The sequence below is a fragment of the Salinibacterium sp. AL4.1 genome, from assembly GCF_059767305.1.
In genome coordinates this window covers 1820310-1934524 of record NZ_JBSOQK010000001.1, presented here as the reverse complement: position 1 = coordinate 1934524, position 114215 = coordinate 1820310, and the positions used below count along the sequence as shown (strand labels likewise).

The following is a 114215-nucleotide window of genomic DNA, read 5'->3' as shown; positions in this document are numbered from 1 at the left end:
ACGCTCACAGCGTGAGGCACGGGCGTCACACGATCACAGTTCGGAAAATTATGCGCCGACTGCGGCGCGTTCGGGAATAACTTGCGGGTGCGTTTGCGCCATATGTTCAACAACGCGCACCACTTGGCTCGTGTAGCCAAACTCGTTGTCATACCAGACGTAGAGCACGAGATGCTTGCCTGAACTGATGGTTGCGAGCCCGTCAACGATACCCGCGCGGTGCGAACCGATGAAGTCGCTCGACACGACCTCGGGCGAATCAATGAAGTCGATCTGCTGCTGCAGGGTCGAATCCAGCGAGAGTCCGCGCAAGTAGCGGTTCACTTCTTCGCGGGTCGTCTCGGTCGCGAGGTTGAGGTTCAGAATCGCCATCGACACGTTGGGAGTCGGAACCCGGATGGCGCTGCCGGTGAGCAATCCCGCCAGTTCCGGAACAGCCTTCGCGACTGCCTTCGCGGCACCCGTTTCGGTGATGACCATGTTCATCGGGGCCGAGCGGCCGCGGCGGTCACCGGAGTGGAAGTTATCCGTGAGGTTTTGATCGTTCGTGTACGAGTGCACGGTTTCAACGTGCCCATGCTCGATGCCGTAACTGTCATTGATGGCTTTCAACACCGGCGAGATTGCGTTCGTCGTGCACGAGGCAGCAGACAGGATTGTGTCGCCATCGTCGATCGTGTCGTGGTTAAGGCCGTAGACGATGTTCTTGATCTCGCCCTTGCCGGGAGCGGTGAGCAGAACACGCTTCACGCCCTGAGCGGCAAGGTGCTGACTGAGGCCCTCCTGATCACGCCAGCGGCCAGTGTTGTCGACGACGATGGCATCCGAAATTCCGTACTCGGTGTAGTCGACCGTGGCGGGGTCGTTCGAGTAGATGACCTGGATGAGCGTGCCGTTCGCCAGGATCGTGTTGGCGTCGGTGTCGACCGAGATCGTGCCCTCGAACGGACCGTGGATGCTGTCGCGACGCAGCAAGCTGGCGCGCTTGACGAGGTCGTTGTCTGAGCCGCGGCGCACGACAATTGCCCGCAGGCGCAGCCCGTCTCCGTTACCGGCGTGCGCGATGAGGATGCGGGCCAGCAATCGACCGATGCGTCCGAAACCGTAGAGCACGACATCCACGCCCGCCGGTCTGTCTTCGGCACCGTTCTTGAGCACGGGCGCGAGTTCGGTCGTCAGGAACTCACCGAGATCGCCGCCCTCTTCGCGGTAACGGTTGACGAGCTTGGCAAGGTCGATGGATGCCGAATTGAGGGCGAGCCCCGACAACGCCACCATGATCGGCATTGTCTCTTCGATCGGAAGCTCAGCCTCGTTGAGCTGGCGAGCAAAACGGTGGGCTTTGAGCACCTCAACCGGAGACTGGTTGATGAGTCGACGCCCGTGAATCGAGGTCACGACGCCGTGGTTGCGATACAGCCCACCGATGAGGGGAATCATTGCCTCGGCCAGTTCTTGGCGGGCATTCCATCGGTCAAATTCGTCGCTGTGTTCGCGCTGCATCAGGTTCCTTCCGACTGCACTGTCTCGGGGCGAATGGGCGCGCTTGTGACGCACGGCCCCGACTCCATTGTTTCAGAGAGCGTGCACCAGAACGCGGGTGGGCCTCTGCAATTCGGGCAACTGTTGAGCCAGCGCCAAAGGGGGCCGTTTTTAACGCGGCGTTAGTTGAGCGCCGCAGCCGCACGCACGAGATTACGGAAGGCGTCCGGATCAATACTGTCGCCCTTGTGCAGGTCAATCGCCCGGCGCACTGCGGCGTCAAGGCTGCCGGTGAAGAGCTGAGTCGGATCTTCGAGTGAAGCACCCTTGGCGAAGGTGAGCTTCACCTTGTCTTTATAGGTCTCCCCCGTGCAGATCAGCCCGTTGAGGCTCCATGCTGCAACGCCAGCCGGATTCGAGGGCTTTCTCCATTTCACTTCTTCGACGACCTCGGGCAGCGCCTCGACGATGAGAGCACGGAGCTGGTCGAGCAGTTCACTGCGCCAGTCGCTGGGGTGAGTAGTCGCGTCGCTCATAGCGCTCACTGTACTCGCAGCCGGCCGCGATCCTTGAGGCATTACCGCTCGCGTAGTCGAATAGTACGATAATAGGATTTAGTAACCGAGGGGGCATTGTGAAGATTGCACGCATCGAAACATTCCTCGTTCCGCCACGCTGGTTGTTCGTGCGCATCGAGACCGACAACGGCATCGTCGGTTGGGGCGAACCCGTCGTCGAAGGCCAGGCCGAGATCGTACGAGCCGCTGTCGAACAGCACGCCGAGTACCTCGTGGGGCTCGACGCCACTCGCATCGAAGACCACTGGCAAGTGCTCACTCGCGGAGGTTTCTACCGCGGCGGCCCCGTCGCCTCCAGCGCGATCGCCGGCATCGACCAAGCACTGTGGGACATCGCCGGCAAAGCTCACGGCGTTCCCGTTCACGATCTTCTCGGCGGCGCCGTTCGCGACCGCATCCGCATGTATGGCTGGGTCGGCGGCGACGAGCCCTCCGAGCTGCGCGACAACATCGCCCAGCAGGTCGAGTCGGGCCTGACCGCCATCAAGATGAACGCGAGCGGGCGGATGTCGCCCCTCAGCACGGTGAGCGCCGTCACCGAGGTGGTCGACCGGGCTGCGCTCGCCCGCGAGGTTCTTGGCCCCGACCGGGATTTCGCCATCGACTTTCACGGACGAATGACCGCAGCGAACAGCCGCCGCATCCTCCCCCTGCTCGAACCGCACGCTCCCCTGTTCGTGGAAGAACCCGTGGTGCCCGAGAAGTCGCACGTGCTCGACGGCATCGTCGCTTCAACCTCGATTCCGATCGCCACCGGCGAGCGCCTCTTCTCGCGCAACGAGTTCCTTGCACCCCTGCAGGCCGGCATCGCCGTCGTGCAGCCCGACCTTTCCCACGCGGGCGGAATCTCCGAAGTGCGCCGCATCGCGGCCCTCGCTGACATGTTTGATGCTCAACTCGCGCCGCACTGCCCGCTCGGGCCGATCGCGCTGGCGTCGAGTTTGCAAGTCGGGTTCAATACTCCGAACTTCTTGATTCAAGAACAAAGCATCGGCATCCACTACAACGTCGGATCAGACGTGCTTGAGTACCTCATGGATACCAGCGTCTTCGACTTCACGAGTGGCTATATCGAGCGACTGACTGCTCCAGGTCTCGGCATCGATATCGATGAGGCTGCTGTGCGCGCCGCCGACAAGGTGGGGCACCAGTGGCGCTCGCCCGTGTGGCGTCACGACGACGGGTCGCTCGCCGAGTGGTAGCTCGCCGAGTGGTAGCTCGCCGAGTGGTAGCTGGCCGGCAGCGCCAGCGATAGCCGGGCACGCAGCAGCGATAGCCGGGCACGCAGCAGCGAACGCCCGCTAAGTGCCGAGTGTCGTTGTCATGCCGCCGTCGACGACGAGCGAGGCACCGGTGATGTACGAGGCGCCGTCGCCGGCCAAGAACTGGATGACCGAGGCAACTTCTTCAGGCTTGCCCAGCCGCTGCAGAGTGGCCTGGCGTCGAGCCAACTCTTGCGCTTCAGGGGTTTGGTGATCCCACTGACGAGTCTCGATCGATCCCGGAAGAACGACGTTCACGCGCACATGTGGCGCATAGTCGAGGGAAAGCTGACGGGTGAGCGAGATCAGCCCGCCCTTTGCGGCACCGTAAGCAGGTTGCTCAGCCCACGACAGCACACCGTGCACGCTCGACACATTCACCATGCTGCCGCGGGCAGCGGTGAGGGTGTCATGGAAGGTGCGCATCGCCCGGTACACGGATGACAGCGTCACCGAGAGCTGTTGGTTCCAATCACCTTCGCTCTGTTCGTGCGCGATGCCGGTGACTTGAAAGAACGCGTTGTTGACGATGACCGCGGGCGGGCGATTCGCGGAGCGCAGCTCGAGCGAGAGCTGCTGCCACTGCTCGGAGTCCGCGACGTCAAGGCGATGGGCGGTCGCTGCGCCGCCGGCCGCAACGATCTCGGCGGCAACCGCGGCAGCGGCATCCACGTCAATATCGGTGACAACCACATCATCACCGGAGGCAGCAAAGAGGCGCGCAGCCGCAGCGCCGATGCCGTTTCCGGCGCCCGTGATGAGCACGGTACGAGTCATGCGTGCAGCCTTCCGATCGCGAGGGCCATCATCAGAGCGCCGGCTTTCGATTCGCCACGAGCGCTGCCCCGGTCGGGTCTTTACTCACAATTGTTTCGGAGTCACGGTTCGACTGGTCCATGAGAATCTTCATCGCGGTTCCGGCAGCCTCGGCGTCGCGGGCCACAATCGCAGTGACGACGGCCCGATGCTCATCCAAGAACTGGGTAGTGGTTTCGTGAGCGAAGGCGAGCTCATCGCGGGCATGCAGCGCGGGCTCGAGAACCACTTCGAAGCGGGCCAAAAGTTCGTTGCCGGATGCCGCCAAGATCGCACGGTGAAAAGCCAAGTCAGCCTTCACGTGCGATTCGACCTCGGTGTTCTCGAAAGTCGCAGCAAGGTCGACCATCGCAGCTTCGATCTCGGCACATTGCTCATCACTGCGGCGCACGGCAGCGAGGCGGGCCGCCGCTGGTTCGAGCACTTGCCGCACCTCGCTGAGCTCCAGCACGAGAAGCGGATCGGGAACGCCCTCAGAACGCCACGTCATGACGTCGCTATCGAGCAATTGCCAGCGCTCACGCGGGGTCACATACGTGCCGAGGCGCGGCCGCGCATCCACGAGCCCCTTAGTTGTGAGCACCTTGATCGCTTCGCGGACGACGGTGCGACTGACCTGAAACTCGGCCAGCAGCGCATCCGGATCAATGATGTCTCCCGAGGCGAGTTCGCCCCGCATAATGCGGCGCCCGAGCACGTCAACAACGTGTCCGTGCAAGCCTCGGCGAGAGAAAGTAGTCATCCCCGCGATAATACTGTGCGCGCCCGGAGAGTGCGCTGCCGCACGGGCCGCCTCTGCTCGGCGACCGACAACGCGACTACGCCATAACGCCGATCGGCGCGACCTTCCATTCGGGGAAGATGATGCTCGCATCGCCAGCGCTGAGGTCAAGACGGTTCATGACGACTTCGCCGAGGAGGTCGCGGAAGTCGTTGCTGCCGGGAACGTCGCCGTGGTCGAGCACATCGGCACCGAGACCCTCCCACTTACCGTGAACGCCACCCTTGACGCCGCCACCGAGCACCATCGCAAGGCCACCATGACCGTGGTCAGCTCCTGAGCTGTCGTTCTGGCCAACACGGCGGCCGAACTCGCTCATGAGCACGACGGTTGTCGTCTCAGCCTTGGGGCCAAGGTCGGCGAAGAACGCAGCAAGGCCATCGCCCACAGCTTTGAGCATGTCGTGCATGTCGCCCTTGTCGGGGGTTCCGATGTCGGTGTGCATGTCCCAACCACCGAGATCCAATGTTCCGACGCGCAGGCCCACGTTGGCACGGATGAGGCTCGCGAGGGTGGCGAGGTCGTTGGAGAAGTTGTCGTCCGCGTAACCGCGAGCTTGAGCATCCCCGGCTGTGGCGGCAATTTCTTGCGCTTCACCCGACGCGCTCAAGGCGAGGTTAGCCTGCTGGGCGATCGGATGATCGAGACCGGTGTAAAGGTTCGCCAGAGCCGTGCGGGTCGGACCGAGCAACGAGTCGTCGACATCAATGGCCATGCGCTCAAGGTCGGGAACGACGAGCGCGTTTGAGTCGCCAACGAGGGAACGAGCAAGCTGGTCGCTCGCACCAACACCACGCCAGGTCGTTCCGGGGCCGCTCTGCTCGAGCGCTCGGTTGAGCCAGCCGGTCTGCGAAGCGTTACCGGCCGAGCCGCCACGCTCGAGGCAGTCTTGAGCTTGAAAGTGGCTGCGCGAGAGATCGGGGGTGCCGATGGCGGGAACTGCCGCGATCTTGCCCTTAGCCAACATGGGCTTGAGCGCCGCGAGCGCAGGGTGTAAACCGAAGCCGCGCTCGAACGGGATGAGCCCCGAGTTCTCCCGTACCGCGATGCCCGGCCGTGCCTTAAGCAGATCGGCGTCGGTCGCGGGCACCAGCACCGAGAGTCCGTCCATTCCGCCGCGGAGGAACACCACGATGAGCGCACCGGTATCTGGCGAGCCCGGAGCCGCGTACGACGCTTGCGTGGTGACGATCTGGGAACCAATGGCGGCGACACCCGCCATAAGCCCACCCTGCAGCATCCGGCGTCGGGTGAAGCCCTTCGACCACAGCTGACGACGAGCTTGCTCTTCGGCAACCACGATCTCGCTGTGGGCTCGAACTGCGGAGTCGAGGTCGGTGGGGCCCAGTTGGCGCCAGTCGGGGCAGTCGGGGTGAAGAAAACGGGTCTCGGTCATTGGGGGTTCTTTCTCGAGTCGGGTTCGAGCAGCAAGGTGGGGAGGAACTGAGCGGCGGCGACTAGCGCAGCTGAAAGTAGGGAGAGTCGAGAACGAGCGCGGCAAGCGCGGGAGCCTGCCAGGCGTTTCCCTGCTCCGCAACGGCGGAACCCTCAACGTCGAGATACGCGAGCAGTACGCCGCGGTGCTGATCGCTTAGCGGGCGCCCAATGAGGTGCTGAGCAATCGCGTCGATCCACTGCGAGTTGGTCTGACCCACCGTGGGCGCGAGCGCTTCATTCAGCTTGGTCGGAGGAGTAAGCCCCTTGAACCACCCGCCGGTCAGTCCGCGGTGGAGGTTCCAGCGCGCCACAGTCTGGCTGGCTGAGAGCCACGCCCCCGTGACATCCGGAAAACCGTTCGGCGGCGCCCAGGTGAGCGGCGCGTGACCCAGGTTCTGCAGTACCCAGTAAAGGCTCTTGATGCCATCGGCCAGTTTGTCGCTGGGGCGGGCGTCGACCGCGCGGGCCGAGCCCACAGCATCCTCAAGCGGACGACGCGACTTCTCGCCAATGGCCGCCCAGAACTCGGAACTCGCGAAGAGCGCCTTGAGCACCGGAATGATCGCGGTGTCATTGTCGAGGTAGACCTGGGCGAGGCGGTCGAGCAGAGCCTGCGGTGGGCTGTCGGAGACGAAGCGCACCGCGAGCTTGCGCACGACGGTTGCCGCAGTGGCCGGATGATGCGCGAGCACACTCACGTAGCGGTCGCCCATTTCGAGCCCACCGTCGGCGCTCGCGTTCTCGTCAGAGAAGAACGAGGTAGCGACCGGCCCAACGTAGTGACGCTCCGGGCGGTAGCGGAACTCTCTCGTGTCGTAGTCAATGGCACGGCCGGAGAGGATCATTGCGCTGTTACGCACGTCGTCTTCGGTGTAGCCAGACGTGACACCGAGGGTGTGCAGCTCGAGCAACTCGCGACCAAGGTTCTCGTTAACGTTTGTCTTGTTCGACTGTTCGTTGTTCAGGTACGTCAGCATGGCCGGGTGGCGCATCGCCGCGTGCAACATATCCGAGTAACGGCCGTACGCATTCGCCCGAATAACAGTGTTCGCGTAGTCGGGGCCGGTAGCCCACACGCTGTCGGATGGCGTAGTCACGTTGAGTAGGTTGGCGAACACATCCACAACAACCTCGAAGAGCTGCCGCTTGCTGAAGACCTGCGCCGCGAGAGTACCCTGACCCGTTTGCCGAGCAGCGTCCCACCCGAACTCTTTGACCGAGGAACGCACTCCGGCGATCGACTTTCGCGCCAACGGGAACGCCGCCCACGCAGCATCGCCATCAGGATCGGAGATGGATGCCGGAGCGAGCTGGGCGCCCAACCACGAATCGATGCCCGAAGCCGAGAGATCGGCGAAGTCGCTCGCACGTGGACCGAAGGTTGCTCGCGCCAGCAAGTGGGACTGCGTCTGATCGTTATTCGCGACGCCCGTGGAAATGATCTCAGGCTTTGTCGACCCCTTGGGCGGAGCGGGCTTCGTGACGGGCTTGGCAGCGGCGGGAGCATCCGCTCGCGGAGCCGTGCCCGAGCCGGCACCGGGGTTCGCGTAGCTCTGGTCGCGGTCAGCGGGAGGGTTCGCGGTGGCCGGCGAACGGGGATCGCTCGTGGCCGGCGGGTTCGCCGTTCCCGGCGTGCCGTTCGCGGGCGGCGCCGTAGTCGCCGTGCCACTCGGGGTGGGCTTCGGCGTTGTGGGCATAGGGGTGTTCGGCACGGACGACCCACCGGGCTTGATCGGCGCACCGAGACCGTCGGGGGATGCCGTCTCAATAGCGGGCCCAAAAGCAGCGCTGCTCGCCGCCGCGGCGCCGACTGCTGCGAGCGCGGCCACCCCGCTCGTAATGATCATGCGGCGGGCGAGAAGAGTCTCTCCCGCACCGCCAGTCTGTGCGTCGGGGGTTACGGGAGGGTTCACGCGAAGATCCTTCGTCGGGCTCACGTACGCCGGTCGCCGACTAGGGATCGACAGCCATACACGCACTACTGAATAACGATTCGTGCCCGATACTATGGCGGGATCGCACTCCCTGTCTACCCCCATCGGGGGGACACGGGGGTGGTTCAGGCTGTCGTACGCGATGCCGCCGGATGCGCTCCGTGGCTAGGGCGCGACAGCCCCGCGGGCGGGATAGTCGGTCTCGGTCACGTATTCGAGACCGTGGATGATGGCCTTCACCGGCATCCGCCCGAAGGGCATGCTCGAGACAGTACTCCAGAACACCGTGCCGTCGGAATCCAAAATGACCATGCCCGGCTCGCTGAAGAACTCGGGTTCACCCTTCTTGAAACCGCTCGAGATGAAGAGGCCCCACTCGCGGGCTTGCTCGTGACTCAGACCATAAGCGATCGGGAGCCGGGACAACTCCCAGTCGTCAATAGAGATCGTGGCGCGCTTGAGAGTGTCCATGCTGATGGCGACGATGCGCCCTACCCCGGCCTCACGGAGAGCATCCATCTCGTCATCGAGCTCGCGCAGTTGCTTGCGGCATACCGGGCAGTGCAGCCCGCGGTAGAAGACCATAAGCGTGAACCGACCGTCGGCGCCCGTGCCGAGCTCGAGGTCGTCGAGAGTACCTCCGCGAGCGAGCGGCAATGAAAGAACGGGAGGCTGGGTTCTCGGCAGGATAGTCATCGTGTAGTTCAACGCGACCAGGGGCCGCATTCATTCCGCGAGGGCTAATCAACCTCGTGAGCGTGCAGTTCTGAGGTGAGCGTCGTGCCGTTAAGCTCAAGGTACAGCTGGCCCTCGGTCACCGATAGCGTCATGGTGTTACGACGCTCGACGGCAGCGACAGCATCGTCGACAAACCCTGCATCAAAACTCCGGAAAACGATATCGCTGGAGTTGTGGATGCGCTTCCCCGCCCAGGCTGCGGAAACTTTCGCAGGGTCGCGGTGCGTGTAAACGGCCACCCGGCCCGCGAGCTTGCTGCCGAAGTGCAGGCGAGCCGCATCCGGAGCGCCCACTTCGATCCACGCCGTGATCGTGCCCGTCATATCGCGGACAAGAACGGCCGGTTCGTCGGTCGACGAAATACCTTCGCTGAACGCAATGCCCTCCTCGAACTCGAGGCAATAGGCAAGCAAACGCGTGACCATGTACGGCACCGTCTCGGAAGGGTGCAGCGCAACGCGCAGGGTGAAATCGTCGTAGACCCCGCGATCCACGTCGGCCAGTTGAACTGCGAAAGTGTGAATCGTTGCGCCTGCTGCCATAGCGACTGAGCCTAGCCGCTGGATGCCGCGGGCAGTGACCGCCCGTTACAGCCGTCAGCCACACCCCGATCGCGGCCTCTCGGCACCGAAATGCACCATGGCTTAAACAGAAAAACCCCTGACTGATCAGGGGTTTCCTTCTGCGGAGACGAGGGGATTTGAACCCCTGGTACCCGTTAGGGTACTCCACCTTAGCAGGGTGGTGCACTAGGCCGGACTATGCGACGTCTCCAGACGTACTCCGCAATCATAACTGGTCGTAGGCGATACGACGAACCGAGGTTACCATCCGCAGCGAGCGCCAGTTCCAGCGGTGCGGGTGTCGATCGTTTCCGGCCCCACCACGAGCAACGGAGCAGCCGCTTACAACCGCTCGCGCAAGTGTGATGCGTACCCTCCCGGGGTGCGCCCATACTCTCTGCCCGAAGTGAGAACGCAGCACTCGTCACTCGCTACAGACGCGACTCCCAAGGCCGTGAGCGCTTCGACTAGGCGCACGTCTTCATGCTCGGCAATCGGGTCGAAGCCACCCGCCTGGCGATACCGATCCGCACGAAAACCCAGATTCGCGCCGTGCACGTGACCGTTCGCTTCGCCGGGCGGATGGGTCGCGATCCAGCGCTCCCGTTTTATCTCGCTGAGATCGTTGAAGTCGGGCCGCACGGTGCCGATCATGAGTTCAGCACCGCTCTGGGCGATCTGCCATTGCGCGCTCAACCAGTTGGTCGGCACTTGCGAGTCCGCGTCGGTGTTAGCGATCCACACTTCTGAATCTGGGGCATTGCTGTTGGACAGCACATGACGGATGCCGTGCCGACGAGCAGCACCGACAGCCCCGTAGTCCACGGTGAGCACTTCGATCTCGCCCCACTGCGCAGCGATGAGCGCTGAGTCATCGGTGCAATCATCCAGCACGAGAATGATGCGCACCAGCGGCTTGTCGGGGTACGCGAGGTCGTGCAGGGTGGCGCGCGCCGATGTTAGCGAACCTAGGGCAGCTTCGAGGAGCTGGTCTTCGTCTTTGGCGGGAACCACGACACCGATCTCGGCAATACGGTGCCTCACAGCAGCCCCGTTTGCCGAGCGACTGAGCGCGCCGGGCGCGGGCTAAAGACCTCGAGCAGGAAGTCTTCTTCATCGTGCTGAACCAACCGCTCGAGAGAATCGAGTGCGTTCAGACGGTGATGCACCTGATCTCCGCTGAGAGGATATTCCTTCACCTCATGGCGCCAGTGACAGGCCACGAGCGCCCCATCGGGCGTCAAACTCGCGGCTGCGCGAGCGAGGAGTCGATCGAGAGCATCCGAATCGAAGTAATACCCCACCTCGGACATCACGATGAGATCGTACGTTCCGTCTGGCCATTCTTCAGCGGTCTCCACATTGCGAAACGAGACGTGCGGATGCTCCGCTAGTCGTTCACGCGCAATCTCTAAGGGCGCGAGTGCTATCTCGGTTGACAAGAGAGCATCACATCGTGGCGCGAGTTGCGCGCTCAATACCCCTATCGAGCATCCCAACTCCAGCGCGTTCGTGAAGCGCTCTCGCGGCAAGCTCGCCAGAGTGAGAGCACGCTTCCGCTGCTCGTACCACCGAGATTCAAAGCCCCACGGATCGGTTTTACCCGCGTAGAACTCGTCAAAGAATTCTCGCGTGAGCGTTCCCCCGTTACGCGGATCGCGCTCGGTGATCACATACGCCTCCATTGGCCGATCGAAATGTTCTACAAATTCAGGACGAAGTATCGCCTCGTCACCCTCAAATTCTGAGAGTGGAGAGATCTGGCTCTCGTGGGCCGCTATCGCGCGGCGCTTAACGTCTCGCTCATCGGCGCTGAGATTCATCGTGCGCAATTGAGACCAGGGTGTGCCAGAGTCGTCTGGCGTTGACCAGTGCCACATCCAAATCGGATACTCGACAAGGGGCAGACCATACTTGTGGGCAATATCGGCGCAAATCTCTCCGACCACTCTGTGATCACCGTGGCCATCTCCACGCCACGTCGCCGCAATAAGAGTTGTGCCCTGACCGGCAACGACCTCTTTTTCGATGCCCGCGCGCAGAGCGTCAGTCTCATTCTTGAGCGCGCCATCCCGAAGTCGCAATCGCACGATCAAGGCTTCGGGGGCAATCAATTCGATCGCCCGCTCAATTTCGGATTCTCGCCGCGAACGTAGTTCGATCTCGCTTTTCGTCGGCGATGCCGGATGCGAGCCCTCACCATCCGTCGCAAGAATGAGCTGGACCCGTCCTCCCGCAGCGGAAACTCGCCGCATGAGTCCAGCGACCCCTAACGTTTCGTCATCCGGATGCGCAGAGACGACAATGAGCCGATCGATACCGTCTACGCCGAACTCGCCGACGTCGTTCCAGCGGGAGCTAGCGATCCACTGCGCTTCGGAAGTACCCGGATCACGGTGGTCAAACGTCACCACTCGAAGGACCGATCAGCAAGCACCTTGCTGCCGAGACGCGCGTAATCCCGCTCGGCATGATGTTGGCGCACGTACAACTGAAGGTCCGCTACTCGACGGGCGTGTTCCTCATCGAGAGCAAGAGGCGCCGGACCCAAGGCGTGACCTACGCGGTCGATCACCTCATCAACATCGCGAGCGACTCGTGAGCGGGTTCGAGTACTCATAATGGTTGCGGCGCTACGGTTGAGCTCTTCGCTATCGACAGCGTCAGCTGCCCCCGCCAAAGCGATCCGTGACGAATAGAGCGCCAAGTCAAGAGCCCCGAGGTGCATCTGAGCGATCTGGTCAGGCTCGCGAACACTGCTCACCGCGAAAGCGTGTCGAGCGACTCCGACAGCTCCTCCCCACCAACAGGCCGCGACGCCCATGGCGCCCCACAAGAATCCTGGGCGTTCTAAATACCATCCGTCTTCACCCACTGGAATTGCGGGGGCGCCAGAGAAAGCGACGTTGCCGCTCTCGACAGCCGCGAGCCCGCGAGCATGCCACGCGCCTTCCTCCACGACAACCCCAGCTTGTCGCAAGGGAACAGCGAAAAGTCGCCGTGTAGACGCCCCCGTGGATGCCGTCACGAGTGCATGACTCAGTGAACCCGCCAAAGAGCACCACGCTTTGGTGCCATCCAGCACCCAGCGCCCGTCGACCTGCGCGGCTTTGAGGCTGAGGTTTGGCGCTTCAGCAGCGAAGACTCCCCACGTGCTTTTTTCGTTCACGCCGATGTCGCCCGTGTCGGTGACACCAGCCTGGTTAAGGATGGCGACCGCGTCGAGGTGCGGCTCCACCGCTCGCGCAACCGTGAGATCGACCGCCCCGATCGTAGCGAACGCGCTCCACAACGCGCTCGTAGAACCATCTCCAGGAAACGGCAGTTGACGCCCTAAGGACCGCGCAAAGTCGAGGGCGGCAGCGACTTTACTTTCGCACTTCTCAGCCTCTTCGCTCACCCAGTTCAGTAAATCCCTGTGGGTTTCATTGACCGTAGGCGAAATAGATAGCGTTTTCTTCACCCGCAGATCTCATCCTTGTGATCGGTGCCGTCAACGGCAGCGCCATAGTGAACTTCTAGCGAGATTCACTCATCACCGCAGTTGTATCAAATTGATCTGAGAACTGCGGAGGGACGTCTCTTAGTAGCTGTTAGTGATCGTGCAGGTCTCATCCGCAGCGCTCTGGCCACTGACATCAATAACCTCGGGCTCCACCTCAGGTGCGGCGGTTGCGTCGGGGTCAGCCGTCTCAGTCGCTTCAGGTTCAGCCGTCGACTCAACAGCATCCGGGTTGAGGTAAGCGCCAACACCATCGCCGGCCTCAGCAAGAACGAACGGCTCGTCTGCCGCGATCAGCGCCATCAGCTGATCACCGAGATACGTATTGGGCTGAACTTTGCCCGAATAGACGCCCGTGCCACCCGTAGTGCCCGGATACTGCACAAACTGAACGCCTTCAAGCGGAATGTCTTTCAATGCAAGCGCAATCGACACCAAAGTAGAAACATCGCTGAGCCCTGTCGACAACTGCATATTGTCTATTGCAGCCTGTGCCAGGTTGTACAGCTTCTTGTAATCGCCGAGCGTTTCTGAACTCTTAAGGGTCCGCACCATCGAAGAAAGATAGACCTGCTGCGAACTAATTCGAGTGAGGTCGCTACCGTCTCCGACGCCGTGCCGCGAACGGAGGAAGCCGAGGGCCTCTTCGCCCTGCAGCGTGTAGGTACCCGCAGCGGGGAGGTTGATGTCTGCAAGCGGGTCAACTAATGGACCATCAATACATACGGGAACGCCGCCGATGGCATTAGTCATCTCGATAACACCCTGGAAAGTGATGATGCCGGCGAACTGGATGTCGAGGCCCGTGAACTCTGAGAGCGTCAGGGCTACACAAGGAAGTCCGCCGTACGACAGCGCAGTGTTGAGCGGCTCGGTGGAATAGTACTTGCTGTAGTCCCCGTCGAGGCTAGGGCACTCGGGAATGCCCATCACCATGTCGCGCGGAAAACTAATGGCAGTAGCAGATTGACCATCAGCCGCCACATGCAGAATCATATTGACATCATTAAGCTGTCCAGATTCGACGCTTGCGTCGCCGCCGACGCCGTCTTGATCCACGCGAGTATCACTACCAGCAATGAGAATGTTAAAGCCGCCTTCGAAACTGCCGATCTGAGGCGGCGGGCCGTCGGTCTCGCCGATAAGAGCGACCGTGTCGCGCTGGCCATAGATGTTGTCGAAAGCGACAGCGCCAACGGCGGCACCACTGACCAACAGAACAGCGAGCGATGCGGCAACGACCTTAGCGATCGAGCCCCACGGTCCCGGCTTCTTCAACCGACCGTGTCGTGCCACACCCTGAACATCAGGCTTCTTCTTGGGGTCAGCGCGTTCGACAGAGCGCGAACGCAGCTCTGAGCGCGGACGAAGTTCACTCATCGCACTCCCCTTTCTTTCACCGGAATCAAGACATGACACGCAGAGCGGAGGGCGTGGGATTCGAACCCACGAGACATTTCTGCCCACCAGTTTTCAAGACTGGCTCCATCGGCCGCTCGGACAGCCCTCCTTGCGTGACGCAAGTTCAGAGTGTATCCGATGCCCGCAGGGCGTACCTGAAAGGCAGGCGAAAAGGCTCGAAATGGGGGTAGACCAGCTAAACGCTGAGCCTCAGAGCCGCCCAGAGCTCGAGACGGCCCTCGAAAGTCTCGAGATCGAGGTTCAGGATGCTGCCCGCCTGATCCACGCGCGACCGCACCGTATGACGGTGGATGCCAAGACTCGCGGCGGTCGCGCCCCACGAGCAATCGTGCGCGAACCAAGAGCGCAGCGTCTCCACGAGAGCCACCGAATGCTCGGCATCGAAATTGGTGAGTGGCGCGAGGACTCGGTGCGCCACTCGCTCAGCACCCGCCGCATGCAGCACCCCGAGCATCCCGGAATCGGCGATCTCGGCGAACTCGGTAACGCCGGGCCGCTCGCCTCGCGCCTGCAGAGCACTGGTTGCTTGGCCCACAGCGGTGGCCAGTTCGGTGTAATCCGAAGCGAGCGCGCTGCCCGCCACGAGTTGATGGTCGTCGACAAGTTGTTCGAGTTCGTGGAGCGCCGAAGGAGAGGTGCCTGAGTCGCTGGCGGTCTCGACCAGTACGACAATCACGTCACCACGCACGGCGAAGAACGCGCGCCCCTCGGCATCGAGGGCCAGCACATCGAGGGCATCGAGAACGAAGTGGCTTTGCGTGTGGCGGGCAAGCGCGAAGACGCTTACGGGTTCGGTGGGGAGATCGCCCCATACTTCCGTCGCGATCGAGCGGGCGGCTACGACTTTGCCCTCGAGCAGCAGTTCCAAGAGCGACGACCTCAAATGGCCCCGGGTGGCGTCGAGCGCTCGGTTCTGCTCCAGCGCCAGCGTCGCCATGGCGATGACGCTCGTGACGAGTTCGTTTTCAGCACGGTCAAGAGGTACACCGCGGCCCAGAGCGAGAGCGCCACGCAAAGCGCCGCTCTGGCCGAGCGTCTGAATCGTGACTTGGCCCGATTCGAGAGTGAGAGCCGTGGATGACCGGCTCCCCTTACGCAGCGCCCGCGACACCTCATCCCGCACCGGAGCGGCAAAACGATCGCCCGAGCGTCGAAGCCCCGGAACAGGAACGGGATGCCCGGTCACGTCGAACAGACCGACCCAACACGAGAGTTGGCGCTCGAGCTCAATGAGAGTTGACCGCAGCCCGGTGGGCTTGAGGGCTGCATAGGAGATTGCTTTGTGCGCGGCGATCGACCACTCCATGCGGCGACTGCGTTCAGCCGCAATCTGGTCGGCAACCTCACGGATAACGGCAATGAACGGAACCCGGTCGGGCACATCAATAAGCGGCAGGCCAGCCCGCGCGCACTCCACCGCTAGGCCCGTCGGCATTCCCTGATGGAGGAAGTGCGTGGCGAAGCCGAGGCCCACGATGCCGGCGTCGACAAGGCGGCGCACAAAAGAGTTGTAGTCGTAGCTCTCCGTGGCGGCGGCGAAACCGAACTGCGCGCCATCCGTCAGAAGCACGTTGCCGGCGCTCAAGAAGGGAGTGGGGTCGTCGAGGTCTGAGCTGTGAACCCACGAGATCGGGGCCGCCAGGCGGTCGGCGAGAGCGGTGCCCGCGGTGACGTCAACGGCGTCGGTGAGGTCCGCCGAGGCGGCAACCAGACTCAACCGCAGGGTGCGCTTGGTGAGGAGCCATTCAATCGTTGGAAGCATCCGGATATCCCCTCATTGCCCTGCCCTCACATTATGTCGAACAATTGGCAAAACGCTATACAAATTGGCACCCACGCTCGATTCAGCGCGGACGATAGTGGAGACATTCGTTCCGTCTTGAAAGGTGCCTTATGAACTCCGCGCCCGCATCGCCCCAGCCCAGCAACGCCGACACCGTCGCGCTCGACCGTGCTCACGTGTTCCATTCCTGGTCTGCGCAGGGCGCGCTGAAGCCCCTCGTACTCGAAGGCGGCCTCGGCAGCACCGTGTGGGACAACGAAGGTAACGAATACCTGGACTTCTCCAGCCAGCTCGTCAACATCAACATCGGCCACCAGCACCCCGCCGTTATCGCGGGCATCAAGGCCCAGGCCGACATCATGGCCACCGTTGCTCCCGCGCACGCCATCAACATTCGCGGTGAAGCAGCCCGCAAAATTACCGACCACGCGCCCGAGGGCATGAACAAGGTCTTCTTCACCAACGGTGGAGCGGATGCCAATGAAAACGCCATGCGCATGGCTCGCCTGCACACCGGCCGCGACAAGATCATCTCGCGCTACCGCTCGTACCACGGCAACACCGGATCGGCCGTCGTCGCTACCGGCGACTGGCGCCGCATCCCCAACGAATACGCTCGCGCTCACGTGCACGTATTCGGCCCCTACGAGTACCGCTCCGAATTCTGGTCGGACTCCCCCGAACAAGAAGCCGAGCGCGCCCTGCACCACCTTGAGCGCACCATCCAAGCAGAGGGCGCCGAGTCGATCGCCGCCATCCTGCTTGAGAGCATCCCCGGGACCGCTGGCGTGCTAACCCCGCCGCCCGGCTACATGGCTGGCGTGCGCGCCATCGCCGACAAGTACGGCATCCTGCTGATCCTCGATGAGGTCATGGTGGGCTTCGGCCGCACCGGACACTGGTTCGCATTCGAAGCCTTCGACGTAAAGCCCGACCTCATCACCTTCGCCAAGGGCGTCAACTCGGGCTACATTCCCGTGGGCGGCGTCATCATCTCAGACGAGATCGCGGCCACCTTCGACGAGCGCGTCTTCCCCGGCGGCCTCACGTACTCTGGCCACCCGATCGCTGCGGCCTCCATTGTTGCCTCCATCACGGCGATGGAAGACGAAAATATCGTGGAGAACGCCGCCATGATCGGGCGCGAGCACATCGCTCCCGGCCTCGCCGCCCTCGCTGACAAGCACGAGTGCATCGGTGACGTCCGCGGAAGCGGCGTCTTCTGGGCGCTCGAACTCGTCGCCAACCGTGAGACCCGTGAACCCCTCAGCGCTGCCGACATGGGCAAGGTCAAGGGCGCTCTCGTGAAGCGCGGACTACTCCCGTTCATCGCCGACAACCGCATTCACGTCGTGCCGCCGGCCGTCGTCACCGCCGAAGAAGTCGCTCGCGCGATGGCGATCTACGACGAAGCGCTCAGCGAGCTCTAGCCTGCGTCACCGCAGCTAACGACGAAGGGGTGCGACCGAGCCACAAGCTCGATCGCACCCCTTCGCTGTGAGGCTTAAGCCTGACTACTGCGAGGCCGAGAGCGACTCCAAGAAAGCGGTGAGCGCCAGCGCGGCACCGTCGTTGACGTCGCTTTCGGTGACCTGATTGGCCACCGCGAGCACGTCATCCGGAGCCTGACCCATGGCAACGCCACGGCCGTGCAACGCAGCCCACTCGAGCATGTCGATGTCGTTGCGGCCATCACCCATGGCGAACACGCGCGTGCGCGGGATGCCGAGGCGCGAACGCACGTTTTCAAGCGCCGTCGACTTATTGACGCCATCGGGCGCAATGTCGAGCCACGCCGTCCAACCGACGTTGTAGCTGACCTTGTGGAGCCCCATCTTCTCGACAACCGAGAGGAAGTCGTCAACCTGGTGCTGAGGAGAGATGACCACCACGCGAGTGGCCTGCACCTTGACGAGCTCGTCAAACGACACGTCTTCGCTGACCGCACCAAGGGCGCCATCCGGAAACTTGCCATCGACGAAGAACTTGCCAGTGGCATCTTCGACCGCATAGTTGGCCGTGCCCAAGTGCTGCTTGATGCTCGTGAGCACCTCTTTAGGGTTGAACATCTCGACGAACTCTCGGGCGTAACCACCGTCGGCCAACGGATCGCGCTTGAGCGTGATCGCGCCGTTCGAGCACACGACATACTCGGGCTTGAGCCCCAATTTGCGCAGAATCGGCAGAGTCATCGCAACCGAGCGGCCGGTCGCCAACATGATCTCGTGACCGGCATCGCGCACGTTGGCGACAGCGTCAATCACAACGTCGTTCATCTCGCCCGACTCGAGCAGCACAGTGCCGTCGATGTCGAGTGCGATCATCCAGCGGTCATCCTGTGCTGCGATTGTCACGCGAGTGGCTCCAAAATTTCGAGGCCGCCAAGGTAGGGGCGAAGTGCTTCTGGCACTACGACTGACCCGTCGGGCTGTTGGTGGGTTTCGAGGATGGCAACCAACCAGCGGGTGGTGGCCAAAGTTCCATTGAGGGTCGCGACGGGAGCCGTCTTGCCCGACTCGGTGCGGTACCGAATATCGAGGCGACGTGCCTGATACGTCGTGCAGTTCGAGGTGGAGGTGAGCTCGCGGTACGTGCCCTGGGTCGGAACCCACGCCTCGATGTCGTACTTGCGGGCCGCGCTAGAACCGAGATCGCCACCGGCAACATCGATCACACGGTAGCTGAGCCCGCAGGCCTGCAGCATCGACTCTTGGAACGACAGCAGTCGCTCGTGCTCTTCTTGGGCGTTCTCGGGCAGCGAGTAGCTAAACATCTCGAGCTTGTTGAATTGGTGCACGCGCAGGATGCCGCGGTTGTCCTTGCCCGCAGAGCCAGCTTCGCGGCGGTAGCAGGTTGACCAACCGGCGTAGCGCAACGGTCCCTTCGAGAGATCGAGGATCTCATCGGAGTGGTACCCGGCGAGCGCGACTTCACTCGTACCCGTGAGGTAGAGGTCGTCGGCAGGCAAATGGTAAATCTCGTCAGCGTGCTCACCCAAGAACCCGGTGCCAGCCATCATTTCGGGGCGCACGAGGGTGGGAGTGATGAGCGGGATGAAGTCGCCAGCGATAGCGCGATCAAGCGCCATGTTCATGAGACCCAGTTCGAGTCGCGCGCCGACACCCTTGAGGAAGTAGAAGCGGCTGCCCGCGACCTTCACTCCGCGGGGGATGTCGATAGCACCAAGAATCTCGCCAAGGTCGGCGTGGTCACGGGGCTCAAAGTCGAACGATGCGGGCGTGCCCACTTCACGAACGAGCTCCCAGTCATCCTCGCCACCGACAGGCACGCCTTCGACGGCGATGTTTCCAAGCGACCCGACGATGCGCGTGAACTCCACTTCAGCCTCGGTCGATGCCTGCTGGGCCAGCTTCACCTGAGCCGAAAGCTCTTGGGCTTGCGCCACCAGCGCCTTCTTCTCGTCGGCAGGCGCCTGCGCAACCTTTTTACCGAAACTGTTTTGCTCGGCACGCAGCGCCTCGAACTCGCCAATGCGAGCACGGCGGTTCTGATCGGCGGCGATAGCGTCGTCAACTAGCTGCACGGATGCCCCGCGAGCGAGTTGCGATTGCCGCACGGCTTCAGGGTTTTCTCGGAGAATTTGGGGGTCAATCACCACTACAGCCTACCGATTCATGGCGTAGCGTTTATGTGTGCCCTCCCCTCGGAATTCGAAACCTAAAGTGGCGGTTGTTTACAACCCCATCAAGGTCGATCTTGCCAAGCTCAAGAAGCTCGTCAACGCAGCCGCGAAAGCCGCTGACTGGGCTACCCCTCTCTGGTTTTCTACGACCGAGGTGGATGCCGGCCAAGAAGTCACGGGCAGTGCTATTCGTCGCGGTGCAACGATGGTCATCGCGGCCGGCGGTGATGGCACGGTTCGCGCCGTGGCCGAGGCCCTCCGCGGCAGCGGTGTCTCGATGGGACTCGTTCCGGTGGGCACGGGAAACCTTCTTGCCCGCAACCTCGACCTGCCCGCGGGCAATATGCACGACAGCGTCGATATTGCCTTTAATGGCTACGACCGCCCGATTGACCTCGGGATGGTTAGCATCGTTCGCGACAACGACGACCACGAAGAACACGCCTTTCTCGTGATGGCCGGCCTCGGGCTCGACGCCAAGATGATCAAGAACACGAGCACCAAGCTGAAGAAGGCTGTGGGTTGGCTCGCCTACGTCGACGGTATCGCCCGCTCGATCCCCGAACTGCGCCCGGTGAAACTGCGTTACAGCGTGGATGGCGCCCCCAACCGCTCGCTCAGCGCGCACACCGTGATCATCGGCAACTGCGGCTCACTGCCGGGTGGCCTGCTGCTCATGCCTGACGCTCAACCGGATGACGGCATCCTCGACATGGCAGCGCTCGTGCCCCGCGGACGTTTTGGCTGGCTCAACATCTGGAACAAGATCGCGTGGGAGAACGGCGTACTACGCAAAAGCGTGATCGGCCGCCGCATCATCGACCTCTCGAAAGACGTGCGCGACGTGCGCTACGCGAAGGGCAGCGACCTCAACATGATCGTCGACAACCCTGAAGAGTTTCAGCTCGATGGCGATGAGTTCGGCCTCGCCAAATCAGTACATACCTGGGTCGACCCGCTCGCACTCATCGTGCGCGTACCCAAGTCGCGCTCGAAGTAGCGCTCGGGGTAGCGCGCCAACCCAGCGTGCTCGGGCCCGGCACGCTCAGCGATAACTAGCTGGCGCTGCGCTCGTCCGCAATGGGCTCGCCCGTGATGATCGCGCGCAGCCAATCGCGGGCCTCCACGAAGACGTCGTTGCCGTAGCGCGGCGTCACCGTGGTGGCGAGCTTGTCTGCCCGCGGGTAGCTACCCAAGAAGATGACCTTGGGGCTGAAACGCTTGAGACCCAAGAGAGCATCAGCGACACGCTCATCGAGGATGTGGCCCTCAAGGTCGATGACGAAGCGATAGCGGCCAAGCTCATCACCAATCGGGCGTGACTCAATCAAGCTCAGGTTCACGCCGCGAGTAGCGAACTGCTCGAGCATGTCGAGGAGTCGACCGGGCTTGTCATCGGGAAGCTCCACGATGAGGCTCGTCTTGTCGGCGCCCGTCGGCTCTGGCAGGTCGGCGAGCGCGCTCACGAGAACGAAGCGGGTGACCGCGTTCTGGTTGTTGCCGATCTCTGTTGCCAGTACATCGAGCTCGTAGTGCTCGGTGATGCCGGGTGGAGCGACAGCGGCATCCGCTAGTTCGCTGTCAAGGAGCGTTGCGGCGGCGGCCACATTGGAGCTGGCCGGCATGTGGCCGTGGCTGGGCAGAGTGGCGTCGAGCCAGCGTCGCGTTTGAGCGTAGGCAACCGGATGCGCGTTGACGACCTTCACGTCGGCGAGCGTGGTGCCCGGCCGTGCCACGAGCACGAAGTTCACCGAGACTAGGTATTCGCCCAGGATGCGGAGGTTGGGCACGTTGGCGAGTGCATCTTGCGTTGCGCTGACGCCGCCCTCTACCGAGTTCTCGATGGCGATCATCGCGGCAACGCTGCGGCCACTCGTGACATCGTCGAGAGCTTCGCCGACGTTGTTGACACTCGTCCACTGTGCTCCGACTGCTTCGGGAACCTGCTTGAGCGCAGCCTCCGTAAACGTGCCTGCCGGGCCCAGGTAGCTGTAGCTCACAGTGGCAGGGCTGGGCGTCGAAGTCATGTGACGAGTTTAGGGTGTGCGCGCCTAGCCGTAGGTCGGTGCAGCCGGCAGCCCAAAGAACTCCTCCAGAGTTTGGATACCCGTGCTGTTCAATTCTGCGGCCAGTTCCTTGCCCACAAAACGCAAGTGCCACGGTTCGTATTCGTAACCGGTGATGTCGGCTTTCCCCTCGGGGTAGCGCACAGTGAAGCCGTACTTCCAGCCGTTCTCATCGAGCCATCGGCCCTGCGGTGTGTCTCCGAAGCACTGGCTAAGCGTGCAGTTCGCGGGCAACGCACTGATATCAATCGAGAGCCCCGTTTGGTGCTCGCTGTGACCGGGGCGCGCGCTCGTGAGGTCGGCCGCCTCTTGACCGAGCTGCGACACCCAGCCGGCGTACACGCTCTCTTGCGACCAGTAACTACGGTACGAGCTCTGCGATTGCATTTGCAGTCCGGTGTCAGTTTGGTAAGCCGCAAACATCTCGACGACCGCCGCAGCAGCTTCCGGCCGCAAGTACGGTTCGTACACATACGGCACATCGACGAATACGAGTTCAGGTTCGTACGACTGCGGGTTGAGCGGGCGAAGCTTATTGGCGACGACCCACAGGCTGCTCGCGTCGTCTATCGAGTACTGAGTCTTGTCGAACGTAGGTGTTGGGGTCGGGGTCGGAGTGGGTGTCGGAGTCGGAGTGGGGGTCGGCGTTCGCGTCGCGGTGGCTACGGGTTCGGGCGTGGGCGCCAGGGCCACGAAGGAGATCACCACGGCAGCAATAATCAGCACGAGTCCCGTGACAGCAATGATGATCAGACGGCGGTTCGATCCACCGGATGCGGGGGCAGCAGATTCAGACACCCGTCGATACTATTCCCCTGCTTTGGCGCGCCGCAGAACACATCCCCAATCGAGCACCCGCGAGTAGGGTTGAACTATGGCCAGCGAAGTTATCCACGACCCCGCGATGCACCGCTACGAGCTGCTTGTCGACGGGATTCAAGCGGGCCTCGCCGACTACCAACTGCGCGACGATCAGATCGTGTTCGTGCACACCGAAATCGATCCGAAGTATCGCGGTCAAGGTCGCGGAACCGAACTCGCTCGCGGCGCCCTCAACTTGGTACGGGCCGAAAGCGAAACGCGCGTCGTGGCGAAGTGCGAATTCATCGACAAGTTCATCACCGACCACCCCGAGTACCGCGACCTTCTCAGCCGCTAGCGCGACATCTCCTCGCCGCGCAGCCAGTACATCTGCGTGCCCGAATTTCGATCGAGCACGCCATAGTCGATCATGGCGCGGCGGATCGCTGCGACATCCTCCACTAAAGGTTCGAGACGCTCGCCCAACTCTGCCTCGTCAATGCGCTCGCCCGGCTGGAGGACGGAACCGGCGATGCGCGTGAGCAATTCCACACGCTCGCTCTGACGGCGGGGCAGCCGGCCGACTTGTTCGTTCTGTTCCGCACGGCCCGACGCCCGAACATGGTCGAGCAGCGCCCCCAGCTGCGCCGAATCGAGCTGAACCCTGCCCTCTTCGACGCGAAGCGCTCCGGAGCTAATCAGCAGGCGGTCAGCGCGCTCATCCACGGGTAGCGACTCCCCCGCGTGCAGAGCGATACGGGCAAAGCGCTCACGCGACTGCTTGTTTGCCAGAGCGGCAAGAAACTGCACGACCTCGGTCTGCATCGGGCTGTCCTTTCAGCGTCGACTTGCAGCCTAACAATCAGCGCGGTCAGCGGCGAGGGACGACGACCGGATGCCCGCCCACGTCGTGCAGGTCGACCGCGAGCCCGTAAACCCGCTCTACCCGCTCGGCGGTGAGCACCTCCCGGGGGGTGCCGATGGCGTCGAGCGTACCGTGGGCGATAAGCGCGAGGCGGTCGGAGTAGGCACCGGCCAAGCTCAAGTCGTGGAGCACCACGACGACGGCCCGGCCATCCTGAGCCATCGTGCGAGCGACGCGCATGACGTCTTCTTGGTGGCGCAGATCGAGGGCAGCGGTCGGCTCATCCAAGAACACGACGGGCGTGTGTTGAGCAAGCACGCGCGCGAGCGAGACGCGCGCTTTTTCGCCACCCGAGAGCGTCGTATAGCGACGGTCACCCAGGTGCGCGACATCCGTCACTTCTAAGGCTTCGTTGACCACAGCAACATCGTCGCGACTCTCGACTTCGCGCGCCCAAGGGCTGCGCCCCATCGCTACAACCTCGGAGACGCGGAACGGAAAGCTCACGCTGTTCTCTTGAGTGAGCACGGCACGCAGTCGAGCAAGCTCGCCGTGGCGGATGCCGCCCACGTCACGGCCGTCGATGGTCACGGTGCCGCTGTCGGGCTTTCGATCGCCGCTCAACACCGCGAGCAGAGTGGATTTTCCGGCGCCGTTCGGGCCGACGAGGGCGAGTACTTCGCCGGGCGCCACGTCGAGGCTGACGTCGTCGAGGATGGCGCGGCCTCCGAGCCGCACACCGATGTTGCGTGCACTAATCATGCCCAGCCTCCGCTCTGACGACGCTGACGGAAGAGCAGGTAGAAGAAGAACGGGCCACCCACGAGCGAGGTGAGCAAGCCAATCGGCAGGTCGCCGCCCGCAACGACGGAGCGCGCGAGCAGGTCGGAGAGCACGAGCAGCACGCCACCGCCGATGGCACTCGCGACGATGAGTGCGCGGTGCGCTGGGCCGATCACCATGCGCATCGCGTGCGGCACCACGAGCCCAACGAAGGCGATGATGCCGACGAACGCTACGGCCACACCAGTGAGCAACGCGACGATCACGATCGAGACAATGCGGAGGCGTTCAACGTTAACGCCGAGGTGGCGAGCGTTGCGCTCCCCCAGCGCCAAAAGGTCGAAGGGGCGGGCGAGCACGATGGCGGCAGTGAGGCCCACGGCGGTGACGAGCGCGACGATGAGCACTTCGCTCCACCGCGATCCGTTGAGCGAGCCGAGCTGCCAGAACACAATCTGTTCACGGCTGCCGGAGTCGGCAATGAACAGCAGGAAGGCCAATCCCGCTCCAGCAAAGGCATTGACCGCGATACCGGTGAGCAAGAGGGTGACCACTTCGGTGCGGCCATTGGCGCGCGAGACGAAGTACACGAGCAGCGTGGCGAGCAAGCCACCGACGAAAGCGAAGAGGGCAATCGCACCATCGCCGAGAGCGGAGATGCCTACGACGATCGCGATGGCCGCACCGAGAGCGGCACCGGATGACACTCCGACCACGCCCGGTTCAGCCAGCGGGTTGCCGAAAATGGCTTGCATGACGGCGCCGGCCACGGCGAGGGCGGCGCCCACGACCAGGGCCATCGCTATGCGCGGAAAGCGTACGACCCAGAGCGTGGATTCCACGATGGAGTCACTCGGGGCCCACTCGTTCTGGATGCCGAGCGCCCGCAAGAGAGACCCGCCCACTTCGGCGGGGCTTACGGGCAGTTGCCCGAGCACGGCAGACGCCACGACACCACCGAGCAGCAGAGCGGCCAGGGTGAGCGTGAGGGTCAAGCCGCGGAGGGTGTGGTTCACGGAACGCGCTGCAGCCACTCTTCGGTGCCGAACTTCTCGGCAACGAGTTCTTCAGCGCGCGCAATCTCGTCGCTCGTCAGTTCACTCTCGGCGAGGCCATGGAGCCCGCGGAAGGTCGCAACCATGGTGTCGATGATGTCGGCACGTTCCATTCCGGTCTGGCTGCGCAGCGGGTCAACGCGCTTGGCGGCGGACTTGGTTCCCTTGTCGCTCATCTTCTCGCGACCGATGCGCAAGACCTGAACCATCTTTTCGCCATCCATGTCGTAGCTCATGGTGACGTGGTGCAGCACGGCACCGGCGCCGAGTCGCTTCTGAGCGGCTCCGCCGATCTTGCCGGTGGGGCTCGCAATGTCATTGAGCGGCTGGTAGCTCGCTTCGATGCCGAGCGACTTGAGAGCGATGATGACCCACTCGTCGAGGAAGGCGTAGGAGTCCGCGAACGTCATTCCCTGCACGAGCTCGACCGGCACATAGATCGAGTAGGTAATCACGGTGCCGGCTTCCATGAACATGGCGCCTCCACCGGAGATGCGACGCACGACCTCGAAGCCGTACTTCTTGGCGTTCTCGAGGTCGACTTCGTTGCGCAGCGACTGGAAGCTGCCGATCACGACGGCGGGCTTGTTCCACTCCCAAATGCGCAAAGTGGGCTTACGGCGACCGGAGGCAACCTCTTCGGAGAGCACCTGATCCATCGCCATTTGCATGCGGGGTTCCAGCGGCGGGCCAGTGACAATCTGCCAGTCGTAGTCTTTCCAGGTCGTGGCACGCTGCAGGGCACGACGGATGGCCGTGGCCACCGACTCGGCAGAGAAGCCGAGCATCACAGTGCCCTCGGGCAGCGATTGCTGGATCGCGCTCGTGATGGCCTTCGCGTCGGAGTTAGCGGGCAGACCTTCGATGGCGGCGTTGATGTCTTCGAGGGCCTCATCCGGCTCTAAGAAGAAGTCACCAGCGAGACGAAAGTTGGTGATGGCGTCGTCGACAACATCGAGATCGACCACTACGAGTTTTCCGCCGGGCACCTTGAATTCGCCGTGCATCGCTCACCCCTGTCTAGTTGTGCTGAATCCAGCCTAATGCGCCGCGTTGCCGTGCGGAATTGACCAGTCGAGCGGAGGAACAAACTCCCCATGCCCGTGGTCGATCATCCGTGCTCGCAAACGCTGAAAAGCCTCATCGAGCGCCTCAGTGCCGGGATCGCGATTGATGCCGGTGTGGCTGTATTCGTAGACGTTCCACGAGGGCCAGACGTGCAAGTGTGCGTGCGGCACCCGGTAACCCTCGAACATGACGCCGACGCGATCGGCATCCCATTCGTCGCGCTGGGCGAGGCCAATAAGGCGCCCGACGCGGAAGATGTGCATCGCGAGTTCTTCGTCGAGGTCACTCCACCGATCAACCTCGATGCGCGGAATCACGAGCGCATGACCCGGCTTGCGGGGCTCGATCGTGAGAATGGCAAAGACACGTTCATCCGCCCAGATGAAGCGCCCGGGCGAGCGACCGTTCAGAATCTCGGTGAAAATCGACGCCATCTATTCGGATGGGGCAGGTTCGGACGGTGCTGCGTCGGACGGTGCCGAGCCGGACGGTGCCGAGCCGGACGGTGCCGAGCCGGGCTGGGTTGCCTCGTTCTTGGCCGCGGGCGGCAGCGGGGCATCCGGATGCACCGGCTTGAGCCGCGCGTTAAGCCACGCCACCAGGTCGGCGATCACTTCGTCTTTATTGGTCTCGTTGAAGATCTCGTGACGTGCACCCGGGTACACGATCGCTTCGATGTCGGTGAGCTTGGAGCGCACGACGTAGTCGGCAGCGAGCGCCTCGATGCTTGCTTCTCCGCCGAGCGAATCTTCGTCGCCGATCATGATGAGCAGCGGGATGTCGCGGGCGAAGTGCTTCGCCGGGCGGCCCATGAGGCGCATCCCGTCGACGGGGCCGAAGAGCTTGAGGGCATCTGCGTAGAAGGTCAGCGGGTCGTTCACGAAGTCTTCGGCAACCTGGGGATCGCGGCTGAGCCACTCGTACCCGGTGGTGCCGAGGTCTTTGTGCTTGGCGTTGAGGTTGCCGCTGTTCATGTGGGCGAAGGTGCGGTGCGCGGTGCCCGTAAGGATCGCGACTTCGTACTCCTTGGAGTGCTCGTTGAGCACGTCTTGCACCATGAGCGAGCCCCACGAGTGCCCGAGCAGAGCGAGCGGAAGCGTGGGGTGATCGCGGCGGATGATGGCCGAGAGTTCACGGATGTTTTCGGTGGCGGCACGCAGCCCGCCCTTGCCGAGCTTGCCCAGCTTGCTGGCGTCTCCCGCGTTTTGGTCGAGGCCGGTGGCACCGTGGCCGCGGTGGTCGTCGGCGTAGACCGTGTACCCAGCAGCGACGAGAGCTTGGGCAACGTGCTCGTAGCGGCGGGCGTGATCGCCCAGGCCGTGGGTGAGCTGCAAAACCGCATGGGCTTTCGGCGATTCCCACACGTAGTAGTGAATCGTGACTCCGTGCGCGTCAACGTAGAAGTGGTCAGTTCGTGGCGCCGTAAACGTGGGCATGAGGGCCTCCTTGCTGCTGCCATTCTACGGCGGTGAACGTGAGAGCAGAATGGGTGAGTTTCGTCTGCAGCACCCCCGCAGTGACGAAACTAGTTAGCAAGACTAATTTGCTAGACTAACGAATATGCCTCACAAATTGGACGACGAACTCCGCATCGCTTTCATGCGTATCGCCCGTCGCATCCGGCAGCAACGCCACGACGAGACTCTCAGCGACAGCCAGCTCTCCGTTCTGTACGTGCTCAGCCAGCACGGCGGCAGTACTCTCGCGGCCCTCGCTGAGCACGAACGCGTCACTCCACCATCGATGAACCGCACCGTCAACTGCTTGAGCGAAGAAGGTTTGGTCACGCGCTCCAGCTCGCCTGACGACGGTCGCAAGGTGCTCATTGAAGCGACGGATGCGGGAGTCGAGCTAATCGCTAAAACTCGCCAGCGTCGCGCCGAATGGTTCGCTGCCGAGCTCTCGACCCTCTCCGCTGACGAGCACGCCGCCCTCCACGCAGCCATCCCGGTGCTGTTGAAGTTGGCCAATTCGTGAGCGCAATGTTCCGCTCGCTTCGCTTCTTCAACTACAGGCTCTGGACCATTGGCGCGATCGTCTCCAATACCGGCGCGTGGATGCAGCGCACCGCCCAGGACTGGATCGTTCTTACCGAACTGACCGACCACGATGCCGCGGCACTTGGGTTCACGATGGCGCTGCAGTTCGGCCCCCTGCTGCTGCTCATGCCCATCGCCGGAATCATCGCCGACCGCTTCGACCGCCGCGTCGTGTTGCTCTGGACGCAGTTCAGCCAGTTCATTCTCGCGCTTGGCCTCGGTATTCTCGTGGTCTCCGGCTACGTCGAGCTGTGGCACGTCTACGTCTTCGCTCTACTTCTGGGTGTGGCTACCGCGATCGACGCGCCCGTTCGCCAAGCGTTTGTCTCGGAACTCGTGAGCGACAAAGACCTACCCAACGCGGTCGCACTCAACTCCATGTCGTTCCAGAGCGCCCGCCTCGTCGGCCCCGCGATCGCCGGAGTACTCGTTGCCGCGATCGGCTCCGGCCCCGTGTTCCTCGTGAACGCGGCCTCGTTCGCGGGCGTGCTCGCGTCGCTGTGGTTCATTCGTCGCAACCAGCTCTATCCCGTGGCCAAACTCGGGCGAGCGAAGGGCCAGATTCGGGATGGGCTGCGCTACGTTCGTAACCGGCCAGACATCCTGATCGTGCTCGTCATGGTCTTCTTGGTCGGAACCTTCGGGTTCAACTTCCCCGTCTTCATCTCCACCATGGCAACCACCGAATTCGGCAAGGGCGCAGCCGAGTTCGGCCTGCTCTCGTCGATGATGGCCGTAGGCGCGATCGTCGGCTCGCTGCTGGCCGCTCGCCGCGAGCGCGCACGTTTGGGCGTCGTCGTGGTCGGCTCTGCATTCTTCGGGGTGGCGTGCCTGATCGCAGCGCTCTCCCCCAGCTACTGGACTTTCGGCGCCGCTCTCACGATCGTCGGCGTCTCCTCGCTGACGATGATGACAACCGCCAACGCCTACGTGCAGACCTCCACGACACCGATCATGCGTGGCCGCGTCATGGCGCTCTACCTCGCGATCTTCGCCGGCGGCACCCCGATCGGCGCCCCCATCGTCGGCTGGGCCGCCAACGAACTCGGCGCCCGCTGGGCCCTCGGCATCGGCTCCCTCTCGGGGCTTCTCGCCGCGGCCGCCGCGATCATCTGGCTCGTCTACAGTCGCGGGATGCGCGTGGGTCGCGTGCCCGAAAGTCGCTTCCGTCTGCGGTTGCGCTTTCCACCCGAGCCCACCCCCGATGAAGAACGCGAACTCGCGACCCAAGAGATCGCGATCGTGGAAACGACCACTCGCCGCACAAGTTAAACGCAGTGTGGGGCGGATGCTCGCAGCATCCGCCCCACCTGTCGTTGTCGTCTCTGGCGGCCTACGCCTCGCGGGTGATTTCCACGCTCACGAACAGCTTCGAGCCGAACGGCCCCGCGTACACGCCACGAAGGGGCGGCACGTCGTTGTAGTCGCGACCGCGCCCCACGAGCACGTGCCGGTCTCCGATGTCGATGAGGTTCGTGGGGTCATAGCCGCGCCACTGCCCGGCGCAGAACCACTCGATCCACGCATGGGATTCGCCCGTGACCTTCTCGCCGATAGCGGCATCCGGTTTCGGGTGAAGGTACCCAGACACGTAGCGAGCCGGGATGCCGACCGAGCGCAAAGCGCCGAGCGCGAGGTGCGCGATGTCTTGGCAGACACCCTTGCCTCCGGCCCACGCTTCCGTGGCGGTGGTCGCCACACCGGTGACACCACTCATGTACTGGATGGCGTTACCGATGGCTTTCGCGATTTCGAGAGCGCTCTCGCACGCGTCGTCAGACTTCGCCGCGATGTCTTTCGCGAGCGCTACAACCTCGGCTGGCGGCTCGGTACGACGCGTCTGGCTAAGGTTCTCAACCGCATCCATCGAGAGCTCGGCGGCCGCATGCAGCTCGGCCCACGACATGCACTCCGAGTCGTGTTCGCGCTCATGAACCTCAACAAGGCTTGTGGCGGTCAACGACAACTCCTTATGACCCGTCAGCACCTCAAACGAGGCAACGCGCGAACCCCAATAGTCGACATAGTTGCTCTGGCTAGAGAGCGGCAAGATGTCGAGGTTTGAGAACAACACGAGCTGGCTCTCGACACTGGCGGGCAGCATCCGAGCCTCGTTGTACGACGCCGTGACTTCGCCGCCGTAGCTGAAACCTGTGGAATGGACGATCCTGAGTCGCTTCATGAGATCTCTCCAACCCACTCGGGAGCGGCATTCGTGGGGAAGTAGCGGTGACGCACTGCCTCCGAAGCCGCACTCGTTGCCGCCTGCACTCGATCCATGTGGTGAGGCAGGTCATCCAAAATTTCAGCGATCGGCCGATACTCCAACTCGCTACGAATCTTGCCCAGCAAGCGCTGCGCATCATCGTTCACACCGACGCGGTTCATGCGGTGAGGCTCAAGCTCACGCATGCAGTCCTCAGCCCGCGAAACGGAGAAGAGGATGCTGCGCGGGAACAAGCGATCCAGCAGCAAGAACTCGGCGGCGTTGCTCGCGCTCGGAACACCGCGATAGGTGCGCAAGTAAGGCTCGTAGGCGCCACACGACCGCAGAATCGTGGTCCACGACGGACCACTGGCTTCCGTGAGGCTTCGCGTAGCCAAGAGTCGCGCCGTCATGTCCGCGCGCTCGAGACTGCGCCCCAGGGTGAAGAACTGCCACGCTTCGTCCCGACTCGTCGCAGACTCGACAATGCCCACGGCTAGCGCGGAGCGTTCACGAACCCAGGAGAAGAAGTCAGCGACTTTGTCTCCCGAAATTCGGCGCGGCATCCGCGTCTGGGTGGTGTTGAGGCACTCCCAGAGTTCGGTAGACACGATCTCGCGAGCACGACGCGCGTTCTCGCGAGCAGCACCCAAGGAGTAGGCGATCGAGGCTGGCTCGGTACGGTCAACCGCGAGGATCGACAACACGTCACCGCGAGTGAGCGCGACGTCGGCCGGAGCCTCGCTACCCATCACGCTCAAGAGCGCGCGGCAGGCGTCATCCTCTTCAATCCACGGATCTTCGAGGAGCAACTGAAGGTGAACGTCGAGGATGCGGGCGGTACCGTCAGCACGCTCAATGTAGCGACCGATCCAGAACAGCGATTCTGCGATGCGACTCAGCATGATTGACCTCCCTCGGTGTCGACACTCTGCTGTTGCTGCTCTTCTTGACGCTGTCTCTGCGTGAGCGTTCGAGTGGTGTCATGATCCTCGGCGTGATCCTCATGGATCCCGGCTTCGAGCAACATCTCTGGTGTGATGACGGTAATTGCTTCCGTATCGGCCTGGCGCTCGACGAGACCCTGAACGGTGCTCTCCGACTCCGCCACTTTTTCGCGACCGACAACCCACGTGTCTTTCGAGCCACCACCCTGCGAGCTGTTGACGACGAGCTGACCTTCGGGCAGCGCAACGCGAGTGAGACCACCCGGCAGCACCCACACATCGTTTCCGTCGTTGACGGCGAACGGGCGAAGGTCGGCGTGACGCGGCCGCATGCCGTCGTCGATCACCGTGGGGATCGTCGACAGCTGCACCACGGGCTGCGCAATCCACCCGCGCGGATCCTTGAGAAGCTGCTTGCGCAGCGTCTCCAATTCCGGCTTCGTCGCGGCGGGGCCAATCACTAGGCCCTTACCGCCGGAACCATCCACAGGCTTCACCACAAGCTCATCGAGCCGGTCAAGCACCTCTTCCAGCGCCCCCGGATCTTCGAGCCGCCACGTATCGACGTTGGGGATGATCGCCTTCTCACCGAGGTAGTACTCGATGAGGTCGGGCAAGTAGGTGTACACGAGCTTGTCGTCGGCGACACCGTTGCCGACCGCGTTCGCGATCGTCACATTTCCGAGGCGAGCCGCGAGCATCATGCCCGGGCTGCCCAACATGGAGTCGGCACGGAACTGCAGCGGGTCGAGGAACTCGTCGTCAACCCGGCGGTAGATCACGTCGACCCGAGTGGGACCGGCCGTGGTGCGCATCCAGACCCGACCGCCAGAGCAGAACAGGTCTCGACCCTCCACGAGCTCGACGCCCATGAGGCGAGCGAGCAGCGTGTGCTCGAAGTACGCGGAGTTGTAGACACCCGGAGTGAGCACAACGACGTTGGGCTCATCCACGCCGCCCGGCGCACTGGCACGCAGAGCCTGCAGCAGCTTGTGGGGGTAGTCACCGACGGGGCGAACCCGCATCGAGACGAACAACTCGGGAAGCGTCTGGGCCATCACTCGACGATTCGAGATCACATAGCTCACACCACTGGGCACGCGCACGTTGTCTTCGAGAACGCGCCACGCACCAACTTCGTCGCGGATGAGGTCGATACCGCTGACCTGAATTCGCACGCCATTGGCCGGGTCAATGCCCGCCGCTTGACGGTGGAAGTGGCTGGAGGACGTGATCATCCGAGCCGGAATCACCCCATCTTTGATGGCATTCTGGGGCCCGTAAATGTCGGCCAAGAACGCCTCGAGCGCTCGAACCCGCTGCTTGATTCCCGACTCAACCTGTTTCCACTCGGAAAGGTCAATAACTCTGGGAACTGCATCCAGAGGAAAGGGTCTCTCTTCGCCAGCGAAGTCGAAGGTAACGCCCTGGGCGAGGTAACTGTCGGCGAGTGCTTCAGTACGTCCGCGCAGCTCTTCCTGCGTCATTTGCGCCAGCGCGTCATGAATCTCGCGGTAGGGGCGACGTATCTCGCTATCGGCAGAGAACATCTCATCCCACGCGGCTGGTCCGGTGCGTTTGGAGGCGCTTGATGTATATCCGTCAAACAAATCTGCCATGTACAGACACTATGCGGGTTAATCGATTTCCGCGCGAAAGTGCGTTGATTCAGCCATATTGACGCGCACAATTTACAGTTAAGTAATGGCTGCCAACCTCCCCACAATTCTCGTTCTCCCCGGTGGAGGGTATTCGCGCCTCGCACCCCACGAAGGCGAGCCCGTTGCTGCCTGGTTGCGTTCGATCGGCTGGAATGCTCGCGTTGTTGAGTACCCCGTTGCCACGAAACATCCCGCTCCATTGCTGGCAATTCAGTCTGAAATTGCGAAGGAACGTGCGCTAGGGGCACCTCTCGTGGGTGTTTTGGGATTCTCCGCTGGCGGCCATTTGGCCGGCCACGCGGCTGTCGCCCCCGTCGCGAAAGACGACGAGCGCCCCGACTTTGCCGTGCTCGGCTACCCCGTTGTCACGATGACGGGCGAGACGCACGCCGGCTCTCGCGAGAACCTCATCGGGCTGGATGCCAACTCTTTCCTGCGCGAAGACACCTCACTCGATCTGTTGGTCACGCCCGCCACTCCGCCCATGTTTATCTGGCACACGGCTGCTGACGAGCCTGTTCCGGTCGACGCGCACTCGTACCCGCTGGCTATGGCACTGGCAGCGGCCGGCGTGCGCCACGAATTGCACGTCTTCTCTGACGGCAAGCACGGCCTCGGGCTTGCGGATGGCACTCCCGCCGAAGCATGGCAGGCGCTTTGCGAAATCTGGTTGAGTTTACTGCGCTAACGAGAGCTCGCTGCTCTAACGGCGCACACGCTGCGTTGCGCTCTAACGGCGCAAGCTGAAGGCCTCGGCCTTGTTGGTCGGGCCCGAAACAAGAATGGTGTCATCGGCGGCGATGACGGTTTTCTCATCGGTGTAGGTCCAAGTGCCGCCGAGCGGGCGAACAGCTGTGACTGTGACTCCCGCGGTTGACCGCACGCGCGACTCCCCCAGTGTCTTACCGATGATCGCGGCCGGCGGGGCCATCTTGACGAGCGAGAAGTTATCGCCGATCTCGAGATAGTCCTGCATCGATCCGCGCACGAGGTGAGCGACGCGACGCCCCATTTCCTTCTCCGGGTAGATCACGTGGCTGACGCCGAGCTGTTCCAAGATCGTGCCGTGCGCATCGCTGACGGCCTTGGCCCACACGTGCGCCACGTTGTACCGCAACAGCAGCGATGTCGTCAGGATGCTCGCCTGAATGTCACTGCCGATCGCCACCACCACGCGGTCGAACTCAGGCACGGCCAACTGCCGCAGCACCTCCTCGCGCGTGGAGTCAGCCGAGACCACATGGGTCAACTGGCCATTCATCTCCTGCACGATCGACTCATCCAGATCGACGCCGAGCACTTCGGTGCCGTTGGCCATGAGTTCGAGCGCCAGAGCGCGACCGAAACGGCCCAACCCGATGACCGCCACCGAATCTGCTGCGGCTACGGACGAGGCATCCGAACCAGAGAACATGCGCAATTTAGCCAATGATCGGCCTTTCTTTGGGAAGTTCATACAGGACAGCGCGCTCACGCAGAGCGAGCGCGGTTGCAAAACCAATAGGGCCGAGGCGGCCCACAAACATGAGAATGGCCAAGATAAGTTGCGCGGCCACCGGCAGCTCGGGCGTGATTCCTTCGGAGAGGCCGACCGTGCCAAACGCCGAGACCGTCTCGAACAGCACGGGGCTCAACGGCAGCCCTGAGAGCAACATGATCGTGACGGTGGATGTCGCGACGACGCCGACCGAGAGCAAGACCACCGCGATCGCTTGGCGGTGCACCGCGCGAGACAGTCGCTTGCCGAAGACGTTCACGACGCCGTCTCCGCGCACCTCCGCGAGGAGGATGAAGAACAGCACCGCGAAGGTCGTGATCTTGATGCCACCGGCAGTGCCGGCGGGGCCGCCACCGATGAACATGAGTGCGGTCATCCCGAACTGGCTTGCTTCGCTCATGGCACCGATGTCGATGCTGTTGAAGCCAGCCGTGCGCGTTTGCACCGATTGAAAGAAGCCAGCCAGAAGCTTGGTCTGCCAGTCGAGGGGGCCGAGGGTGGCGGGGTTGTTCCACTCGATGAGCGTGATGTAGATGGTGCCGGCAACGAGCAACAGCGGGGTTGCTGCGATGACGATGCGGGTGTTCATGCTCCACTTGAGGCGGTTGCCGCCGTGCCGCAAGAGTTGCACGATCACGGGGAAACCGAGTCCGCCCAGGATGATCTCGGCGCACAGCGTGAGCGAGACCACCGGGTCGTCAACAAACGAGATCATGTTGTTGCTGAACAGCGCGAAGCCAGCGTTGTTAAACGACGACACGGCATGGAAGATCGCAAACCACGCTGCCTCCCCCACGCTGTAGCCGTAGCGCAGCAGAAACCACAAGAAAAGGATGAGCGCGCCGACGCCCTCGATGATGAGCGAGATCTTGAGCACGCCAAGAATCAGTGAGCGCACATCACCAAAGCCGACGCTCTTGGTCTCGGCGGCGGCCGTAATGCGTGAGCGCAATGAGAGGCGGCGGACAACGGCGATGCCGATGATGGAGGCGAAGGTCATGACGCCAAAGCCACCCACTTGAATGAGCACCATGATTACGACTTGACCAAAGCCGGTCCAGTACGTCGACGTATCGACGATCACATGGCCCGTCACGCACATCGCCGATACCGCAGTGAAGAACGCCTCCACGAGCGTTGCGCCACCCGGACCGGTACGCGAAATAGGTAACGCCAGCAGGGCTGTGCCCGCTGCGATACCAATCAGAAACCCCAGGAGAGTCAGCTGTGCTGGATGAACCAGTTTTCGCTTATTACCCGCCCCACGGACGATATTGTGCACCGGCACACACTACGCCTGTTCGGGGCCGAACAGCACGACTTTTTTATGCGATGCCGAACCGCCCGTCTAAGCGCTGATCGGCTCCAATACGAAGACCGGAATCTCGCGCTCAGTTTTGGCCTGGTAGTCCGCGTAGTCGGGGTAGGCCGCGACCGAACGCTCCCACCAGAGAGCCTTCTCGTCACCGGTCACTTCGCGTGCCATGAAATCGCCCTTGAACCCCACATCGTGAAGCTCCACCTGCGGGTTAGCCACGATGTTGTAGAACCAGACCGGATGCTTCGGAGCCCCGCCAAGCGAGGCAACAACGGCGTAGTGGCCGTCGTGTTCCACGCGCATGAGGGCAGTCTTGCGCAGCTTGCCGGATTTGGCGCCGACGGTGGTCAGGACGATGATCGGCATCCCGCGCATGAGGTTACTTTCATGGCCATTGCTGGCCTCGAAGACCTCGGCCTGAGTGCGGGCCCGCTCTGATGTGCTGGGTTCGTATTCTCCTGTTAGCGGCATGCTTCCACGTTACCTTCCGGCGGCTGAAGACATTACTCAGAGATAGGTAGTTTCTACTCATGCGCTGCCCTACGCTCGAGGGCTTTACTGGTCGCATGATCACTTCACAGCGCGCGCTGACAAGCGCAACCGCCATAGCAATCGCGGCCGGCCTCACCGTTTCCCTCTCCGGTTGCTTCGGCAACCCCCTCGAGAGCTTCACCGACAACCTCATCGAGGACACCGTAGAGAACGCGATCGAGGGTGCCACCGGCGTTGAGGTGGATGTTGACGGCGACGGTTCGGGAGGCTCGCTGCCCAAGTCGTGGCCCGCAGAGGTTCCCGCCCCCGATGGCGACATTCTTTTCTCGCTCGGCATCGACGATGGCTACAGCGCGACGATTCAGGTGGACTCCGACGCGGCAGCCGAGGCAGGCTACGAGGCACTCGTCTCCAGCGGTTTCGAAATGATCTCCGAAGTTTCCCTCGGCGACAATGGCTACCTCTACGGCCTCGAGAGCGACAGCTGGGTCGTTCAGTACTCGTGGGGCACGACCGAGGAAGACGGCACGCTCGTGAACATGATCGTGTCCGCCGTCGAACAGTAAAAGTGAGGACCAGTGGCGGTGCGGCTCTCAGCGAGCGCCGCCACTACAGCTCAGAAAGAAACTCTTCGAGTTCCACCCGGCCCTTGACGCCCAGCTTGCGATAAATTCGCGCCAAATGGTTGTCAACGGTACGAACCGAGAGCCCCAGTTCTTCACCAATCTCGCGACTGCGTTTTCGACCAGCAGCAGCTCGAGCGATTGTCCACTCCCGCTCGGTGAGATCGTCGGCAATAGTGTCGCCCGGCACGCGATCCATGTCGGCAGCGAGGCGGCGGGCGAGCAACGTGGCCTTACGCTCCAACTCGTTGCGGTCAGCCTTGGCTGCGATACGCGCGCCTTCCAGAAGGCTATCGACCGCGAGCGCAGCTACTCCCGAGGCAGCAAGAGTGGGGGCGAGTTCGCAGAGGCGTGCGACATCCGCTGCGGCTGCGACGTGAGCCCATTCGTGGATGCGGGCAATCAGCGGTGACGGCGAGAGTTGCGTCAGCAGTTCCAACTGTTCGAGCGCGGCAGCCGGATGCCCGACCCGAATCGCCACGGTCAGGGTGAGGGCGCTCAGCAGGAAGTGGCCCAGGATGATGCCTTCGGCAACGGCCGCAACGATGACCGCCGCCGCTTCTTCGGTACGCCCCTCGGAGGCAAGCAACCAAGCCTCGCACTCTGCCCGCTGCAGAATGACTTTGGCGTCGCCCGCATGTTCGGGGGAAACCTCGGAGAGTAGTTCGCGCGCCGTTTCAGGCTCGCCGAGTTGAGCATCGACCGTGGCGTGAAGGGCGACGGCGGTGCCGAGGAGTCCGGTGAAGTCGCGCCATTTCAGCTGCTCGACCGCGAGTGTCGCGAGAGCCTGAGCATCGCAGAGTCGCCCCTCGTGCAGGCGAACGATGGCCAGCGCATACGACCACACTCCCGCTGAGTCAGCGAAGCGGTCGAGACGGCGTTGGGCAGCAAAGTCGCGTGCGCGCACGATCTCGGCATCAGCAACGAGGGCTAAGAACTCGGAGAGATCGAGAAGCGAACCTGCAAAGGGCGCTTCGAAGCGATAGGCCTCCGCCAAGGGACGGGTCTGCAGAATGGCGGCAAAAGCGTCGGCGGGGTTGCCCGCCATCGTTGCGATCATCGCCGCGGTGAGTCCGGCGTTCACGGCACCGAGTCCGCCGTCGGGCGATACCGGATCCGCTACTTCGGAGAGGGCCCCCGCATCTCCGGTCATGAGTTGCCACTTGGCTAGTTCCGGGCGCAGCACCGCTTGGGCACCGGCATCCATTCTCGACAATTCACACGTCACGCGATCGACGGCATCCGAAGGGCGAGAGAGTCGATAAACCATGTGCTGACCCCAGCGGGCAAGAGCGATGGCACGCTGTTCTTGGTCCTGCGACAGTGCGATGGCGGACTCGAAAACGACCGACGACCGTTCCGACTCGGCCAACGCCGACAGCGCACTCGCCAACACGAGCTCGGGCGCGAAACGGCGTTCGGCGAGCTGGGCACGTTCTGCGAGAGAAGCTGCGACCGCATGGTCCCCGGCGGCATGCGCGTAGCTTGCCGCCCAATCCAGATCGTCATTGCTGATGACGGCATCAGTGGAGGTGAGCAACACGGTTGCGGTGAAGCGCAGTTGCTGATCGCCCATCGGCATCAGTCGGCCGGCGATCTCCTTCACCAATTCGGCACGCTCGGCCTGCGCCAGATCGATCGTGAGGGCCTCGGCAAACAACGGATGGGCCAGGCGCACGAGCGGGGTGGTCTCGTCGCCGGCGTCTTCGGCTATGCCCTCACTCGTGAGGTAGGCCAGGGCATCACCCTCGTCGGCAGCGATTACCGAACGCGGGATGGGTTGAGCAATCGCAATCAGTTGCGCCACACGACGCTGAGCCGCAGAAAGCTGCTCCACGCGGTCGGCAATCGTGGCGCGCACATGCTTTGGCAGCGTCGCCACCGACACCTCAACACCGAAATCACCGCTGCGGATGCCGCCCGCTCGCCCGGCAGCGAAGATCAGTTCCCGCAGCATCAGCGGGTTACCGCGGCTCGCCTCAAACAGGGCACGGAGGCTCTCGGGGCGCAGGGTGCCGCCCAAATACTGGTGGAGGATCGACTGGCTGTGTTCGAGACTCAACCCTTCGAGCTCGACGATGTCGATCAAGTTTTCGTGCAGCAGACGCGCGATGGGGCCGTTGACCTCGTGCGAGTCGCGAGCGGTGAGCAGCGTCGTGACACCGAAAACGCGCACGAGTTGGTACAGCACACTGGCGGAGACGGCATCCAATAGCGGCGCGTCATCAATAACGAGAACGAATTTCTGCGGGTTCTCCCCCACCACTCCGACAAGCGCTTGAACGCGGTCACTCACGCTCTCAATGTCATGTCTGCCTGCGCTGGCGAGCACCGGGGCGAGGGCTCCGAGGGGAACATCAACCAGCTCGGCGAGGCCGACAACGGGGATGACGGTGCGTCCATCGGCGCGGAGCGCGTGCGAGATGTGGGCGCCCAATGTTGTCTTGCCGACGCCGCTCGGACCGCGCAACATGACCGACCGCGCACGGGGGCCGCGAAGGGCCGCGAGCACAGCATCCCTCTCGCTTTCGCGGGGTACGACCGGCCAGCGCGCCATGAAGCCCCTCCCTCCGAGCAATAGTCAACGTGGCCGACAGCCTAGTGGCCGGGTGTTGCGAGGTGAATAACGATTCTGTGAGGCATGCTGGAGTGGCCGTTGCCCGCCGCCGAGTTCAGGAGCCCTGCGCCATGATCACCATTGCCCTTCCCGACCAGCAGATCTTCGACCGACTCGCGCCGCAGTTGCCCGACGCCAACGTAATCGTGTGGGGCCCCGCCGACGGCGCGCCGCCGGTGCACGTCGACCTCGCGCTGCTGGGGTATCTCGGTGCATCCGGTGGAATCAGCGTCTTTGCCGGAATGGATGTCGCCGCCCTGCAATCGCAGTCCCTCGGCTTTGACGGCATCGAGAATCGGCTGCCCGCCGGCATCACCTACTGCAACGCTGTTGGGGTGCACGAAGCCTCCACGGCCGAACTCGCTGTGGGCATGATCATCTCCGAACAGCGCGGCTTTCCCGCGCACTTCGCGAACCAGAAGACCGGCACGTGGAACCAGCACGAGCAGCCCGGGGTTGCCGGCAAGACCGTCGTGATCGTAGGTGCCGGCGGAGTCGGAAACCAGATTGCCGACAAGCTCGCCCCCTTCGACGCCAACGTCGTGCGCGTCGCCCGCAGCAACCGCAGCGACGAACGCGGAGCCGTTCAATCAATGGATGCCCTTCCCTCGCTGTTGGCGAAAGCCGACATCGTCGCGATCGCCGTTCCGCTGAACGACGCCACCACGAACCTCGTCGACGCTGCCTTCTTGGAGGCGATGAAGCCCGGCGCGCTGCTCGTGAATGTATCTCGCGGCAAGATCGTTGACACCGACGCTCTCGTGGCGGCGGCATCCGCTGGCCACGTTCGAGCAGCGCTCGACGTCACCGAGCCGGAACCGCTGCCGAGCGACCACCCGCTCTGGTCAATTCCCGGCGTCACCATCTCGCCCCACATCGGCGGGGCAACCTCAGCGATGCATGCTCGAGTGGATGCCGTGATGCGCGAGCAGGCACGTCGCCTCGTCGCCGGCGAGCCCCTCGCCCACGTGGTGGTTGACGGGCGCTAGCGGCCGGATAGACCAATAGCCCACCGGTTTCGCAACCGATGGGCTATTCGTTCGGAGCGGAAGACTTAGAAGTCGAAGTCCGCGATGTTGTCAATGTTGAAGGTGTACGGGTCGCCCAGCAGTACAACGCCGTCGGCGCCTACCGTGTAGCTTCCGAGCTTTCCAGCCTCGAATTCGTCGCCTTCTGCGCCGGTGATCTCGCCCTCGATCAGTGCCTTGGCACCGTAAGCGGCGAGGTAGCCGAGGTCACCCGGATTCCACAGAGCGAACGCCGTGACGGTTCCGTCATTGACGAAGTCGCGCATCTGGTTCGGGGTTCCGAGACCAGTCAGCTGAACCTTGCCCTTGAAGGACGAGTCCTGGAGGTAACGAGCCGCAGCCGAGATACCAACAGTGGTGGGCGAAACGATGCCCTTGAGCTCCGGGTAGGTCTGCAACAGTGCTGCAGTCTTATCGAAGGACGTCTGGTCGTCGTCGTCACCGTATACGACTTCGACGAGCTCGATGTCGGGGTGGTTGGCTTCGAGCTCGATCTTCATGAGTTCGATCCACGCGTTCTGGTTCGTCGCGTTGGCGGTAGCCGAAAGGATAGCGATCTGGCCTGCATCACCGATCTGCTCAGCGATCAGATCAACCTGAACCTTAGCGATACCTTCAGAGTCAGCCTGGTTGATGAAGAGATCGCGGCAGTCGGGGCTGGTGTCAGCGTCGAAGGTTACTACCTTGACGCCAGCGTCGCGTGCCTCGCCAATGGCGTCGCACAGAGCTGACGGGTCGTTGGCCGAAAGCGCAATGGCTCCCACACCCTGCTGGGTAAGGGTGTTGATGTAGCTGACCTGTCCATCGGGGCTTCCGGTTGCGGGGCCAACTTCGGCGAAGGTTCCGCCGAACTCTGCGATGGCTTCTGCTCCACCGGCATCCGAGGTATCGAAGTAAGCGTTTCCGAGGTTCTTGGGGAGGAAGGTGATAGCCAGATCGCCATCGCCACCGCTGTCGCCACCGGTTGCGGCGCAACCTGTGGCCACAAGCGCGAAGCTCACTGCGAGTGCAGCGAATGCCCCGGCGCGCTTTGAAGAGTTAAACATCGTCGTTCTCCTTTTAGGGTGTGAGTCGATGACTGTGACACCGACACTGGTGCAAGAAACTCAACCGGTCGCGGTCGGTGAAGTTCCCTTGGTTCCTCCGGGACGAGCGCGTTTGCTCCGCGCCCATGCCAAGAAGCTTGTTCCCACCACAGACGCGATAAGCAGCGTGCCTGTGATGACGTTGATGACGTCAGAGGTGACGTTAGCGAGGCGCAAAGCGCTCGCGAGGGTTCCGATGAGCAACACACCGGCGAGCACGCCGGGGAGAGCACCCCGGCCGCCGAAGATCGAGACGCCGCCAAGGAGCACCGCAGCGATCACCGAAAGCTCAAGGCCAGTGGCGTTGTCGCCGCGGGCGCTGCCGAAACGAAGCGTGTAGTAAATTCCGGCGAGTGCAGAGACGATGCCGCTCAACATGAAGAGGATGAATTTGGTGCGTTCAACGTTCACGCCCGAGAAGCGAGCAGCTTCGGGGCTGAGCCCGATCGCGAAGACTCCCCGGCCGAAAGTGGTGAAGTGCAAGAGGATACCGAACACCAGGGCCAACACCACGATCAGAATCACGACGCTGGGGATCGCAGTGTCACCGATCTTTGACTTCGCGAGGTCAGTCCAGAACTTGTTGAACTCGGTGACCGCCGTTGTACCCAGAAGGCCGACAGCGAGACCGCGATACAGGGCGAGAGTTCCGATGGTCACCGCGAGGGACGGAAGCCCGACCATGGTGATGAGCGCTCCGTTGATTGCTCCGGCGATAAGCCCGACCAGGAGAGCAACGAGAGCAGCAGCCGGGATGGGCATGCCGTTCTGATGCAGTACTCCCACGGTCACGCTCGACAAGCCAACAATGCTAGCCACCGACAGGTCAATCTCACCGGTGATGATCACTAGCGTCATCGGCAGAGCGATCAAGAGAATGGGGGCGATATCGAGGAACAGATAGGTGATCGTGATCGGCTGCGCAAAAGCGCGAACAGACATCATCGAGACGATGATCACGAGGGCGAGGGCGCCGATGACGGCGGCTTCTCGCGAGATGAGCAGACGGCGCCAGAGGGGCTGAGAGTAGTCGCGGTACGTGCGTGCCGCTGTGGTGCCGGTCATGACTCGTCCCTCATTTCCAGTAGTTTGCGAGATTGTCGAAGGGCAAGCACACGGTCAAGCACGATCGCGCCGATGATGAGAACACCGACGACGGCCCGCTGCCAGAAGTCCTGCACACCCAGAATGGGCAGCGCACGGTTAATGGTGAGGAGCAAGAACGCGCCGATGGCCGCGCCCCAGACTGTTCCGCTGCCGCCGAAGATGGCGACACCGCCGATCACGGCAGCACCGACCGCCTGCAGTTCAAGGTTCACTCCGGCCTGCGAGCTCACCGTTCCATAGCGAGCGGCGTAGAGAACACCGGCGAGTCCGGCAAGAGCTCCTGAGAAGATGAATGCCACGAGAACTCGCTGCGTCACCTTGAGCCCGTAGAGGTTCGCGGCTTCGGGGTCAGACCCGATGGCGTACAACTCGCGACCGGCGCGCTGCGTGCGCAGGAACCATCCGGCAGCTACCAGCACCACAAGAGCAATAATCGTGAGCCACGGAATTCCGAACAGTGAACTCGTGCCCAAGCTCAAGAACGCCGAGGGAAGGTCGGAACCGTTGATGCGGTCGCTCCCCGTCCACAACACGTTGATGCCCCGGTAGGCATACAAGGTACCCAGGGTGATGACGAGCGCTGGCACTTTAGCGAAAGCAACCAACGCGCCGTTGATGAGACCGAGGAGTCCACCGAAGACGATTCCAATCAGGAACACCGCAATAATCGGGATGCCGGGGAGGTCGATGAAGAGACGGCCAGTCAAGTAAGCCGTGAGCCCCAGCACCGAGCCGACTGACAGGTCAACGCTGCGGGTGATGATGACGATCGCCTGTCCCACCGCGAGAAGCAGCAGGATCGACGGCGTCAGCAGCAGGTCGCGAAAGCCATCCGGGCTAAAGAGGAAGGTAGGGTTGCGCGCTGTCGCAACCACCACGACAAGCACGAGCGCAATCATGATTCCGGTCTCGCGCGCCTTGATCAGTTTGCTGAGCATTTTCATGACGCCACCTCCGCGTGGGTTGCGGCGAACATGACGGACTCAGCCGTGGCATTCGCGCGATCAATTTCTGCAGTGATGCGGCCTTCGTGCACCACAAGAACTCGGTCGGCCATGCCCAAGACTTCGGGAAGTTCGCTGGAGATCATGATGATGGCGAGACCTTCCACGGCGAGCTCGGACAGCAAACGGTGAACTTCGGCCTTCGTGCCGACGTCGATGCCTCGCGTCGGTTCATCGACAATCAGCAAGCTCGGGTTGGTGGCAAGCCACTTGGCGAGCACCACCTTCTGCTGGTTGCCACCGCTGAGGGTGCCGACTTCAGTATCGAGTGCCGAGGCCTTTACTTCGAGCTTGTTCGACCAGGTGCGAGCGCTGGCGTTCTCGACAGCACTCGTGATGAAACCGAGCTTGGCGAGGGTGGAACGAATTGCGAGCGTGGCGTTCTTCGCAACGGATGACTCGAGTACCAGTCCCTGGCGACGGCGATCTTCTGGCACGAGTGCCAGCCCGAGGCTCATTGCTGCCGCTGGGTTACGTTTCGGGATGCGCGCCCCGTTGATAGTGACAGTTCCCGACTTATAGGGATCTACGCCGAAGATAGCCCGGGCAATCTCGCTGCGGCCAGCGCCGACGAGGCCGGCAAGCGCCACGATTTCTCCGGCGCGAACCGAGAAGCTGATGTCGTGGAACTCTCCCGGTTCAGTGAGCCCTGACACCACGAGAACTTCATCACCGATAGGGGCATCGCTCTTGGGGAAGAGTTCAGCCACATCGCGGCCGACCATCTGACGGACAATCTCGTCTACGGTCGTCGCTGCAATGGGGCTGGTAGAGATGTATGCCCCGTCACGCATGATCGTCACGGTGTCACACAACTCGAAGACTTCCTCGAATCGGTGCGAGATGAAGAGAAGCGCACGACCTTCGTCGCGAAGGCTGCGAGAGACGGCGAAGAGTCGTTCAACTTCGACGCCACTCAGCGCAGCGGTTGGCTCATCCATGACCAGCACTTTGGCGTCAAGAGAGATGGCCTTCGCGATCTCGATGATCTGCTGGTCAGCGATCGAGAGGCCCTGAGTGGGTCGATCAGGATCGATGCGAACGCCGAGGCGTTCGAAGAGTGCGAGTGCTTCGGCGTGCATTTTCTTGCGGTCAATACGGCCAAGCGACTTGACGGGCTGGCGACCCATGAAAATGTTCTCGGTAACCGACAGGTCGGGAAACAACGTCGGCTCTTGATAGATGACGGCGATGCCGGCGCTCTTGGACTGTGCGGTTGAACTGAAGTCAACGGTCGCACCTTCGAGCGTGAAGCCGCCGGCGTCTCGCTGGTAGAGCCCAGCCATGATCTTGACGAGCGTGGACTTGCCTGCACCGTTCTCACCGACGAGCGCATGGATGGAACCGGGGTGCAGAGCGAGGGTTCCATCGGTCAGCGCCACGACAGAGCCAAAACTCTTGGCGATGTGTGAGAGCTCAAGCGTGGGAGCGCCTGGGTTCGTGTATTCCGACATCGTTGTCTACCTCGTTGTATGTGATGAGCCTAAGTGAAACGATTCACTGCTGTTGAGAAACGATAGGTGCCGATTGCGGTCCCCGTCAAGTCCGGCCTATAAATCGGGCATACTCTGTGACCAGAAACGGCGCGACCGCCGCCAACGACCTCAACTAGGGAGAGAAATGACTCGCGTGTGCTTCCAACTGCAAGTCCGGCCAGAACGACTCAACGAGTATCTCGAGCGTCACTCGGCAGTCTGGCCGCGCATGCTCGAGGCGATTGAAGCATCCGGCCGTCGCAATTACTCGCTCTTCGTGCGCCCAGACGGACTGCTTGTCGGCTACTACGAAACAGACTCGGTGGAAGCCTCACAAAATTTTCTCGACAACAGTGCGGTCGCGGCTGAGTGGGAAGCCGAAATGGCAAAGTTCTTCGTGGCCCTCGATGGGCGCCCCGACCAAGCAGCCCAGGTTTTGCCCGAGGTTTTCAACCTCGAAGATCAGCTCGCCGCCGCGCGCTAGACAGTATCGACGGCGCTTGCCGACGTAGAGCGGCGCACAACAAGCTCGGGCTGAAACTCAACGTGGCGTGGCGCCGCTGACGGGTCGGCCACTTCTTCGAGCAAGATCTCCAGCGCCGTGTGGCCGATCATGCCGGCGGGCTGACGGATGGACGACAGCGGCACCACCGCGGCCGAAGCGAAGTCGATGTCGTCATAACCAATGAGGGCGACGTCTTCGGGAACGCGAACATCAGTCCCTTGCAGCATCAGCGCCTGCAGCACCCCCATCGCGACCAGGTCATTGGCGGCAAAAATCGCATCAGGCAGCTCGGAACGGTCGGCGATCGCCGTTCCCGCCTTGCGTCCCGCAATTACGCTCAGCGAGTCAAGGTGCACAACCTCAAGCGATACCCCTGCGTGCGCCTGAGCGGCAAGCTCAGCACCCTCGAGCCGGTCGGCAACCTGGCGAATCGAGAGCGGTCCGCCCACAAAAACGATGCGAGTGCGCCCCTCGGCGATCAGGTGTTCGACAGCCATGCGGCCACCCGCCACGTCATCGACAGTCACTGAGCTAAACGTTCGATCTGGGCTCGCCCGGTCGACGAGCACTGCGGGAATGCCGCGAGCACGCAATCCTTGGAGACGCGCGCTGATGTCACCGATCGGAGAAATCAACACGCCATGCGAGCGTTGCTGCTCAAAGAGTTCGAGGTAAGCCTGCTCTCGTGCGGGGTCTTCATCGCTGTTGCCCAAAATTACTGACAGCCCCTCTTGGCTTGCCCGCGTTTCAGCGCCACGAGCAACATCAGTGAAGAACGGGTTGCGCACGTCGAGCACAACGAGGCCGACGGTTTTGCTGTGGCCATCTCGCAGTTGACGGGCGGCGTCGTTGCGCACAAAGCCGAGTTCCTCGATAGCGCTCTGAACCTTTGCAACCGTGGCGGGCGCAACCTTCGCGGGGTGATTCATCACGTTGGAGACCGTGCCCACGGACACTCCCGCGTGCCGAGCGACATCTTTTACACTGATCCCGCTCATGCAATCCCACTTTCCCAGCGCCATCGCTGACTAATTTTGAATCGTTCAATAGTGCCATGGAATCGCACCACCTTGACGAAAACCCACCCATGACCTTATTCTCAATGCGAACAGTTAAAACGATTCAATGAAGAGTTGATGAGTGAGACCACGCCACTCGCTGCCTGAGTGCGCCCGTCATCGCTTCGCAAGAACAAAGGACCAGCAGTGACCAGCTTCAGCTCCATCGCAGCCCGCCTCGAAGAGCAGGCCATCGAACTCCCCTCGTGGGCCTTCGGCAACTCCGGCACCCGGTTCAAGGTGTTCGGAACCCCCGGCACTCCCCGCACTCCGGAAGAGAAGATCGCGGATGCCGCCCAGGTCAACAAGTACACGGCACTGTCGCCGACTGTTGCCCTCCACATCCCGTGGGACAAGGTCGAGGACTACAGCGCCCTGCGCTCCTTCGCTCAAGATCACGGCGTTGACCTCGGAACGGTGAATTCAAACACGTTCCAAGACGACGACTACAAGTTCGGATCGCTCACCCACGTCGACCCCACGATCCGCCAGAAGGCCATTGACCATCACTTCGAGTGCATCGACGTGATGGACCAGACGGGCTCCCGCGACCTCAAGATTTGGCTTGCTGACGGCTCGAACTACCCCGGCCAGGCCGACATCCGTGGCCGTCAGGACCGCCTCGCGGACTCGCTTGAGCAGATTTACGGCCGCCTCGGTGACGAGCAGCGCATGGTGCTCGAGTACAAGTTCTTCGAGCCCGCTTTTTACCACATGGATGTTCCGGACTGGGGAACCAGCTACGCCCAAGTAGCCGCCCTCGGCGAGCGCGCTCTCGTGTGCCTCGACACGGGCCACCATGCCCCCGGCACCAACATCGAGTTCATCGTGATGCAGCTACTGCGCCTCGGAAAGCTTGGCTCGTTCGACTTCAACTCGCGCTTCTACGCCGATGATGACCTCATCGTGGGCGCGGCTGACCCGTTCCAGCTGTTCCGCATCCTCTATGAAGTCGTTCGTGGTGGCGGCTACGGTGCCGACAGCGGCGTGGCCTTCATGCTCGACCAGTGCCACAACGTCGAAGACAAGGTGCCCGGCCAGATGCGTTCGGTGCTCAACGTGCAAGAGATGACCGCTCGTGCGCTTCTCGTCGATTCGGATGCTCTCACCGCCGCGCAAGACGCCGGTGATGTTCTCGGCGCCAACGGAATTCTGATGGATGCCTTCTACACCGACGTGCGCGCTGACCTTGCTGCGTGGCGCGAGTCGCGCGGCCTGCCCGCCGACCCGATGGCGGCGTACGCGGCATCCGGTTACCAGCAGAAGATCGCTGACGAGCGCGTGGGTGGCGTTCAGGCTGGGTGGGGTGCCTAGGCGGTTTAACTAGCCCGCAGCCAGCAATAATGGGGTGTACGCTAGCTCTTGGTTCGGTTCAATGAATCAAGAGCAGCGGAAGGCACAATGGCGAACATCCGGGACGTAGCACGGCACGCGGGAGTGTCGGCGGGTACGGTCAGTAACGTACTCAACCGCCCCAGTTACGTCAATGCTGCTACCCGCGAAAAGGTGCTCAGCTCCATCAAGGAGCTCGAGTTCGTTCCCGTCGCCAACGCACGCCAGTATCGCCCCGGCCGAGAGCGCACCCTCGGTTTCGCCCTCGCCGATATGGGCAACCCGTTCTTTGTCGATGTTGCACTCGGAGCAGAAGCTGCCGCGAAAGAGTTCGGCGTTGGTGTAATGATCGTGCACAACGGCGAAGACCCGTCGCGCGAGCAACAGAACCTTGACTTGCTTGTGCAGCAGCGCGTACACGGCATCATGATCACACCAGTGGATGAACGTAATCCCCGCCTCGAAGAGCTCATCGATCGCGGCATTCCTGTCGTCTACGTCGACCGCATTTCTGGCGACCGACCGTGCTGCTCTCTTGCCACTGACGACTTCGCGGGCGGCAAGCTCGCCGGTGAACACCTGCTCGGCCTTGGGCACACCCGCATCTCGTTCGTGGGAGGCTCCGCAATCTCACGCCAGGTCGATCAACGGTTCGACGGCCTCGTGGGCGCGACGACGAAAGCTGGCGTGCCCGCATCCGACATCGGTCGTATTGACGTTCCGACGTGGAAGTTCGACGACGGCCGCAATGCCGGGCGACAGATCGCAGCACTCCCCCGCGACGAGCGCCCCACGGCCGTGTTTTGCGCCAATGACATGCTCGCGCTGGGAGTGCTTCAGGAGTTCGTGCTCGACGGCATCTCTGTTCCGGAAGACGTGTCGATCATCGGCTTCGACGACCTCGACTGGGCGAGTGCCGCCACCGTTCCCCTCACCACCGTGCGGCAGCCACGAGAAGAGCTCGGCCGCACCGCGGTGCGGATGATTCTCGACGAGATCGAGCAGGGTGCAGCCCACGAGCACGAACACGTCATCTTCGAGCCTGAACTCATTGTGCGAGCATCCACTGGCCCGGCTCCGAAGCTACGAGACGGTGCACCAAGCGCGTTGCTGGTCTGATTTCTCGACGGCGTCGATAACCTTCTGAATCTCCCACGCCTCCCGGAAATCAGGTGACGAGGTCGTACCCGCCGCGATCGCGTCGATGAACTTCTTGACCTCAAAAATCTTGAGCTCGTGGAGCCCGATGTTGATGCCAGACATCGGCCACAGCGCTGCGTAGTCGCCATGCCCCGGCCCCAGTTCGATAGTGCGGAAGCCGTGCGCATCGAGTCCATCAGAGTCGAGCGAAACCTCAAGCTTGTGGCTGTCTTGCTGGCTGAAACGGATGGCGCCACGGGTGCCGGTGAGCGTAAACGACACTTCAAAGGCACGCCCCACGGCTACGCGGCTCGCCTGCATCGAGCCAATAGCCCCATTCGCAAATTCGACCAGCGACAATGAATAGTCATCGTTGTCGACAACGTGACGGATGCCATCCGCGTCTTTACGTTCGGGCACAACAATCTTGGTCATCCCGCTGACCCGCGCGACATCGCCAACGAGGTGGCGCGCGATCGAGATCATGTGCGACCCGAGATCGCCGAGCGCTCCCCCGCCGGCACGCGACCGATCCGTGCGCCACGTGAACGGCACTTCAGGGTCAATCATGGTGTCGGCGCTGAAGAAGCCAGTGAAAGAGACCAGTTGCCCGAGCTCGCCGGCGTCAACGAGTTGGCGGGCGAGCGCGATGCCGGGGTTCTGCAGGTAGGTGAAACCCACCTGGGTCGTGATGCCTGCTGCTTCAGCGGCCTCGGTCATGGCGAGCGCTCCCTCGACCGTGAGCGCTAAGGGTTTCTCGCACCAGACGTGTTTGCCCGCGCGCGCTGCCGCAATCGCAACCTCTTCGTGGAAGGCGTTGGGCGTCACGATGTTAATCACATCGATCTCGGGATCGTTAACCACGTCCTGCCAAGAGTCGGATGCTCGCTCGAAGCCGTACTGGGCGGCGGCGCTTTCCGCTCGCGCGAGGGTGGGATGAACAAGGGTGACCAGTCGCGGCTCGAGGGGCAGGTCTCCGAACACCGCGCGCGCATTGCGCCACGCCATCGAATGCTCTTTCGCCATCAGCCCATCACCGATGAGCCCGATACCAATGGTTTTTGCCGCTGTGCTAGTCATGTGCTTGTTCTCCTCTTCATTAAGGAATGGGGTTAACAGCGTGGGGCCACGCTCTGCAGCGTGGCCCCACAAATCTTGCTCGCTCTCGGTTTAGAGAGCGGGCTCCAAGTCGTCAACGTTGTTGATGTCGACGATGGTGTTCTCCAGCGGAACCATTTCGGGAACCGTCTCACCCGTCATCACAGAAATGAGAGTTTCGATGGCAAGCTCACCGTTGCGGAACGGAGGCTGCAGGATGGTGCTGAACTGCTTGCCTTCACGGATGTTGTCAAAGGCTCCAGCCTCACCGTTGATGCCTACAACGACCGGAACGAAGTCGAGTCCGCTCTCTTCGAGTGCCTGCAGGAAGCCCTTGGCCATCGTGTCGTCCTGAGCGTAAACGCCCTTGATCTGGTCACCGAACTTGGTGATGAGGTCGCGCGACGCTACGAGAGCCTTCTGCTGGTCGAAGTCAGCGTTGACCGTCGCGAGAATCTCGAGCCCTGAACCCATGCTTTCAAGTTCGTCGAGGAAGCCGCCACTGCGGGCGATCTCAGTACCGTTTCCGGCCTGGCCCGCAATAACAACGATGCCGCCAGTGCTGTCGAGGGCACCGTCGAGCTGCTGAGCACTGATCTTGCCCTGGTCATACTTGTCGGCTCCAGCGAAGGACTGAATGAGCTCCATCGACTCGTCACCGGCACGGGTGTCAATGGCGACAACGGGGATGCCAGCCTGCTCCGCCTTGAGCAGTCCAGGCAGGTAGCTGTTCTCGTCTGCCGGCCAAAGCAGGATGCCGTCAACACCGCGCGAAACGCAGGAGTTGAGCTGTTCTGCGCCGGTCTGAGCCGAGAACTCTTCGCTGACGATGGTGAGCTCTACACCGGCTGCATCAGCAGCGGCCTGAGCGCCCTCGTTAGCAGGGGTGACGTAGGGGTGCGAATTGGCGAGCGTGACATAGCAAATGCTCTTGCCTTCGACACTGCCTGCCTCGCCGGATGCTGTGTCCGTGTCTGCGGCGGTGCAGCCTGCAACTGCGAACAGAAGCGTGGCAGCAGCCGAGGCGACGAGGATATTACGACGTGCAATCATGCGTTCCTCCTAGGAAGTGGTGTGTTTCTTGGTGCGACCCTCACGCTTCTCTGCGCGCGGGAAGATGCGCCGCCATGTCCGGAGACAATGCGGTCGAGGCTGATCAGAAGGATCAGCAGAAGGCCGGTGTAGATGGCCTGGGTGTACGACGGAACGCCGTTGTATTCAAGGGCTGTCGTGAGGGCGCCGAGGGCGAGCACTCCGCCGAGGGTGGCGAGCGACGAGCCGCGGCCACCTTCGAGTCGCGTGCCACCGATCACCACAGCGGTAATCGCGGGGATCAACATGACTGCACCGGCAACAGGTGACCCTGCAGCGGTACTGAGCGACTGCATCATCCCGGCTAGTCCGGCAAAGAAGCCGGACAGAACGAAGGATGCGGCGATGTAGCCGTTGGCGTTGATGCCGCTGGAGGTCGCTGCGGGGGCATCGCTACCCACCGCGTACAGGTTGCGCCCGGTGGGCGTGAGCTTCAGCCACACGAACATCAATACGGCAGCGGTCAAGAAGATCGCCGATCGTGGTGTGAGTATCCAAAGGAAGTCAGCCGTCAGCGGAAGACCGAAGATCGGGTCTTCGGAACTCAACGGGTACGAGTTCGTCAGCAGCAGGGCGAGTGACGCGAAGATCAATAGCGTGGCCAATGTCGCGACGAGCGAGTTGATCTTGAACACCACCACCATCAACGCGTTGACCGCACCGATCAGGATGCCGACGGCAACTCCGGCGGCGGCGGCCGGCACGTTGCCGATAACAGGCTGCATGAAGATCGTGGTGATGCCTGCCATCGACATCATCGATCCAATAGAGAGGTCGATTTGGCCCGCGATCAGCACGGGAGTGAGTCCCAGAGCCAAGAACCCGACAACCGTAGCGCGGTCGAGCACGGATTGGAAAGTGTTGACGGTGAGGAAGTCGTCCAGGCTCAGCGCACCAAAAACGGCCACGGCGAGCAACATGATGACCAGCCGGTACTGAACCGCACGGGTACCGAGTAGTGCGAAGTCGAAGTTTTTCACAGTCTTCCTGCTTTCCGACGAAAGTACGCGTCGATTCCGACGGCTCCGAGCACAATGGCGCCCGTGATGAGTCCGGTTGCTTGGCTGGGGAAGCCGAGCAAAATGATCAGGTTGCCGATGAGGGCGGTGATGAGCACGCCGCCGACGGTGCGCAGCACGCTACCGTTGCCGCCGAACACGCTCGTTCCGCCGATCACCACTGCGGTGATGGCCACGAACTCGTAGCCGGTGCCGATGATGGGGCGCGCTTGACCGTTGCTGAGCGCGAGAAGCACTCCACACAGCCCGGCCAAAAAGCCGGTCATAGCGAATGCGGCGGCCTTGGTGAATCGCACGGGAACAGCACTGGCCTGAGCTGCTTGGTAGTTACCACCCACCGCAAGACTCCAGCGACCAAAGGAGGTGCGGGCGAGCAGCGGGTGCAGAATCAATGCCACGAAGATGAAGATCCAGATGAACACCGGGATGCCCAGAATGCTGCTCTTCACGAAGGTGGAGAGAGCACTCGGCTGGGCGTACACAATGCCACCACCAACAAGCAGTTGGCTGAGGCCGAGGAGAACCGAGCCCGTGCCGAGAGTCGCGATGATCGGATTGATGCGAAGGTAACCGATCAGGATGCCGTTGACGACGCCACCCATGCTCGCGACGAGCAAGCCCATCAGTGCAGCGAGGCCAGTACCCATCGATTCTTGAGCACCGAGGGTGACGAGGGCGCCCATGGCGACGTTGGCCGGAACAGAAAGGTCAGCGAGACCTCCCGAGACCATCACGAAGGTCATGCCCAGGGCGATGAGTCCGACCGCCGAGTTGGCGTTGAGCACGTTGGTCAGGTTGTTGACCGTCAGGAACGACGGAGACGCTACCGAGCCGATTACGACAAGCACCAGAATTGCGATGGGGATGCTCAGCGTGCTGAACAGTGCGCCGGGTGTCTTGCTCTTGTCGAGACTTTTCGCGGGTGCGACGAGCTGATTCATGCTGCTACCTCCTGACCTGTTGCGGCGCGCATGACCGACTCTTCGGTTGCATCCGCGCGGGAAATTTCTGCTGAGATCACGCCTTCGTGCAAGACGAAGATGCGATCGCAGACAGCGAGCAGTTCGGGCAGCTCGGAGCTGATCATGAGTACTCCGCCGCCGTCTTGGGCGAATTCGCCAATGATGTGATGGATGTCGGCCTTCGCCCCGACGTCAACGCCACGGGTTGGCTCGTCGAGAATGAGCAGCTTCGGCTCGGAGAGCAGCCACTTGCCGAGAACAACCTTCTGCTGGTTTCCACCGCTAAACACGTTGAGCGGGCGCTCGACCTGGGGCGGGTTAACCTTGAGGCGGTCGGCAAGTTCAGTAACGATCTTGCGTTCCTTGCCCAAGAAGATGAGCAGGGCGTTGGTGATGCGAGTGATCACCGGCAGCGTGAAGTTCTCGCGAACCGACAGCCCGGGAATAATTCCCTGACCTTTACGGTCTTCGGGGACAAGCGCGACGCCAGCAGCAACGCCTTGACGAGGCGAGCGAATCTTCACCGTCTTGCCGGCGAGGGTGATGGTGCCCTCCTCCAGCGGATCGAGCCCAAACAGGGCGCGAGCTACTTCGGTGCGGCCTGAGCCGACGAGGCCTGCGAGCCCGACGATCTCGTGCTTGCGAACATCCAGAGTCACATTGTCGAACTGCCCCGCTCGCGAAGCGCCGACAACCGACAAGACTTGCTCACCGAGCTCGAGATCAAATTTAGGGAACATCTCGTTGAGGTCGCGGCCGACCATGAGGCTGACCATTTCATCCGGAGTGATTCCGGCGACATCCCGAGTTTCGATGTGGCGGCCGTCGCGAAGAACGGTTACCCGGTCGCCAATTTCCATGACCTCTTGAAGGCGGTGACTGATGTAGATGATCGCGATGCCGCGGTCACGCATCTTGGTGATGACATCGAAGAGAACGCGAGTCTCTTTGTCTCCCAGTGACGATGTCGGTTCATCGAACACCACAATGTTCGGCTGGCGCGCGACAACCTTGGCGATCTCGACCAGCTGTTGCTGGCTAATAGAGAGGTCACCCAAACGCGTGCCCGGATCGATGTCGGTGTCGAGTTCGTCGAGCACCGCAGCGGCTTTCGCGTTCATCGCGCGGTAGTCCACGAAAGGACCACGCTTCGGCATCGCGCCCAAGCTGATGTTCTCGGACACCGAGAGATCGGGAACGAGGTTGAGCTCTTGGTAGATCATGCCGATACCTCGGCTGCGAGCTTCGCGCGGGGTCCAGTGGGTCGCTTTGCGACCACCGACCTCGATCTCGCCCTTATCGGGCTGGTAGAAGCCGGCCAAAATCTTCATCAGCGTGGACTTGCCAGCGCCGTTCTCTCCGACGATGGCATGCACTTCTCCCTCGTTGATCTCAAGATCAACGTCTTGAAGCGCCATCACGCCGGGAAAGGATTTGGTGATCCCGGTCATCCGAAGAGCGACTGCGGGTGTCGACTCGGTTGTCATTCTGAACTCCCCTCATCGCGAACACTGTCTGATCCATTGGTTCGCTGAAGTGTGAATCGCACGCTGTAGCTGACGCTCTGCCCGGCAGGGATCGAGGTGAGCTCGCCGGCCTCGCGTGCGGCATTGCGTCCGAAAACGTTGGCGGTGTTAGTTGGTTCGATGCCTAAGGCGTAATTCCCCTGACCGACCATCTTCCACTGGAAGAGCCACGGGAGCTCCAGGCCGGAAAACTCGACAATCAGTTCGAGACCGAGATCGGGGTTCGTTACTCGCACGTATGCCGCCGGCTCGTCGCCGATCGTGTGGCGGAAAACTTGCTCGGCGAAACCGGGAGTGGGCGCGGCGCCTGTCTGCCAGACATCGATTCCCTTCTCTCCCTCGGCGTCGCGGGCGACGGTTTCGCGAGAGGGGATATCGACCACGGTGCTCTCTGACAACAGCGGCCAGCCGAGGTTGATGTGGTACAAAATCATGTGCGGCTGCTCGGCGAATGACTCGTTCGTAACGGTGTCTTCGAGCAGGAACGACGTCGCGCCGACCTCAGCCGATATCGTGCGCTGCAGCCTTAGGTTCTCGCCAAAGACAGCGGCCTGACGAGTAACGGCCTCGACTACTACTTCATGGTCGTTGGCTTCGGCTCGGATGACGCGAGCTTTCTGCGCACCGATACGCCCGTGCAAGCCCAGAGTCTGACCCGCGTCGTCACCAGCGGGCCCGAACGTGTCGAGACCACAAGTGGCCAGCAGTCCGCCGCCGAAGGTGCGCAACCAACCAGCGCCCTCGGGTTCAAACGCTTCGGGGGCAGTGATCTCGGTCGGCGAGATCCACGCGATGGGGATGCCGTCGAACGTGACCTGCCCGATGTCGAGCGCACGGTCCGGATGAAGTTCGACCTCCATACCGCTGCCGTTCACCATCCGCAGACGGCGCGCACCCCGCGCAGGCCCTTCGGCCTCCACGAAGCTGTCGAGTCGAACGACCTGAGAAAGCGAACCTACGCGCTCCCTCAGGGCCGTTCCCTCGCGACCAAAAACGTTAGACATGGAGTCCCAATTCGGCGTTCTCGGGCCCGAAGTGCTTGAGGATGACGAGGTCCTGAGTAGCGGAGCGGTTTGTAACGGTGACTCCGGCGCGAGCTGCCGACTCGGTAACGAAGAACTCGTCTTGGCTGAGCTGCCCGAAGCGGATGAGCGTGGCGGCGGCGATGTCGTGGTTGCCGAGCGTTCCGGTTCCCTGCACAGCGATAAGACCGTAAGCATCAGTGTCCGTCACCGTCACCGACTGGCCAGGGCGAACAGTAAGTTCCTTCGCACTGAAGTGAGGCGAGCGGTACACGATCCACTTTTCAACGTACGAGGTCTCGCCATCAGCCAACGACTGTGCAGTCGAGTATGGCGCCATGAAGCGGTTCGTCACGAAGTTGGGGTCTGTGTTCTTCTCCCAGTCGAGCAGAGAAATGATGAAGTCGAAGTCGCCGTGCTGCTCCGGCGGAACATCCTTCCAGAGGAGTTCTTCGGGAACCTCGCGGTTGTTGCTCCACGATTCACACATGCAGAAGACGTCGCAGGCGGCCTGGGGTTCGTAGGTGCAGATGCTGGCGGGAGCGTGCAGAACGCCCGACGGGATATCCCATCCAGTGCCGAGCTGAGTGCGGTAGCCGCGGGAGAGGTCGGTAATGCGGTTGTCGCCTCCGTCGGCGAAACGCATGAGGCGGGCTTTCACCTGGTCGGTGGTGACCTCGGGCTGGAAGCCGAGGAACGAGATCGGCTGGTCGCCCAAGTGGTTGTTCATGTGAGGCGAGTAGTAGTAGGCCTCGGGCTTGCCAGGCTTGTCAACGAGAGCTGCTTTCTCATCTGTGTGGTGCACGTGAAAAGGCAGCGCCTGCTGGTTATCGAAGAACTTCGAGTACATCGGCCACTTCTCATGCTGCGTCCACAAGCGCTCACCGATTGCTTCGCCCTTGTGGTGTCCGACGAATTCGTCGAAGGGAAGCAGCGCGCCACCATCGGGGTCAACGACGAGGCTGAGGCCTTCGTTTGCTCCGGTAAGGGGACCGTTGTCGGCGCGAACGGCGGAGGAGAGCCAGCGCTCATCGATACCGCCACGGCCCTGAGCGAAGGGGAAGTAGTCGTCCGGGTGAAGGCGGATGCGGCGACCAGGAGTGCAGAAGGCGCGCGGAACCCAGGTGGGGGCGAGCTGGACAATACCCTGCCCTGCTTCGAGAGCGCGATCCATGCCGGATGCGCTGCTTGCGACGTTTTCGTACGCTCCGTCGACCATGTGCGATTCTCCTTCTTCAAGCCGGTGCGGCAGCTTGGCGAATCGCACAGGCTGCTCTGCCGTGTCTAGTTCAGTTCTGGTTCAATGAACCGGTGTTCAGTGAACCTATCATTCGTAACCGGAGAGTGTCAACGCTCAGCCACAGTGGCGCAGGTGCGGGCACCTGCGCCGCTCGGCCTTGTGAGGTTTCGTGGGTTGTAACATGAAATCTCACACACCACCGAGGAGCACGATGGCGACGATTGGCACCCTGGGCGCACAGCAACGACGAGCGATGTTGCAGGAGCGCCTCAATCGCGACGGTGCTCTTCGCCTCGACGACATCGCCGCCGAGCTCGCCGTCTCGGCGATGACCGTACGCCGCGATCTCGATGACATGGAAGCCGAGGGGCTCTTGCGGCGGGTACGCGGCGGAGCGATCTCGATCTCGGGGCCGCGCCCCTTCGATGAGCGCCGTGCCGTGCGTGCCCGCGCCAAGCAAGTGATCGCCACGAAAGCGTTGGCACTCATTCCGCAGTCGGGAGCGATCGCGCTCGATGCTTCCACCACGACCGGCACGATAGCCACGACCCTCGGCCAGCGTGATGGGCTTTCTGTCGTCACCAACTCGTTCGAGAATTTCATTTGCCTGCGCTCGATTCCGGGGGTAACCGGGGTGCTCACGGGCGGCGAATCCGAGCCGAAGACCGAAAGTTTGGTGGGGCTGCTCGCCTGCCAGGGGGCGGCATCCGTGCTGTATTCGCGCTTCTTCTCCTCGGCGAGCGCCGTGGATTCCACTCTTGGCAGCTCTGAGGTGTCGCTCGATGAGAGCCAGGTGAAGCAGGCCTTTGCAGGCGCGGCGCGGGAAACAATTCTCTGCGTCGACTCGTCGAAGTTGGATGACCGGTCGATCGCGGTGAGCTTCAACCTGCGTGACGTGAGCTTGCTCATCACCGAACTCGACCCGCGAGACTCCCGGTTGGATGCATACCGGGAGTACGTCGAGCTTCTCTAACATGCGCGCCCCTTGCACCTTCTGGTAATTTATTGTTAGATTTCACAAATACTTACAAACCTGACGATACGGGATACCTCCATGACGAACCCCACTGCCGCTGAACTCATCGCTCGGTCGAACCGCCTCGGTTCTGACCCGCGCGTTACCAACTACGCCGGCGGCAACACGTCGGCCAAGGGCACGGAGACCGATCCGGTTACCGGCGAGCCCATCGAGCTCATGTGGGTAAAGGGCTCCGGCGGAGACCTCGGCACCCTCAAGGAAGCGGGCCTTGCCGTGCTGCGCCTCGACCGCCTGCGCTCGATGACGAACGTCTACCCCGGCATCGACCGCGAAGATGAAATGGTTGCCGCGTTCGACTTCACGCTGCACGGCAAGGGTGGCGCCGCGCCCTCCATCGACACCGCCATGCATGGCCTTGTGGATGCTGCGCACGTCGACCACTTGCACCCCGACTCCGGTATCGCCATCGCGACCGCCAAGGACGGCAAGAAGCTCACCAAGAAGGCGTTCGGCGACAAGGTTGTCTGGGTTGACTGGCGTCGCCCCGGCTTCCAGCTCGGACTCGACATCGCCGCCATCAAGGAAAAGAACCCGAAGGCGATCGGTTGCATCCTCGGCGGCCACGGCATCACGGCGTGGGGCGACACGAGCGACGAAGCAGAGGCCAACAGCCTCTGGATCATCAAGACTGCCGAAGAGTACATCGAAGCCAAGGGCAAAAAGGCCCCGTTCGGTCGCGCCGTAGCCAAGAATGCTGCGCTGCCCGAGGAAGAGCGTCGCACCAAGGCCGCCGCCCTCGCCGCCACGATCCGCGGTATCGCGAGCCACGACCGCCCGATGGTCGGCCACTTCACTGACGCGGATGTCGTTCTCGACTTCCTCGCCTCCGCCAACGCTCCCAAGCTCGCCGCCCTCGGCACGAGCTGCCCCGACCACTTCTTGCGCACCAAGGTCAAGCCGCTGCTGCTCGACCTGCCGGCTAACGCCTCGATCGAGAAGAGCATCGAGCGCCTTAAGGAACTCCACGAGGAGTACCGCAAGGACTACACCGCGTACTACGACAAGCACGCCACCAATGACTCCCCCGAGATCCGCGGCGCTGACCCGCTCATCGTTCTCGTGCCCGGCGTCGGAATGTTCAGCTACGGCGCCAACAAGCAGACCGCTCGTGTTGCTGGCGAGTTCTACGTGAACGCCATCAACGTGATGCGCGGCGCCGAAGCACTCTCCACCTACGCCCCCATCAGCGATGCTGAGAAGTTCAACATCGAATACTGGGCACTCGAAGAAGCCAAGCTGCAGCGGATGCCCAAGCCCAAGTCGCACGCCACCCGCGTCGCCCTCGTGACCGGTGCAGCATCCGGTATCGGCAAGGCCATCGCTACCCGCCTCGCTGCGGATGGCGCCTGCGTCGTCATTGCTGACCTCGACCTTGAGAAGGCTCAGGCCGCTGCCGCCGAAATCGGAAACACGGATGTCGCGATCGGCCTCAAGGTCAACGTGACCGACGCCGAAGCAATCGACCGCATGGTGCAGGATGCCGTACTCGCCTTTGGTGGCATCGACATCGTCGTGAACAATGCCGGAGTTTCGCTCTCGAAGCCTCTGCTGGAGACCACCGAGAAGGACTGGGACTTCCAGCACGACATCATGGCCAAGGGGTCGTTCCTGGTGTCGAAGGCCACCGCGCCGGTGCTCATCGAGCAGGCCATGGGCGGCGACGTCATCTACATCTCGTCGAAGAACTCGGTCTTCGCTGGCCCGAACAACATTGCGTACTCGGCCACGAAGGCTGACCAGGCTCACCAGGTGCGACTGCTGGCAGTCGAGCTCGGCGAGCACGGCGTGAAGGTCAACGGCATCAACCCCGACGGCGTTGTGCGCGGCTCCGGAATCTTCGCTGCAGGCTGGGGCGCCAACCGCGCCAAGACCTATGGCGTTGAAGAAGAAGACCTCGGCAAGTTCTACGCTCAGCGCACGATCCTCAAGCGTGAAGTTCTGCCCGAGAATGTCGCCAACGCTGTGTCAGTGCTCACGGGCCCTGACCTCAGCCACACCACCGGTCTCCACATCCCCGTTGATGCTGGTGTTGCGGCAGCCTTCCTCCGATGAGCGCTGAAGCTATGACAATCGCGCCAGCGATTGCGCGCCGCCAGCTCCGAGGGAGCCTGCGACCAAGGCGGTACTCGTATGTTTCCTAGAGCTGTCGCCGCGGTTGATCTCGGTGCGACCAGTGGCCGAGTCATGCTCGGCCTCGTGGGTCACAACGAGCTCAGCGTTCGCCCGGTAGCGCGCTTTCCCAATGGTCCGGTGCGCCGTGAAGACGGTTTGCACTGGGACATTGATGCGCTTTACTCGAGTGTGCTCGCCGGTTTGGCCGCTGCTGTTCGCGAAGAACCGCAGCTGTCGAGCATCGGTGTGGACTCGTGGGCGGTCGACTATGCGTTGATGGCGGGCGGGGAGATGATTGCTCCCCCGTTCCATTACCGCGATGACCGCACGGCCGCGGGCGTGGAGCGCGTGCACGCGATTGCTGATCACGCTGAGCTCTACGCCTCCAACGGTCTGCAGTTCCTCCCTTTTAATACGCTGTACCAGTTCGCGGCCGAGCAGAACCTTGCCGATGCCGATGGTTTCTTGCTCGTGCCTGATCTCATCAACTACTGGTTGACGGGCCGTCAGGTTGCCGAGCAGACCAACGCCTCCACGACCGGGTTGCTGAATCTGGCGACCGGCCAATGGGATGACGCGCTCATCGAAAAGCTCGGGTTCTCCCGCAGCCTCTTCCCTGAGCTAGTTACTCCCGGCACGACGCTGGGGCCGGTGCGCGACGAGCTCGGCATCCGTGCCGACGTGGTCGCTGTCGGATCGCATGACACGGCATCCGCTGTCATGGCTGTTCCGGCCACGAACGACGATTTCGCGTACATCTCGTGTGGCACGTGGGGTCTCGTCGGCGTTGAGCTGAATTACCCCGTGCTCACCGAAGCTAGCCGCGCCGCGAACTTCACCAACGAGGGCGGTGTCGACGGGCGGGTGCGCTACCTGCACAACGTCATGGGCCTGTGGCTGCTGAGCGAGTGCGTGCGCGACTGGCAGAAGGATGACGCCAGCGTCGACCTTCTCGAACTGCTGGCGGCGGCATCCGCTCTCACGACACCGGTGCCGATCTTCGACGCGAACGACCCGCGCTTCCTTGCTCCCGATGGCATGCCCGCGCGCATCGCCGCCTGGTGCACAGAGCACGATGTGGCTGTTCCGCAGTCGCGCGTGGAGTTTGTGCGCAGCATCATTGAGAGCCTCAGCGTTGCTTTCGTGGATGCCGTACGCACGGCTTCAGAACTCTCCGGAAAGTCGGTGTCGGTCATCCATATCGTCGGCGGTGGCTCGCAGAACGAGTTGCTCTGCCAACTGATCTCGGACCGCAGCGGAATGCCCGTGCTCGCCGGCCCCGTGGAGGCCACGGCTATTGGCAACGTGCTCGTTCAGGCCCGCGCCCAGGGGTTTGTCGAGGGCTCGCTGGAGGCGTTGCGCAGCCTGGTGGCTGCCGCGTTCTCGCCGAAGCGTTACTTGCCGCGTTCGCGTTAGACCGCCGGTGCTGAGTGCTCGCCGCAGTTACCCGCGGCGTGCACCGGGCACTCGCTTGTGCTTAAAGCGATAGCGCCGGCCTCCGATTTCTCGGTGGCCGGCGCTGCGTTGTTTAACGGACGTTCGCTGTCGCGATCCGGGTTAGCGCGTGTTAGCCCTCGTCGAGCATCGGGTACGTGAGCCCGATTTGGCGACGAATCTCATCGAGCGTGTGCATGATCTCGATGCTCTCGCTCGGCGAGAGGATCTCGTTGGTCAGTTCGCCCGCAGCGACGAGGCGCTCAAGTTCGGCGGCTTGGAATTGCATGCCGCGACCGGTGGTGCTGCCGTCAAACTCTTCGACAAGGTTGCCCTCGCCGTCGAAGCGCGTGAACGTCGTGGGGGCGTAGAAGGTCTCATCGATTTCGATGCGGCCTTCCGTGCCGACAATCACGGCGCGCGTGGGGCCGGCGAGGTCGAGCGTCGTCTGCAGCACTGCTTGAGCTTCGGTGCCGTAGCTGAAGATCATCGAGGTCTGGCGGTCGACATCCGTACCCGTCTTGGTGGCCACGGCCACGATGCTCGACGGCGCCCCCAGAATGTCGTACGCGAATGACACCGGGTAAATACCGAGGTCGAGAAGTGCGCCGCCACCCAGCAGCGGGTTGTTGATGCGGTGCAGCGGATCGCTGGGCAGGTTCTGGTTGTGGTCTGCGATCACGCTGCGGATCGTTCCGAGCGCGCCTTCGGCGATGAGCTCACGGATGCGCACCATGTGCGGCAGGTAGCGCGTCCACATGGCTTCAAGAACGACGAGTCCCTGTTCGGATGCTCGCGCCACGACATTCTCGGCCTGGGCCGCGTTCATCGTGAAGACCTTCTCGACGAGCACATGCTTGCCGGCATTGAGCGCGAGCAGGGCGTGCTCTTCGTGGAAGGGGTGCGGCGTCGCGACATAGATGGCGTCGACGTTGGGGTCAGCAACGAGGTCTTCGTAGCTGCCATGAGCGGTCGGGATGCCGTATTCGGCAGCGAACTTGTCGGCCGACTCTTGAGTGCGTGATCCGACCGCGACGACCTTGTGGCCGTGCTCGTTCAGGTCACTGGTTTGAAGGGTAGCGATCCACCCGGTGCCCAGAATTCCCCATGCCACTTGCTTTGTCATGCCAGCTCCTTTGTTGCGCACGAAAACATACGTCGCCAATGTAGCAGGGGCCTATTTCACTTTGTCTTACATTCTGTTAGATTGTCTGACAATCCCCGTCAGCGCCGAAGGAGCAACCATGATCGAGAACGCCGCAGTGCTTCCCGACACCGTTGCCCAAAAACTTCGTGCCGACATCATCGCCCAGCGCGACGCCCCCGGCTCTGCCATCACCGAGTCCGCCGTCGCCCTCCGGTTCGGTGTCGCCCGCCCGACCGCCCGCATTGCGATTGATCGTCTCGTTGCCGACGGCATCCTGCGCCGCGAAGCCCACCGCGCCGCGCGCGTGCCCGAACTCAGCTACGACGACGTGCTCGACCTCTTTGATACTCGTGCTGTCGTTGAGACGGCCGCGATGGTGGCGCTAGCCGAGGCCGGCGCGATTCCGGCCGAAGCGCTGGCGGCCCATCGGGCGCTCACTGCCACCGAAGATTTCGCGCACCACGACATCCAGTTTCACCGCGCGCTCGTCGCCGGTCAGCCCAGCTCACGCCTCACTCGCCTGCACGAACTGCTCATGGGTGAAGTCGAGCTGTGCATTGGGCAGGTTCAATCTGCCCAGCTCATCACCGCTCACGAGGTGGCCGAACAACACCAGGGCATCCTCGATGCCATCACAGCCGGGGATGCTGCGACGGCAGAGCGCCTCACCCGCGACCACATTCTGGGGGCGCGCGATCGCCTCCTCACCCACCTCGACACCGACACCAACCTCGACACCAACAACTAAGGCACCTCATGGTTAAGCGTCAATTTCCGAACCCCGTAGAGCTCGCGAAGCTAATGAAGTTCAAGGCTCCTGAGCTCAACGGCAAGAAGCGCCGCCTCGACAGCGCCCTCACGATCTACGACCTCAAAGACATCGCGAAGCGCCGCACCCCCAAAGCTGCCTACGACTACACGGATGGCTCGGCCGAAGGCGAAATCTCGCTGAGCCGGGCGCGCCAGGCCTTCGAAGACATCGAGTTTCACCCCTCGATCCTTCGTGATGCCTCCAACGTGTCCACCACCACCCAGGTTCTCGGCGGCACCTCCGCGATGCCCTTCGGTATCGCCCCCACGGGGTTCACTCGCCTCATGCAGACTGAGGGCGAAATTGCCGGCGCGGGCGCAGCAGCGGCAGCAGGCATTCCGTTCACGCTGTCGACGCTGGGCACGACATCCATCGAAGATGTGAAGGCCGAAAACCCGAACGGTCGCAACTGGTTCCAGCTGTATGTGATGCGCGAGCGCGAGATCTCATACGGCCTCGTCGAGCGCGCCGCCGCCGCCGGCTACGACACCCTCATGTTCACCGTCGATACCCCGGTCGCCGGAGCGCGCCTGCGGGATAAGCGCAACGGCTTCTCGATTCCGCCCCAGCTAACCGCGGGCACGATCCTCAATGCCATCCCGCGCCCGTGGTGGTGGTTCGACTTCCTCACGACTCCCCCGCTTGAGTTCGCATCCCTCGCGACCACCGGCGGCACTGTTGGCGAACTGCTCGACTCCGCCATGGACCCGTCGATCAACTACGAAGACCTCGAGATTATCCGTGCCATGTGGCCGGGCAAGATCGTGATCAAGGGAGTACAGAACCTTGAAGACTCGAAGCGCCTTGCCGACCTCGGCGTCGACGGCATCCTGCTCTCGAACCACGGTGGCCGCCAGCTCGACCGCGCGCCCATCCCCTTCCACCTGCTGCCCGAGGTCGCCCGCGAGGTCGGTAACGACGTTGAGGTAATGGTCGACACCGGCATCATGAACGGTGCGGATGTCGTAGCCTCGATGGCGCTCGGTGCCAAGTTCACGCTCATCGGCCGTGCCTACCTCTATGGCCTCATGGCCGGAGGTCGCGAGGGCGTCGACCGCACCATTGAGATCCTTTCGGACCAGATCGTGCGCACCATGAAGCTGCTCGAAGTCACGAGCATCGAAGAACTCGAGCCCAAGCACGTCACTCAACTGCAGCGCTTGGCACCCCGAGCCGTCGCGCCAAGCGCCGCCGCTGCGGTTCCCGCTAAGCGTGCTGCGCCTCGCAAGACTGCCGCGTCCGCTCCGGCCGCGGCGAAGGCTGCACCTGCCAAGGCAGCGACAGCTAAGGCTGCACCGAAAAAGTCGACCGCAGCGAAGAAGCCAGCCACAACGAAGGCTTCCGCAAAGAAGTAAGGCCACTCGTGCCGCAGGTTGTGGTGGGCTGCCGCGCGAGTTCTCTACCCCCGCCGGGTTTCGGCGTCGACCTCGGTCGGTTGAGACCCGGTGGGGCATAGGGTTAAGCATCGTGACTCAGAACTCTGTCGATGCCCCTCCTCCCGTCTGGCGGGCACCCGGAATACCAGCTCTGTTGGTGCTCACGGCCGCAGGTTTCGGAGGCTTTGTTGCGCTGATTCCCGTCGTTCCTTTGTGGGCCGTTCAGGGTGGCGCCACGGAGGCAGGTTCCGGGCTGGTCAACGGTCTCCTGTTGATCGTGACGGTCATGACGCAACCGTTTGTGCCGCGCCTGCTCGACCATTTCGGTACCGGCCGCGTGCTGGCGGTCGGGCTTGCCCTTCTCGGCGCCCCCGCGCTCTTGCTCTTCATCTCAGATCAACTCGCGTGGATTCTCGCGATCTCGGCCGTGCGCGGAATCGGCTTCGGCATCCTGACCGTCACCGGTTCCACGGTGGTGGCAAACCTCGTCGACCGCACCCAACATGGTGCCGCCGTCGGAATTTACGGCGCTGCGATCGCTGTTCCGCAGATCATTCTCGTGCCAACCTCATCGTTTCTCGCCGACACCGTCGGGTTCTGGGCGGTCTTCGTGATTGGCGCCCTTCCCCTGCTCGGCATAAGTTCTGCCCCACGCCTCGCGCGTGTGCTTCGCGAGCAGGCCGCTGCTCGCGACCTTCTCCCCTCCACCGACGCGACACCGATCATCTCCGTCGATGGCGGAAAGTCAGAACGCCGCTCGCTTGCGATCAGCCTCCTGCGCCCGATGATGCTGCTCAGCGGCGTCACCCTCGCCGGTGGCGCACTGCTTACCTTCGCCCCGCAAATGAGCTCCTCGCCCGGCGCTACGGCGGGAGCCCTCGCGCTGCTCACCCTGAGCGCCGCCGTCGTTCGCTGGGCGATTGGCGGAATCTCCGACCGCTTCGGTGCCGAACGGTTCCTCTGGCCCCTCGTCCTGATCTCGGTAGTTGGTCTGTTGGCGATCGCCGCCGCCGTTCAAGACCCCGACGCCACCGGCATCCTTCTCTTCCTCATCGGCATGACGCTGCTCGGCATCGCGTACGGTGGCCTACAAAACCTGACGCTCGTCATCTCTCTGGCCGCGGTGCAACGCAAGCAGTACGGCACCGCCAGCGCCGCCTGGAACATCGGCTTCGACCTCGGTACCGCCCTCGGCTCAGTTCTCATTGGAACCCTCGCCACCGCGTTCTCGTTCCCGCCCGCCGTGTTGGTTGCCGCCGCCATCTCATTGCTCACGCTGCCGCTCGCGTTCCCGCGCGGGCCGAAGGTGACCAACTAAACGACCGCTCACGGGGCTCGCCGTGGGCGTGCTGACAGGCGGTCGAGCTTAAGCCGCTCCGGTGCGATGCGAGATGTACGTCGCGCGCATGTGGGAGCGGTGCGGTGGCAGCTCGGCCCGAATGAGCGCGAAGCTCGCAACGATCGCCATCACAGCCGAAATACCCAAGACCACGGCGGGAAGCGGCGGGATACCCGCGGCTAAGTCAAGGCCGGCGCCTGCCGCGATCAGCCAGACGGTGGCCGCCGCGGCGGCGGTAAGGCTCGCCAGAAGAACGACTACCCACCCGAATATTTTCCTGTTCATGATTGCCCCCGTGCTTTCAGTTCTGCCGGTTAGTGCGACTGTGTAGCGTGAGAAAAAGCCTGAGACTTTCTCTCTACTTGAACGCTAGACCCCAAATGGGGGCCAGACTAGTCGTCATTAAGGCGGACTAGTTCGCCTTAAATAAGCACAGCGGCGGTGCATGAAAACTAATCACAACCCGCTCGGGGCCACACTGCACGTCGCTGCCCGCGTCGGGCTCTAGGCGAGCCGCAGCAGCCGAGCGCGCAGTTCTTGAGGCGTCGATTCGGGCATAGCGGCGGAAAGCTCGCTGCGCTGCGGGAGGGCTCCGCCCTCAGCCACCACCGTGATGGCGCGGGCAAGACTGCCGCGGCTGACATCTTTCAGAGCGTTGTCATCCGCGTGCATCTCCAGCAGGAGCGCGACTTCGCGAGACGCGTTTCGCGCCGTGGGAAGCCACGGCAACGACAGCTTCCACGCGGTGAAGAAGATCAGCACGATGTCGTGGCGCAAGCGCACATGAGCGCGTTCGTGTTCGATCACCGCCTGGAGTTCTTCTTCGTCGAGCAACTGCAGCAGACCGGCGCTCAAGACGGTGATGGAGGTGAGCGCCCCCGGAAGGCAATACGCGACCGGTGCCGGGGTGTCGATAAGGCGCGTGCCGGGGCGGTCAGTCATCGGCTCGCTCAAAAGCGTGATGAGTTGCGAGTGGCGAGAGCGCTCTCGTTCGGCGTAGACGACAGTGACGAGCAGGTTGAGCAATAGATGTGCGGTGAGGAAGAGCGCCCCAGAGAGGGCGAGCAACGACCACACCGAGGAGCCGTCGGGAAGTTCGTTATGGGTGACGAAGCGCCACATGCCGGTTGCGGCATCCGGGAGGTCGGTCGCGAAGGTCGCGGCGCCCAACAGCACGAGAGAACCAATCATGCTGACGCCACCGATGAGGGCGACGAGTTGCCACACCAGCAGCCCGAGTGCGGGTCGACGGTAGGCCCATCGTGCTCCCGGAAGGACGGCGGGCACCGGCCACGCCAAGAGGATGGCGATGACCCCGAGAGTTATCGCGGCGACGACCACGGCTAGCGTCCGGCGAGAATGCGGCGGAGAGTTTCAGCTTCTTCCTTGGAGACTTGCCCGACGAAGCGTTCAAGCACAGCGGTGCGGTCGTTTGCCCCACCAAGCACTTCGTGCATGAGGTCGGCCATATGCACTTCGCGACGGGCTGCAGCGCGGTAACGGTGCGGCCGCGAATCGCGTTCGCGGACGACGAAGTTTTTCTTTTCAAGTCGTGAGAGCACGGTCAAAATCGTGGTCGCTGCCAGCTCGCGTCCCGTACCGTCGGTGCCGGCCAGTTGCGCCTGAAGATCGTATGCCGACTTGCTTTCGGCGCTCGCCCACAGCAGGTCCATGACGCTGCGTTCGAGTTCACCGAGGGAGTTCATGGAACTAATTCTACCCTAAGTAGAAATAGTTTCTACGAGGGTGTAGAAATGTATACACAGCGGTTCTACAGAACGTAGAACTACAGCGTCACCCGCCACGGAAAGGCCAGGAGTGGACCCCCTAGAAATCGCCAGATGGCAATTTGGCATCACCACCGTCTACCACTTCATCATGGTTCCGCTCACGTTGGGCCTCGGCCCTGTCGTCGCGCTCATGCAAACCCAGTGGGTGCGCACCGGCGACGAGAAGTGGCTGCGCATGACCAAGTTCTGGGGCAAGTTGTACCTCATCAACTTCATCATGGGTGTGGCCACGGGCCTCGTGCAGGAGTTCCAGTTCGGCATGGCCTGGAGCGAGTACTCCCGCTACGTCGGCGATGTCTTCGGCGCCCCACTCGCCATGGAAGGCCTCCTCGCCTTCTTTTTCGAATCCGTCTTCCTCGGCCTCTGGATCTTCGGGTGGGATCGCCTCGGCAAGAAGCTCCACCTCGCCACCCTGTGGATCGCCGTCGCCGGTTCTGTCGTCTCCGCCTTCTTCATCATCGTTGCCAACTCGTGGATGCAGCACCCCGTCGGTGTTGAACTCATCGACGGTCGCCCCGTCATGACTGACGTGTGGGCTGTGCTCACCAACAACACCGCCCTCTCCGCTTACTCCCACACGATCATGGGAGCCATCGCTGTCGGCGCCGGCTTCGTCGTCGGCATCTCCTGGTACCAACTCTGGCAGCGCCGTCACGATGGAATCGACACCGTGGACACCACGGGCCGTGTCGTCGTCGGCGAGAATGCCAGCATCCCTGGCCGCGACCGCAAGGACCACTCGGTCTGGATCACGAGCATCCGCGTTGGTGCTGTAATCGCTATCGTCGGTTTCGGTGGAGTAGCGATCACGGGCGACCTCCAGGCCAAGCTCATGTTCGAGCAACAGCCTTTGAAGATGGCAGCGGCAGAGGCTGCGTGCTACGACGGCACGAGCTTCTCGGTGCTCTCGATTGGCCCCCTCGGAGGCCAAGACTGTGAAGATGTCGTGGGACTTATCGAGATCCCCGGCTTGCTCTCCTTCCTCGCTCATGGCGATTTCGATACTGAAATTCAGGGCGTGAACACCCTCATCCCTCAGTATCAGGAGCTGTACGGCACCAACCTTCCCGATGACCCGCTGTACGGCGAGCGCGCCGGCCAGGAGATCGATTATCTGCCGCTTATGGAGGTCACCTACTGGGGCTTCCGCCTGATGATCGGCTTCGGAATGCTCGCTGCCGCCTTCGCCGCCCTCACCCTGTGGATGGTCCGCAAGGGCACGGTTCCGAAGTCCAAGTTCCTCATGGGTACGGCTCTGCTCAGTATCGCGGCTCCGTTCGGCGCCAATATCGCTGGATGGGTCTTCACCGAGATGGGTCGCCAACCATTCGTCGTTGTTCCCAACCCCAACCCCAGTGGCGTTGACGGGGTCTTCATGTTCACGGCGGCGGCGGTATCCCCCGGTGTCAGCGGCGAAGAGATCATCTTCTCCCTCGTCTCCCTCGCTCTCGTCTACGCGTTCCTTCTCGTCTTCGAAATCAAGCTGCTCGTCAAGTACGTGCGCGGTGGCGTTGCCTCAGCGATGCCTGAGCTCGGGCATCCGGAAGACGACGGCAGCGACCCTGACGATCCCAATAAACCAGACAAGCGCGACGACGTTCTCGCGTTCGCCTACTAAGCAGAAGGGCAGCTACTCATGGATCTTCCAACACTCTGGTTTATCGCGATCGCCGCTTTGTGGATCGGCTACCTCCTTCTTGAAGGCTTCGACCTCGGCGTCGGAATGCTGTTGCTCTTCAGCACTCGCAAAGACCGCGAACGTCGCCTCATGCTCAATGCCATCGGCCCGGTGTGGGACGGTAACGAGGTCTGGCTGATCACGGCCGGTGCCGCGACGTTCGCTGCATTCCCGTTTTGGTATGCATCGCTCTTCTCGGCGCTCTACATCCCGCTGACGATTGTGCTCGTGAGCCTGATCTTCCGCGCCGTTGCCATCGAGTACCGCGGCAAGGGCTCCACCGACAAGTGGCGCATGTGGTGGGATCGCGCTCTCGGGCTCGGCTCGCTCGGTTCCGCTTTCGGCATCGGTGCAGCGCTCGCGCTGACCACCACGGGACTCCCGATCGATGCCAACGGTGACCGCGTCGGCGGTGCCTTCGCTTGGTTCACTCCCTATGCCGTACTCGGCGGACTCGCGGTTGTCGGCTTTGCGCTCGTGCACGCCTCCGTCTTCCTCGGACTCAAGACCGATGGCGACGTGCGCGTTCGTGCCCGCAAGTTCGTCGTGCGCTGGAGCCCCGTTGCTCTGCTACCGATCGTGGCGTGGGTGCTGATCATTCAGTTCCAGAACGGCACTCTCATCACCTGGGCGCTCGTTGTTGTCGCGGTGATCGCGGTCGTCTTCGGCTGGATCAGTGCGCGAGCCGGGCGTGAAGGCTGGGCCTTTGCGGGTATCGCAGCATTCTTGGTCGCTGGTGCGTCATCCATCTTCGCCGCGGTCTACCCCGTAGTGCTGCCGTCGACGATCGACCCCGCGTTCAACCTGACGATCTCCAACGCGGCGAGTGGCGAATATACGCTCGGCGTTATGAGCATCGTGACCGCCTTCGGTCTGCCACTGGTGCTCGTGTACCAGGGCTGGACGTACTGGGTATTCCGCAACCGTCTGAGCGACAAGCACATCCCCAAGGCTCACATTGTGAAGCCCGCGGTTGCCCCGGCTTCATCAGCCAGCACCCCCTCGTCTTCAGCTAGCTAGGGCACGATGGAGGGCATGAGAGCCAAACTCCAGGAACGACTCGCAGCAGGCTTCGGCCCGGGCGGTGTGCACACACTGTTCGGGCTGGGGTTGCTGGCTTCCCTCAAGGGGTTGGCCCTCGTGCTTATGGCCGAGGCTGTCGCTCGCGGTGTCGTCGGCGTTATTGAAGCGGATGCCGCAGCCTGGCAATTCGCGATCGTTCTGGGTATTGCAGCCGGCCTTCTCCGCGCGGCTACCGCCTGGGCTACAGAGAGTTTCGCGACCCGCGCCGCGCTCGGCGCCAAGGAGTCTCTGCGCCACGAACTCGCGGAGCGAGTACTCACCGGTTCCGACGCCCGCTCGGGAGCGAGCACCGCGATTGCGACGGTGGGGCTCGACGAGCTCGACAACTACTTCCGCGTGGTATTGCCGGCGATCGTCACGACCGCAACGGTTCCGCTTCTGATTGGCGCCCGCATCCTCTCGGTCGACTGGGTGAGCGCGCTCATCATTGTGCTCACCGTTCCGCTCGTGCCGGTGTTCATGATTCTTGTGGGCGGGCACACGCGCGAGCGTGCCGAGGCAGCGAGCGCGAGCCTCGAACGCCTCTCCGACCACCTCGTTGAGTTGGCCCGCGGCCTCCCGGTGCTGGTTGGTCTGGGCCGTGTTGCTGAGCAGTCGAAGGCACTGCGCGCGATCTCTGCCGAGAACCGCACCAAGACTATGGAGACCCTGCGCACCGCGTTCCTCTCCGCTCTCGTTCTAGAACTTATCGCCACTATTTCGGTTGCAGTCGTCGCTGTTTTCGTCGGCGTTCGGCTCGTGGATGGTCAGCTCTCCCTCACCGTCGGCCTCATCGCCCTCGTGCTCGCGCCCGAGTGTTTCGCCCCCTTCCGCGAGCTGGGCTCCGCGTTCCACTCCTCCGAGAACGGGCTCACGGCCCTGCGCCGCGCCCGCGCGATCATTGATGCACCGCGCTCTCGAGAACACCGCCAGAGTGCCGGCGGCTTCCGGGTCGTCGACCTCAGCATCTCTTATGAGGGTCGTGCGCGGCCCGCAGTGGACAAGCTCAGTTTTCGTGCCACCCCCGGCACCATCACGGCTCTCGATGGGCCCAGCGGTAGCGGAAAATCCAGTGTTCTCGAAGTGCTCGCGGGCAATCGCGAGCCCAGCAGCGGCAGCGTGTGGGGCATCGACGTTTCCCGCGTGGCGTGGGTTCCGCAGCATCCGCACACCGTTGCTGACAGCGTGCTCGACGAGCTTCGCCTGTACAGCAACGACGAGAAAGCCATTCGTTCGGTGCTGCTTGACCTCGGTCTCACCGGTGTCACGGATGCCGACCCGCGTCAGGTGAGCCCCGGCGAGTTGCGCCGCATCGCCGTCGCGCGCGGACTGCTGCGCGTCGAAGCGGGCGCCACCCTGTTGCTGCTCGATGAGCCGACCGCTCACTTGGATCCGGCATCCGCTGCCCGGGTTGAAGCAGCGCTTGCTGAGCTTCGCGGTCGTCCCGTGACAGTGCTCGTTGCTTCGCACGAAACGGGAATCGCCGCGTTGGCCGATCAGGTTGTGGCAGTGGGCGCTTCGGGCGGGACCCGCGCTGTCGAGGCTCGCGTTGACCCGCTGACTGTTGACGGCGACGTGGATGCTGACGCTCTCGACGCGCCTCGAACCACCCGCGCGACTCTCGCCAGCCTGCTCGAGTTTGTACGCCCGTCGCTCGGAACCCTCGTCGGAGCGATCGCTCTCGGCACGGGCGCGAGCCTCTTCGCTCTCTCCCTCACCGCCCTCTCGGGTTGGTTGATTGTGCGGGCCAGCGAGCAGCCGCCGATCATGTTCTTGCTCGTCGCCATTGTGGGCGTGCGGTTCTTCGGAATCGGTCGCGCGGCACTGCGCTACGCCGAACGCCTCGCCACCCACCGCGCTGTGCTCGGCTCGGTCATCGAGCTGCGGGTCGCCCTGTGGAACGGTCTCGGCGCACGCGCTCTGGGCTCGCGCGCTCTCGCCAATGGCGGAGTCGCTCTCGACTACCTCGTTGCGGCGTCTGACCGGGTTCGCAATCTCGTTCCCCGCGTCGTGCTGCCTCCCGCTGTTGCGCTCGGCACCTCGCTCGCGGCCCTGATCGCGGTGGGTTTGCTGCACGCCCCTGCCGTACCTGTGTTGCTCGCCGGTCTCGCCGTTGGGCTTGTGGCGGCGCCGATTATTGCCGTGATCGTGGACCGCTCGGCCGCCAACGGCATCGCCGAAGTGCAGTCGCGCGTCGTTCGCGCCTTCGCCGCCATGACCGGAGCCGCAACTGACCTGCGCGCCAACGGTGTTGGTGGGCGGATGCTCGCCCGCCTCGATCACATCGACGCCGAAGCCGGAGCACTCTCCCGCCGCAGCGCCCGCGCCCTCGGAATCGGCAACGCCGTCGTCGTGCTCGCTTGCTCGGTCACCGCCGTCGCGATGCTGCCCGTCGCCGCGCCCGCCGTCGTCGCCGGCACCCTCCCCATCGGTATCGTCGCGGTGCTCGTGCTCATCCCCATCGGCCTCGTGGACTCGCTGATCGCGTTCGTCGACTCGGTGCAGCAGTGGCCGGCGCTCAGCGCCGCGCTGGCAAAGGTGCGCGGGGTTACGGCGGGGGTTGAGCGCGCGGATGTTGAGCGTGCTGATGCTGTTGCCGCGAACGCAGACCAGCCCCTTGGTGACGTGACTGTTCTTGAATTGCGGGAGCTCGGCATCCGCTGGCCTTCGAGCCCGACGCTCGCGTTCTCGGGCGTGACCGCTCGCGTGGAGCGCGGCGAGTGGCTTGTCGTGGAAGGGCCTTCGGGCGCGGGCAAGTCGACGTTGTTGGCGGCGCTGCTCGGGTATCTTCCGGCGGCCGCTGGCTCGTGGAGCCTCAATGGTGTGGATGCGCGCGAGCTGTCGCCCGAGCAACTGCGCGCGGCGGTGACGTGGTGCCCGCAGGAGTCGCACCTCTTCGATTCAACGATCCGCGCGAACCTGTTGTTGGGCCGGGCTCACGACGACCAGCCGACCGAGCAGGAGCTCATTGCAGTGCTGCGCCAGGTGGGCCTTGGTCCGCTCTTCGATTCGCTCGATCGCGGCCTCGACACTCGTGTCGGTTCAGCGGGCGAAAGCCTCTCGGGCGGTGAGCGTCAACGCCTGGCTGTTGCGCGCACCCTGCTGACGCGGGCGGATGTCGTGCTGCTCGACGAACCGACCGCCCACTTGGATGCCGCGAGCGCCGAGCAGCTCATCACCGACCTGCGCACGGCTCTCGCCGACAAGATCGTGGTGCTCGTCAGCCACCACGACGATGAGCGTCGCGACGACGATGTGAGCTTGCGGCTCGGGGCGCGCAATCAGGTCGCTTGGGTCTAGCGTGGTTGCGCGCGCACGTGGCGAACGGCTTCGATAGCTACCATTGAGACAACGTCGTTTTTCAGAATGGTTTCCGGGGGATGCGATGACGAGCAATACGAGAACTACGGCAGCCCTCTTCTGGAGCGGCGTGATTGTTGCTGCTGGCTCGCTGATCCTTCTTCTCATGCGAGTGCTAACGGACAGCCTGACGACATTGGGGGTTCTTGCTCATCTCGTTACGTTCGCCTTGGGGTTAGTGCTTATCTGGCAGCATCGACGCGGGACAAAGAAATCTTAGAGAGTGCACCCACAGCGAAACATCAAGGACATCGCCGCCATCCTCAGCTGTGTTGCGGTGGCATTGGCTCTGGGCACTGCGCTCGTAGTGCTGGGGACTCCCTATTACGGCTCGACCGGCTCAGAGCTGCTGCACGCTTTCGCCCGAGCAACGGCGGTGGGCCTCCCGGTAGCGACCCTGTTCGGTGTGCCATTGTGGTTGTGGCTGAGCACACGGGTGCCCGCTCGCGCACTCCCCACCGCGCTATTCATCGCACTGAGCCCACTCTTCGGGATCGTGCCCGGTCTCGCGGTTCTTGTTGCTGGTCTCATAACCCACCTAGACACTCCCGTCTTCCTGGGCATGTTCATGATCGCGGCTGGAGCGTGGACCGCCCCGATCGCGACCGCGCTGTACTACCTAGTGCTGGGCAAGCGACCGCGGATCGCGATCTCGCTCGGCGGCGTCCTAGTCGTTCTTGCGCTCGTGGGCGGGGTGAGCATCGCCGTCAACGGCGGCTAGCTCCCGAATAGGTCGCTCGCGAATAGGTCGCTCGCGAATAGGTCGCTCGCGACCGTCTTGTACACCGATTCCGGGTTCGAGGGGTGGTAGATGCCGGCGAGCACATCGCGCTGCAGGCGCGCGAGTTCGCTCGTGCTGCGGAAGGCTCCGCCCCCGGCTGAGCGCATCACCTGGTCGACAACGTGGCGTGCGGTTTCGATGCTGCGGTGCTTCACACCGGTCAGCTTGCGGAACCAGCCAGCCCCATGATCCACGAGTCCATCAACGTCATCGAGGACACTGTGCAGTTGGGGTTCGATCGCATCGAGCGCAAGGGCGGCATCCGCCATGCGCCAGCGCAGATCCGGATGCTCGGAGTACGCCTCTCCACTGATAGCCGAGCTGCGCTGCTGCAGTGCTTCGACGCCGAGTTCGAGGGCGCGGTCGGCGAGCCCCGCATAGACGGAGGCGATGAGCGGCAAGAAGTTGGCGAACACCGCGAAGATGAACGGATCGGCGTTGGGGCCGACGGGCAGCACGCGGGCGACGCGATTCGCGGGAACGAAGGCGCCATCCAACACCGTCGTGTGGCTTTGGGTGGCGCGCATGCCGAGGGTGTCCCAGTCGCCGAGCGAACGCCAGCCGGGTTCATCGCGAGAGATGAAACCGTGCACGAGGGTTTCAGTGCCATCGTCGGCGGTGTGTTTGCCGAAGAGGCCCAACTGGGTCCACGCGGGAGACAGCGAGGTGAAGATTTTGGTGCCCGTAAAGGCGTAACCGCCTTCGACAGTTTCGGCGGTGGTGAGCGAGTCCCACATGACGAGATCGTTGCCGGGTTCACTCAAGCCGAAGGCGAAGACTTCGCCGGCTTCGGCATCCGCCAACAACCAGTCGAGGCTCGAGTCGCCGCGCTCGCGCAGGGCCCAGGCGACACCGATCCACACGAGGTGCATGTTGATGGCGAGCGCCGTGGCCGGAGCGTACGCGGCAAGCAGGCGCTGGTCATCCGACAGCTCACGCAGACTGCGCGGCTTCAGGTAGCCGACGGCACGCAACTCTTGCAGGTCTTCGGTGAAGAAGAGGTTCTCGCGGTCGTAGCGTTCGGCGCGCGAGCGGATGCGGTTGAGCAGTGCTGGGGTGAGTACCGTCATGGGTTCACGCTACCGCGCCGCGGCACGACACCCGCGCCCATCGCCCCGCTACGCCTTAATAACCGAGAGCACGTTGCCAGCCGGATCCTTGAACCACGCAATCTCAGACCCGTGCCCGCGCATGATGCCCTTCGCGTCAGTGCCCATGCCGCCCATAAGGTCGTCGTCGCTGTAGATCTTGGTGACCACGCCACGCTCGTTGAGCGCATCGACGGCAGCTTCGACATCGTCGACCGCAAAATTCAGGATGGTGAAGCTCGCTGGCTCGTGGTTCTCTTTCGGGTAAATGGTCACCTCGGCTCCGCCAGGCAGCGTGAGCCGCAGCGTGCCCATCCCGCCATCGGCGACCGCGAGGCCGAGGCTGTCACGGTAGAAGGCCGCAGCGGCCTCCAGATCGTTGACGCTGAATCCCGAGAATGCATCTTTCGGAGCAAACATCGTGTTCCGCCCTCTCTTTGCTAGTCCTGCTTGGCTTCAAGTTTTGCTGCGCGCATGCGTCCCGTTAGTAGTGCGACCGCCAGCAGAATTACCGAGACCACCGCGATAGCCACGGCCACCCCGATCGTGCCGATAACGGATGCCGTGAACGGCAGCGCCAGCATCACGAGCACCGCAACGACGGTTGCCGATCGCGGAATCGACACCCGCTCCACCATGGGCGCGTGCAGCAGCCACAACAGCAGAATGAAGAGTGCGACGGGCAGTGCCAGTGAGTAACCCACCACGAGCTCGCTCGACTCGAGGTCTGTCGTGACCGCTCGCACCGACACTTCGATGCCGGTCCCGACAGCGGCGAGCGCCGCGAATAAGAAGTAGTGACCGTAGTTCCAGAACAGGTACCGCTCGCGTTTATTCTCGAGCCCTTCGGCAGCCGGTTCAGAGAAGTACAGCCACCACAGCGCGAACAGCAGCACAAGCCCCGCGACGGAAGCAACGATGAGCGCCGGTGACAAGCCATCCTCGAGCGCTTCCTGCACCGCAATTGTCGAAGCCAACACGCTCTCAGCGAGCACCAGAATGGTGAACTTTCCATAGCGTTCGGCAATGTGATGCGGATGCCACGACAGTCGCTGTGCGCGGTCGGCCCAGAGCGGCACGGCCAGTTCGGCAAGCACGATGATCACGAACGACACCATGGCCAGCTCGGCGGGAAGCAGCAGTCGCAACAGCCATCCAACCTGCACGATTCCGATGCCCAGCGCATAGCGCCCCGCGGTGGCGCGCGTTTCGGGGTCATCTTTAACCGCCCGCAGCAGGGTCGCGATTAGCCCGATCCGCAGAATCAAGTAGCCGACGGTGACGGCCGCGAAGTTGCCGTCGTCAAACGCCATCGGAATTCCCGCGGCGAGTACGAGGATGCCGCCCATCTGCAGCATCGTGAACAGGCGGTAGGGAACGTCATCCGTGTCGTACGCCGACGCTAGCCAGGTGAACTGGTTCCACGCCCACCAAATGGAGAAGAAGACCATGAGAAATGGCCCGATGGCTTCGAAAGCGTGCCCCACTTCGACGGAGTGCGTCAGCTGTCGCACTACCGAGGCGACCGCGACCACGAAGGTCAGGTCAAAGAGCAGCTCAAGCGGAGTCGTTTTGCGGTGCGGCTCGTCGATATCCCGAGCCACCACCCGCGAGCGTAGCGAAGGCATCTTCTGACTTTACGCAGACTCTTTCTCCAGCGCATCACGCAACAATAGAGAGATGAGCACCAGCAACCGCCTCAGCGACCTCGGCATGAAACTCATGAACGGCGTGCACCGCACGATCCTCGCCGGCTCGGGCGGGCGCCTCGGCTGGACCCTCGGGGGCATGCCCTCACTCGAGCTTCACACCACGGGCCGGGTGTCGGGCATCCGCCGGTCGACCATGCTGACCGCTCCCGTGCACGGCAACGGGCGTTGGGTCATCGTCGCTTCCAAGGGTGGGGACGACCGCGACCCGCTCTGGTACCGCAACCTGCAGGCGAATCCGGATGCTGAACTCACCGTGCGGGGTCGCACTTTCCCCGTGCATGCTCATACCGCCAGCCCCGCTGAGAAGGCCGAGCTGTGGCCTCAGATTGTGGCCGCCAACTCCCGCTACGCCGAGTACCAGGCCAAGACCACGCGCGACATCCCCGTCGTTATCTGCGAAGAAAGCTAGCGAACGCGCTTAGCGGCGAAGTTCCAGGGTGCAGCACTTCACGCCGCCGCCGCCGAGCAGCAGCTCGGAGAGGTCGACGCCGATGGGGTTGTAACCGTGTTCCTTGAGCTGACGCTCGAAGTCTTTGGCGCGGGCAGCGATAACGACGTTATAGCCGTCGCTGTACGAGTTGAGTCCGAGCACTGCCGCATCCTCTTCACTGGCGAGAATGGCGTCGGGATACAGCGCACGGAGTTTTTCTAGGGAGGGCTCGTCGAAGGCGCTCTCCAAGTAGGCGATGTTGGTTTCGTCGAGCTTCGCGATGGCCGTGTCGACGTGGTAGAAACTCGGGTTGATGAGGTTGAGGGAGACAACGTTGCGGCCCGAGAGTTCTGCTAGCTCGCGGTGGCTTTCGACCGAGGTGCGGAAGCCCATGCCTGCAAGGATGTTGTCGCCCACAAGGAGAAAGTCACCCTCACCCTCATTAACGTTCTGGGGAGAAGCGACCTCGAGGCCGTTAGCGCCGAACCAGTCCATGTAGGCGGGGCCTTCAGCTTTGCGCTCGTCGTAGGTGAAGAGGGCGCCGTAGGCTTTGCCGTCAATCACAAAGCCACCGTTGGCGGCATAAACCATGTCGGGCAGGCCGTCGATGGGGTCGATGAGCTCGACGGTGAAACCGAGGTCAATGTAGGTGTCGTACAGCGTTTGCCACTGCTTCACAGCGAGGCTAGTGTCGGTGGGCTCGTTGGGGTTCATCCACGGATTGATGCTGTAGTTGACCGTAAAGAAGTCAGGACGGCACATCAGCACGGTCTTCGCGGTGGCCTGGCGTGCAGGCATGGTCGATTCGGTGTCGGTGATCGTCATAGCCTCAGTGTTTCACGCACCTATCCGCAATGTCTCCGCAATCTGCGCACTATTTACGCGCATACCCTAGCCAGCGCACAACAATCCGCCGTACGCTGGATAAATGGACAAGCTGGACGCAGGAATCATCGACATGCTCCGCCTCAATGCCCGCGCGGGCTATGGAGATATAGGGGAAGCGGTGGGGCTCTCGGCCTCCGCAGTTAAACGGCGCGTCGATCGCTTGGTCGCCAATGGCACCATCCGCGGCTTCACAGTGCAGGTCGATCCGGCCATCGACGGCATGGGCACCGAGGCGTATGTCGAGCTCTTTTGCCGCGGCAACGTGGCTCCGCACGAACTCAAGCGCATCTTGAGCGCCATTCCCGAAGTGGTGGATGCCGGAACAGTCAGTGGGTCTGCCGACGCTGTCGTTCATATGCGTTCGCGCGACATCCACTCGCTTGAAGTCGCCCTTGAGCGACTTCGCACCGCCACCAACATCGATAACACGCGCAGTTCCATTGTGTTGTCTCGCCTCATTCACCGCCGCTACGAGTGAACAGCCCGTGTGACCTCATTGCGGATTCTTAGATTTGCACCGTGGAATCGTCGAAAAACAACGAAATCCGTTCCGTAACACGATCTTAACCATGCAAACCGTTGCACTTCGCTCTGTTTTCCGATTGACTACGTGTCACTCGCGAATCAGTTTTCGCGAACTCGGAGGTGCGCAAGAACGTGACGGTTTCAGCCCAAAACACCATGCCCGCTGGCTCAGCCGCGGACCATGCGAACGCAGACGCGGCTAACACAAGCGAACCTGAAGGTTCCGTTGTTATTGAGGGCGTGACCAAGAAGTTCGGTGGCGCCGTCGCTGTCGACAACATCAGCTTGCACGTACGCCCCGGAGAGTTCCTCTCTCTGCTCGGCCCCTCGGGCTGCGGCAAGACGACAACACTGCGCATGCTCGCCGGCTTCGAAGAGCCGACCTCGGGCAGCATCCACATTTCTGGTCAGGATGTCGTCGGCGTTCCTCCCCACAAACGCAACGTCAACACGGTGTTCCAGGCCTACGCTCTCTTCCCGCACATGAGCGTTGCCGAGAACGTGGCCTACGGCCTTCGCCAAAAGGGCACACCTAAGTCAGAAATTCGCGAGCGGGTTAGCGAATCGCTCGATCTCGTGCAGATGCGCACGTTCGCCGACCGCAAGCCCACGCAATTGTCGGGTGGCCAGCAGCAGCGCATCGCGCTCGCCCGGGCCCTCATCAACCGCCCTGCCGTTCTGCTTCTTGACGAGCCGCTGGGTGCGCTTGACCGCCAGCTTCGTGAAGAGATGCAGATCGAGCTCAAGCTTCTGCAGTCGCGCCTCGGCATCACCTTCATCTTCGTGACGCACGATCAGGGTGAGGCGCTCTCGATGAGCGACCGCATCGCCATCATGCGCAAGGGCCGCATTGAGCAACTGGATGACGCTGACTCGATCTACGACTCGCCCGCGAGCGCCTACGTCGCCGGCTTCATTGGCCAGCAGAACTTCTTGCCGGGCATGATGACGAGCGACTTGAACGTGATGGAATCACCGTTCGGCGTTCTGCGTTCGGTGATCCCGCATCCAGATCTCGAAGCTGGTGTGGATGCTCAAGCCGCTGTTCGCCCGGAGGCCGTCACGGTCACCGCGACCGCTGGCACCAGCGCAGCCACCGCCCCCACTGCAGAGAACCAGGTCGCGGGCGAGGTTCTCGGAGTTTCTCACCAGGGTGAGACGCTGCAGTTCTTGGTCTCGATCGGCGACGGCCAGACGCTGCTGTCGCGTGTTCCGCGCCCGACCGCCCCGCGCCTTGCCGTCGGCGACGCAGTGGTGTGCACCTGGAATGCCACCTCGGTTCATCTCTTCCCCAGCGAGCAAGCAACTCAGGCTCAAGCCGACATTGCCCGCGCCGTTTCTAACCCCGCCCCTCCAACCAGCTCGATCTCGCTTTAAGGGAGCAACCTGATGTCACACGAAAACCCCGTTCGCATTCTCGCTTCGACCGCCGCGACAAAGGTCATGAAGTCTGAGCTCAACCGCCGCCGCTTCTTGGCGTTGTCGGGCACGACCGCCGGCGCTGCTCTGCTTGCCGCATGCTCGCCTCAGTCGGGCACCGGCTCCGCTCCTCAGGCCACGGGTGGTGCGCTCGAGGGCGGCCTTTCCGTCTACAGCTGGGGCGACTACGACGACCCGGATTTGGTCAACGAGTTCACGGCCGACCTCGGCCCGAACGTGACGTTTGACTCGTTCAACTCGAACGAAGAGCTGATCTCCAAGCTCGTTGCTGCTCGCGGCACGAGTGGCTACGACATCGTGGTTCCGACCGGCCCGTTCATTCCTCAGATGATCGAGAACGGCCTGCTTAGCCCGTTGAACCTTGACCTCATCCCCAACATCAAGCATGTTGACCCTGCATTCTTGGGCCGCGACTGGGACCCGAACAACGAGTACTCCATCTCGAAGGCGTGGGGCACCACCGGTTTCGTTTACGACAAGACCAAGATCACCCGCGAGCTCACCTCGTGGGAAGACTTCATCGACGCCGCCCAGAACGAAGCGAGCGGCAAGACGTCTGTTCTCGATGACCCGGCTCCGCTGCTCGGCATTTACTACTGGGCCAACGGCATCGACTGGAACACCACCGACGAGGCTGACCTCGCTGCTGCCGAAGAGTTCCTCACCACGCAGCTCGCTCCGCACCTCTCGGCTTTCGACTCCTACCCCGGTGGCGCCGCCATCCCGCAGGCTCAGCAGATTTTGATGCAGTGCTGGAACGGCGATGCTCGCCTCGGCATCATGGAGAGCGACGAGCCCGAGCGCTGGCAGTGGGTTCTCGGCTCGCCCGACACCGAGCTCTGGATGGACAACTGGGCTATCGCTGAGGGCGCCACCAACCCCGAAGCCGCTCACGCTTTCATCAACTACGTACTCACGCCCGAAGCTGCTGTTCGCCAACTCGACTACACCGGCTACCAGACCGGAACCAGTGGAATTGAAGACCTCGCTCGCGATGCAGAACTCGAAATGCTCGACCTCGTGTTCTTCGACGACGAGACCATCAAGACCATGCACACGCAGACCATCAGCGAAGCGCAGCAGCGCATCGTTGAGATCTGGGACAAGACCAAGGTTGCTGCAGGCTCCTAGCCTGCACCGTTAATCGAGAAGCCAGGATGACCACTCTCACCGAACGCCAGACGGCGTCGTCGCCGAAAGCACCACGACGGCGCCCCCGCTGGATGAAGCTGCCGAGCTTCGCCCTCGCGATTCCCGCGTGGGCGTGGCTGTTCGCCTTCTTCGTCGCGCCCGTCGCGCTCGTGGTGTGGTTCAGCTTCGGCTACAAACCCGGCATCTTCGGAACCCACGCCAACGACGTACTGTCTTTCGACCGCTACGCCGAGGCGCTGTCTCCGACGTTCTTTGCCACGTTCCAAAACACGCTGTGGGTGGGAGTGGTCGGCACGCTTATCTGTCTGGCCATCTCCATCCCCTTCGCGTACTGGCTCGCGTTCAAGGCTCCGGTTTCTCGCCGCGGCATCCTGCTCGCAATGGTCATGATTCCGTTCTGGACGAACTTTTTGGTTCGCACGATCGGTTGGCAGATCATCTTGGCTCCGAGCGGCGTTCTCTCTGAGGCCCTGCAATCAATCGGTGCGCTCGATGAGCCGCTAGAGATTCTGTTCACCCGCACGGCTGTGCTCATCGGTGTGGTGTACAACTACTTGCCGCTCATGATTCTGCCGATGTTTGTTGCTTTCGACCGCGTCGCGCTGCCGATGCGGGAAGCGAGCAAAGACCTCGGTGCTGGCCGCTGGTCGACTCTCTTCAACGTAACCCTTCCGCTGGCTAAGCCCGGCATCGTCGTAGGCATCCTGCTCGTGTACATCCCCCTCATGGGCGACTACATCACGGCAACTGTGCTCGGTGGCGCCAAGGGAAATATGGCTGGCCAGATGGTCGCTAACCAGTTTCAGACCGCTCAGAACTGGGCACTGGGATCGGCGATGGCCGTTGTTCTCGTGCTGACGATTCTCACCACTGTGGCAATCGCCGCCCTCATCTCCTGGCTCGCGGCGTGGCCGTTGCGTGCCAATCAGAAACTCGTGTTGGGAGACAAGTCATGAAGCGACTAGCCCTGACAGACCTTTCGCTCAAGGTGTGGGCGGTGATCGTGTTCGCGTTCCTCTTTGCGCCGATCGCCGTCATCATCATCTACTCATTCAACGAGGGACGACTGCTCGTTGCGTGGGATCAATTCGGCCTCGGCTCGTTCGCTGCCATCGTCACCAAACCCGCGATTACGGATGCCGTGATGGTGTCAATTCAGACCGGTTTCGTTGCCGCTCTCATCGCCACCGCTCTCGGCACGATGGCAGGCGTTGCGCTCGCCCGTCGCGCTGGCAAGTGGGCAGCGCCGTTCTTGCTGCTGCTCGTGCTCGTCACGGTGACCCCCGAGATCGTGGATGCCGTTTCGCTCTTGCCGTGGATGGTGTTCTTGGGCCAAGACCTGGGTCTCAGCATCTTCGACAACGGCCTCGTTCGCCTCGTCGTCGGTCACTCGCTCTTCGCGACCGCGGTTGTGGCGTACATCGTGCGCTCACGCCTCGTGGGCATCGACGAGAGCTTGGAGGAGGCCGCTGCCGACCTCTACGCTCCCCCGTTCAAGCGCTTCACGCAGATCACTCTTCCGCTGGTGATGCCCGCCGTTCTCGCGGGTGGACTGCTCTCGTTCACGCTCAGCCTCGACAACACGATCGTTTCGGCGTTCGTGCAGGTCTCCGGCTCAACACCGTGGCCCGTTTATGTGCTGAGTGCCGTGCGCACGGGCTTGCGCCCCGAGATTGCGGCGGTCTCGACGATCATGCTGCTGCTGACGCTGCTGGCTCTCGGTCTTGTGGCTTACGTCTTGCGTCGCGCTGGCGATTCCGCCACTGACATCGCTAAGACCGTGGGCGGCGGCTAAGTCCTTCGCGCCCCACCTGCCTCGTTTCGCACGAACCATCGAACGAACCAGAAAGTGCACGAAATTATGACGTTTGCTGACCTCGTTTTCACCGGTGGCGCTGTCTTCACGGCGACCGGCAGCGAGCCGATGCTCGGCAGTGTCGCTGTGGCGGACGGCCGCATCGTTGCCGTCAGTCGCGATGCCGCTGGCTATGCGGCCGTGCGCGATCTCATCGGCCCCGACACCGAGGTCATCGACCTCGATGGCAAGCTGTTGATCCCCGGATTTCAGGATGCTCACGTGCACGCCGTGTGGGGCGGGCTCGACCTCATCCGCTGCGACCTTTCGCAAGACTCGACGCGCGATGAGTATGTAGCGCGGCTGAAGAACTATGCCGCGGCGAACCCCGAGCTCGAGTGGATTCTGGGCGGTGGCTGGAACATGTCGGCCTTCCCCGGTGGCACGCCCACGGCATCCGATCTCGACCAGGCAGTTGCCGACCGCCCCGCGTTCATCCCGAACCGTGACGGCCATGGTGCCTGGGTGAACTCGCGCGCGCTCGAGCTTGCCGGCATCACCGCCGAGACTCCCGACCCTGCCGATGGCCGCATCGAGCGCGATGCCGACGGCAATCCCACCGGCACGCTGCACGAGGGCGCGATGTCGCTTGTGAATGCGCTGCTGCCCGAAACGTCGCCCGAAGATTACGCTCGCGCGCTTCTGATCGGGCAAGAGTATTTGCACTCGCTCGGCATCACCTCGTGGCAAGACGCCATCTTGGGCGGTTACGGGGATGCCGGCGACGCCACTCCCGCGTACATGGCTGCAGCCGAGTCTGGAGACCTCACCGCTCGCGTGGTCGGAGCCCTCTGGTGGGACCGCACGCGTGGCCCCGAACAGATTCCCGAGCTCGTGATGCGCCGCGAGAAGAACGCTGCCGGGCGCTTCGCCGCGACAAGCGTGAAGATCATGCAAGACGGCGTTGCCGAGAACTTCACGGCGGCCATGCTGGAGCCCTACCTCGATGGCTGCGGACACCACACCGACAACTCGGGCATCTCCTTCGTGGATGCCGCGCAGCTGATCTCGAACGTCACAGAACTCGATGCGCTCGGCTTCCAAGTGCACTTTCACGCCATCGGCGACCGCGCCGTTCGCGAGTGCCTCGACGCGGTCGAAGCTGCGCGAGCGATCAACGGGCCCAACGACAACCGTCACCATATTGCGCACTTGCAGGTCGTGCATCCGGATGACGTTCACCGCTTCGCTGAGTTGGGCGTCACCGCCAATCTGCAGTCGTACTGGGCCGCGCTCGAACCACAAATGGTCGACCTGACCCTGCCATTCTTGGGCGACCCGCGCAGCTCGTGGCAGTACCCGTGGGCCGACCTACATCGGGCCGGAACGCACTTGGCCTCCGGTAGCGACTGGTCAGTGTCGAGCCCCGACCCGATGGCGGCCATCCACGTTGCCGTGAATCGCATCGCTGCTCCCGGCCACGAAGAGGGCGAGTACGACGCGTTCTTGCCCGAGCAAAGCATCGACCTGCTGACCGCCATGACCGCGTACACCGCAGGCAGCGCGTTCACTAATCACTTGGATGAGACGGGAACGATCGAGGTCGGCAAGCTTGCCGATCTGGTCGTTCTCGATCGCAACCCCTTCGCGGGAGCCAAGGCCGACATCGGCCGCACCCGCACCGAGCAGACGTTTGTCGAAGGCGAGCGCGTGTACCGCGCGCCCGCGCAACCATAAAGCTCGCCGCCAGGCGAGAGAGGAAAGTGCCCCATGGGCAAAGTAGTGTTCGAAAGAAATGTGCCAGCGGCATCCGTAATCAGCCACTCCCTTGAGGGTTCGATTCACAAGCCGTTCTGGATCGATGATGTCGCCGGCGCGCGCACGTTCAGTGCGCTGCAGGGTGACGTCAAAGCCGACCTCGCCATTGTGGGAGGAGGATATCTCGGCCTCTGGACAGCGGTGCTCGCCAAGCAGCGCAACCCTGACGCTCGCGTAGTGCTGCTCGAAGCCCGCGAACTCGGCTGGGCCGCCTCGGGCCGCAACGGTGGTTTCTGCGAAGCCAGCCTCACCCACGGCGAAGAGAACGGTCTGAGCCGTTGGCCAACCGAGTACAACCAGCTCGAGCGCCTCGGCCTGCAGAACCTCGATGAGATCGAAGAGACCGTCAAGGCCCTCAACCTCGATGTCGACTTCGAGCGCACTGGTTCACTCGACCTCGCCATCGAAGAGCACGAGATTGAGTGGCTCACCGAGACCAAGACCAACGACGACACCGTCTTTCTCGACGAGGCCGCTGTGCGCGCCGAGGTGAACTCGCCGACGTATCTTGCTGCCATTTGGAACAAGCGCATCAACGCGATCATTCACCCCGCCAAGCTCGTTCATGAGCTGGCACGGGTCGCGAGCGAACTCGGCGTGGAGATCTTTGAGAACTCGCCCGTTCGTGAGGTCGAAACATCCGGTGCACCCACGGATGCCGCAGTCGTGCACAGCAAGCATGGTCGCGTTCACGCCGCCAAGGTTGCGCTCGCGACTAACGCCTTCCCGTCGTTGCTGAAGCGCACGCGCCTGCACACGGTGCCCGTCTATGACTATGTGCTCATGACGGAACCCTTGAGCCCCGAACAGCTCGCCTCGATCGGGTGGTCGAACCGCCAGGGTCTTGCGGATATGGCGAACCAGTTCCACTACTACCGCTTGAGTGCTGACAACCGCATTCTGTTCGGTGGGTATGACGCGATTTACCACTATGGCCGCAAGGTTCGCGATGAGTATGAGAACCGTCCCGAGAGCTTTGAAAAGCTCGCGAGCCACTTCTTTACGACGTTCCCGCAGTTGGAAGGTCTCAAATTTAGCCACCGCTGGGCAGGCGCGATTGATGCGTCGACTCAGTTCAGTGCGTTCTTCGGTCTTGCTCGCAAGGGCCGTGTCGCGTACTCGGCCGGTTTCACCGGACTGGGTGTTGGCGCGACGCGCTTTGCCGCTCAGGTCATGCTCGACAAGCTCGACGGCCTCACGACGGAGCGCACCGAGCTGGAGATGGTGAAGAAGCTGCCGCTGCCGTTCCCGCCTGAGCCGATCGCTGCGATGGGTATCAATGTCACTCGCTGGTCCCTCGATCGCGCCGACCACAATAAGGGTCGCCGCAACGTGATTCTGAAGACGCTGGATGCTCTGGGCCTCGGTTTCGATTCGTAGTTTCTGACGTTGTAGCGGGGGTGTCGTTCGGCACCTGAAAGTCACTGTAATAACTTGCACAGCAGTGTGCAAGTTATTACAGTGAGGGCATGACCACCCCCGCTCCTCGTCGCCCACGCCAGGACGCCGTAGACAACCGCGCCGGCATTCTGAGTGCCGCCACCGCCGCGATTGCGCACGACCCCCAAGCCTCGATCGACACCATTGCCCGCAGCGCTGGCCTCTCGCGCCGTGCTCTCTACGGCCACTTCGCCGACCGCAACGCACTCGTCACCGAAATCATCGATGCGGGCGCCGAGCGCTTCAACCGCATCGCCCTCAGCGTCACCGACGCGGATGCCCAGCTCGCCCTTGCGCGACTCACCTCGTTGCTCTGGCAAGAGGCCGCCCACGTTCAGGTCGCGGCATCCATCGCCCTCGACGACGCGCACCTCGCTTCCACCGGCAAGGCCCTCGCGCCGCTGCGGGCCGCCGTCGCCGCGATTCTGCAGCGCGGCCAACACGACAACACTCTGCGCACCGATGTGGATGTTGCCACGCTCGCTCGCCTCGTCGAAGAAGCTGCCCGCGCCGCCATCACTCGCGTTGATGCCGCCCTGCCCGAAGCGCGTTCGCTCGCCGTGCGCACCACGCTCAGCATGGCTGGCCTCTCGTGGCGTGAAACCGTCGCGCTGCTCGAGCAGCATCCCGAAATTCTCGGCGACTCCACCACGGATGCCGCACCAGCAACCGACGTCGAACGCTGATGCGGGTCGAACTCAGCGGCGTCACTCAGGGTCGCAACGCCGAAGACTTGCCCGCGACATCCACCACCTTCGCGAGCGGCAGCGTGACGCTGGCCGTGGCTGAAACTGAGCAGCGCCCTACCGTTCTTGGCCTTATCGCGTCTGGTCGCATGCGCCCTTCGACCGGAACCGTCACCATCGACGGGCGAGCGGATGCCCGAGCGCTCCGTCGCCGTGTTGCTCTCGTTGACGCCCCCGGCGTCTCTGACCCGGATGCCGGAGTACCGCTCGTGGGTGTCGTCGCCGAAGAGTTGATGTTCGCTGGCCAGCGCGCCGACCCGCTCGCCGCACGCCGCTGGCTGGACGAGCGGGGCCTTCGTCCCCTCGCCTCCACGGCTATTGCGGACATCGAACCCACGACGCGCTTGCGGGTGCTGTGCGAGCTCGCGGTGCTGCGCCCGCACGTCGAGGGACTGGTCGTGACGGCCCCCGATCGCCACGGCGGCCAGCCGCTCGACTGGTGGACACTGTTCGGCGAGTTCGCCGACCGTGGCTTTGCCGTGCTGGCCGTGGCCGGTCGCGCTTCGGAATGGGCGATCACCCACGCCGATGTGATCCTGCGAGCTGAATCCGCTGAGGCCTCGCTGCGCAACAGCCTCGGAGCATTTGATGAACGTACCGCCGCCTGGGCCCAAAGTGGCGGCGTAGGAGTAGACAACGCATGAAGGTTCCCTCGATGATCGCCGCTGAACTGCGGCGACTCACCTCGTCGCGCATGGCCATGCTGGCCTTGTTCGCTCTCATGCTCGTGCCGGTGCTCTACGGCGGCGTGTACCTCTGGGCGAACCAAGACCCGTACGGCAGCTTCGCGGACGTTCCCGTCGGGCTTGTCGTCACCGACGACGGAGTGCCTGCCGATGGCGATACCGAGGCCGTGAACTACGGCCACGAAGTCGCCAATGACCTGCTCGAGGGAAACGACTTTGAGTGGCACGTGCTCACTCCCGGCGAAGCTGAGACCGCTCTCGCCGAGGGTAGCGTCGACTTCACCGTCACGATCCCCCACGACTTCTCGGATGCCCTCACCTCCATCGCGGGCACCGACCCGCATCAGGCTGAGATCGACCTCGAAACGAACGACGCCAACAACTACCTCGCGTCCACGATTGGCAAGCAGGCCGTGGAACAGATTCGGCGCTCGGTAGCGGAACTCGTGGGAGAAGAAGCGGCCGGTACTTTGCTGACGGCTATCTCTGACATCCGCTCTGAACTGTCGGATGCCGCCGATGGCGCTTCGCTGCTTCTCGACGGCTCTCGTGACGCCGTTTCGGGGGCCGACGAACTGTCGGATGGCGCGAGCACACTCGCCTCGGGATTGACCGAACTCAGCACCGCCACCAGCAGCCTCGCCAGCGGAGCCGACCAGCTTTCTGCCGGAGCAGCGCAGGTCGCTGCCGGCAACACCGAGCTTGCCGGTTACGCCGATCGGGCGGGCACGGCCGCCCAAACCATTGCGGATGCTCTGCCCACCGCTCGCGCCGACCTCGTCACCGCGCTCACTGAACAGGGTCTCGACGCCACTCAGATCGACGAAGCGCTCTCTGCCCTCGACCCCCTCAGCGATCGCATCGCGGAGGGCAACGGCACCGTTCAGTCCGCGGTGTCTCAGGTCGATCAACTCGCCGCGGGCGCGAACACACTCGCGAGTAGCGCGGCTGAGCTCGCCTCGGGGGCGCAGCAGATTGCCACGGCGACCGGCAGCGCAACATCCGGAGCATCGCAGCTCAGCGCTGGCGTCAGCACTCTCGAAAGCGGACTCTCCACGCTCTCTGAGGGCACCGCCGAACTGCGCGACGGCCTCGCGAGTGGCGTGGACGCGCTGCCCGATTCGAGCGCCGACCTTCGCGCCCTGCAAGCTGAAGCCATCGCCGACCCGGTCGCCGTCGAGTCAAGTTCAGTGACCTCCGCCGCCAACTACGGCGCCGGTCTCGCCCCATTCTTCAGCGCTCTCGCCGGCTGGATCGGAATCTACGCGCTGTTTCTCATCGTGAAACCCGTCTCCAAGCGCGCCGTGACGGCCCTGCGTTCCCCAATCCGGGTGACCTTGGCTGGTTGGCTCACGCCCGCCATTTTGGGTGCCCTGCAGATGGTCGCCCTGTTCGGCATTCTCGCAATCGCGCTCGGCTTCAGCTTCACGCACCCCGTCGGCACTCTCGGCGTGATGGTGGCAGCGAGCTTCACCTACGCGGCGATCATCCTTGCCCTCAATATTTGGTTCGGCTCCGTCGGCCAGTTCTTAGGGCTCGTGCTCATGGTGCTGCAACTCGTGACCGCCGGAGGCACCTTCCCGTGGCAAACCCTGCCCGCGCCGCTGGCTGCCCTGCACCACGTTCTGCCGATGGGCTACGTCGTAGATGCCATGCGCCAGCTCATGTACGGCGGTGACCTTGCGCGGGTCGGCACCGACGCCATCGTGCTCGGCGCGTGGCTCGGTGGTGCGCTCATTCTTGCTGCAATCGGAGTGACTCGCATGACCCACCGTCGCACCCTGCGCGATCTGCAGCCCAGTCTCATAGGCTGAGCGTTATGACTGAACCCGCAGCGCTTCTCACCCCCGGCACGCCCCTCGCGGCGAGCGCCGCCCCTATCACCCACGAAGCACTCGAGGCCGCTGATGTGGTGGAGGGCACTCCCACCGCGGGCTACGCCGTGCTCGACACCCTCGGCGACAGCGAGATCGGCGTCTGGGAGATGAGCGTGGGCACCGCAACAGACACCGAGGTCGATGAGGTCTTTGTGGTCATTAGCGGGCGCGCCAGCATCCACTTCGCTGCGGATGATCGCACGATCGCTGTGGGCCCGGGCGATGTTGTGCGACTCACCGAGGGCATGCAGACCACCTGGACCATCACCGAAACGCTGCGCAAGATCTACGTCAGCTAGCGCGCGGGCTCGGTCAAGGCTGCTGCGGCGGCCCGGGTCGCGTACCGTAGAAGCATGATTACGAAACGGGAAGCTGCGCTTCGCCTCGACATCCCTCTGGAGATGGCCACGAGGCACGGCATTCCGTCGCGGATGTCGGATGCCGAGTTCGAAGAACTTGAGACCAACCCGCCAGCGTGGCTGGTTCAGTCGCGCGCCAACCGCACCGGCAAGCGCCCCGTGTGGATGCAGCTCACCTGCACGATTTGCGGCTTCACGGAGGCGGCTCGCCCCAAGAAGTGGTGGCCCGCGTTCACTTACCTCTCCTGCGACTGGCACTCCCCCACGGAGCTTCCCGAGCCTGCTGAGGGCGTGTACCGCTCAGAGATCGACGGCATCGGTAGTCGTTTCGTGGGCATCGTCGACGAGGCCGTGAAGTCCTGAGATGACTCCCCGGCGGCGTTCGAGTTCGAGAGCACGCTCACGTCGTGCGGTTCTCGTTGCTCTGGCCGCAACTGGTATCGCCTCCCTCGTTCTTGTTACTCACACGCGAGCTGGAGTGACACAAGCCGCGTGGGTTGATACCGAGTACGCGAGCGCGACGGTGAGCGCAGCCGTGATTCAGCCACCCGAGATCACGTCGTGCAGTTTGGCTCCCGGCTTCTTGGGAACCTCACCCACCGTCACCCTGAAATGGAAGTTCCCGGCGGGCGGCGGCTATTCCACCCCGAGCAATGTGGCCTACGCGGTAGCCGAGGGCGGGCTTCTCGGAACGGTCACTTCGGTGATCTTGGGCTCGGAGCTGACCACGACTGGCCCGTCCTCCGGGGTCTACACAACCCAGTTCAAGTCCGGCATTCTCGGCGGCCTCTTGGGCGGATCGTACGGAATCTTCGTACAGACCGTCGACGGTTCAGGCTGGACGTCTCAGCGCACCGCCGCCACCGCGTCAATGGGCGTGCTCGGCGCCAGCCCGCAGTGCACGTTCTAGCGGGCTCTCGCTAGGCTGCGTCGCTGGGGGCTGGGCGCTCCTGCAGCGGTCTCGACCGCGCGATGCGCGCGAGTGAAGCCAGCACGATTCCCACGATCACGGCGAGAACCGCGGTGAATAGCGCCGGCCGCAAATCGTTACCGGTCATGGCAATCGCGCCAATGTTGCTTCCCGCCGAGATCTCATCGCCCACACCATCAGCGGTCAGAGTCAGCGTCGCTGTCGCTCCCGGAAGCTGCACCGGATTAGCGGGCAGGCTTACATCGATCAGCAACCAACGCTCTTCATCGGCGGGGATCCGCATCAGTTCACGCTGCCCATTCACGAACGCGGAGACTGGGCCGAGGCCGAGCGTTGAGGTTTCCCCCGAGGCACACGTATTGCCCACCCACCTCTCGTCGCAGGAACGCACCGCGACCTGGAGTCCTTGAGAATCGTGAGAGAGCTGACCCTCTGCCGCAAGAGAAAGATTCACGACGCCCGGTTCCGCGGCGTGGCCTTCAACGCCCACCTGCCACGGCACCGCGACAGTCGGGACCAGATGAGACATCAGCGCACCATCGCCCACCGACGTCAAAGTGAGTGCTGTTCCGTGAATGATTTGCTCAGTCATCGCGGCCTGAGCCGCAGGAGCAGCCCCACCCACACCGCTCCCCACCGCGAGCACAACGAGCGCGAGCGCCGACCCCGCCTTCGCACCATGCCGCGTACTCGTGCCCACTGCATGCCGGGCGACATACCGGGGCGCTGGTGCCGGTCGCTGCTCGCGCGGCCAAAACGCCCAGGTGACCAGCACCGTGGCTCCGAGGGTCACGCCGCCCAACACCGGTGCGCTCGACGCCGCACTCACCACGTAGGCGAGTTCGGGAATGGAAAACACCACGATGCGAACAGAGCTCACGACGTAGGGGGCTGCGTCATCCGCTTCGTTGGCGTCACCACGCATCGTGATGGTTCGCAGCTCGCCGCCGGCATCGGCAATGGATGTCACACGATGAGTGATGGGCAGAGCGCCGGGCCTATCGACCGTGACCACATCCCCCACTTCGATGGCCGCGGCCGGAATCTCGCGCACGACGGCGAGGGAACCGGCAAGGATAGTGGGGCTCATTGAGCCGGTCTTGAACATGATGAGGGTGATGTTGAAGAACACCGCGAGTAGTACAAAAACGATGCAGACTGCACCGCCGATGGCAGCGATCGTCAGGAGCGCGTTGCCCACTCGACTGCCGAGGCTCGGCCGGTGCGGTGAAGTCGTTGTCATGGTGAGTTCCTAGCTGGAGGTTCCGGTGAACATCCAGGTGGCAATTCCTGATGCGCCTTGAAGGGCATTGTCGGCTGCACTCGTGAGGCGCACCTCAAAGCAGTAACGCACTTCCCCACCCGGCAGCGCGAGTGCAGAGCTGGCCGGTGCGGCCGGAAGGTCGGTGATGGCGAGAAACGTCGTCGACGATCCCGCGAGGTAGTTCGCTGAACCGGTGAAGGTTGCCGCGTCGCACGAAGCACCACTGGTTGCGCTCTGCACTGCCCGGTACTCCAGCGCGGGAATGAGCGCCCCCGTCGTGGTTGAGTTGGCCAGCGACACGGAGCCACCGATCGTTGACGCGGGAGACAGCCGGATGTTGACCCACGCGTACGTCGACTGAGACGGCTTCAATGCTCCCGCGGTCAGCACAAGGGCAGCGCCGGGCGCAGTGTCGTTGCTGGCCCATACGCCCGCGACCGTGCTCGACTCCGTGCTGAAGCTACTCGCTTCAAACGAGCTCGATGCGAATTCGGAATCATTCCAACTCGCGAGCGTCATCGTGGCACCAACACCAAGCACTAACCCGCCCGCAAGCCCCGCCCGGAGTCGACGAGAAAATCTCCTCGACCCGGGCGCGGTTGTCGGTTGCATGGCGCTACTGCGAAACGGCGGCGAACTCTACGGTTGCTGTTCCCGTTTGCCCCTGCGTGAGCGCACCAGCGGTCACCTTGAAACACAGGAAGGCCGGCGCTCCGGCAGTCGACGGCGGCGTTCCCTTCGAGAGGGTGAACGTGGTGGAAGCAGGTACGCTGCCGAGGGCGGTTCCAGCGGCGACCAGTTCGGTTCCTGTCGTTCCGCTGGCACAGCCGAACGCAGTGGGTTGAATGAGCTCGTAGCTGAGGTTGCTAATCACACCGGATGTCGCGGCGTTAGACACCGTGACGATCGCATCGTTGGTGGTTGAGGCATCCAGCTCGACAGCGAAGGGTGCGTAGACAACGTCGCCGGGCGACAGCTGCGTCGGGCTCACCGTGAACGCGAGTGTCGCCGGCGAGCCAGCGGTTGCATGCTCGGCGAACGTCGTGCCGTCGGTGCTGCCCACGAGGTTGAAAGTACCTGCCGAGAAGGTTCCTTGGGCAAATTCAGAGTCGTTCCACGCTGCGAGTGTGATCGCTGCCCCAACTCCCAGCACAAGCCCACCAGCCAGAATGGCCCTGATCTGTCGACTCCGACGGCCCCGAATGGCCTTCGAGTCACTTACTTGCTCGATTTTTTCGTCCACAATATTCCCCGATCCGATTCGCCCCGCTGCCGTCTGCACTGGCCAAGGTGGTTAATCCCTAGCGCTGTTCTTGCTCTGAACGGCCCCAAAAAAAATTTGCCGTTCCGCGAGCAAGACGCGTGAACTCTGCAGCCAGTCAAGCACAAACCGTCAGCGCACCGAAAGCGAAAGCCCATTGCGAGAATCAACGCGCGAATGGGCCAGCCCTCCGCACACAGCGGCACGGGCGCTGAACTACTTCTTCGGTAGCGGCTTTGCGGCACCGGAGAGCACGAGCGCGACGAGAATCGGCACTCCGATCGCGAGCAGCGCGACCCTGATGCCGACGACGTCGCCGAGGAACCCCAGCAGTGGCGGTCCGGCAAGAAATGCTACGTAGCCGATTGTGGCAACCACAGAGACTCTGGCCGCAGCGTGCTTGGGGTCGTCGGCTGCTGCCGACATCCCCATCGGGAAGGCGAGCGCGGCGCCGACCCCCCAGAGGGCGACCCCGATCAGGGCGAGCCACAGGGTGGGCGCGAACACGAAGATGGTGAGACCGATAGCGGCGGCGGCCATGCTGCCCCGCAGCACCGGAACGCGACCGGAGGCATCGATCGCCCGGCCGCCGAAGAAGCGCATGGCCGTCATCGCGAGCACAAAGGTGGCGAACATGAAGGCACCGTTGGCTTCGGTGACCTCGAGTCCGTCGACGGCGGCCTTGGCGATCCAGTCGTTTCCGGCGCCCTCCGTGAGGGTCGCGCCAAGCACAACAACACCGATCAACAGGGTGCGGCGGTCGCCCCAGGCGCTGCGCACTTTCGGTGAGGCAACGTCACTCTCGGGCTGAGCTGGCTCCGGGATGCGCGGCGCAAAGTAGCGCGGCAGCCATTGCGTCGCCACCGCTACGACTGCGGCGATGACAAAGAGATGCGCCGGCAGCTCCACGCCGAGGTTGGCGAGGCCCGCGCCGATGATCGCACCGAGGAATGCTCCCCCGCTGAAAGCGGCGTGCAACTGCGGCATGATGGTGCGCCCCAGCCTGTGTTCAACGTCGGCGCCCTCGATGTTGATGGCGACATCCCAGAGCCCAATTCCGATACCGAAGACGAAGAGGGAGATCGCGGTGCCGACGGTGGTCGCAGCGGAGAGCGAGAACGCGATGCCCACTCCCGCGAGGGCAGCGAGCATCCCCCCGGCGCGCACCGTGTTGGCGGCGCCGATCCGCTCGGTGATGTAGCCCGCCGTCGGGAGGGCGACAAGAGAACCCACCGCGAGGCACAGGAGAAGGCCACCCATCTGCCCCGGTGTGAGGCCCAGCGTCTCAGTGACTGCTGGAATGCGGGCCGCCCAGCTGGCAAACACCAGCCCGTTGATTCCGAAGACAACGAAGGTCGCGATCGTTGCAGCGCGAAGGCGAGCCGGCGTGGCAGTGGCGGTCATGGGGCTAATTCTCTCAGCAACCCACCCCGGCTGATTACGGCAGCGGCATTGGCGAAATGTCAACGTCTACAGCGCCGAACGGGAAGGGGAAGAAGAACGTGCCGCCACCATCCCAGTCCATAATCGGAATCAGCGAAAACCAGACGTAACTGATGACCAAGGATGCGACCGCCAGAATGACAATTCCGGCGGCGGCACGGTCGAGAAAGCGCATCGCCTCCGCAACAGTGCTCGCCCGGCGATGCACTGCGCGAATCGCGAGAATCGCGATGACAGCGATCGCGACGTAGATGATGCCGCTGGGGCCCAGGGTGAGAGAGATGCACTGCGGCACACTGTCGGTGACGTTGCCGTCCGCATCGAGAACGTCGCCGTCGCCGTTGAATCCGCCCGGACAATACCCTTTGCCCGCCGTAAGAAACGCGCCGTAACCGAACGCCGCGAGCGCCGCCGTGATGATCAGTCGCTGGATGCGCGCCACGATCAGCTTGGCCTGTGACAGGCCGCTCGACTCCACCGTTTCGGTCATCAACTCCTGTGACATCTGCATCCCCTCGCGATCGTTCGCAGCGCCCCTAGGCTAGACAGAAAGTCGAGAAAATGTCGAGCGGTGCACGGTGCGGGCTAACTCAATTCACGCAGCGGCGAGGTTCTGTCGCCACCAGCGTCGCCGGTGTTCACCGTTCCGCCCAGTTCGATGATGACGGCGGATACCTCGTGCTCAGCCTTCGGGCAATGCTCGACGCCGCGCGGAATCACGAAGAGTTCGTTGGGGCCGAGCACGACGTCGCGATCCCGCAGTTGGATCGTGAGCTCTCCCTCCACCACCAGAAACAGCTCATCCGTTTCGGGGTGGGAATGCCACACGAACTCGCCCTGCAGCTTCACGATTTTCACGTCGTGATCATTGACGCTTGCAACTCGGTGTGGCTGCCAGTGCTCGGAGACGCTGGCGAAGGCGGCGGTAAGACTGACTGCGGTAACTGACATGGGCAACGATAGCGGGGTGCGCGTCGACGCCCGCGGCGGCAGCCGAGCTACTCGGTGTATTCGATCGCGGCGATCAGCTGGATGTTCTGCGAAAAAATGCCTTCCCACATGCTGGTCGACCGCTGTGTCAGCGCCGTCACGCGAGCGTCGGGATATTCGGCCAGTTTCTCGCGCAGCGCAGCCGCCGCGACCTCCAGGTCGGTGCCGGGAACTTTGACGGTGATCAACTGGCGACCCGCAAAATCAGACATGTGCTCATGTTATCGCCGCAGCCCCTTCCTTGACTCAGAGCACAGGCCTCAGCCCCACAATTCGACCGATTTGTCTACCCCTCGCTTCACGAAGGCGAACCGAGTGGTAGACCAGTTTGTCCACCCGACGAACGCTGCCCAAGCCCGCAAGGGGCTCGGAATAGCGGAATTGTGACCGCAATCAGCGCTTTCGCAAGGGTCGCTTCAATTCCGTGTAGACCACTTTGAGACATCTCAGAGTCTCCTGAGAAAAAACCACTTCGAAATCGCCCCCGGCTTTTCGGAGTTTCTCTCGAGACCACTTCTTGCGACCCTATTTTCTCGGATGCCTCGCCGATAGTGTTTCGCCGTATCGCGGGTGGCCGATCACCACGCGTCGATTCGCTTTACCCGAATTACCCTGCACGGCCCGAATTACCCTGCACGGCCCGAATTACCCGGCACGACCTGTCTTACCCGGCATCACCTGTTGCACCCGGCACGACCAGCCTTACCCGGCTTACCTGCACGACCCGATTTACCCATTCACCCTCCGAACCCGAATCTGGAGAGTTTCATGTTGTTGACCCTTAAAAATCCGCCTGCCCACAATCGATCTACAGGTCCACTCCGGACGATCAAGAAGCCCGTCGCTATCGGATCCGCTGCCCTGCTGACCGTTGGCTTGTCCGTCACCGGTGTGCTGCCGGCGAGCGCTAGCGTGATAGCCGCGACCGAGGCGTGCAGCGCCGTAACCCAGGCCCCGATCGCCACCAACCAGATCTCGCAAGGGTGGACGTTCGCCGACACGCGAGCAACTGGCCACAACGACTTCACCGCAGCTGGCCTCCATGTCTGGACCGAGGGCGCAACTTCCTCCGACAAGGCAGCCTCCTACAAGAGCGTCGACATTGCTCTCACGGATGTCGGCATCCCCACCTTGCACTTGGGCGCAACGACAGGAACTCAACCAAGCCTTCAGCTGATCACTGACTTCGACAACGACGGCATCGCTGACGGCATCCTCGTCGGCGAACCCGCCGCTTACCCCGGTGGGGGCTATTGGGTTCCCAACAGCGCCGCCACCTTCGTGAAGGATGCCGCACCGTCACATGCGGGCGGCCACGGAAGCGCTAACCACGGAACGCTCGACGAATGGCTCGTACCGTTCCCCGACGCTCGCGTGCTGCAGATCGGCTACAGCCTCGGCTCAGGCGTCCATGCAGATGCCATCATCGAATCCGTCGAGGTCGGCTGCGTCAACTACGCCTTTGGCCTCGATGACGTCTACGCGGCAACAACCACTGTTGAGGTGACCGACGCAGAAATCGCGCCGTTCGAAGACAGCAACCCGGCCTCGTCGGCGTACAACTACGAGACGTGGCATGAGGGTTACAACAACGCCACCCGGGCTTACTCAACCGAGGCAGATGGTCTTCACTTCGGAGACCCCACGCCGTCGCAAGTCATGTTGGGAACCCCCGGCGCTGTCTCCGCAGCTGAGCTGGAAGCACTCTTGACGAGCGCAAGCATCACCGCGCTAGACGGCAAAGTGACCTTTCAGGTTCCACTGACGTACGGCACGAACAACACCTTCACGACCCTCCGGTCCGAGTTCCTCGCCGTCGGCGCCGAGTCGCACTTCTCGGTCTCCGACAACTGGATCTCCAGCAAACCGTTCAAGAAGAACGACGGCACGACGTACACCCCAGCGAATGCACCCACGATCGCCGACATCGTGGCGTTCATCGGAGCTCAGGGCAACATCACGCTGCTCGGCTTCGGAGTGCAAGCAAGCAACGCGGCGATCGTGCAAAACCTCGTGTTCAACGACACGAAATACAGCTTCGTTCCCACGAGCCTCGAAGCAACGACGAAGCGTGTGTATGTTCCCGAGAGCGAAATCGCTCTCTTCGAAAATAGCGATCCAGCTTCGACGGGCTACAACTACACGAACTGGCACGAGGGTTACAACAACGCGACTCAGTCGTTCTCTGTCGAGAATGATGCCCTGAAGCTGGGCGACCCGTCACACTCTCAAGCCCTCAAGGGCTTGGAGACACCGCTCGACGGTAACGAGCTGTACACCCAGCTAACCGAGCACGCTGCGATTACCGTCGACAGCGGCACCGTCACCTACCAGGTCGCGTTCACCCACGATGGCCCCATCGGCTGGGGTACGCTGCGGTCAACCAGCTTGAGCGCGGGCACCCACACGTTCTCGCTCACCGACCCGTGGGTCTCGAGCAAGGCAATCGGTAGCTCCATCAGCGCGAACACGATGTACCCGCTGGGCGACATCCTCGATGCCTTGGTTGCAGAGGGCAACGCCAAGGGCGCCGCGTTCGGCGTGCAAGCAGACAGCGCCGCACAGATCTCGAGCATCACGTGGGGAGACACCGAGTACACGTTCGGCCCCAAGCCGCCGCCCGCTGTTCAGACCGTGACGCGCCTTGCCGGTAGCGACCGCTACGAGACCGCCGCTCAAATCGCTCAAGAGTGGGACAGCGCCTCCGTTGTCTACATCGCGACCGGAACCGGATTTGCTGATGCCCTCAGCGCGAGTTCGGCTGCCGCTTTCAAGAATGCGCCGCTTCTGCTCACCGACCCCAACGCGTTGTCCGCGGCGGCCAAGGCAGAGCTTCTTCGTTTGAAGCCGAGCAAGGTCATCATCGTGGGCGGCACCGGCGCAGTATCGAACAGCGTGAAGTCGAGCATTCAAGCGCTCTCCTTCAAGCCAACGGTGAGCCGCATTGGTGGCGAAGACCGCTACGAGACATCCCGGATGATTGCGAAAGCGACCTTCCCCGCCTCGTCTGTCACCACCGCCTACCTCGCCGACGGAAGCAACTTTCCTGACGCGTTGACGGCAAGCCCGGCGGCTGCCGACTTTGGGGGGCCCGTCGTGCTGATCCCCGGCAAGGCCAGCACAGTGGATGCCGCAACCGTGACACTGCTCAAGTCGCTGGGAGTGACCTCGATCAAGGTCGCTGGCGGCACGGGCGTAGTCAGCACTGCAATCTCGACGCACCTGAAGACGAAGTTCGCCACCGTGAAGCGCCTCAGTGGCGATGACCGCTACGCCACGGCGGTAGCAGTCAACGCGGATCAGTTCAGTTCCGCAACAACGGTGTACCTCGCTACGGGAGCAGGATTCGCTGACGCTCTCGCTGGTGCCGCTCTCGCCGGTTCGGAGGGCGCACCGCTCTTCATCAGCGAGGCGAAGTGCGTTCCGCAGTCGGTACTGACCGCCATCAGCAGCCTGAACAACCCGAATGTTGTTCTGCTCGGTGGCACCGGAGTGCTGAGCTCCTCGGTCGCCAGCCTGAAGGCCTGCAGCTAACAGAGCACACTACAGAAGAGCGTGGTCGGCGATTGTGCCGGTCACGCTCTTCTTTGTTGTCCGCGCCTAGCGGATGAAAGATCAGCGCGTTTAGACAGGCCCGCGCGGTTTGAGCGGGTTGGCGAATCCGCGAAGGAGCGTCGCAATAAAATGAGGATCATGGCATCCGCTACTTTTCCGCTGCCCACGAGGGCTCGGCCGATCGTGACACTCACGGTGAATCCCGCGCTCGACATCAGCACGTCGACGGCGCAGGTCATCAAGGATCACAAGATGCGCTGCGGCCCCAGCCGGATCGACCCGGGAGGCGGCGGCGTGAATGTGGCGCGCACCATCCAGAGTCTCGGCGGGGATGCGTTGGCCATCTACGCTGCGGGCGGCCTGACCGGTGCAACCTACCGTCAGCTGCTTGAGGCCGAGAACGTGCCGAGTGTGGTCGTGCCGATTGACGGCACCACCCGAGAGAGCTTCACCGTGGATGAAGGCGGCTCGGGCGAACAGTTTCGCTTCGTGCTGCAGGGCCCCGAGTTCTCCGAGGCCGAGTGGCGCAGTTGCCTCGCTGCGCTCGAGGCTGCGATTGTTCCCGGCGGTTATGTCGTCGTGAGCGGCAGCCTGCCACCCGGAGTGCCCACCGACTTTTACGCCCAGGTCGCGCGCCTGGCGCACCAACGCGGAGCCCGCTCGATCATCGACACCTCGGGCGAAGCACTGGCCGCAGCTCTCTCCGAGGGCGTCTATCTCGTGAAACCCAGCCTGCGCGAACTCAGCGAGCTCGTCGGCCGAGAGCTCTCCACCGAGCAGGCCGAAGTGGATGCTGCCGCCGAACTCGTCGCGCGCGGCTCGGCCCAACTCGTGGCCCTCACTCTGGGCGATCAGGGTGCTGTGCTCGCCTCGGCGGCGGGCGTCACCCGTTTGCCAGTGCCTCATGTGCAGGTGCAGAGCGCGGTGGGAGCGGGCGATGCTTTCCTCGGGGCGTTCGTGTGGCGGCTGTCGCAGGGGCGGGATCCCGAGGCCGCGTTCCGCTCCGCCGTATGCGCCGGCAGCGCTACCGCGGCGAAACCAGCCACGGAGATGTGCGCGATTGCCGAAGTAGAAGCGCTCGAGAAACTGCTCCCCGAGGCCACTCGTTACTAGTTGTGAATAGCCTCGGATGCCATAAAAGGGCGTGTGAGACAATTAACCATGGCTGAATCATGGCGTCGCACCCCGACCGAAAGTCCCGTTACTTTCGAGATCGATACCTCGGCGTCGATCCCACCGTTTGAGCAGATTAAGGCTCAAGCTATTGCTCAGATCACGAGCGGCGAGCTGCTCGCTGGCACCAAGCTCGCCACGGTGCGCCAACTCGCGAGCGACCTCGGCATTGCGCCCAACACTGTGGCCCGCGCCTACCGTGAGCTCGAAGCCGATGGCTTTCTGCACTCGCGCGGCCGCAACGGTACCGTCGTCAAAGCCCAGCCCGGCGATGCCGCCGCTCTGCTTCAGCTCGAGGCCAAGGCGTACGCCAGTCGCGCTGCGGAACTCGGCATCAGCGACGACGAAGCCCTGCGCTTCATCACCATCGCGCTCAAGAAATAGCAGCGCAGCTGCGAGCTACCGCAGCACTCCCAGTTCGCGTGCTTTCGACACCGCAGCCGTGCGCGATGACACGTTCAGCTTCGAGAAGATGTGCACAAGGTGCGACTTCACGGTGGTCTGCGAAACGAACATCTCTCCTGCGATCGCTGCGTTCGACATCCCGGCAGCAACCCGCTCCAGCACTTCGATCTCGCGCTTGCTCAGGCTCACTTGCGGCGCCCGCATTCGATCAAGCAGCCGCCCCGCAATGACCGGCGCCAGGGCACTCTCCCCCGCGGCCGCCGCGCGCACCGCCGCGATCAGCTCGTGCGGCGGAGCATCCTTGAGCAAGTAGCCACTCGCGCCGGCCTCGACCGCGCCCAGAATGTCACCATCGGTGTCGTAGTTGGTCAGCACCAAAACGTAGGGGGCAGCATCCAGAGCACGGATGCGGCGCGTGACATCGGCCCCGGTCTCCTGCGCCCCGAACTGCAGATCCATGAGCACCACACTCGGGTTCACCGACTGCACGAGCGCGAACGCTTCATCCGGAGTCGCAGCCTCGCCGACCACCGTCAGGTCGTCTTCGTGCTCCAGCAGTGCGCGCAACCCAGCGCGGACCACGGGATGGTCGTCGGCAATCGCGACCCGAATCATGCGCGCTCCCCCGACTCAGTTGCATCGGCAGCAGCGGAGGCAGCCGAAGCAGCAACGTCGCCAGTCACAGCCCCAGCAGCGCCGGCGGCCTTCGCCACGACGCTCGGCAGCACCGTCAGATCGACCGTCACCGTGGTGCCCTCGCCCGCCTGCGACTCGACGGTCAGCGTGCCATCGAGCTGCTCGACTCGCTCGCGCGTAGCCGTGAGGCCGAACGAATCCGAGACCCCTCGCGCCGAAGCATCCTGAACCACCGCCGGGTCAAACCCGCGACCGTTGTCGGCGATCGTCAGCCGCACGTGCGAATGATCGCGCTCAATCGAGATGGTCGCCTGCGTTGCTTCGGAGTGCTGCACGACGTTCGCCATAGCTCCCTGCGCGATTCGCAACAGCGCGGTTTGTACGGGCATCGGCAGGTCGAGAGCATCCGCCACTCGCACCCGCACTTCGCGGTCGGGGCTTTGCCATTGGGTGTCGGCGAGCCGGCGCAGCGCAGCACCGATCCCCTGTTCTACAAGAGCTGCCGGGGCGAGCTCGCGAATGAAATTACGGGTGTCGGCGAGGTTGGCGGCGGCAGTCTCGCGGGCCAGACGCACATGCTCGAGGCCAGCGGCATCCGGGTCAGCGCGCTCGGCAGCATGCAGCAGCATCTGGATGCTCGACAACCCTTGCGCGACGGTGTCGTGAATCTCGCGCGCGAGTCGCGATCGCTCCGCCAGCACCCCGGATTCGCGTTCAGTCTGCGCCAGCTGGTCACGCGTCTCGAGCAGTTGCTTCACCAACAGTTCGCGATCGGCCGCCTCGGCCGCGAGTGATTTGTAGCCGAGACCGATCACGATTGCGACGCCTGCGCCGACCAGAGGTCCGACGACTCCGCCGACCGTCCACTCACTGTGGAGACCGAGGGCTGCAATGGCCAGCAACGTCGACCCCAGCACCGCGAGGGTGCGCCAGCCGCGCGGCAACAGGTGCAGATAAAGAAAGAACAGCGGGAACACGAGGTAGGCGGCATCCGAGCTCAACCACACCAGCGCCAGCCACTCGGCCGACAGCACGAGCGCCCACACGTACGCGGTCGCCGACTGCGCACTCGCCCCGGAACTCATCGCATGCCGGGCCAAATACCCGCCGAAACCATAAGTGGCGAGCAGCACTACCGCGAGCACGACCACCACCACGGTGTAGGGGTTGCCCTCCACGAGAGCCCGCACGACAACCAGCACGGTTAAAGCAACAAAGAGAATGTGCAAACTGGTGCGCAACCCCACAAAGACAGGGGTCAACGCAGTGTGGCTCATTCTTCGACCCTACTGCCGCGCACGACCCCTCCTATCCACCGAAAGGATGATTGTGGGCTCCGCACTTAGCGTTCGCAAGTGCACCCTCTCGGCCGATGTATCGCCGATACAAACAGAGCAGTCTGGTTACTGTCGCCAATCGTCGACGCCGAAAGGACTCCCCATGTTTGTTGCGTGGCGCGATCTGCGCTTTGCCCGCGGACGATTTGTGCTCATTGGCACCGTCGTTGCCCTCATCACTTTGCTCGTCGGATTTCTAAGCGGCCTCACTGGCGGGCTCGCTGCCCAGAACATTTCTGGCGTTCTTTCGCTTCCCGCCGACCAACTCGTGTTTGCCACCCCGAGCAGCAAGGGGGCGGATGAGGCGAGCTTCTCCGACTCGAACGTCACCGAGAAGCAGGCCACGACCTGGGCTGACGCTGACGGCGTAGTCTCCGCCAACCCCATCGGTGTCTCGCAGACCAAGGCGGAATCCCCCGAGTCCAGCACCGCCATCGCCATCTTCGGCGTCGTCGCTGACTTCGACGACACTGCTCCGAGCGGCGACGGCAAGGTCGGTCTCTCCGAGGATGCCGCCACCGGCCTCGACGTCACCACCGGCGACACCATCACGATCGCCGGCACCGATTACACGGTCGAGAAGGTCAGCGGCAACTGGTGGTACAACCACACGCCCGTCGTGCAGATGACGCTCGACGACTGGCAGGGTTACTCCGCTACGACCGGCAACCCGGATGCCTACGCCACCGCCATTGCGGTTACGGGCGACGCCGACTGGGATGCCATCAATGCCGACGCCGACACCCTCAGCAACTCTGTTCTGCTGTCGCTGACCGCCGTTAGTTCGTTCCGCTCGGAGATCGGTTCGCTGCTGCTCATGGTCGCGATGCTGTTCGGCATTTCCGCCCTCGTTATTGGTGCGTTCTTCACCGTATGGACGATGCAGCGCAAGGCAGACATTGCGATGCTGAAAGCGCTCGGAGCATCCACCTCCTCGCTGATCCGTGACGCTCTCGGTCAGGCTCTCATCGTGTTGCTGATAGGGGTCGGTATAGGTATTGGAATTACCGCTCTGCTCGGCGCTCTCATGGGAGACGCACTGCCGTTCATCCTGAGCCCGTTCACCACGCTGCTGCCAGGCCTCATCATGATTGCGCTCGGTCTTGCCGGAGCCGCTTTCGCCCTGCGTTCCGTCACCACCGCCGATCCACTCACTGCCCTGGGGAGTACCCGATGATCCACCTGAATAACGTCACCCTCACCTTCCCCGACGGTGACGGCCGCGTCACTGCCGTCGATCACGTCACGCTCAGTGCGCGCCCTGGCACCGTCACGGGCATCACGGGCCCGAGCGGATCTGGCAAGTCGAGCCTGCTCGCTGTCGCCGCCACGCTCATCCGCCCCGACTCCGGTCAGGTCATGATCGATGACGTGGATGCCGCCCAGCTGTCCGCCGCCGAAGCCACTGAACTGCGCCGCGACGCCATCGGCATCGTGTTTCAGCAGTCGAACCTGTTGCCCTCGCTGACCGCGCTGGAACAGCTCGCCGTCATGAACGAACTCGGCGCCCCACACAGCCGCGGCAAACGTGCCGAGGTTTCCACCCACGCTCGCGAGCTGCTGGATGCCGTGGGTCTCGCCGACCAGGCTCACAAGCGTCCGCATCAGCTTTCGGGCGGTCAGCGCCAGCGCGTCAACATCGCGCGGGCACTCATGAACGACCCGAAAGTGCTGCTGGTCGATGAACCGACCAGTGCCCTCGACCAGGAGCGCGGCGCGAGCATCATCGAACTCATCCTGCGTCTCACCGACGAACGCAACACGTCAACGCTGCTCGTCACCCACGATCTTGTTCACCTGCCCCGCATGCACGCGGTCGTGAACATGGTGGATGGCGCGCTCGAGTCGGTGCGCAGCGAAGTACGCGGCGAGGCGCCCGTCGCCCTCTAGCGAACCGCCTAAGCGAACCAGCCAAGCTAACCGCCTCGCTAGTGACCGATCTGGTCGGAGTCAGCGCCTGACCCCGGCATGTCAATCGCCGCGATCGCTTCGAGGTCGCGAGAGTCGAGTTCGAAGTCGAAGATCGCAATGTTGTCGGCCAGCCTCTCGGGGTTGGCCGACTTCGGAATAGCGACGATGCCGTTTTGCAGGTGCCAGCGCAACGCGACCTGAGCGGCCGAACGCTCGTGCTTTTCCGCGATCTCGAGCAGCACAGGCTGGTCGAGGATGTCTTTGATGGGGCTCCACGCTTCCGTGACGATTCCGCGGGAGTCGTGGTACGCCCGTTCGGCGAGGCGAGCGTTGGTCGGCGAGAGGTCGACCTGGTTGACGGCCGGAACGGTGGCGCCAGCATCCAGCAGCACATCAAGGTGGGCTGGCTTGAAGTTGGAGACACCGATGGAGCGAGTGAAGCCCTCGGCCTGAAGCTTCTCGAAGGTGCGCCACGTCGACAGGAATTCGCCGCGGTCGGGCAGCGGCCAGTGAATCAGCAGCAGGTCAACGAACTCGAGGTCGAGGCGTTCGAGGCTGCCCCGCAGACCGTCGATCGCGCGATCCTCGCCCTGGTATTGCCCATCCAGCTTGGTCGTGACGAACAGATCATCGCGATCAATACCGCTGCGCCGGATGCCCTCGCCCACGCCCACTTCGTTGCCGTACTTGGCCGCCGTGTCGATGTGGCGGTAGCCGAGCTCGATGGCGGTCGGAACAACAACAGCGACTTCAGCATCGCCGAGCGGCCATGTACCGAGACCGAGTTGGGGGATGCTGTGGCCATCGTTGAGCGCAATCGAAGGGATCATCTTCTTAGGCTAAGCGACGGATATGACAGTGCGCGAGGACTCGCTGAAGCGAATCCCCGCGCACCGTTGTGAACTGGTTATCGAGAGTACTTAGACCTCGAGGGCTGCCATCGCCGGGTCGGGGTTTCCGAAGCGGTGAGCCGTGATCGAAAGCGACTGCTCCTGCACGAAGATCAGCAGTTCAACGCGACCCGAGGTCGTGACTTCTCCCGACCACACAGCGACGTCGGGGTTGCCATCAACGGCTTCCGCGAGCGCGACAGCGGAACCGCCGATGAGGCGCACCCGATTGGTCTTCAACCCTCCCTGAGCCGCACGCTCGTTCCAGCGCGCATCCGACTCAGTGAGAACCTCCGCGACCGAAACCCCCACGTTTGCCGACTCAAACGATTCGGTGAGCAGCGATGGCAGTGGAATAGCGGAGCTGACGTGAACGGTCGCACCGATACGTGCGGCGCCGGCAATCATTCGTACAAGGTGGCCCATCGGCTCGCCCTCGGACAGGCGAATGGTGACAGGCACCGGGCGGTAGCGGAACACGTTGCGTTCAACGCCGAGGGCTGACACATCACGACTGACGCCGAATTCGGTTTCCCACGCGCGCTGGTCGCTTTCGGCGGCACGACGTACACGGTCAAACTCGTCGAACTCCATGCCCGACTGCGCCTTCTTGATGACCGCAGAGACCTGGTCGCTGAGACCGCGAACCTGAATGTCGCGAGCGGCGGGCTGCTCGACGGCTTTCCATTGTCCGAGGGTCATCAGATAGTTGGGTCCACCAGCCTTGGCGTGGCAGCCAACAGCTGAACGCTTCCACCCACCGAAGGGCTGGCGGCGAACAATGGCGCCCGTGATTCCACGGTTGACGTAGGCGTTACCGGCCTGAACTTCGTCAAGCCAACGCGCTACCTCGGTGGGGTCGAGCGAGTGGATGCCCGCAGTCAGACCGTAATCCACGGCGTTCTGCATCTCGATCGCTTCCGTGAGGTTCTTGGCGCGCATAATGCCGAGCACCGGACCGAAGTATTCGGTCATGTGGAACTCGCTGCCGGAAACAACACCGGTGCGAACGCCGGGGGTCCACTGCTTGCCTTCGTCATCAAGCTGACGTGGCTTCACGAGCCAGGTCTCGCCAGCAGCGAGAGTGGTGAGCGCGCCGAGCAGCTTGCCCTGAGCGGGCTCAACAATCGGACCCATCGTCGTAAGCGGGTCCTGAGGCAGGCCAACACGCAGCGTGCGTACCGAGTCAACCAGCTGGCGCTCGAAGCGCTCGCTCGTTCCGACCGATCCGACGAGGATCACAAGAGAGGCAGCCGAGCACTTCTGGCCGGCGTGCCCAAAGGCGCTCTTCGTGACGTCGGCGACGGCGAGGTCGAGGTCTGCGCTCGGGGTCACGATGATCGCGTTCTTACCGCTGGTCTCCGCCAAAATCGGCAGGTCATTACGCCACGAACGGAACATCTCCGCGGTCTCCCACGCGCCGGTCAGGATGACGCGATCAACGGCGGGGTCGGCAATCAGCGTGCGGCCAATTTCGCGATCTTTGAGATCAACGAGCTGGAGAACCTCGCGTGGCACTCCTGCTTCCCAGAGCGCTTCGATCATGACTGCAGCGCTGCGCTGCGAGAGCTTTGCGGGCTTGATAATGACACCGCTACCCGCGGCGAGGGCTGAAAGCACACTGCCGGCCGGAATAGCGACGGGGAAGTTCCACGGCGGAGTAACGACGATGAGCCCGGAGGGCACGAACGTGGCGTCTTCGATCGTGTCGAGGTCGAGCGCACGCTCGGCGTAATAGTGAGCGAAATCAATTGCCTCACTGACTTCAACATCACCCTCGGCGATCGTCTTGCCCGCTTCGTTGGCCATGATTTCGATCAGGCGCGCACGCGAGCTTTCCAACGAATCACCAGCGCGGTGCAGAATCGCGGCACGGTCAGCGGCGGGCATTCCGCCCCAGTTGCGACCGGCAACTGCGGTGCTCGCGATGATCTTCCACATCTGCTCATGAGACGTAACGGCGCCCGCCGTGATCGAGTCGACGCCGAGCTGCGACTCTGCGCTGCGAGCCAAGATAGCGCGACCCCAGGTACGGTTTTCGCCGATAGCGGGATCGGTGTCGGGCACGTTGTTGAAGGGACGGTCGCCGATGATCGCAGCAGGCGTGGAACGGTCCTGAACGCGGTTGGTGATCTGAGCCGGCACATCGAGGTTCGCGAGCGATGCCAAGAAACGGTCTTGCTCCCGAACAAAAATGTGTTCGTTGCTGGAGAGTTCGAAAAGCCCAGACATGAAGTTCTCGGTGCTGGCATTCTCTTCGAGGCGACGCACGAGATAGCTGATGGCCGAATCGAACTCGGTCGGCTGAACGACGGGCGTGTACAGCAGCAGGCTGCCGACATCCTTTCGCACCGCTTCGGCCTGGCCCGTAGCCATTCCGAGCAGCATTTCGAACTCGATGCCCTCAGTCACGCCTCGCTCTTGAGCGAGGTGCCATGCGAAAGCGATGTCGAACAAGTTGTGGCCGGCAACACCAATGCGAACAGCATCGATGTGCTCGGGAGTGAATGCCCAGTCGAGCACGCGCTTGTAGTGAGTGTCGCTGTCTTGCTTGGTCCCCCAGGTGGCCATTGGCCAGTGGTGGGTCACAGCATCAACGTGTTCCATCGCGAGGTTGGCGCCCTTAACAACGCGCACCTTGATGCCGGCACCGCCGCGAGCGCGACGCGCCGTCGACCAGCGCGTCAGTTCTTGCAGCGCGGTGAGGGCATCCGGCAGGTAGGCCTGAAGCACAATGCCGGCTTCCAGCTCGAGCAGTTCTGGCTGGTCGAGAAGCTTCTCAAAGACCGCGATGGTGAGGTCGAGGTCTTTGAACTCTTCCATGTCGAGGTTGATGAACTTCTTCTGCGGCGAGCGCAGCGCGAGCAGGTAGAGCGGGGTGAGGCGGTCGACAACACGGTCGACGGTCTCATCGAAGGCCCACATGGAAAGTTGGGAAACGACCGACGACACCTTGATGGAAACGTAGTCAACGTCATCCCGGTTCAGGAGCGCACGAGTTCCGGCGAGACGGTTATCGGCCTCGTCGTCACCGAGAACAGCTTCACCAAGGAGGTTGAGGTTGAGGTTCACGCCTTCACGACGCAAGTGAGTGAGCGCCTTATCGAGCTTGGCGGGAGTCGCGTCGATGATGAGGTGTCCGACCATCTGACGGAGAACGCGGCGGGCGATAGGCACGATGATCCAGGGCAGGAGCGGGGCGAAGCCACCGCCGACCAGAATCGCAAAGCGGAGGTACCACGGCAGGAAGGCCGGAATGATGTGGGTGAGGCGCTCAAGGTTGCGCCCGGCAACGCGCACGTCTTCGGGGCGCACGACGGTGTCGATGAACCCAAGAGTGAACTCGAGACCGTTCGGATCCTTCAGCACGCCGGCGAGGCGCGTGGCACTCGCGTCGGCAGGAAACTCTTCACTTTCGGCCAGCCACCGGCGAACGGTGCTGATCGTCTGATCCGCGATGTGCTGGTGCGAAACACTGAGGTTGTCGGCAGTCGTTGACATGCTCACGAGAATAGGCCTCCGAACGGGGTATTGGCTGGAACTCTCAGTGTGCGCCCGCTGGTGCCTTTAGCAAAAGCGACGGAAATCGCACAGTTTCAGTTAGAATAAATTAACTATTGGAGGAGAAATGCTCGACGTTCGCCGACTGCGACTTTTGCGAGAACTCAAGCTTCGCGGAACCATCGCTGCGGTGGCCAGTGCGCTGAGCTATACGCCCTCCGCCGTCTCTCAACAGCTGGCTCTTTTAGAGGAAGAAGCGCGGGTTCCTCTGCTCATCAAAGCGGGTCGCCGCGTGCAACTCACGCCCGAGGCAGAGCTGCTCGTCGAGCACACCGTTGCGCTGCTTGAACGTCTTGAACTGATGGAGGCAGAGCTCCACTCCTCCCTCACCGAAGTGCGGGGCACCCTGCGCATCGCCGTCTTTCAGTCGGCTGCCCTCGGCATCATTCCGCAAGCGCTCAGCATCATCGCCACTGAGCACCCGCAACTGCGGATCAAGATGACCCAGCGAGAACCCGAAAGTGCTCTTTTCGAAACGTGGACCCGCGAGTTCGACCTCGTGATCGCCGAACAGTACCCCGGCCATGCCGCACCCCGGCATCCTGACCTTGACATGATTCCGCTCTACGCCGACAAGCTCTCTCTTGCCGTGCCCGCCGACAGCGGCATTACAAGCTTGGCGGATGCCGCCTCCAGTCCCTGGGTGATGGAACCCCGCGGCACCGCCTCCCGCCACTGGGCAGAACAGCAGTGCCGCCTCGCAGGCATCGAGCCCGATGTGCGCTTCGAAACCGCCGACCTGCAGGCGCACATCCGCCTCGTGGAATCGGGCCACGCCACCGCAATCTTGCCGGGACTCGTCTGGGGAACCCGCCTCGCGACCGTCGATTTGCGCCCCATGCCAGGCCTGCCGCGCCGCACCGTGTTCACGTCAGTGCGCGAGTCGAGCGTTAGCCGGCCCGCCATCGTGGCATGCCGCGACGTGCTCGAGCAGGTCGTGCAGTCGTTCGCCGTCGACTAGCCGCTGCTAGCGCTGGCCTTGCTGCTGCTGCTGACGCAGGTGTTGCGGCGCTGCTGCCGCCTACGCCGAATCGCGGATGACGAGCTCGGTGTTCAGCGTCGTCACGGTGTCGACGGCACGCTTTTCAATCAGCGCCACAATCTTTTCGGCCATGCAGCGCCCCATCTCGATGGAGGGCTGGCGCACAGTCGTGAGCGGCGGAGTCGCAGTGCTCCCGTAGTTGTCATCATCGAAGCCGACGACGGCAATATCGGCCGGCACCGATAAGCCAGCTTCGCGAATGGCCGAGTACGCGCCAATCGCCATCTGGTCGTTGGCGGCAAAAATGCCATCGATGGGTTCGCCACGCGCAAGGAGGCGGCGCATCGCCTCGGCCCCCGAAGGCGGCGAGAAGTCGCCCGTCTCTACAAGGTCACTCGTGAGTCCGTGCTTCGACAGAGTGGTGTGAAAAGCCGACAGGCGGTCGACACCCGGGGGCATGTCTTGCGGTCCCGCGATCGTTGCGAGACGCGTGCGACCGGATGCCACCAAGTGCTCAACGGCAGAGCAGGCTCCCGTGAAGTTGTCGACATCCACGTAATAGTTGTCGCCGTCAACGTCGCTGAGCGGGCGCCCACCAAACACGACGGGAAGGTTGCGGCTGAGCTCGGAGTAGGAGTGGTCGCCGGTGTGGTGCGAGACGACCAGCGCGCCATCCACGTTGCCACCCAGAAGATAACGACGAGTTTTGTGCGACGCCGAACTCGACTCGATGATCATGTTGAGCGTGTAATCAGTGTCTTCGAGATACTGCGCAACGCCCTGCACAACCGCAGCGAAGAAGGGGTCGTCGAAGACCTTGGCTGCCGATTCCGGAACCACCATCGCGATGGCTTGCGTGCGCCGGCTCACAAGCGAACGGGCAGCGCGATTGGGCACATAGTTCAGGTGCTCAATCGCGGCCTGAACGACTGCCGCGACATCCGGACTCACCTTGGGAGAATGATTGACCACGCGCGAAACGGTGGCGCGCGAAACGCCCGCCTCTGCCGCCACCATCTCTAGTGTCGGCATTGAACCGCTGCGCCCGTTATCGCTCACAAGCTCGCTCTCTACCTGATCGTTTCTCTAAGAGTAGCGATCAGACCGCCGCTTTCGTGGCAGCGATGTGGGCGGCATACTGCTGGGCGCTCTGCTTCGGGATGCGTTCCTGCGTCTCGTAGTCAACGTAAACGATGCCGAAACGCTTGTTGTAGCCCCACGCCCATTCGTAGTTGTCGAGAAGCGACCACACGAAGTAGCCGCGCACATCGGCACCGTCAGCAATGGCATCCGCCACGGCCTGAATGTGTTGGGCGATGTAGCTGGCTCGCTCGGTGTCGTCGATGGAATCGCCCACGCGGGTGTCGTCATACGAGGCACCGTTTTCGGTGACGTACAGCGGCGGCAGCATGGGGTATTCCTGGCCCAAACGAACAAGGAGGTGGTGCAAACCGCTCGGGTTGACCTCCCAATCCATCGCGGTGCGAGGGAGGTCACGCGGGGGCATCGTCACAAACTCACTACCGACGAACATAGAGCGACCGGGCTTAGTGGTGGGCCGAAGTCCGGGTGCCGCATCGGCGGGAGCGGGATGACCGCTCACGTTGTCGTCGTGGTAGTGATTGACGCCCAAGAAATCGATGGGGGCGGCGATGATTCCGAGGTCACCATCCTGCACATACTGTTCGAAGTCGTAGTCGCGCATGTCTTCGATCACGTCGGCCGGGTAGGCGCCGAGCACGAGGGGCTCAAGGAACATGCGGTTCCAGATGCCATCGATGCGGCGAGCAGCGTCGATGTCGACGGGATCGCTCGGGTCGTTCGGCACGGCGTTGGTGAGGTTGAGCGTGATGCCGAGCTCGATCTCGCGGCCTTGGGCTGCGGCAAGTTTACGCAGACGCTGAGCGGCGAGGCCGTGCGCGAGGTGCTGGTGGTGCAACGCCGCGAGACCCTGGTTGGGGTCGGTGAGGCCGGGAGCGTGCTCGCCGGCAATGTAGCCGATCAGCGAGGAGCAGAGCGGCTCGTTGAAGGTCGTCCAGTGACTGACGCGATCCCCGAGGGCGTTGTAGACAGCCTCGGCGTAGTCGGCGAAACGGTACGCGGTGTCGCGGTTAGCCCATCCGCCCTTCTCTTGAAGAGCCTGCGGGAGATCCCAGTGGTACAGCGTGAGCCACGGCAGGATGCCGGCCTCGAGCAGCGAGTCAACAAGACGGCTGTAGAAGTCGAGCCCCTCAGCGTTCGGGGTGCGGTCACCGGGAACGACGCGTGCCCAGCTCGTGGAAAAGCGGTACGAGTCGAGGCCCAGTTCTTTCATGAGC

Annotated in this window: 105 protein-coding genes and 2 tRNA genes (1 of these 107 only partly in view); 42 read left to right on the top strand and 65 right to left on the bottom strand. The window is 62.9% G+C overall.

From position 1 onward, the window contains the following. Positions 1-48: 48 nt before the first annotated feature. Complete coding sequence (locus ACWTV3_RS09325; RefSeq protein ID WP_498477905.1) at positions 49-1503, bottom strand: glyceraldehyde-3-phosphate dehydrogenase; 1455 nt, start codon at positions 1501-1503, stop codon at positions 49-51. A 161-nt stretch (positions 1504-1664) separates the two neighbouring features. After that, entirely contained in the window at positions 1665-2018 is a 354-nt protein-coding gene (locus tag ACWTV3_RS09320; protein ID WP_498477904.1) for a DUF1801 domain-containing protein, read from the bottom strand. Between the two features lie 98 nt (positions 2019-2116). On the opposite strand from ACWTV3_RS09320, the gene dgoD reads away from it, so the two are divergent. Then, positions 2117-3262, top strand: coding sequence for a galactonate dehydratase (gene dgoD, locus ACWTV3_RS09315; protein WP_498477903.1), 1146 nt, complete (start codon positions 2117-2119; stop codon positions 3260-3262). Between the two features lie 99 nt (positions 3263-3361). Here dgoD and ACWTV3_RS09310 read toward each other — a convergent pair whose 3' ends face one another. From ACWTV3_RS09310 to ACWTV3_RS09250, 13 genes are all read right to left on the bottom strand, one after another. Next, complete coding sequence (locus ACWTV3_RS09310) at positions 3362-4099, bottom strand: SDR family oxidoreductase (protein ID WP_498477902.1); 738 nt, start codon at positions 4097-4099, stop codon at positions 3362-3364. Between the two features lie 31 nt (positions 4100-4130). Continuing rightward, the gene (locus tag ACWTV3_RS09305; RefSeq protein WP_498477901.1) at positions 4131-4880 is read right to left on the bottom strand and encodes a FadR/GntR family transcriptional regulator; all 750 of its coding nucleotides are present in this window, start codon (positions 4878-4880) and stop codon (positions 4131-4133) included. Between the two features lie 76 nt (positions 4881-4956). Continuing rightward, the gene (locus ACWTV3_RS09300) at positions 4957-6315 is read right to left on the bottom strand and encodes a DUF1501 domain-containing protein (RefSeq protein WP_498477900.1); all 1359 of its coding nucleotides are present in this window, start codon (positions 6313-6315) and stop codon (positions 4957-4959) included. Between the two features lie 61 nt (positions 6316-6376). Continuing rightward, positions 6377-8269, bottom strand: a complete 1893-nt coding sequence (locus tag ACWTV3_RS09295) for a DUF1800 domain-containing protein (RefSeq protein ID WP_498477899.1) — start codon at positions 8267-8269, stop codon at positions 6377-6379. A gap of 186 nt (positions 8270-8455) precedes the next feature. After that, positions 8456-8986, bottom strand: a complete 531-nt coding sequence (locus ACWTV3_RS09290; protein WP_498477898.1) for a redoxin domain-containing protein — start codon at positions 8984-8986, stop codon at positions 8456-8458. Positions 8987-9030: 44 nt separating this feature from the next. Continuing rightward, a complete protein-coding gene (locus ACWTV3_RS09285) occupies positions 9031-9570 on the bottom strand; it encodes a YaeQ family protein (RefSeq protein ID WP_498477897.1) in 540 nt (179 codons plus the stop codon). Positions 9571-9713: 143 nt separating this feature from the next. Then, positions 9714-9802 (bottom strand) — tRNA-Ser (locus ACWTV3_RS09280). Between the two features lie 131 nt (positions 9803-9933). Continuing rightward, entirely contained in the window at positions 9934-10635 is a 702-nt protein-coding gene (locus ACWTV3_RS09275) for a glycosyltransferase family 2 protein (RefSeq protein ID WP_498477896.1), read from the bottom strand. Then, positions 10632-12005, bottom strand: coding sequence for a PIG-L family deacetylase (locus tag ACWTV3_RS09270; RefSeq protein WP_498477895.1), 1374 nt, complete (start codon positions 12003-12005; stop codon positions 10632-10634). Before ACWTV3_RS09270 ends, ACWTV3_RS09275 begins: the two co-directional genes overlap by 4 nt. Beyond that, a complete protein-coding gene (locus tag ACWTV3_RS09265) occupies positions 11999-12991 on the bottom strand; it encodes an acyl-CoA dehydrogenase family protein (protein ID WP_498477894.1) in 993 nt (330 codons plus the stop codon). The genes ACWTV3_RS09270 and ACWTV3_RS09265 overlap by 7 nt, the downstream gene beginning before the upstream one ends. 183 nt (positions 12992-13174) lie before the next feature. Further along, a complete protein-coding gene (locus ACWTV3_RS09260) occupies positions 13175-14473 on the bottom strand; it encodes an LCP family protein (RefSeq protein ID WP_498477893.1) in 1299 nt (432 codons plus the stop codon). A gap of 45 nt (positions 14474-14518) precedes the next feature. After that, positions 14519-14603, bottom strand: a tRNA-Ser gene (locus ACWTV3_RS09255). An 87-nt stretch (positions 14604-14690) separates the two neighbouring features. Continuing rightward, positions 14691-16277: a PucR family transcriptional regulator gene (locus tag ACWTV3_RS09250; RefSeq protein WP_498477892.1), complete on the bottom strand. Its 1587-nt coding sequence runs from the start codon at positions 16275-16277 to the stop codon at positions 14691-14693. Between the two features lie 131 nt (positions 16278-16408). Here ACWTV3_RS09250 and ACWTV3_RS09245 point away from each other — a divergent pair, with 131 nt between their 5' ends. Next, positions 16409-17728, top strand: coding sequence for an aspartate aminotransferase family protein (locus tag ACWTV3_RS09245; protein ID WP_498477891.1), 1320 nt, complete (start codon positions 16409-16411; stop codon positions 17726-17728). A gap of 84 nt (positions 17729-17812) precedes the next feature. Here ACWTV3_RS09245 and ACWTV3_RS09240 read toward each other — a convergent pair whose 3' ends face one another. Then, positions 17813-18652 carry an HAD family hydrolase gene (locus ACWTV3_RS09240; RefSeq protein WP_498477890.1) on the bottom strand — a complete coding sequence of 280 codons (840 nt, stop codon included), beginning with the start codon at positions 18650-18652 and terminating at the stop codon, positions 17813-17815. Next, on the bottom strand, positions 18649-19914 hold the full coding sequence (gene serS, locus ACWTV3_RS09235; protein WP_498477889.1) for a serine--tRNA ligase: 1266 nt from the start codon (positions 19912-19914) through the stop codon (positions 18649-18651). Before serS ends, ACWTV3_RS09240 begins: the two co-directional genes overlap by 4 nt. A 67-nt stretch (positions 19915-19981) precedes the next feature. On the opposite strand from serS, the gene ACWTV3_RS09230 reads away from it, so the two are divergent. Then, positions 19982-20941 (top strand): diacylglycerol/lipid kinase family protein, encoded by a 960-nt coding sequence (locus ACWTV3_RS09230; RefSeq protein WP_498477888.1) that lies wholly within the window; start codon positions 19982-19984, stop codon positions 20939-20941. Between the two features lie 55 nt (positions 20942-20996). On the opposite strand, the gene pheA is transcribed toward ACWTV3_RS09230, so the two are convergent. Next, positions 20997-21968 carry a prephenate dehydratase gene (pheA, locus tag ACWTV3_RS09225; RefSeq protein WP_498477887.1) on the bottom strand — a complete coding sequence of 324 codons (972 nt, stop codon included), beginning with the start codon at positions 21966-21968 and terminating at the stop codon, positions 20997-20999. 24 nt (positions 21969-21992) lie between these two features. Next, on the bottom strand, positions 21993-22805 hold the full coding sequence (locus tag ACWTV3_RS09220; RefSeq protein ID WP_498477886.1) for a M15 family metallopeptidase: 813 nt from the start codon (positions 22803-22805) through the stop codon (positions 21993-21995). A gap of 76 nt (positions 22806-22881) precedes the next feature. On the opposite strand from ACWTV3_RS09220, the gene ACWTV3_RS09215 reads away from it, so the two are divergent. Further along, positions 22882-23166: a GNAT family N-acetyltransferase gene (locus tag ACWTV3_RS09215; RefSeq protein WP_100387607.1), complete on the top strand. Its 285-nt coding sequence runs from the start codon at positions 22882-22884 to the stop codon at positions 23164-23166. On the opposite strand, the gene ACWTV3_RS09210 is transcribed toward ACWTV3_RS09215, so the two are convergent. From ACWTV3_RS09210 to ACWTV3_RS09185, 6 genes are read right to left on the bottom strand one after another with little or no spacing between them, the layout of a single operon-like run. Beyond that, positions 23163-23633 (bottom strand): DUF2087 domain-containing protein, encoded by a 471-nt coding sequence (locus tag ACWTV3_RS09210; protein WP_498477885.1) that lies wholly within the window; start codon positions 23631-23633, stop codon positions 23163-23165. The two genes, ACWTV3_RS09215 and ACWTV3_RS09210, sit on opposite strands and share 4 nt — an antisense overlap. 46 nt (positions 23634-23679) lie before the next feature. Continuing rightward, positions 23680-24435, bottom strand: a complete 756-nt coding sequence (locus tag ACWTV3_RS09205; RefSeq protein WP_498477884.1) for a heme ABC transporter ATP-binding protein — start codon at positions 24433-24435, stop codon at positions 23680-23682. Further along, on the bottom strand, positions 24432-25490 hold the full coding sequence (locus ACWTV3_RS09200; RefSeq protein ID WP_100387609.1) for a FecCD family ABC transporter permease: 1059 nt from the start codon (positions 25488-25490) through the stop codon (positions 24432-24434). The genes ACWTV3_RS09205 and ACWTV3_RS09200 overlap by 4 nt, the downstream gene beginning before the upstream one ends. Beyond that, on the bottom strand, positions 25469-26518 hold the full coding sequence (lplAB, locus tag ACWTV3_RS09195) for a lipoate-protein ligase LplAB (RefSeq protein WP_498477883.1): 1050 nt from the start codon (positions 26516-26518) through the stop codon (positions 25469-25471). The genes ACWTV3_RS09200 and lplAB overlap by 22 nt, the downstream gene beginning before the upstream one ends. A 33-nt stretch (positions 26519-26551) precedes the next feature. Beyond that, a complete protein-coding gene (locus tag ACWTV3_RS09190) occupies positions 26552-27013 on the bottom strand; it encodes an HIT family protein (protein WP_498477882.1) in 462 nt (153 codons plus the stop codon). Next, positions 27014-28015: an alpha/beta hydrolase gene (locus ACWTV3_RS09185; RefSeq protein ID WP_498477881.1), complete on the bottom strand. Its 1002-nt coding sequence runs from the start codon at positions 28013-28015 to the stop codon at positions 27014-27016. It lies immediately after the preceding gene. A gap of 124 nt (positions 28016-28139) precedes the next feature. On the opposite strand from ACWTV3_RS09185, the gene ACWTV3_RS09180 reads away from it, so the two are divergent. Beyond that, positions 28140-28556, top strand: a complete 417-nt coding sequence (locus ACWTV3_RS09180) for a MarR family winged helix-turn-helix transcriptional regulator (RefSeq protein ID WP_498477880.1) — start codon at positions 28140-28142, stop codon at positions 28554-28556. After that, on the top strand, positions 28553-29890 hold the full coding sequence (locus ACWTV3_RS09175) for an MFS transporter (protein ID WP_498477879.1): 1338 nt from the start codon (positions 28553-28555) through the stop codon (positions 29888-29890). Before ACWTV3_RS09180 ends, ACWTV3_RS09175 begins: the two co-directional genes overlap by 4 nt. Positions 29891-29951: 61 nt before the next feature. Here the strand turns inward: ACWTV3_RS09175 and ACWTV3_RS09170 are convergent, their stop codons facing one another. From ACWTV3_RS09170 to ACWTV3_RS09160, 3 genes are read right to left on the bottom strand one after another with little or no spacing between them, the layout of a single operon-like run. After that, positions 29952-30800, bottom strand: a complete 849-nt coding sequence (locus ACWTV3_RS09170) for a transglutaminase family protein (RefSeq protein ID WP_498477878.1) — start codon at positions 30798-30800, stop codon at positions 29952-29954. Beyond that, complete coding sequence (locus ACWTV3_RS09165; RefSeq protein WP_498477877.1) at positions 30797-31729, bottom strand: alpha-E domain-containing protein; 933 nt, start codon at positions 31727-31729, stop codon at positions 30797-30799. Before ACWTV3_RS09165 ends, ACWTV3_RS09170 begins: the two co-directional genes overlap by 4 nt. Then, the gene (locus tag ACWTV3_RS09160; protein WP_498477876.1) at positions 31723-33390 is read right to left on the bottom strand and encodes a circularly permuted type 2 ATP-grasp protein; all 1668 of its coding nucleotides are present in this window, start codon (positions 33388-33390) and stop codon (positions 31723-31725) included. Before ACWTV3_RS09160 ends, ACWTV3_RS09165 begins: the two co-directional genes overlap by 7 nt. A gap of 85 nt (positions 33391-33475) precedes the next feature. Here ACWTV3_RS09160 and ACWTV3_RS09155 point away from each other — a divergent pair, with 85 nt between their 5' ends. After that, complete coding sequence (locus ACWTV3_RS09155) at positions 33476-34120, top strand: alpha/beta hydrolase (protein ID WP_498477875.1); 645 nt, start codon at positions 33476-33478, stop codon at positions 34118-34120. Positions 34121-34162: 42 nt separating this feature from the next. Here the strand turns inward: ACWTV3_RS09155 and ACWTV3_RS09150 are convergent, their stop codons facing one another. From ACWTV3_RS09150 to ACWTV3_RS09140, 3 genes are all read right to left on the bottom strand, one after another. Beyond that, on the bottom strand, positions 34163-34861 hold the full coding sequence (locus tag ACWTV3_RS09150) for a potassium channel family protein (protein WP_498477874.1): 699 nt from the start codon (positions 34859-34861) through the stop codon (positions 34163-34165). Next, positions 34854-36212, bottom strand: a complete 1359-nt coding sequence (locus ACWTV3_RS09145) for a TrkH family potassium uptake protein (RefSeq protein WP_498477873.1) — start codon at positions 36210-36212, stop codon at positions 34854-34856. The genes ACWTV3_RS09150 and ACWTV3_RS09145 overlap by 8 nt, the downstream gene beginning before the upstream one ends. A gap of 66 nt (positions 36213-36278) precedes the next feature. Beyond that, entirely contained in the window at positions 36279-36719 is a 441-nt protein-coding gene (locus ACWTV3_RS09140; RefSeq protein ID WP_498477872.1) for a nitroreductase family deazaflavin-dependent oxidoreductase, read from the bottom strand. Positions 36720-36814: 95 nt separating this feature from the next. On the opposite strand from ACWTV3_RS09140, the gene ACWTV3_RS09135 reads away from it, so the two are divergent. Continuing rightward, positions 36815-37306, top strand: coding sequence for a hypothetical protein (locus ACWTV3_RS09135; RefSeq protein ID WP_498477871.1), 492 nt, complete (start codon positions 36815-36817; stop codon positions 37304-37306). A 43-nt stretch (positions 37307-37349) separates the two neighbouring features. Here the strand turns inward: ACWTV3_RS09135 and ACWTV3_RS09130 are convergent, their stop codons facing one another. Then, positions 37350-39920, bottom strand: coding sequence for a helix-turn-helix transcriptional regulator (locus ACWTV3_RS09130; RefSeq protein ID WP_498477870.1), 2571 nt, complete (start codon positions 39918-39920; stop codon positions 37350-37352). A 131-nt stretch (positions 39921-40051) separates the two neighbouring features. On the opposite strand from ACWTV3_RS09130, the gene ACWTV3_RS09125 reads away from it, so the two are divergent. After that, positions 40052-40969 carry an NAD(P)-dependent oxidoreductase gene (locus ACWTV3_RS09125; RefSeq protein WP_498477869.1) on the top strand — a complete coding sequence of 306 codons (918 nt, stop codon included), beginning with the start codon at positions 40052-40054 and terminating at the stop codon, positions 40967-40969. Between the two features lie 65 nt (positions 40970-41034). Here ACWTV3_RS09125 and rhaS read toward each other — a convergent pair whose 3' ends face one another. Genes rhaS through ACWTV3_RS09105 form a run of 4 tightly spaced genes read right to left on the bottom strand, consistent with a single transcriptional unit; the run spans position 41035 to position 45658 of the window. Next, positions 41035-42054 carry a rhamnose ABC transporter substrate-binding protein gene (gene rhaS, locus ACWTV3_RS09120; RefSeq protein WP_498477868.1) on the bottom strand — a complete coding sequence of 340 codons (1020 nt, stop codon included), beginning with the start codon at positions 42052-42054 and terminating at the stop codon, positions 41035-41037. Between the two features lie 60 nt (positions 42055-42114). Continuing rightward, positions 42115-43158, bottom strand: coding sequence for an ABC transporter permease (locus ACWTV3_RS09115; RefSeq protein WP_498477867.1), 1044 nt, complete (start codon positions 43156-43158; stop codon positions 42115-42117). After that, positions 43155-44144, bottom strand: a complete 990-nt coding sequence (locus ACWTV3_RS09110; RefSeq protein ID WP_498477866.1) for an ABC transporter permease — start codon at positions 44142-44144, stop codon at positions 43155-43157. Before ACWTV3_RS09110 ends, ACWTV3_RS09115 begins: the two co-directional genes overlap by 4 nt. Then, positions 44141-45658: a sugar ABC transporter ATP-binding protein gene (locus ACWTV3_RS09105; RefSeq protein WP_498477865.1), complete on the bottom strand. Its 1518-nt coding sequence runs from the start codon at positions 45656-45658 to the stop codon at positions 44141-44143. Before ACWTV3_RS09105 ends, ACWTV3_RS09110 begins: the two co-directional genes overlap by 4 nt. A gap of 166 nt (positions 45659-45824) precedes the next feature. Between ACWTV3_RS09105 and ACWTV3_RS09100 the strand changes: the two genes are divergently transcribed. After that, positions 45825-46163, top strand: a complete 339-nt coding sequence (locus tag ACWTV3_RS09100; protein ID WP_498477864.1) for an L-rhamnose mutarotase — start codon at positions 45825-45827, stop codon at positions 46161-46163. Here the strand turns inward: ACWTV3_RS09100 and ACWTV3_RS09095 are convergent. After that, positions 46160-47182 (bottom strand): LacI family DNA-binding transcriptional regulator, encoded by a 1023-nt coding sequence (locus ACWTV3_RS09095; protein WP_498477863.1) that lies wholly within the window; start codon positions 47180-47182, stop codon positions 46160-46162. The two genes, ACWTV3_RS09100 and ACWTV3_RS09095, sit on opposite strands and share 4 nt — an antisense overlap. A gap of 207 nt (positions 47183-47389) precedes the next feature. On the opposite strand from ACWTV3_RS09095, the gene rhaI reads away from it, so the two are divergent. Next, positions 47390-48556 (top strand): L-rhamnose isomerase, encoded by a 1167-nt coding sequence (rhaI, locus tag ACWTV3_RS09090; protein ID WP_498477862.1) that lies wholly within the window; start codon positions 47390-47392, stop codon positions 48554-48556. An 87-nt stretch (positions 48557-48643) separates the two neighbouring features. Then, complete coding sequence (locus ACWTV3_RS09085) at positions 48644-49693, top strand: LacI family DNA-binding transcriptional regulator (RefSeq protein ID WP_498477861.1); 1050 nt, start codon at positions 48644-48646, stop codon at positions 49691-49693. On the opposite strand, the gene ACWTV3_RS09080 is transcribed toward ACWTV3_RS09085, so the two are convergent. The 7 genes from ACWTV3_RS09080 to ACWTV3_RS09050 form a co-directional block, all read right to left on the bottom strand. After that, a complete protein-coding gene (locus ACWTV3_RS09080) occupies positions 49658-50794 on the bottom strand; it encodes a Gfo/Idh/MocA family protein (RefSeq protein WP_498477860.1) in 1137 nt (378 codons plus the stop codon). The genes ACWTV3_RS09085 and ACWTV3_RS09080 overlap by 36 nt on opposite strands. A gap of 90 nt (positions 50795-50884) precedes the next feature. Then, positions 50885-51865, bottom strand: a complete 981-nt coding sequence (locus tag ACWTV3_RS09075; RefSeq protein ID WP_498477859.1) for a sugar ABC transporter substrate-binding protein — start codon at positions 51863-51865, stop codon at positions 50885-50887. Further along, on the bottom strand, positions 51862-52884 hold the full coding sequence (locus ACWTV3_RS09070; protein WP_498477858.1) for an ABC transporter permease: 1023 nt from the start codon (positions 52882-52884) through the stop codon (positions 51862-51864). The genes ACWTV3_RS09075 and ACWTV3_RS09070 overlap by 4 nt, the downstream gene beginning before the upstream one ends. Then, positions 52881-53864 carry an ABC transporter permease gene (locus ACWTV3_RS09065; RefSeq protein WP_100387642.1) on the bottom strand — a complete coding sequence of 328 codons (984 nt, stop codon included), beginning with the start codon at positions 53862-53864 and terminating at the stop codon, positions 52881-52883. The genes ACWTV3_RS09070 and ACWTV3_RS09065 overlap by 4 nt, the downstream gene beginning before the upstream one ends. Next, positions 53861-55372, bottom strand: coding sequence for a sugar ABC transporter ATP-binding protein (locus ACWTV3_RS09060; protein ID WP_498477857.1), 1512 nt, complete (start codon positions 55370-55372; stop codon positions 53861-53863). Before ACWTV3_RS09060 ends, ACWTV3_RS09065 begins: the two co-directional genes overlap by 4 nt. Beyond that, a complete protein-coding gene (locus ACWTV3_RS09055) occupies positions 55369-56415 on the bottom strand; it encodes an aldose 1-epimerase family protein (RefSeq protein WP_498477856.1) in 1047 nt (348 codons plus the stop codon). Before ACWTV3_RS09055 ends, ACWTV3_RS09060 begins: the two co-directional genes overlap by 4 nt. Further along, positions 56408-57652, bottom strand: coding sequence for a hypothetical protein (locus tag ACWTV3_RS09050; protein WP_498477855.1), 1245 nt, complete (start codon positions 57650-57652; stop codon positions 56408-56410). Before ACWTV3_RS09050 ends, ACWTV3_RS09055 begins: the two co-directional genes overlap by 8 nt. Positions 57653-57884: 232 nt before the next feature. Here ACWTV3_RS09050 and ACWTV3_RS09045 point away from each other — a divergent pair, with 232 nt between their 5' ends. From ACWTV3_RS09045 to ACWTV3_RS09035, 3 genes are all read left to right on the top strand, one after another. Beyond that, positions 57885-58646, top strand: a complete 762-nt coding sequence (locus tag ACWTV3_RS09045) for a DeoR/GlpR family DNA-binding transcription regulator (RefSeq protein ID WP_498477854.1) — start codon at positions 57885-57887, stop codon at positions 58644-58646. Between the two features lie 81 nt (positions 58647-58727). Next, positions 58728-60764: a bifunctional aldolase/short-chain dehydrogenase gene (locus ACWTV3_RS09040; protein WP_498477853.1), complete on the top strand. Its 2037-nt coding sequence runs from the start codon at positions 58728-58730 to the stop codon at positions 60762-60764. Positions 60765-60842: 78 nt separating this feature from the next. Then, positions 60843-62240, top strand: a complete 1398-nt coding sequence (locus ACWTV3_RS09035; RefSeq protein ID WP_498477852.1) for a rhamnulokinase — start codon at positions 60843-60845, stop codon at positions 62238-62240. A gap of 151 nt (positions 62241-62391) precedes the next feature. On the opposite strand, the gene ACWTV3_RS09030 is transcribed toward ACWTV3_RS09035, so the two are convergent. Then, positions 62392-63384 carry a Gfo/Idh/MocA family protein gene (locus ACWTV3_RS09030; protein WP_498477851.1) on the bottom strand — a complete coding sequence of 331 codons (993 nt, stop codon included), beginning with the start codon at positions 63382-63384 and terminating at the stop codon, positions 62392-62394. A gap of 118 nt (positions 63385-63502) precedes the next feature. Between ACWTV3_RS09030 and ACWTV3_RS09025 the strand changes: the two genes are divergently transcribed. The 3 genes from ACWTV3_RS09025 (at position 63503) to ACWTV3_RS09015 (ending at position 66910) form a co-directional block, all read left to right on the top strand. Then, positions 63503-64153, top strand: a complete 651-nt coding sequence (locus tag ACWTV3_RS09025) for a GntR family transcriptional regulator (protein WP_498477850.1) — start codon at positions 63503-63505, stop codon at positions 64151-64153. An 8-nt stretch (positions 64154-64161) separates the two neighbouring features. Continuing rightward, positions 64162-65571: an alpha-hydroxy acid oxidase gene (locus ACWTV3_RS09020; protein ID WP_498477849.1), complete on the top strand. Its 1410-nt coding sequence runs from the start codon at positions 64162-64164 to the stop codon at positions 65569-65571. Between the two features lie 112 nt (positions 65572-65683). Further along, a complete protein-coding gene (locus ACWTV3_RS09015; protein WP_498477848.1) occupies positions 65684-66910 on the top strand; it encodes an MFS transporter in 1227 nt (408 codons plus the stop codon). A gap of 48 nt (positions 66911-66958) precedes the next feature. Here the strand turns inward: ACWTV3_RS09015 and ACWTV3_RS09010 are convergent, their stop codons facing one another. The 3 genes from ACWTV3_RS09010 to ACWTV3_RS09000 all read right to left on the bottom strand — a co-directional run bounded on the left by ACWTV3_RS09010 (position 66959) and on the right by ACWTV3_RS09000 (position 68637). Further along, positions 66959-67216 carry a hypothetical protein gene (locus tag ACWTV3_RS09010; protein WP_498477847.1) on the bottom strand — a complete coding sequence of 86 codons (258 nt, stop codon included), beginning with the start codon at positions 67214-67216 and terminating at the stop codon, positions 66959-66961. 219 nt (positions 67217-67435) lie between these two features. Then, positions 67436-68272, bottom strand: a complete 837-nt coding sequence (locus tag ACWTV3_RS09005; RefSeq protein ID WP_498477846.1) for a M56 family metallopeptidase — start codon at positions 68270-68272, stop codon at positions 67436-67438. 2 nt (positions 68273-68274) lie between these two features. Beyond that, positions 68275-68637: a BlaI/MecI/CopY family transcriptional regulator gene (locus ACWTV3_RS09000; protein WP_498477845.1), complete on the bottom strand. Its 363-nt coding sequence runs from the start codon at positions 68635-68637 to the stop codon at positions 68275-68277. A gap of 112 nt (positions 68638-68749) precedes the next feature. On the opposite strand from ACWTV3_RS09000, the gene ACWTV3_RS08995 reads away from it, so the two are divergent. The 4 genes from ACWTV3_RS08995 (at position 68750) to ACWTV3_RS08980 (ending at position 75542) form a co-directional block, all read left to right on the top strand. Then, on the top strand, positions 68750-70339 hold the full coding sequence (locus tag ACWTV3_RS08995; RefSeq protein WP_498477844.1) for a cytochrome ubiquinol oxidase subunit I: 1590 nt from the start codon (positions 68750-68752) through the stop codon (positions 70337-70339). Positions 70340-70357: 18 nt separating this feature from the next. Continuing rightward, on the top strand, positions 70358-71419 hold the full coding sequence (gene cydB / locus ACWTV3_RS08990) for a cytochrome d ubiquinol oxidase subunit II (RefSeq protein WP_498477843.1): 1062 nt from the start codon (positions 70358-70360) through the stop codon (positions 71417-71419). A gap of 15 nt (positions 71420-71434) precedes the next feature. Beyond that, positions 71435-74761 (top strand): thiol reductant ABC exporter subunit CydD, encoded by a 3327-nt coding sequence (cydD, locus tag ACWTV3_RS08985; RefSeq protein WP_498477842.1) that lies wholly within the window; start codon positions 71435-71437, stop codon positions 74759-74761. A gap of 283 nt (positions 74762-75044) precedes the next feature. Then, a complete protein-coding gene (locus ACWTV3_RS08980; RefSeq protein ID WP_498477841.1) occupies positions 75045-75542 on the top strand; it encodes a hypothetical protein in 498 nt (165 codons plus the stop codon). Here the strand turns inward: ACWTV3_RS08980 and ACWTV3_RS08975 are convergent. Genes ACWTV3_RS08975 through ACWTV3_RS08965 form a run of 3 tightly spaced genes read right to left on the bottom strand, consistent with a single transcriptional unit; the run spans position 75539 to position 78318 of the window. Then, positions 75539-76672, bottom strand: coding sequence for an acyl-CoA dehydrogenase family protein (locus ACWTV3_RS08975; protein WP_498477840.1), 1134 nt, complete (start codon positions 76670-76672; stop codon positions 75539-75541). The two genes, ACWTV3_RS08980 and ACWTV3_RS08975, sit on opposite strands and share 4 nt — an antisense overlap. Positions 76673-76720: 48 nt before the next feature. Further along, positions 76721-77110: a VOC family protein gene (locus tag ACWTV3_RS08970; RefSeq protein WP_498477839.1), complete on the bottom strand. Its 390-nt coding sequence runs from the start codon at positions 77108-77110 to the stop codon at positions 76721-76723. Between the two features lie 20 nt (positions 77111-77130). Continuing rightward, positions 77131-78318: a low temperature requirement protein A gene (locus ACWTV3_RS08965; protein ID WP_498477838.1), complete on the bottom strand. Its 1188-nt coding sequence runs from the start codon at positions 78316-78318 to the stop codon at positions 77131-77133. A gap of 52 nt (positions 78319-78370) precedes the next feature. Here ACWTV3_RS08965 and ACWTV3_RS08960 point away from each other — a divergent pair, with 52 nt between their 5' ends. Beyond that, the gene (locus ACWTV3_RS08960) at positions 78371-78811 is read left to right on the top strand and encodes a nitroreductase family deazaflavin-dependent oxidoreductase (protein ID WP_498477837.1); all 441 of its coding nucleotides are present in this window, start codon (positions 78371-78373) and stop codon (positions 78809-78811) included. Between the two features lie 9 nt (positions 78812-78820). Here ACWTV3_RS08960 and ddaH read toward each other — a convergent pair whose 3' ends face one another. Further along, positions 78821-79657, bottom strand: coding sequence for a dimethylargininase (gene ddaH / locus ACWTV3_RS08955; protein ID WP_498477836.1), 837 nt, complete (start codon positions 79655-79657; stop codon positions 78821-78823). Between the two features lie 103 nt (positions 79658-79760). Here ddaH and ACWTV3_RS08950 point away from each other — a divergent pair, with 103 nt between their 5' ends. The 13 genes from ACWTV3_RS08950 (at position 79761) to ACWTV3_RS08890 (ending at position 92468) form a co-directional block, all read left to right on the top strand. Then, entirely contained in the window at positions 79761-80198 is a 438-nt protein-coding gene (locus tag ACWTV3_RS08950; RefSeq protein ID WP_100387666.1) for an Lrp/AsnC family transcriptional regulator, read from the top strand. Between the two features lie 203 nt (positions 80199-80401). Beyond that, positions 80402-81622, top strand: coding sequence for an ABC transporter ATP-binding protein (locus ACWTV3_RS08945; protein ID WP_498477958.1), 1221 nt, complete (start codon positions 80402-80404; stop codon positions 81620-81622). A gap of 12 nt (positions 81623-81634) precedes the next feature. Then, a complete protein-coding gene (locus tag ACWTV3_RS08940) occupies positions 81635-82816 on the top strand; it encodes a polyamine ABC transporter substrate-binding protein (protein WP_498477835.1) in 1182 nt (393 codons plus the stop codon). Between the two features lie 26 nt (positions 82817-82842). Further along, positions 82843-83793 carry an ABC transporter permease gene (locus ACWTV3_RS08935; protein WP_341618431.1) on the top strand — a complete coding sequence of 317 codons (951 nt, stop codon included), beginning with the start codon at positions 82843-82845 and terminating at the stop codon, positions 83791-83793. After that, entirely contained in the window at positions 83790-84632 is an 843-nt protein-coding gene (locus ACWTV3_RS08930; RefSeq protein WP_498477834.1) for an ABC transporter permease, read from the top strand. Before ACWTV3_RS08935 ends, ACWTV3_RS08930 begins: the two co-directional genes overlap by 4 nt. 66 nt (positions 84633-84698) lie before the next feature. Next, a complete protein-coding gene (locus ACWTV3_RS08925; protein ID WP_498477833.1) occupies positions 84699-86369 on the top strand; it encodes an amidohydrolase in 1671 nt (556 codons plus the stop codon). A 33-nt stretch (positions 86370-86402) separates the two neighbouring features. Further along, the gene (locus tag ACWTV3_RS08920; protein WP_498477832.1) at positions 86403-87830 is read left to right on the top strand and encodes an NAD(P)/FAD-dependent oxidoreductase; all 1428 of its coding nucleotides are present in this window, start codon (positions 86403-86405) and stop codon (positions 87828-87830) included. An 89-nt stretch (positions 87831-87919) separates the two neighbouring features. After that, the gene (locus tag ACWTV3_RS08915; RefSeq protein ID WP_498477831.1) at positions 87920-88576 is read left to right on the top strand and encodes a TetR/AcrR family transcriptional regulator; all 657 of its coding nucleotides are present in this window, start codon (positions 87920-87922) and stop codon (positions 88574-88576) included. Further along, positions 88576-89280: a hypothetical protein gene (locus tag ACWTV3_RS08910; protein WP_498477830.1), complete on the top strand. Its 705-nt coding sequence runs from the start codon at positions 88576-88578 to the stop codon at positions 89278-89280. The genes ACWTV3_RS08915 and ACWTV3_RS08910 overlap by 1 nt, the downstream gene beginning before the upstream one ends. Beyond that, a complete protein-coding gene (locus tag ACWTV3_RS08905) occupies positions 89277-91136 on the top strand; it encodes a YhgE/Pip family protein (protein ID WP_498477829.1) in 1860 nt (619 codons plus the stop codon). The genes ACWTV3_RS08910 and ACWTV3_RS08905 overlap by 4 nt, the downstream gene beginning before the upstream one ends. Before the next feature lie 5 nt (positions 91137-91141). Next, positions 91142-91498, top strand: a complete 357-nt coding sequence (locus tag ACWTV3_RS08900) for a cupin domain-containing protein (RefSeq protein ID WP_498477828.1) — start codon at positions 91142-91144, stop codon at positions 91496-91498. A 54-nt stretch (positions 91499-91552) separates the two neighbouring features. Then, on the top strand, positions 91553-91921 hold the full coding sequence (locus ACWTV3_RS08895) for a hypothetical protein (RefSeq protein WP_498477827.1): 369 nt from the start codon (positions 91553-91555) through the stop codon (positions 91919-91921). Position 91922: 1 nt separating this feature from the next. Then, complete coding sequence (locus ACWTV3_RS08890) at positions 91923-92468, top strand: hypothetical protein (protein WP_498477826.1); 546 nt, start codon at positions 91923-91925, stop codon at positions 92466-92468. Positions 92469-92478: 10 nt separating this feature from the next. On the opposite strand, the gene ACWTV3_RS08885 is transcribed toward ACWTV3_RS08890, so the two are convergent. The 7 genes from ACWTV3_RS08885 to ACWTV3_RS08855 form a co-directional block, all read right to left on the bottom strand. Continuing rightward, positions 92479-93732 (bottom strand): signal peptidase I, encoded by a 1254-nt coding sequence (locus tag ACWTV3_RS08885; RefSeq protein ID WP_498477825.1) that lies wholly within the window; start codon positions 93730-93732, stop codon positions 92479-92481. Between the two features lie 9 nt (positions 93733-93741). Next, the gene (locus tag ACWTV3_RS08880; RefSeq protein WP_498477824.1) at positions 93742-94365 is read right to left on the bottom strand and encodes a SipW-dependent-type signal peptide-containing protein; all 624 of its coding nucleotides are present in this window, start codon (positions 94363-94365) and stop codon (positions 93742-93744) included. Between the two features lie 4 nt (positions 94366-94369). Next, complete coding sequence (locus ACWTV3_RS08875) at positions 94370-94996, bottom strand: SipW-dependent-type signal peptide-containing protein (RefSeq protein WP_498477823.1); 627 nt, start codon at positions 94994-94996, stop codon at positions 94370-94372. 234 nt (positions 94997-95230) lie between these two features. Next, positions 95231-96418 (bottom strand): MFS transporter, encoded by a 1188-nt coding sequence (locus ACWTV3_RS08870; RefSeq protein ID WP_498477822.1) that lies wholly within the window; start codon positions 96416-96418, stop codon positions 95231-95233. Positions 96419-96452: 34 nt separating this feature from the next. After that, positions 96453-96962, bottom strand: coding sequence for a hypothetical protein (locus ACWTV3_RS08865; RefSeq protein WP_498477821.1), 510 nt, complete (start codon positions 96960-96962; stop codon positions 96453-96455). A gap of 80 nt (positions 96963-97042) precedes the next feature. Then, positions 97043-97408 (bottom strand): cupin domain-containing protein, encoded by a 366-nt coding sequence (locus ACWTV3_RS08860; protein WP_498477820.1) that lies wholly within the window; start codon positions 97406-97408, stop codon positions 97043-97045. Between the two features lie 47 nt (positions 97409-97455). Next, positions 97456-97659: a hypothetical protein gene (locus ACWTV3_RS08855; protein WP_498477819.1), complete on the bottom strand. Its 204-nt coding sequence runs from the start codon at positions 97657-97659 to the stop codon at positions 97456-97458. A 556-nt stretch (positions 97660-98215) separates the two neighbouring features. Here ACWTV3_RS08855 and ACWTV3_RS08850 point away from each other — a divergent pair. The 3 genes from ACWTV3_RS08850 to ACWTV3_RS08840 all read left to right on the top strand — a co-directional run bounded on the left by ACWTV3_RS08850 (position 98216) and on the right by ACWTV3_RS08840 (position 102559). After that, positions 98216-100981 carry a cell wall-binding repeat-containing protein gene (locus ACWTV3_RS08850; protein ID WP_498477818.1) on the top strand — a complete coding sequence of 922 codons (2766 nt, stop codon included), beginning with the start codon at positions 98216-98218 and terminating at the stop codon, positions 100979-100981. Positions 100982-101140: 159 nt separating this feature from the next. After that, positions 101141-102115, top strand: coding sequence for a 1-phosphofructokinase family hexose kinase (locus ACWTV3_RS08845; protein WP_498477817.1), 975 nt, complete (start codon positions 101141-101143; stop codon positions 102113-102115). Between the two features lie 48 nt (positions 102116-102163). After that, positions 102164-102559, top strand: a complete 396-nt coding sequence (locus tag ACWTV3_RS08840; RefSeq protein ID WP_100387683.1) for a GntR family transcriptional regulator — start codon at positions 102164-102166, stop codon at positions 102557-102559. A 15-nt stretch (positions 102560-102574) separates the two neighbouring features. On the opposite strand, the gene ACWTV3_RS08835 is transcribed toward ACWTV3_RS08840, so the two are convergent. Together ACWTV3_RS08835 and ACWTV3_RS08830 are read right to left on the bottom strand one after the other, a co-directional pair. Next, the gene (locus ACWTV3_RS08835) at positions 102575-103195 is read right to left on the bottom strand and encodes a response regulator transcription factor (RefSeq protein ID WP_498477816.1); all 621 of its coding nucleotides are present in this window, start codon (positions 103193-103195) and stop codon (positions 102575-102577) included. Beyond that, positions 103192-104493 carry a sensor histidine kinase gene (locus ACWTV3_RS08830; RefSeq protein WP_498477815.1) on the bottom strand — a complete coding sequence of 434 codons (1302 nt, stop codon included), beginning with the start codon at positions 104491-104493 and terminating at the stop codon, positions 103192-103194. Before ACWTV3_RS08830 ends, ACWTV3_RS08835 begins: the two co-directional genes overlap by 4 nt. A gap of 163 nt (positions 104494-104656) precedes the next feature. On the opposite strand from ACWTV3_RS08830, the gene ACWTV3_RS08825 reads away from it, so the two are divergent. Together ACWTV3_RS08825 and ACWTV3_RS08820 are read left to right on the top strand one after the other, a co-directional pair. Beyond that, entirely contained in the window at positions 104657-105730 is a 1074-nt protein-coding gene (locus tag ACWTV3_RS08825; protein ID WP_498477814.1) for an FtsX-like permease family protein, read from the top strand. After that, positions 105727-106443 carry an ABC transporter ATP-binding protein gene (locus ACWTV3_RS08820; RefSeq protein WP_498477813.1) on the top strand — a complete coding sequence of 239 codons (717 nt, stop codon included), beginning with the start codon at positions 105727-105729 and terminating at the stop codon, positions 106441-106443. Before ACWTV3_RS08825 ends, ACWTV3_RS08820 begins: the two co-directional genes overlap by 4 nt. A gap of 38 nt (positions 106444-106481) precedes the next feature. Here the strand turns inward: ACWTV3_RS08820 and ACWTV3_RS08815 are convergent, their stop codons facing one another. Further along, complete coding sequence (locus tag ACWTV3_RS08815; RefSeq protein ID WP_498477812.1) at positions 106482-107294, bottom strand: aldo/keto reductase; 813 nt, start codon at positions 107292-107294, stop codon at positions 106482-106484. Positions 107295-107384: 90 nt separating this feature from the next. Then, entirely contained in the window at positions 107385-110855 is a 3471-nt protein-coding gene (locus tag ACWTV3_RS08810; RefSeq protein ID WP_498477811.1) for a bifunctional proline dehydrogenase/L-glutamate gamma-semialdehyde dehydrogenase, read from the bottom strand. A gap of 127 nt (positions 110856-110982) precedes the next feature. Here ACWTV3_RS08810 and ACWTV3_RS08805 point away from each other — a divergent pair, with 127 nt between their 5' ends. Further along, positions 110983-111876: a LysR substrate-binding domain-containing protein gene (locus ACWTV3_RS08805; RefSeq protein WP_498477810.1), complete on the top strand. Its 894-nt coding sequence runs from the start codon at positions 110983-110985 to the stop codon at positions 111874-111876. 60 nt (positions 111877-111936) lie between these two features. On the opposite strand, the gene ACWTV3_RS08800 is transcribed toward ACWTV3_RS08805, so the two are convergent. Next, a complete protein-coding gene (locus tag ACWTV3_RS08800) occupies positions 111937-112929 on the bottom strand; it encodes a LacI family DNA-binding transcriptional regulator (protein ID WP_498477957.1) in 993 nt (330 codons plus the stop codon). Between the two features lie 67 nt (positions 112930-112996). Next, positions 112997-114215 carry the 3' portion of a GH1 family beta-glucosidase gene (locus ACWTV3_RS08795; RefSeq protein ID WP_498477809.1) on the bottom strand. 206 nt of this gene lie beyond the right edge of the window, so the window shows 1219 of its 1425 coding nt (coding positions 207-1425); its start codon lies off the right edge, out of view; it ends in the stop codon at positions 112997-112999.

What these genes read in the sequence shown, in the direction of transcription:
- ACWTV3_RS09155 (WP_498477875.1), top strand. Translation starts at nt 33,476, where the DNA reads ATGGCTGCCAACCTCCCCACAATTCTCGTTCTCCCCGGTGGAGGGTAT.
- lplAB (WP_498477883.1), bottom strand. Translation starts at nt 26,518, where the DNA reads ATGCACGGCGAATTCAAGGTGCCCGGCGGAAAACTCGTAGTGGTCGAT.
- ACWTV3_RS08910 (WP_498477830.1), top strand. Translation starts at nt 88,576, where the DNA reads ATGCGGGTCGAACTCAGCGGCGTCACTCAGGGTCGCAACGCCGAAGAC.
- ACWTV3_RS09100 (WP_498477864.1), top strand. Translation starts at nt 45,825, where the DNA reads ATGACTCGCGTGTGCTTCCAACTGCAAGTCCGGCCAGAACGACTCAAC.
- ACWTV3_RS09130 (WP_498477870.1), bottom strand. Translation starts at nt 39,920, where the DNA reads ATGGCGCGCTGGCCGGTCGTACCCCGCGAAAGCGAGAGGGATGCTGTG.
- ACWTV3_RS08840 (WP_100387683.1), top strand. Translation starts at nt 102,164, where the DNA reads ATGGCTGAATCATGGCGTCGCACCCCGACCGAAAGTCCCGTTACTTTC.
- ACWTV3_RS08920 (WP_498477832.1), top strand. Translation starts at nt 86,403, where the DNA reads ATGGGCAAAGTAGTGTTCGAAAGAAATGTGCCAGCGGCATCCGTAATC.
- ACWTV3_RS09290 (WP_498477898.1), bottom strand. Translation starts at nt 8,986, where the DNA reads ATGACTATCCTGCCGAGAACCCAGCCTCCCGTTCTTTCATTGCCGCTC.
- ACWTV3_RS09060 (WP_498477857.1), bottom strand. Translation starts at nt 55,372, where the DNA reads ATGACAACCGAGTCGACACCCGCAGTCGCTCTTCGGATGACCGGGATC.
- ddaH (WP_498477836.1), bottom strand. Translation starts at nt 79,657, where the DNA reads ATGACGATCACCGACACCGAATCGACCATGCCTGCACGCCAGGCCACC.
- cydB (WP_498477843.1), top strand. Translation starts at nt 70,358, where the DNA reads ATGGATCTTCCAACACTCTGGTTTATCGCGATCGCCGCTTTGTGGATC.
- ACWTV3_RS09125 (WP_498477869.1), top strand. Translation starts at nt 40,052, where the DNA reads ATGATCACCATTGCCCTTCCCGACCAGCAGATCTTCGACCGACTCGCG.
- ACWTV3_RS08905 (WP_498477829.1), top strand. Translation starts at nt 89,277, where the DNA reads ATGAAGGTTCCCTCGATGATCGCCGCTGAACTGCGGCGACTCACCTCG.
- ACWTV3_RS08830 (WP_498477815.1), bottom strand. Translation starts at nt 104,493, where the DNA reads ATGAGCCACACTGCGTTGACCCCTGTCTTTGTGGGGTTGCGCACCAGT.
- ACWTV3_RS09095 (WP_498477863.1), bottom strand. Translation starts at nt 47,182, where the DNA reads ATGAGCGGGATCAGTGTAAAAGATGTCGCTCGGCACGCGGGAGTGTCC.
- ACWTV3_RS09050 (WP_498477855.1), bottom strand. Translation starts at nt 57,652, where the DNA reads ATGGTCGACGGAGCGTACGAAAACGTCGCAAGCAGCGCATCCGGCATG.
- ACWTV3_RS09210 (WP_498477885.1), bottom strand. Translation starts at nt 23,633, where the DNA reads ATGCAGACCGAGGTCGTGCAGTTTCTTGCCGCTCTGGCAAACAAGCAG.
- pheA (WP_498477887.1), bottom strand. Translation starts at nt 21,968, where the DNA reads ATGACTTCGACGCCCAGCCCTGCCACTGTGAGCTACAGCTACCTGGGC.
- ACWTV3_RS08870 (WP_498477822.1), bottom strand. Translation starts at nt 96,418, where the DNA reads ATGACCGCCACTGCCACGCCGGCTCGCCTTCGCGCTGCAACGATCGCG.
- ACWTV3_RS09075 (WP_498477859.1), bottom strand. Translation starts at nt 51,865, where the DNA reads ATGATTGCACGTCGTAATATCCTCGTCGCCTCGGCTGCTGCCACGCTT.
- ACWTV3_RS08925 (WP_498477833.1), top strand. Translation starts at nt 84,699, where the DNA reads ATGACGTTTGCTGACCTCGTTTTCACCGGTGGCGCTGTCTTCACGGCG.
- ACWTV3_RS09170 (WP_498477878.1), bottom strand. Translation starts at nt 30,800, where the DNA reads ATGAAGCGACTCAGGATCGTCCATTCCACAGGTTTCAGCTACGGCGGC.
- ACWTV3_RS09135 (WP_498477871.1), top strand. Translation starts at nt 36,815, where the DNA reads ATGATCACTTCACAGCGCGCGCTGACAAGCGCAACCGCCATAGCAATC.
- ACWTV3_RS08960 (WP_498477837.1), top strand. Translation starts at nt 78,371, where the DNA reads ATGAGCACCAGCAACCGCCTCAGCGACCTCGGCATGAAACTCATGAAC.
- ACWTV3_RS09325 (WP_498477905.1), bottom strand. Translation starts at nt 1,503, where the DNA reads ATGCAGCGCGAACACAGCGACGAATTTGACCGATGGAATGCCCGCCAA.
- ACWTV3_RS08880 (WP_498477824.1), bottom strand. Translation starts at nt 94,365, where the DNA reads ATGCAACCGACAACCGCGCCCGGGTCGAGGAGATTTTCTCGTCGACTC.
- ACWTV3_RS09160 (WP_498477876.1), bottom strand. Translation starts at nt 33,390, where the DNA reads ATGGCAGATTTGTTTGACGGATATACATCAAGCGCCTCCAAACGCACC.
- ACWTV3_RS08835 (WP_498477816.1), bottom strand. Translation starts at nt 103,195, where the DNA reads ATGATTCGGGTCGCGATTGCCGACGACCATCCCGTGGTCCGCGCTGGG.
- ACWTV3_RS09300 (WP_498477900.1), bottom strand. Translation starts at nt 6,315, where the DNA reads ATGACCGAGACCCGTTTTCTTCACCCCGACTGCCCCGACTGGCGCCAA.
- ACWTV3_RS09320 (WP_498477904.1), bottom strand. Translation starts at nt 2,018, where the DNA reads ATGAGCGACGCGACTACTCACCCCAGCGACTGGCGCAGTGAACTGCTC.
- ACWTV3_RS08855 (WP_498477819.1), bottom strand. Translation starts at nt 97,659, where the DNA reads ATGTCTGATTTTGCGGGTCGCCAGTTGATCACCGTCAAAGTTCCCGGC.
- ACWTV3_RS09205 (WP_498477884.1), bottom strand. Translation starts at nt 24,435, where the DNA reads ATGATTAGTGCACGCAACATCGGTGTGCGGCTCGGAGGCCGCGCCATC.
- ACWTV3_RS09245 (WP_498477891.1), top strand. Translation starts at nt 16,409, where the DNA reads ATGAACTCCGCGCCCGCATCGCCCCAGCCCAGCAACGCCGACACCGTC.
- ACWTV3_RS08810 (WP_498477811.1), bottom strand. Translation starts at nt 110,855, where the DNA reads ATGTCAACGACTGCCGACAACCTCAGTGTTTCGCACCAGCACATCGCG.
- ACWTV3_RS08885 (WP_498477825.1), bottom strand. Translation starts at nt 93,732, where the DNA reads ATGACAACGACTTCACCGCACCGGCCGAGCCTCGGCAGTCGAGTGGGC.
- ACWTV3_RS08965 (WP_498477838.1), bottom strand. Translation starts at nt 78,318, where the DNA reads ATGCCTTCGCTACGCTCGCGGGTGGTGGCTCGGGATATCGACGAGCCG.
- ACWTV3_RS09000 (WP_498477845.1), bottom strand. Translation starts at nt 68,637, where the DNA reads ATGAACTCCCTCGGTGAACTCGAACGCAGCGTCATGGACCTGCTGTGG.
- ACWTV3_RS09025 (WP_498477850.1), top strand. Translation starts at nt 63,503, where the DNA reads ATGATCGAGAACGCCGCAGTGCTTCCCGACACCGTTGCCCAAAAACTT.
- ACWTV3_RS09285 (WP_498477897.1), bottom strand. Translation starts at nt 9,570, where the DNA reads ATGGCAGCAGGCGCAACGATTCACACTTTCGCAGTTCAACTGGCCGAC.
- ACWTV3_RS09035 (WP_498477852.1), top strand. Translation starts at nt 60,843, where the DNA reads ATGTTTCCTAGAGCTGTCGCCGCGGTTGATCTCGGTGCGACCAGTGGC.
- ACWTV3_RS08800 (WP_498477957.1), bottom strand. Translation starts at nt 112,929, where the DNA reads ATGCCGACACTAGAGATGGTGGCGGCAGAGGCGGGCGTTTCGCGCGCC.
- ACWTV3_RS09215 (WP_100387607.1), top strand. Translation starts at nt 22,882, where the DNA reads ATGGCCAGCGAAGTTATCCACGACCCCGCGATGCACCGCTACGAGCTG.
- ACWTV3_RS09030 (WP_498477851.1), bottom strand. Translation starts at nt 63,384, where the DNA reads ATGACAAAGCAAGTGGCATGGGGAATTCTGGGCACCGGGTGGATCGCT.
- ACWTV3_RS09185 (WP_498477881.1), bottom strand. Translation starts at nt 28,015, where the DNA reads ATGCCCACGTTTACGGCGCCACGAACTGACCACTTCTACGTTGACGCG.
- ACWTV3_RS08820 (WP_498477813.1), top strand. Translation starts at nt 105,727, where the DNA reads ATGATCCACCTGAATAACGTCACCCTCACCTTCCCCGACGGTGACGGC.
- ACWTV3_RS08970 (WP_498477839.1), bottom strand. Translation starts at nt 77,110, where the DNA reads ATGTTTGCTCCGAAAGATGCATTCTCGGGATTCAGCGTCAACGATCTG.
- ACWTV3_RS08900 (WP_498477828.1), top strand. Translation starts at nt 91,142, where the DNA reads ATGACTGAACCCGCAGCGCTTCTCACCCCCGGCACGCCCCTCGCGGCG.
- ACWTV3_RS09020 (WP_498477849.1), top strand. Translation starts at nt 64,162, where the DNA reads ATGGTTAAGCGTCAATTTCCGAACCCCGTAGAGCTCGCGAAGCTAATG.
- ACWTV3_RS09115 (WP_498477867.1), bottom strand. Translation starts at nt 43,158, where the DNA reads ATGACCGGCACCACAGCGGCACGCACGTACCGCGACTACTCTCAGCCC.
- ACWTV3_RS09260 (WP_498477893.1), bottom strand. Translation starts at nt 14,473, where the DNA reads ATGAGTGAACTTCGTCCGCGCTCAGAGCTGCGTTCGCGCTCTGTCGAA.
- ACWTV3_RS08975 (WP_498477840.1), bottom strand. Translation starts at nt 76,672, where the DNA reads ATGACGGTACTCACCCCAGCACTGCTCAACCGCATCCGCTCGCGCGCC.
- ACWTV3_RS09310 (WP_498477902.1), bottom strand. Translation starts at nt 4,099, where the DNA reads ATGACTCGTACCGTGCTCATCACGGGCGCCGGAAACGGCATCGGCGCT.
- ACWTV3_RS08825 (WP_498477814.1), top strand. Translation starts at nt 104,657, where the DNA reads ATGTTTGTTGCGTGGCGCGATCTGCGCTTTGCCCGCGGACGATTTGTG.
- ACWTV3_RS08815 (WP_498477812.1), bottom strand. Translation starts at nt 107,294, where the DNA reads ATGATCCCTTCGATTGCGCTCAACGATGGCCACAGCATCCCCCAACTC.
- ACWTV3_RS09305 (WP_498477901.1), bottom strand. Translation starts at nt 4,880, where the DNA reads ATGACTACTTTCTCTCGCCGAGGCTTGCACGGACACGTTGTTGACGTG.
- ACWTV3_RS08860 (WP_498477820.1), bottom strand. Translation starts at nt 97,408, where the DNA reads ATGTCAGTTACCGCAGTCAGTCTTACCGCCGCCTTCGCCAGCGTCTCC.
- ACWTV3_RS09110 (WP_498477866.1), bottom strand. Translation starts at nt 44,144, where the DNA reads ATGAAAATGCTCAGCAAACTGATCAAGGCGCGCGAGACCGGAATCATG.
- ACWTV3_RS09180 (WP_498477880.1), top strand. Translation starts at nt 28,140, where the DNA reads ATGCCTCACAAATTGGACGACGAACTCCGCATCGCTTTCATGCGTATC.
- ACWTV3_RS09140 (WP_498477872.1), bottom strand. Translation starts at nt 36,719, where the DNA reads ATGCCGCTAACAGGAGAATACGAACCCAGCACATCAGAGCGGGCCCGC.
- ACWTV3_RS09250 (WP_498477892.1), bottom strand. Translation starts at nt 16,277, where the DNA reads ATGCTTCCAACGATTGAATGGCTCCTCACCAAGCGCACCCTGCGGTTG.
- ACWTV3_RS08930 (WP_498477834.1), top strand. Translation starts at nt 83,790, where the DNA reads ATGAAGCGACTAGCCCTGACAGACCTTTCGCTCAAGGTGTGGGCGGTG.
- ACWTV3_RS08865 (WP_498477821.1), bottom strand. Translation starts at nt 96,962, where the DNA reads ATGTCACAGGAGTTGATGACCGAAACGGTGGAGTCGAGCGGCCTGTCA.
- ACWTV3_RS09085 (WP_498477861.1), top strand. Translation starts at nt 48,644, where the DNA reads ATGGCGAACATCCGGGACGTAGCACGGCACGCGGGAGTGTCGGCGGGT.
- ACWTV3_RS09165 (WP_498477877.1), bottom strand. Translation starts at nt 31,729, where the DNA reads ATGCTGAGTCGCATCGCAGAATCGCTGTTCTGGATCGGTCGCTACATT.
- ACWTV3_RS08890 (WP_498477826.1), top strand. Translation starts at nt 91,923, where the DNA reads ATGACTCCCCGGCGGCGTTCGAGTTCGAGAGCACGCTCACGTCGTGCG.
- ACWTV3_RS09065 (WP_100387642.1), bottom strand. Translation starts at nt 53,864, where the DNA reads ATGAATCAGCTCGTCGCACCCGCGAAAAGTCTCGACAAGAGCAAGACA.
- ACWTV3_RS08850 (WP_498477818.1), top strand. Translation starts at nt 98,216, where the DNA reads ATGTTGTTGACCCTTAAAAATCCGCCTGCCCACAATCGATCTACAGGT.
- ACWTV3_RS09105 (WP_498477865.1), bottom strand. Translation starts at nt 45,658, where the DNA reads ATGTCGGAATACACGAACCCAGGCGCTCCCACGCTTGAGCTCTCACAC.
- ACWTV3_RS08845 (WP_498477817.1), top strand. Translation starts at nt 101,141, where the DNA reads ATGGCATCCGCTACTTTTCCGCTGCCCACGAGGGCTCGGCCGATCGTG.
- ACWTV3_RS09080 (WP_498477860.1), bottom strand. Translation starts at nt 50,794, where the DNA reads ATGACTAGCACAGCGGCAAAAACCATTGGTATCGGGCTCATCGGTGAT.
- ACWTV3_RS08895 (WP_498477827.1), top strand. Translation starts at nt 91,553, where the DNA reads ATGATTACGAAACGGGAAGCTGCGCTTCGCCTCGACATCCCTCTGGAG.
- ACWTV3_RS08935 (WP_341618431.1), top strand. Translation starts at nt 82,843, where the DNA reads ATGACCACTCTCACCGAACGCCAGACGGCGTCGTCGCCGAAAGCACCA.
- rhaS (WP_498477868.1), bottom strand. Translation starts at nt 42,054, where the DNA reads ATGTTTAACTCTTCAAAGCGCGCCGGGGCATTCGCTGCACTCGCAGTG.
- ACWTV3_RS09045 (WP_498477854.1), top strand. Translation starts at nt 57,885, where the DNA reads ATGGCGACGATTGGCACCCTGGGCGCACAGCAACGACGAGCGATGTTG.
- ACWTV3_RS08940 (WP_498477835.1), top strand. Translation starts at nt 81,635, where the DNA reads ATGTCACACGAAAACCCCGTTCGCATTCTCGCTTCGACCGCCGCGACA.
- ACWTV3_RS09055 (WP_498477856.1), bottom strand. Translation starts at nt 56,415, where the DNA reads ATGTCTAACGTTTTTGGTCGCGAGGGAACGGCCCTGAGGGAGCGCGTA.
- ACWTV3_RS09190 (WP_498477882.1), bottom strand. Translation starts at nt 27,013, where the DNA reads ATGGCGTCGATTTTCACCGAGATTCTGAACGGTCGCTCGCCCGGGCGC.
- ACWTV3_RS08950 (WP_100387666.1), top strand. Translation starts at nt 79,761, where the DNA reads ATGGACAAGCTGGACGCAGGAATCATCGACATGCTCCGCCTCAATGCC.
- ACWTV3_RS08805 (WP_498477810.1), top strand. Translation starts at nt 110,983, where the DNA reads ATGCTCGACGTTCGCCGACTGCGACTTTTGCGAGAACTCAAGCTTCGC.
- ACWTV3_RS08945 (WP_498477958.1), top strand. Translation starts at nt 80,402, where the DNA reads ATGCCCGCTGGCTCAGCCGCGGACCATGCGAACGCAGACGCGGCTAAC.
- ACWTV3_RS09040 (WP_498477853.1), top strand. Translation starts at nt 58,728, where the DNA reads ATGACGAACCCCACTGCCGCTGAACTCATCGCTCGGTCGAACCGCCTC.
- cydD (WP_498477842.1), top strand. Translation starts at nt 71,435, where the DNA reads ATGAGAGCCAAACTCCAGGAACGACTCGCAGCAGGCTTCGGCCCGGGC.
- ACWTV3_RS09010 (WP_498477847.1), bottom strand. Translation starts at nt 67,216, where the DNA reads ATGAACAGGAAAATATTCGGGTGGGTAGTCGTTCTTCTGGCGAGCCTT.
- ACWTV3_RS08915 (WP_498477831.1), top strand. Translation starts at nt 87,920, where the DNA reads ATGACCACCCCCGCTCCTCGTCGCCCACGCCAGGACGCCGTAGACAAC.